95 protein-coding genes and 1 tRNA gene (1 of these 96 cut by a window edge) are annotated in these 115,343 nt (G+C 59.5%); 82 read left to right on the forward strand and 14 right to left on the reverse strand.

Annotated elements, in window-relative coordinates; genetic code table 11:
- The 3 genes from QNJ86_RS05395 to QNJ86_RS05405 all read left to right on the forward strand — a co-directional run.
- On the forward strand, nucleotides 1-310 hold the final stretch of the coding sequence (locus QNJ86_RS05395; protein WP_283831577.1) for a phenylacetate--CoA ligase family protein. It extends 1,034 nt beyond the left edge of the window; the window shows 310 of its 1,344 coding nt (coding positions 1,035-1,344); its start codon lies beyond the left edge, outside the window; its stop codon occupies nucleotides 308-310.
- A 14-nt stretch (nucleotides 311-324) separates the two neighbouring features.
- Nucleotides 325-984 (forward strand): LysR family transcriptional regulator substrate-binding protein, encoded by a 660-nt coding sequence (locus QNJ86_RS05400; RefSeq protein WP_283831578.1) that lies wholly within the window; start codon nucleotides 325-327, stop codon nucleotides 982-984.
- A 178-nt stretch (nucleotides 985-1,162) separates the two neighbouring features.
- The gene (locus QNJ86_RS05405; protein ID WP_283831579.1) at nucleotides 1,163-2,419 is read left to right on the forward strand and encodes an ATP-binding protein; all 1,257 of its coding nucleotides are present in this window, start codon (nucleotides 1,163-1,165) and stop codon (nucleotides 2,417-2,419) included.
- A gap of 36 nt (nucleotides 2,420-2,455) precedes the next feature.
- On the opposite strand, the gene QNJ86_RS05410 is transcribed toward QNJ86_RS05405, so the two are convergent.
- Nucleotides 2,456-4,180 carry a lipopolysaccharide biosynthesis protein gene (locus QNJ86_RS05410; RefSeq protein ID WP_283831580.1) on the reverse strand — a complete coding sequence of 575 codons (1,725 nt, stop codon included), beginning with the start codon at nucleotides 4,178-4,180 and terminating at the stop codon, nucleotides 2,456-2,458.
- Between the two features lie 209 nt (nucleotides 4,181-4,389).
- On the opposite strand from QNJ86_RS05410, the gene QNJ86_RS05415 reads away from it, so the two are divergent.
- From QNJ86_RS05415 to QNJ86_RS05490, 16 genes are all read left to right on the forward strand, one after another.
- Nucleotides 4,390-5,418 carry a 2-oxoacid:acceptor oxidoreductase family protein gene (locus tag QNJ86_RS05415; protein ID WP_283831581.1) on the forward strand — a complete coding sequence of 343 codons (1,029 nt, stop codon included), beginning with the start codon at nucleotides 4,390-4,392 and terminating at the stop codon, nucleotides 5,416-5,418.
- Nucleotides 5,418-6,698: a pyruvate ferredoxin oxidoreductase gene (gene porA, locus QNJ86_RS05420; RefSeq protein WP_283831582.1), complete on the forward strand. Its 1,281-nt coding sequence runs from the start codon at nucleotides 5,418-5,420 to the stop codon at nucleotides 6,696-6,698. The genes QNJ86_RS05415 and porA overlap by 1 nt, the downstream gene beginning before the upstream one ends.
- A gap of 2 nt (nucleotides 6,699-6,700) precedes the next feature.
- Entirely contained in the window at nucleotides 6,701-7,621 is a 921-nt protein-coding gene (locus QNJ86_RS05425; RefSeq protein ID WP_283831583.1) for a thiamine pyrophosphate-dependent enzyme, read from the forward strand.
- Between the two features lie 41 nt (nucleotides 7,622-7,662).
- Entirely contained in the window at nucleotides 7,663-8,634 is a 972-nt protein-coding gene (locus QNJ86_RS05430) for a protein kinase domain-containing protein (RefSeq protein ID WP_283831584.1), read from the forward strand.
- 248 nt (nucleotides 8,635-8,882) lie between these two features.
- Nucleotides 8,883-9,890 (forward strand): FHA domain-containing protein, encoded by a 1,008-nt coding sequence (locus QNJ86_RS05435; RefSeq protein ID WP_283831585.1) that lies wholly within the window; start codon nucleotides 8,883-8,885, stop codon nucleotides 9,888-9,890.
- A 30-nt stretch (nucleotides 9,891-9,920) separates the two neighbouring features.
- Nucleotides 9,921-10,544: a hypothetical protein gene (locus QNJ86_RS05440; protein WP_283831586.1), complete on the forward strand. Its 624-nt coding sequence runs from the start codon at nucleotides 9,921-9,923 to the stop codon at nucleotides 10,542-10,544.
- On the forward strand, nucleotides 10,525-11,520 hold the full coding sequence (locus QNJ86_RS05445; protein WP_283831587.1) for an ATP-binding protein: 996 nt from the start codon (nucleotides 10,525-10,527) through the stop codon (nucleotides 11,518-11,520). The genes QNJ86_RS05440 and QNJ86_RS05445 overlap by 20 nt, the downstream gene beginning before the upstream one ends.
- A 5-nt stretch (nucleotides 11,521-11,525) precedes the next feature.
- On the forward strand, nucleotides 11,526-12,236 hold the full coding sequence (locus QNJ86_RS05450) for a LytR/AlgR family response regulator transcription factor (protein WP_283831588.1): 711 nt from the start codon (nucleotides 11,526-11,528) through the stop codon (nucleotides 12,234-12,236).
- Nucleotides 12,237-12,452: 216 nt separating this feature from the next.
- Nucleotides 12,453-16,523: an InlB B-repeat-containing protein gene (locus QNJ86_RS05455; protein WP_283831589.1), complete on the forward strand. Its 4,071-nt coding sequence runs from the start codon at nucleotides 12,453-12,455 to the stop codon at nucleotides 16,521-16,523.
- A 171-nt stretch (nucleotides 16,524-16,694) separates the two neighbouring features.
- Entirely contained in the window at nucleotides 16,695-17,078 is a 384-nt protein-coding gene (locus QNJ86_RS05460) for an argininosuccinate lyase (protein ID WP_283831590.1), read from the forward strand.
- Nucleotides 17,075-17,491: a type II toxin-antitoxin system VapC family toxin gene (locus QNJ86_RS05465; RefSeq protein ID WP_283831591.1), complete on the forward strand. Its 417-nt coding sequence runs from the start codon at nucleotides 17,075-17,077 to the stop codon at nucleotides 17,489-17,491. Before QNJ86_RS05460 ends, QNJ86_RS05465 begins: the two co-directional genes overlap by 4 nt.
- Before the next feature lie 63 nt (nucleotides 17,492-17,554).
- On the forward strand, nucleotides 17,555-18,310 hold the full coding sequence (yaaA, locus tag QNJ86_RS05470) for a peroxide stress protein YaaA (RefSeq protein WP_283831592.1): 756 nt from the start codon (nucleotides 17,555-17,557) through the stop codon (nucleotides 18,308-18,310).
- 258 nt (nucleotides 18,311-18,568) lie between these two features.
- Entirely contained in the window at nucleotides 18,569-18,700 is a 132-nt protein-coding gene (locus tag QNJ86_RS05475) for a hypothetical protein (protein ID WP_283831593.1), read from the forward strand.
- 277 nt (nucleotides 18,701-18,977) lie between these two features.
- Complete coding sequence (locus QNJ86_RS05480; RefSeq protein ID WP_283831595.1) at nucleotides 18,978-19,292, forward strand: type II toxin-antitoxin system RelE/ParE family toxin; 315 nt, start codon at nucleotides 18,978-18,980, stop codon at nucleotides 19,290-19,292.
- A gap of 24 nt (nucleotides 19,293-19,316) precedes the next feature.
- The gene (locus QNJ86_RS05485; protein ID WP_283831596.1) at nucleotides 19,317-20,366 is read left to right on the forward strand and encodes a HigA family addiction module antitoxin; all 1,050 of its coding nucleotides are present in this window, start codon (nucleotides 19,317-19,319) and stop codon (nucleotides 20,364-20,366) included.
- A 15-nt stretch (nucleotides 20,367-20,381) separates the two neighbouring features.
- Nucleotides 20,382-21,518 carry a hypothetical protein gene (locus QNJ86_RS05490; protein ID WP_283831598.1) on the forward strand — a complete coding sequence of 379 codons (1,137 nt, stop codon included), beginning with the start codon at nucleotides 20,382-20,384 and terminating at the stop codon, nucleotides 21,516-21,518.
- On the opposite strand, the gene QNJ86_RS05495 is transcribed toward QNJ86_RS05490, so the two are convergent.
- The 3 genes from QNJ86_RS05495 to QNJ86_RS05505 all read right to left on the reverse strand — a co-directional run bounded on the left by QNJ86_RS05495 (nucleotide 21,515) and on the right by QNJ86_RS05505 (nucleotide 29,266).
- Nucleotides 21,515-22,321, reverse strand: coding sequence for a sce7726 family protein (locus tag QNJ86_RS05495; RefSeq protein WP_283831599.1), 807 nt, complete (start codon nucleotides 22,319-22,321; stop codon nucleotides 21,515-21,517). The genes QNJ86_RS05490 and QNJ86_RS05495 overlap by 4 nt on opposite strands.
- Before the next feature lie 796 nt (nucleotides 22,322-23,117).
- Nucleotides 23,118-26,507: a DUF1292 domain-containing protein gene (locus QNJ86_RS05500; protein WP_283831600.1), complete on the reverse strand. Its 3,390-nt coding sequence runs from the start codon at nucleotides 26,505-26,507 to the stop codon at nucleotides 23,118-23,120.
- Between the two features lie 2 nt (nucleotides 26,508-26,509).
- Complete coding sequence (locus tag QNJ86_RS05505; RefSeq protein WP_283831601.1) at nucleotides 26,510-29,266, reverse strand: NACHT domain-containing protein; 2,757 nt, start codon at nucleotides 29,264-29,266, stop codon at nucleotides 26,510-26,512.
- A gap of 568 nt (nucleotides 29,267-29,834) precedes the next feature.
- Between QNJ86_RS05505 and QNJ86_RS05510 the strand changes: the two genes are divergently transcribed.
- The 3 genes from QNJ86_RS05510 to secA all read left to right on the forward strand — a co-directional run bounded on the left by QNJ86_RS05510 (nucleotide 29,835) and on the right by secA (nucleotide 36,316).
- Nucleotides 29,835-30,179 (forward strand): hypothetical protein, encoded by a 345-nt coding sequence (locus tag QNJ86_RS05510; protein WP_283831602.1) that lies wholly within the window; start codon nucleotides 29,835-29,837, stop codon nucleotides 30,177-30,179.
- Nucleotides 30,180-30,819: 640 nt separating this feature from the next.
- Nucleotides 30,820-33,408 (forward strand): S-layer homology domain-containing protein, encoded by a 2,589-nt coding sequence (locus QNJ86_RS05515; protein ID WP_283831603.1) that lies wholly within the window; start codon nucleotides 30,820-30,822, stop codon nucleotides 33,406-33,408.
- Between the two features lie 295 nt (nucleotides 33,409-33,703).
- Nucleotides 33,704-36,316 carry a preprotein translocase subunit SecA gene (gene secA / locus QNJ86_RS05520; protein WP_283831604.1) on the forward strand — a complete coding sequence of 871 codons (2,613 nt, stop codon included), beginning with the start codon at nucleotides 33,704-33,706 and terminating at the stop codon, nucleotides 36,314-36,316.
- Between the two features lie 816 nt (nucleotides 36,317-37,132).
- On the opposite strand, the gene QNJ86_RS05525 is transcribed toward secA, so the two are convergent.
- Both QNJ86_RS05525 and QNJ86_RS05530 read right to left on the reverse strand, forming a co-directional pair.
- A complete protein-coding gene (locus tag QNJ86_RS05525) occupies nucleotides 37,133-39,445 on the reverse strand; it encodes a polysaccharide pyruvyl transferase family protein (RefSeq protein ID WP_283831605.1) in 2,313 nt (770 codons plus the stop codon).
- Between the two features lie 78 nt (nucleotides 39,446-39,523).
- Nucleotides 39,524-41,641 carry a S8 family peptidase gene (locus QNJ86_RS05530; protein WP_283831606.1) on the reverse strand — a complete coding sequence of 706 codons (2,118 nt, stop codon included), beginning with the start codon at nucleotides 41,639-41,641 and terminating at the stop codon, nucleotides 39,524-39,526.
- Nucleotides 41,642-41,808: 167 nt separating this feature from the next.
- Between QNJ86_RS05530 and QNJ86_RS05535 the strand changes: the two genes are divergently transcribed.
- Entirely contained in the window at nucleotides 41,809-42,894 is a 1,086-nt protein-coding gene (locus QNJ86_RS05535) for an NADH:flavin oxidoreductase (RefSeq protein ID WP_283831607.1), read from the forward strand.
- Between the two features lie 264 nt (nucleotides 42,895-43,158).
- A complete protein-coding gene (locus tag QNJ86_RS05540) occupies nucleotides 43,159-43,806 on the forward strand; it encodes a SanA/YdcF family protein (RefSeq protein ID WP_420052747.1) in 648 nt (215 codons plus the stop codon).
- Nucleotides 43,807-43,965: 159 nt separating this feature from the next.
- Here the strand turns inward: QNJ86_RS05540 and QNJ86_RS05545 are convergent, their stop codons facing one another.
- The gene (locus tag QNJ86_RS05545) at nucleotides 43,966-45,540 is read right to left on the reverse strand and encodes a helix-turn-helix domain-containing protein (RefSeq protein WP_283831609.1); all 1,575 of its coding nucleotides are present in this window, start codon (nucleotides 45,538-45,540) and stop codon (nucleotides 43,966-43,968) included.
- A gap of 211 nt (nucleotides 45,541-45,751) precedes the next feature.
- Between QNJ86_RS05545 and QNJ86_RS05550 the strand changes: the two genes are divergently transcribed.
- The 5 genes from QNJ86_RS05550 (at nucleotide 45,752) to QNJ86_RS05570 (ending at nucleotide 50,951) form a co-directional block, all read left to right on the forward strand.
- Nucleotides 45,752-46,468, forward strand: a complete 717-nt coding sequence (locus tag QNJ86_RS05550) for a molecular chaperone TorD family protein (protein ID WP_283831610.1) — start codon at nucleotides 45,752-45,754, stop codon at nucleotides 46,466-46,468.
- Between the two features lie 83 nt (nucleotides 46,469-46,551).
- Complete coding sequence (locus QNJ86_RS05555) at nucleotides 46,552-48,741, forward strand: molybdopterin-containing oxidoreductase family protein (RefSeq protein WP_283831611.1); 2,190 nt, start codon at nucleotides 46,552-46,554, stop codon at nucleotides 48,739-48,741.
- A gap of 1 nt (nucleotide 48,742) precedes the next feature.
- Complete coding sequence (locus QNJ86_RS05560; protein ID WP_283831612.1) at nucleotides 48,743-49,279, forward strand: 4Fe-4S dicluster domain-containing protein; 537 nt, start codon at nucleotides 48,743-48,745, stop codon at nucleotides 49,277-49,279.
- Between the two features lie 6 nt (nucleotides 49,280-49,285).
- The gene (gene nrfD / locus QNJ86_RS05565) at nucleotides 49,286-50,152 is read left to right on the forward strand and encodes an NrfD/PsrC family molybdoenzyme membrane anchor subunit (RefSeq protein WP_283831613.1); all 867 of its coding nucleotides are present in this window, start codon (nucleotides 49,286-49,288) and stop codon (nucleotides 50,150-50,152) included.
- Between the two features lie 283 nt (nucleotides 50,153-50,435).
- Nucleotides 50,436-50,951 (forward strand): ferritin, encoded by a 516-nt coding sequence (locus tag QNJ86_RS05570; RefSeq protein ID WP_283831614.1) that lies wholly within the window; start codon nucleotides 50,436-50,438, stop codon nucleotides 50,949-50,951.
- Nucleotides 50,952-51,083: 132 nt separating this feature from the next.
- Here QNJ86_RS05570 and QNJ86_RS05575 read toward each other — a convergent pair whose 3' ends face one another.
- Nucleotides 51,084-52,307 carry a hypothetical protein gene (locus QNJ86_RS05575; protein WP_283831615.1) on the reverse strand — a complete coding sequence of 408 codons (1,224 nt, stop codon included), beginning with the start codon at nucleotides 52,305-52,307 and terminating at the stop codon, nucleotides 51,084-51,086.
- Nucleotides 52,308-52,635: 328 nt separating this feature from the next.
- Between QNJ86_RS05575 and QNJ86_RS05580 the strand changes: the two genes are divergently transcribed.
- The gene (locus QNJ86_RS05580) at nucleotides 52,636-55,929 is read left to right on the forward strand and encodes an ABC transporter ATP-binding protein/permease (RefSeq protein ID WP_283831616.1); all 3,294 of its coding nucleotides are present in this window, start codon (nucleotides 52,636-52,638) and stop codon (nucleotides 55,927-55,929) included.
- 91 nt (nucleotides 55,930-56,020) lie between these two features.
- On the opposite strand, the gene QNJ86_RS05585 is transcribed toward QNJ86_RS05580, so the two are convergent.
- Nucleotides 56,021-56,095 (reverse strand) — tRNA-Val (locus QNJ86_RS05585).
- A gap of 266 nt (nucleotides 56,096-56,361) precedes the next feature.
- Between QNJ86_RS05585 and cpaB (QNJ86_RS05590) the strand changes: the two genes are divergently transcribed.
- From cpaB (QNJ86_RS05590) to QNJ86_RS05735, 30 genes are all read left to right on the forward strand, one after another.
- Entirely contained in the window at nucleotides 56,362-57,060 is a 699-nt protein-coding gene (cpaB, locus tag QNJ86_RS05590) for a Flp pilus assembly protein CpaB (protein ID WP_283831617.1), read from the forward strand.
- Nucleotides 57,060-58,517 carry a CpaE/TadZ family protein gene (locus QNJ86_RS05595; RefSeq protein ID WP_283831618.1) on the forward strand — a complete coding sequence of 486 codons (1,458 nt, stop codon included), beginning with the start codon at nucleotides 57,060-57,062 and terminating at the stop codon, nucleotides 58,515-58,517. The genes cpaB (QNJ86_RS05590) and QNJ86_RS05595 overlap by 1 nt, the downstream gene beginning before the upstream one ends.
- The gene (locus QNJ86_RS05600; RefSeq protein WP_283831619.1) at nucleotides 58,505-59,827 is read left to right on the forward strand and encodes a TadA family conjugal transfer-associated ATPase; all 1,323 of its coding nucleotides are present in this window, start codon (nucleotides 58,505-58,507) and stop codon (nucleotides 59,825-59,827) included. The genes QNJ86_RS05595 and QNJ86_RS05600 overlap by 13 nt, the downstream gene beginning before the upstream one ends.
- A complete protein-coding gene (locus QNJ86_RS05605; RefSeq protein WP_283831620.1) occupies nucleotides 59,797-60,774 on the forward strand; it encodes a type II secretion system F family protein in 978 nt (325 codons plus the stop codon). Before QNJ86_RS05600 ends, QNJ86_RS05605 begins: the two co-directional genes overlap by 31 nt.
- Entirely contained in the window at nucleotides 60,771-61,733 is a 963-nt protein-coding gene (locus QNJ86_RS05610; RefSeq protein ID WP_283831621.1) for a type II secretion system F family protein, read from the forward strand. Before QNJ86_RS05605 ends, QNJ86_RS05610 begins: the two co-directional genes overlap by 4 nt.
- Before the next feature lie 81 nt (nucleotides 61,734-61,814).
- Nucleotides 61,815-62,051, forward strand: a complete 237-nt coding sequence (locus QNJ86_RS05615; RefSeq protein ID WP_283831622.1) for a class III signal peptide-containing protein — start codon at nucleotides 61,815-61,817, stop codon at nucleotides 62,049-62,051.
- A gap of 38 nt (nucleotides 62,052-62,089) precedes the next feature.
- Entirely contained in the window at nucleotides 62,090-62,311 is a 222-nt protein-coding gene (locus tag QNJ86_RS05620; RefSeq protein ID WP_283831623.1) for a hypothetical protein, read from the forward strand.
- Between the two features lie 51 nt (nucleotides 62,312-62,362).
- On the forward strand, nucleotides 62,363-62,878 hold the full coding sequence (locus QNJ86_RS05625) for a TadE/TadG family type IV pilus assembly protein (protein ID WP_283831624.1): 516 nt from the start codon (nucleotides 62,363-62,365) through the stop codon (nucleotides 62,876-62,878).
- A 92-nt stretch (nucleotides 62,879-62,970) separates the two neighbouring features.
- Nucleotides 62,971-65,049 carry a molybdenum cofactor biosynthesis enzyme gene (locus QNJ86_RS05630; RefSeq protein ID WP_420052746.1) on the forward strand — a complete coding sequence of 693 codons (2,079 nt, stop codon included), beginning with the start codon at nucleotides 62,971-62,973 and terminating at the stop codon, nucleotides 65,047-65,049.
- 80 nt (nucleotides 65,050-65,129) lie between these two features.
- Nucleotides 65,130-65,570: a TadE/TadG family type IV pilus assembly protein gene (locus QNJ86_RS05635; RefSeq protein WP_283831626.1), complete on the forward strand. Its 441-nt coding sequence runs from the start codon at nucleotides 65,130-65,132 to the stop codon at nucleotides 65,568-65,570.
- The gene (locus QNJ86_RS05640) at nucleotides 65,567-66,031 is read left to right on the forward strand and encodes a hypothetical protein (protein WP_283831627.1); all 465 of its coding nucleotides are present in this window, start codon (nucleotides 65,567-65,569) and stop codon (nucleotides 66,029-66,031) included. The genes QNJ86_RS05635 and QNJ86_RS05640 overlap by 4 nt, the downstream gene beginning before the upstream one ends.
- A gap of 3 nt (nucleotides 66,032-66,034) precedes the next feature.
- Nucleotides 66,035-66,448 (forward strand): DUF192 domain-containing protein, encoded by a 414-nt coding sequence (locus tag QNJ86_RS05645; RefSeq protein ID WP_283831628.1) that lies wholly within the window; start codon nucleotides 66,035-66,037, stop codon nucleotides 66,446-66,448.
- Complete coding sequence (locus tag QNJ86_RS05650; RefSeq protein ID WP_283831629.1) at nucleotides 66,445-67,152, forward strand: hypothetical protein; 708 nt, start codon at nucleotides 66,445-66,447, stop codon at nucleotides 67,150-67,152. The genes QNJ86_RS05645 and QNJ86_RS05650 overlap by 4 nt, the downstream gene beginning before the upstream one ends.
- A complete protein-coding gene (locus QNJ86_RS05655) occupies nucleotides 67,149-68,048 on the forward strand; it encodes an A24 family peptidase (protein WP_283831630.1) in 900 nt (299 codons plus the stop codon). The genes QNJ86_RS05650 and QNJ86_RS05655 overlap by 4 nt, the downstream gene beginning before the upstream one ends.
- 160 nt (nucleotides 68,049-68,208) lie before the next feature.
- The gene (locus tag QNJ86_RS05660) at nucleotides 68,209-68,499 is read left to right on the forward strand and encodes a hypothetical protein (protein WP_283831631.1); all 291 of its coding nucleotides are present in this window, start codon (nucleotides 68,209-68,211) and stop codon (nucleotides 68,497-68,499) included.
- 34 nt (nucleotides 68,500-68,533) lie between these two features.
- Nucleotides 68,534-69,010 carry a hypothetical protein gene (locus tag QNJ86_RS05665; protein WP_283831632.1) on the forward strand — a complete coding sequence of 159 codons (477 nt, stop codon included), beginning with the start codon at nucleotides 68,534-68,536 and terminating at the stop codon, nucleotides 69,008-69,010.
- Nucleotides 69,007-69,507 carry a pilus assembly protein gene (locus tag QNJ86_RS05670; protein ID WP_283831633.1) on the forward strand — a complete coding sequence of 167 codons (501 nt, stop codon included), beginning with the start codon at nucleotides 69,007-69,009 and terminating at the stop codon, nucleotides 69,505-69,507. Before QNJ86_RS05665 ends, QNJ86_RS05670 begins: the two co-directional genes overlap by 4 nt.
- Nucleotides 69,504-70,133, forward strand: coding sequence for a pilus assembly protein TadG-related protein (locus tag QNJ86_RS05675; RefSeq protein ID WP_283831634.1), 630 nt, complete (start codon nucleotides 69,504-69,506; stop codon nucleotides 70,131-70,133). The genes QNJ86_RS05670 and QNJ86_RS05675 overlap by 4 nt, the downstream gene beginning before the upstream one ends.
- Nucleotides 70,134-70,146: 13 nt before the next feature.
- Nucleotides 70,147-71,184, forward strand: coding sequence for a Flp pilus assembly protein CpaB (cpaB, locus tag QNJ86_RS05680; RefSeq protein ID WP_283831635.1), 1,038 nt, complete (start codon nucleotides 70,147-70,149; stop codon nucleotides 71,182-71,184).
- Entirely contained in the window at nucleotides 71,177-72,496 is a 1,320-nt protein-coding gene (locus QNJ86_RS05685; RefSeq protein ID WP_283831636.1) for a TadA family conjugal transfer-associated ATPase, read from the forward strand. The genes cpaB (QNJ86_RS05680) and QNJ86_RS05685 overlap by 8 nt, the downstream gene beginning before the upstream one ends.
- A gap of 21 nt (nucleotides 72,497-72,517) precedes the next feature.
- Nucleotides 72,518-73,441 carry a type II secretion system F family protein gene (locus QNJ86_RS05690; RefSeq protein ID WP_283831637.1) on the forward strand — a complete coding sequence of 308 codons (924 nt, stop codon included), beginning with the start codon at nucleotides 72,518-72,520 and terminating at the stop codon, nucleotides 73,439-73,441.
- Nucleotides 73,442-73,479: 38 nt separating this feature from the next.
- Entirely contained in the window at nucleotides 73,480-74,457 is a 978-nt protein-coding gene (locus tag QNJ86_RS05695) for a type II secretion system F family protein (protein WP_283831638.1), read from the forward strand.
- Between the two features lie 11 nt (nucleotides 74,458-74,468).
- Nucleotides 74,469-76,460, forward strand: a complete 1,992-nt coding sequence (locus QNJ86_RS05700; protein ID WP_283831639.1) for an RICIN domain-containing protein — start codon at nucleotides 74,469-74,471, stop codon at nucleotides 76,458-76,460.
- 46 nt (nucleotides 76,461-76,506) lie between these two features.
- Nucleotides 76,507-77,196: a nucleoside triphosphate pyrophosphatase gene (locus QNJ86_RS05705; protein WP_283831640.1), complete on the forward strand. Its 690-nt coding sequence runs from the start codon at nucleotides 76,507-76,509 to the stop codon at nucleotides 77,194-77,196.
- Nucleotides 77,197-77,590: 394 nt separating this feature from the next.
- Nucleotides 77,591-78,136, forward strand: coding sequence for a hypoxanthine phosphoribosyltransferase (gene hpt / locus QNJ86_RS05710; RefSeq protein WP_283831641.1), 546 nt, complete (start codon nucleotides 77,591-77,593; stop codon nucleotides 78,134-78,136).
- A 123-nt stretch (nucleotides 78,137-78,259) separates the two neighbouring features.
- A complete protein-coding gene (gene ftsH / locus QNJ86_RS05715; RefSeq protein ID WP_283831642.1) occupies nucleotides 78,260-80,617 on the forward strand; it encodes an ATP-dependent zinc metalloprotease FtsH in 2,358 nt (785 codons plus the stop codon).
- The gene (gene folP, locus QNJ86_RS05720) at nucleotides 80,614-81,921 is read left to right on the forward strand and encodes a dihydropteroate synthase (protein WP_283831643.1); all 1,308 of its coding nucleotides are present in this window, start codon (nucleotides 80,614-80,616) and stop codon (nucleotides 81,919-81,921) included. Before ftsH ends, folP begins: the two co-directional genes overlap by 4 nt.
- A gap of 35 nt (nucleotides 81,922-81,956) precedes the next feature.
- Nucleotides 81,957-82,718 carry a biotin--[acetyl-CoA-carboxylase] ligase gene (locus QNJ86_RS05725; RefSeq protein ID WP_283831794.1) on the forward strand — a complete coding sequence of 254 codons (762 nt, stop codon included), beginning with the start codon at nucleotides 81,957-81,959 and terminating at the stop codon, nucleotides 82,716-82,718.
- Between the two features lie 191 nt (nucleotides 82,719-82,909).
- The gene (locus QNJ86_RS05730) at nucleotides 82,910-84,427 is read left to right on the forward strand and encodes an MATE family efflux transporter (protein WP_283831644.1); all 1,518 of its coding nucleotides are present in this window, start codon (nucleotides 82,910-82,912) and stop codon (nucleotides 84,425-84,427) included.
- A gap of 159 nt (nucleotides 84,428-84,586) precedes the next feature.
- Nucleotides 84,587-85,291 (forward strand): biotin transporter BioY, encoded by a 705-nt coding sequence (locus tag QNJ86_RS05735; RefSeq protein WP_283831645.1) that lies wholly within the window; start codon nucleotides 84,587-84,589, stop codon nucleotides 85,289-85,291.
- A gap of 37 nt (nucleotides 85,292-85,328) precedes the next feature.
- On the opposite strand, the gene QNJ86_RS05740 is transcribed toward QNJ86_RS05735, so the two are convergent.
- Nucleotides 85,329-85,604, reverse strand: coding sequence for a hypothetical protein (locus QNJ86_RS05740; RefSeq protein ID WP_283831646.1), 276 nt, complete (start codon nucleotides 85,602-85,604; stop codon nucleotides 85,329-85,331).
- A gap of 314 nt (nucleotides 85,605-85,918) precedes the next feature.
- On the opposite strand from QNJ86_RS05740, the gene QNJ86_RS05745 reads away from it, so the two are divergent.
- The 5 genes from QNJ86_RS05745 to QNJ86_RS05765 all read left to right on the forward strand — a co-directional run bounded on the left by QNJ86_RS05745 (nucleotide 85,919) and on the right by QNJ86_RS05765 (nucleotide 93,564).
- Entirely contained in the window at nucleotides 85,919-88,177 is a 2,259-nt protein-coding gene (locus QNJ86_RS05745) for a molybdopterin-dependent oxidoreductase (protein WP_283831647.1), read from the forward strand.
- Between the two features lie 15 nt (nucleotides 88,178-88,192).
- Nucleotides 88,193-88,525 (forward strand): 4Fe-4S dicluster domain-containing protein, encoded by a 333-nt coding sequence (locus QNJ86_RS05750; protein ID WP_283831648.1) that lies wholly within the window; start codon nucleotides 88,193-88,195, stop codon nucleotides 88,523-88,525.
- Nucleotides 88,526-88,601: 76 nt separating this feature from the next.
- Complete coding sequence (locus QNJ86_RS05755; RefSeq protein ID WP_283831649.1) at nucleotides 88,602-89,840, forward strand: MFS transporter; 1,239 nt, start codon at nucleotides 88,602-88,604, stop codon at nucleotides 89,838-89,840.
- Nucleotides 89,841-89,874: 34 nt separating this feature from the next.
- Nucleotides 89,875-92,484, forward strand: a complete 2,610-nt coding sequence (locus QNJ86_RS05760) for a molybdopterin-dependent oxidoreductase (RefSeq protein WP_283831650.1) — start codon at nucleotides 89,875-89,877, stop codon at nucleotides 92,482-92,484.
- Between the two features lie 3 nt (nucleotides 92,485-92,487).
- A complete protein-coding gene (locus QNJ86_RS05765) occupies nucleotides 92,488-93,564 on the forward strand; it encodes a 4Fe-4S dicluster domain-containing protein (RefSeq protein WP_283831651.1) in 1,077 nt (358 codons plus the stop codon).
- Between the two features lie 122 nt (nucleotides 93,565-93,686).
- Here the strand turns inward: QNJ86_RS05765 and QNJ86_RS05770 are convergent, their stop codons facing one another.
- Nucleotides 93,687-94,298, reverse strand: a complete 612-nt coding sequence (locus QNJ86_RS05770; protein ID WP_283831652.1) for a TetR/AcrR family transcriptional regulator — start codon at nucleotides 94,296-94,298, stop codon at nucleotides 93,687-93,689.
- Between the two features lie 312 nt (nucleotides 94,299-94,610).
- Here QNJ86_RS05770 and QNJ86_RS13890 point away from each other — a divergent pair, with 312 nt between their 5' ends.
- The gene (locus QNJ86_RS13890) at nucleotides 94,611-94,805 is read left to right on the forward strand and encodes a zinc-ribbon domain-containing protein (RefSeq protein WP_365994050.1); all 195 of its coding nucleotides are present in this window, start codon (nucleotides 94,611-94,613) and stop codon (nucleotides 94,803-94,805) included.
- A gap of 69 nt (nucleotides 94,806-94,874) precedes the next feature.
- Here QNJ86_RS13890 and QNJ86_RS05775 read toward each other — a convergent pair whose 3' ends face one another.
- Nucleotides 94,875-95,987 carry a beta-ketoacyl-ACP synthase 3 gene (locus QNJ86_RS05775; protein WP_283831653.1) on the reverse strand — a complete coding sequence of 371 codons (1,113 nt, stop codon included), beginning with the start codon at nucleotides 95,985-95,987 and terminating at the stop codon, nucleotides 94,875-94,877.
- A 343-nt stretch (nucleotides 95,988-96,330) separates the two neighbouring features.
- Between QNJ86_RS05775 and QNJ86_RS05780 the strand changes: the two genes are divergently transcribed.
- Nucleotides 96,331-96,930 carry a type IV toxin-antitoxin system AbiEi family antitoxin domain-containing protein gene (locus tag QNJ86_RS05780; RefSeq protein ID WP_283831654.1) on the forward strand — a complete coding sequence of 200 codons (600 nt, stop codon included), beginning with the start codon at nucleotides 96,331-96,333 and terminating at the stop codon, nucleotides 96,928-96,930.
- Nucleotides 96,927-97,775, forward strand: coding sequence for a nucleotidyl transferase AbiEii/AbiGii toxin family protein (locus QNJ86_RS05785; RefSeq protein WP_283831655.1), 849 nt, complete (start codon nucleotides 96,927-96,929; stop codon nucleotides 97,773-97,775). Before QNJ86_RS05780 ends, QNJ86_RS05785 begins: the two co-directional genes overlap by 4 nt.
- Nucleotides 97,776-97,809: 34 nt before the next feature.
- Here QNJ86_RS05785 and QNJ86_RS05790 read toward each other — a convergent pair whose 3' ends face one another.
- Nucleotides 97,810-98,742 (reverse strand): LysR family transcriptional regulator, encoded by a 933-nt coding sequence (locus QNJ86_RS05790; protein WP_283831656.1) that lies wholly within the window; start codon nucleotides 98,740-98,742, stop codon nucleotides 97,810-97,812.
- Nucleotides 98,743-99,207: 465 nt separating this feature from the next.
- Here QNJ86_RS05790 and QNJ86_RS05795 point away from each other — a divergent pair, with 465 nt between their 5' ends.
- The 14 genes from QNJ86_RS05795 (at nucleotide 99,208) to QNJ86_RS05860 (ending at nucleotide 114,317) form a co-directional block, all read left to right on the forward strand.
- On the forward strand, nucleotides 99,208-100,071 hold the full coding sequence (locus QNJ86_RS05795; RefSeq protein WP_283831657.1) for a respiratory nitrate reductase subunit gamma: 864 nt from the start codon (nucleotides 99,208-99,210) through the stop codon (nucleotides 100,069-100,071).
- Nucleotides 100,072-100,074: 3 nt separating this feature from the next.
- The gene (locus tag QNJ86_RS05800) at nucleotides 100,075-101,688 is read left to right on the forward strand and encodes a 4Fe-4S dicluster domain-containing protein (RefSeq protein ID WP_283831658.1); all 1,614 of its coding nucleotides are present in this window, start codon (nucleotides 100,075-100,077) and stop codon (nucleotides 101,686-101,688) included.
- A gap of 133 nt (nucleotides 101,689-101,821) precedes the next feature.
- Nucleotides 101,822-103,180, forward strand: a complete 1,359-nt coding sequence (hemA, locus tag QNJ86_RS05805; RefSeq protein WP_283831659.1) for a glutamyl-tRNA reductase — start codon at nucleotides 101,822-101,824, stop codon at nucleotides 103,178-103,180.
- Nucleotides 103,177-104,106, forward strand: coding sequence for a hydroxymethylbilane synthase (gene hemC, locus QNJ86_RS05810; protein WP_283831660.1), 930 nt, complete (start codon nucleotides 103,177-103,179; stop codon nucleotides 104,104-104,106). The genes hemA and hemC overlap by 4 nt, the downstream gene beginning before the upstream one ends.
- Nucleotides 104,107-104,123: 17 nt before the next feature.
- Nucleotides 104,124-105,743 (forward strand): uroporphyrinogen-III C-methyltransferase, encoded by a 1,620-nt coding sequence (gene cobA / locus QNJ86_RS05815; protein WP_283831661.1) that lies wholly within the window; start codon nucleotides 104,124-104,126, stop codon nucleotides 105,741-105,743.
- Complete coding sequence (hemB, locus tag QNJ86_RS05820; protein WP_283831662.1) at nucleotides 105,740-106,717, forward strand: porphobilinogen synthase; 978 nt, start codon at nucleotides 105,740-105,742, stop codon at nucleotides 106,715-106,717. The genes cobA and hemB overlap by 4 nt, the downstream gene beginning before the upstream one ends.
- Nucleotides 106,718-106,729: 12 nt before the next feature.
- The gene (hemL, locus tag QNJ86_RS05825; RefSeq protein ID WP_283831663.1) at nucleotides 106,730-108,031 is read left to right on the forward strand and encodes a glutamate-1-semialdehyde 2,1-aminomutase; all 1,302 of its coding nucleotides are present in this window, start codon (nucleotides 106,730-106,732) and stop codon (nucleotides 108,029-108,031) included.
- A gap of 347 nt (nucleotides 108,032-108,378) precedes the next feature.
- Entirely contained in the window at nucleotides 108,379-108,567 is a 189-nt protein-coding gene (locus QNJ86_RS05830; protein WP_283831664.1) for a 4Fe-4S dicluster domain-containing protein, read from the forward strand.
- Nucleotides 108,568-108,608: 41 nt separating this feature from the next.
- Complete coding sequence (gene dsrA, locus QNJ86_RS05835; RefSeq protein WP_283831665.1) at nucleotides 108,609-109,829, forward strand: dissimilatory-type sulfite reductase subunit alpha; 1,221 nt, start codon at nucleotides 108,609-108,611, stop codon at nucleotides 109,827-109,829.
- A gap of 77 nt (nucleotides 109,830-109,906) precedes the next feature.
- On the forward strand, nucleotides 109,907-110,956 hold the full coding sequence (gene dsrB, locus QNJ86_RS05840; protein ID WP_283831795.1) for a dissimilatory-type sulfite reductase subunit beta: 1,050 nt from the start codon (nucleotides 109,907-109,909) through the stop codon (nucleotides 110,954-110,956).
- Between the two features lie 151 nt (nucleotides 110,957-111,107).
- The gene (locus QNJ86_RS05845; protein ID WP_283831666.1) at nucleotides 111,108-112,469 is read left to right on the forward strand and encodes a YeiH family protein; all 1,362 of its coding nucleotides are present in this window, start codon (nucleotides 111,108-111,110) and stop codon (nucleotides 112,467-112,469) included.
- 5 nt (nucleotides 112,470-112,474) lie between these two features.
- Complete coding sequence (locus QNJ86_RS05850) at nucleotides 112,475-112,858, forward strand: hypothetical protein (protein ID WP_283831667.1); 384 nt, start codon at nucleotides 112,475-112,477, stop codon at nucleotides 112,856-112,858.
- Between the two features lie 85 nt (nucleotides 112,859-112,943).
- A complete protein-coding gene (locus tag QNJ86_RS05855; protein ID WP_283831668.1) occupies nucleotides 112,944-113,417 on the forward strand; it encodes a hypothetical protein in 474 nt (157 codons plus the stop codon).
- Nucleotides 113,418-113,468: 51 nt separating this feature from the next.
- The gene (locus QNJ86_RS05860; protein ID WP_283831669.1) at nucleotides 113,469-114,317 is read left to right on the forward strand and encodes a hypothetical protein; all 849 of its coding nucleotides are present in this window, start codon (nucleotides 113,469-113,471) and stop codon (nucleotides 114,315-114,317) included.
- A gap of 253 nt (nucleotides 114,318-114,570) precedes the next feature.
- On the opposite strand, the gene QNJ86_RS05865 is transcribed toward QNJ86_RS05860, so the two are convergent.
- On the reverse strand, nucleotides 114,571-115,197 hold the full coding sequence (locus tag QNJ86_RS05865) for a precorrin-2 dehydrogenase/sirohydrochlorin ferrochelatase family protein (protein ID WP_283831670.1): 627 nt from the start codon (nucleotides 115,195-115,197) through the stop codon (nucleotides 114,571-114,573).
- Nucleotides 115,198-115,343: the final 146 nt, after the last annotated feature.

The raw sequence follows: 115,343 nt of genomic DNA on the forward strand, positions 1-115,343 counted from the left end.
TGTGGGCGCCGTCAACGTATTCCCGAGCGACATCGAGTATGTGGTGCGCGGCCTGGACGGCCTCACCGGCGAATACTCCATCCGCGTGTACGAGAAGAATTTCACCTGCAAGTACGAGGTGTCCGTCGAGCGCTCGCTCGGCAGCGACGAGCCTTACGACGAGGTGGCGAAGCGCACCGAAGCCGCGCTCAAGGCGCACACCGGCGTGCGCCCGGCCAAGGTAATCGTGTATGATGCAGGCAAACTAGGCACGTCGTCCGAGCACAAGGCGTCGCGCTTCATCGACGAACGCGGATGCACCACGCGCTAGGGAAGGAACCACCTATGACCATTGAAACTACCTTCGCCGTTTCTGGGCAGCATTACCTGTTTAATGTGCAGACGTTCGCGCACACGGTGCTCGCGCTGGGTGGCGACTCGTATGCCTATGCGCTGCGCGACCGCACGACGCAGGGCGTCATCGACGACGTTGCAAGCGGGAAGAGCCAGCTCGGCGTGCTGTTTGAGACCTCGGCCACGGCTGACGAGGTGAACGCGGCGCTTGATGCGGCGGGTCTTGAGTTCGTGGAGCTTATCCGCTCGGCTCCGCGCGTTGCGCTGCCGAAGAGCCATCCCATGGTGAATGCGGAAAGCCTCTCGCTTGAGGACATGGAGGATTTCCCGTACCTCTATTTCGAGCAGGACGAAGACTCGCCCGTGGCTTTTGCCGAGGAGGCGCTGGCTGGCGTGCCGCGTGCCAAGTCCATCGCGTGCACCGACCGTGCGTCCTTGAGCGAACTCATCGTGGCGCTCAACGGCTACACGGTAACGAGCGGCATCCTGGTTGGCATCTCCGACGGTGCCGGCCTGAACACCGTCCCCCTACGCACCGACGTCCAACTGCGCCTCGGCTACGTCGTCCGCAAGGGTGAAGAACTTGGCGAAGTCGCCCAGCGCTTCGTGGACACCCTCAAGAAAAACCTCGAACGCTACGCCCGCTTCTAAGGCACTCTTCTCAACCAACCGCACAATCAAAACTGGCAAGGGAACCCCACCACCCTTGCCAGTTTTTTGTTCACTCAAATGAACAAACCCCCCAGAAGCTTATTTTTGTCCATTCAAATTGACAAAAACATCCAAAACATGTAATTTGTCAATTGTAATGAACAAAAACGGAGGCCTCATGATCAACCGACCGCTCTATCTCGACAGAATTCGCCCCTTCATTGGCAAACCCATTATTAAAGTAGTGACAGGGGTTCGTCGGTCCGGCAAGTCGACGCTGCTAAGGCTCGTACAAGCTGAGCTTAAAAACAAGGGTGTCTCCGACGATCTCATGCTCGATATCAACCTTGAAGCGTACTCAAATCGCGAATTCAAAAACCCCGATGCGCTTCACGCATATATCGCGGAGTGGATTGGGGAAACGGGCGGCTCCGAAGAGCTTCATTATCTATTCCTCGACGAAATACAAGAGGTCGAGGCCTGGGAAAAGCTGATCCCCGGGCTACAGGTAGAATTCAACATTGATGTTTATTTAACCGGGTCAAACGCACATTTTCTTTCAAGCGAATTCGCGACCTATCTCAGTGGACGCTACGTCGAATTCGAGGTGTTCCCATTCTCGTTTTCCGAGTTCATGCGCCTGCGCGCAGAAGATGGCTGCGTGCAAACTCCAGACGAGGCGTTCGACGTATATCGCGTTCTTGGCGGCTTCCCGTTTTTGGCCTATCTCGACTACGAGCAGGATCCTTGTAGGGAATACCTGCTCAGCATTTACGATACCGTGGTTCTCAAGGATATGATTGAGCGCGAAAGCATCAAGGATTCGGCGCTGTTGGGCGAGTTGCTGCCGTTTCTGATTGCCAACATTGGGCATACGTTCAGTGGTCGCAGTGTCGAGCGCATGCTTGAGGGCGAGAATATTTCCATTTCGATTGGCTCAGTTCTCAAGTATATCCAGGTGGCGTGCGATGCGAATCTCCTGTACCGTGCGCCACGCGTTGATGTGATGAGCAAGAAGGTGTTCAAAAATCAAGAAAAATATTATCTTGCAGATCATGGAATCCGTGAAGCGGTGTACGGTAATAACGATCGCAACATTGACCAAGTTCTCGAAAATATCGTGTTTGTCGAACTCATTCGCTATGGATGGAAGGTGTCCGTGGGCGATAAGCCCATCGAGCCTTCCAAGAATGGTTCCGCGTCGAAAGAGATAGATTTCGTTGCCACGAAGGGTTCCCGTAAGCTGTTCATTCAGGTGTGCTACTTGCTTGCCGAAGAGTCCACTATCGCGCGTGAATTTGCGCCGCTTGAGGATCTGCGCAGCGACTTTCCAAAATACGTGCTGTCAATGGACAAGGTCGACCGTAGCCAGAATGGCATTATTCATAAGGATATTCGCACCTTTTTGTTTGAAGCGGACGAGCTACTGAAGTAGCGCGGCGGGCAAAGCAGCGCGAAGCGCCGCGCTCACCTACCGGCTCTCGGGGAGGTCGTCTTCTTCCCAGGGGGTTTGGATGGGGGCGCTGTGTTTGCCGGAGTGGGGGGCCTCGTGGGTGCCCCATTTGGCGTGTACTTGGGCGCGGCGTTCGCGTTCGGCGCGGGCTTCGCTCGGGCGCAGGTGACGACCAACGCCGGGCTCGGCTGCGGCGGCAACTTCGGCCTTATCCTGTCGCGCCAACTCTATGCGAATGCGAGCGTATTCCCAGATCAGCAGCACAAGCAGAATGCACATCACAATGAGGTAGCCAATGACCGCGCCCGGCAGCCCGGTGAAGTTCACCAGCAGAATGGGCACAAACAGCGCGAACCCAAACGTAATAATGTAGAGCGTGGTCACGGCCTTCTGGCGCCGCAGTACGGTGATGACTTGGTACAAGAAGTCGATTGCCGCCGTCACGCCACCGGCCGCCAGCATGATGTAGCACAGCCCGCGGAATTGCTCGAAGTCCACGCCGTACAAGAAGCCCATCACGGGAATGCCAATCCACGCCATCATGAGCGCGGTCGCGGCGGTCACTCCCACAACCACCAGCATAATCACAACGATGATCAGGTCAAACCGCTTGCGTTTCTCCGGGTCGGCCCACACGTTCGCCATCTTCACCAAAAGCGGCTTGTAAATGAACCCGACCGTCAGCAGAATGCCCTGCGCCGGGAAATACAGCGCGTTGAAGTACAGCTGGTTGTCGTACGAGAGCACACCCTCCATGACGAACTTCGGCATGTTATCAATGAACGCGTACAAAAACAGCGCGATGAACAGGGGAAAGCACTGGCGGAACAACCCACCCACGCTGCCTGCGCTCCAGCGGCGAGACTTCGGCGTCTCAAAAAGCGATAACGGAAACGTCAGTAGCACAAACGACGCGGCCGCCGCTGTGGCCATGGCGATGCACGCAACCGACAGGTTCCGCGTGATCAGTAGCACCAGCGAAAACACCACCAGCACCAGCACCGAGCGGAACGCCTGCGAGATGCCCGCCAGGTACAACTTGTCCTTCTGTTGGAGGCGTCCCTCGTACACGTCGGCCAAGCCGTCTATCATCTTGTACAGATACACGCCCAAACTGATGGTGAACATGTCGGTTTCGTACCCGCGCACGAGGCAATACCCCACGCCCACCAGCACCATAATGGCGCAGGTGATCCAGCGGTTCATCTGGTAATCCGAGAACGAATGCGCCTCGTCCACGTCCGACACCTGGAACGTGCGCACGCCGTAGTTCGCCACAATCATCAGCAGCATGCCGGTGACGAACGCCAGCGAGAACATGCCCGCTTGCTCGACACCCACCAGTTGCGTCACCACCACGGTAAGGATGGGGAACACCATGCCCCAGGCAGCGAAGCCGATGGTGTTCCACACGTAGTCGCGCGAGGTGCGGTGCGCGGCGTACTCGGCCTCTTGGCTGGCCAGCGAGCCTTCGGATACGGCTCCCAGCAGGCGGTTCCACCAGCCGTTCACGGTGCGGGTGATGAAGTTGGGCTTGCGGGGTGGCTTTCCGCTGGCGCGTTGCTCGCGTTCGCGTGCGGCGGCACCCAAAAACGGCGTGGTATCGGAAGGCGAGAACGTAGGGGCGCTGGCGGGCGCGTCATCTGCGGATGTATCCGCAGGCCGCGCATGGCGTGCGACGGTGCGCTCCTTCTCAGGTGCGTTCTCGGCCGGGGTGGTGGAGTCCTTCGCAAGGTGTTTCATAGCCCCGATTATAGTTCATCGTTTGCCCGAATGCCGATTTCCATACCAGCATCAAACGCTGTGGAAAACGCCAGGGGGATGCGGCATTGCGTTCGGCGTCGGCGGCGGCGTCTGCGGGCATTTGCCGACGACGGGCGCGGTGCGCCATGTTCGCGAACGGACGAGCGGTATACTGGCGAAACACACTTATTACCAGTGGGAGAATGCTCATGAAAGAAGTTTTGTGGCACGGCCGCGGCGGCCAGGGCGCGTTCACGGCGGCGCGGCTGCTGGGCGCGGCGGCATCGCTTGCCGACGGCCGGCACGCGCTGGCGTTTCCATCGTTTGGCCCCGAGCGGCGCGGCGCGCCCATGCGCGCATTTACGAAGATGTCGGACGCGCCCATCGGCGACCGCAGCGCCGTCGCGCAGGCCGATTACGTGGTGTATCTCGACGACACGCTGCTGGGCGAGGGCTGGGAGTGCGAACTGAAACCCGGCGGCATCGTGCTGGTGAACAGCGTGCGCACGTTCGACGACCCGCGCATCGTGGCGCTGGATGCCGACGGCATCTCGGCCGCCGTGCTGGGCCGCCCCATTCCGAACACCGCCCTGCTTGGCGCCCTGGCCACGCTCTGTGACCAGGTGAATGCCGAGGACGTAAAAGAAGCCATCCGCCAATACATGCCCGAGAAACTGCACGCGAAGAATATCGTCATCATTGATGCAGCGATGGAAGCCGCCGCTTGTCAGCCCCAAAAGAGCGCGCAGCACCCCGGTTGTCATCCTGAGCGGAGCGCGCAGCGCGGAGTCGAAGGATCCCGTGCGGCGACAGCCGTAGCACTTACTGTTGACACCGCGGGGGATCCTTCGACTGCGCACCTTCGGTGCTCCGCTCAGGATGACAGTGGTGCGGCCGCCGGTCGTCCCGCGCACATTCCCACGTTGCGTTCAGGAACTCTCGACCCAAGTGCTTTCGCGCACTCTACCTGCTTTGAGGCGGGTTACCTTGTGGCGAAGAACGCAGGCTGGCGCAACAAGCGCCCCGTTATTGACTCGGCTGCGTGCACCGGGTGCCTTCAGTGCTATATGCATTGCCCAGATGGCACGGTGTATAAGGTTGCCGAACCCGCGCGTGGTGGCGCTCCCGTAGCCATTGATCTGGACTTCTGCAAGGGATGCGGGGTGTGTGCGAAGGTGTGTGCCTTCGGCGCAATCGCCATGGTGCCCGAGCGTGACGAAAGTGAGGCGAGTGCCTAATGAAACGGTTTCTCTCCGGCGACGAAGCGCTTGCTGAGGGTGTGCGACTGGCGCGTCCGCAGGTCATCTCCGCGTATCCCATCACGCCGCAGACGGTGGTTGTTGAGCGCCTGAGCGAAATGGTGGAATCCGGCGAGCTGGCCGCCGAATACGTGCACGTGGAATCCGAGCACTCGGCGCTCTCGTGCGCCATCGGCGCGTCGGCCACGGGCGCGCGCACATTCACGGCCACGTCGAGCCAGGGCCTGCTCTACATGGCCGAGTGCCTCACGTACGCGTCGGGCGGTCGATACCCCATCGTCATGATGAACGCGAACCGCTCCACCGCGCTGCCGTGGAACATCTACGGCGACCAGCGCGACTCGCTGGCGCTGCTCGACCACGGCTGGATTCAGGTGTACGCCGAGAACAACCAAGAAGCGCTTGACCTGGCGTTGATGGCCTACGCGGTGGCCGAGGACGCGCGCGTGCGCACGCCGGTGATGGTGAACCTCGATGGCTTCGCGCTCACGCACACCTACGAGACGGTGGACGTGCCCACGTCCGCGCAGGCCGACGCGTTCCTGCCGCCCTACGACGGCGCAGGCAATCGCTTCGACTTCGAGCACCCCGTGAACATCGGGTTCTCGGCCGGGCCGGAGTACAACCGCTACTTCAAGTACTGGGAGCACCGCGACATGCTGGACGCGCCCGGCGTGATTGACGAAGTGGAGGCGCGCTTCGCCGAGGTGTTCGGCCGTGCGTATCCCGGCATGATTGAATGCGTGAACTGCGAAGATGCCAATGTGGTGCTGGTAACGCTGGGTTCGGCCGCGGGCCTTGTGCGTGGCGTGGTGGCGAAGCTGCGCGAACAGGGCGTGCGTGCCGGCATGCTGCGCATCCGCTACCTGCGCCCCATGCCGAGCGCCCTCATCGCCGAGGCACTGCGCGGCGTGCGTGCGGTCGGCGTGCTGGAAAAGGACATCTCGTTCGGCGCCGAGGGTACCGTGTTCACAAACGTGAACTCCGCCCTCCATCAGGCTGGCGTGACGAGTCCCACCTACAACTTCATAGGCGGCCTCGGCGGCGACGATATCTCAGAAGCCCAGGTCATCGGCATGTTTAAGGTTCTGCTAGACGCTTCTGAAGGCACCATCGACCTCCCCCGCGTAAGCTTCCTCGGCATAGACTCCCCAGTCGATGCCGCCGCCCCCTCTTGTCATCCTGAGCGGAGCGCGCAGCGCGAAGTCGAAGGATCCCGTTCGGCGTCAGCCACCGCCGCCCCGAAGGAGGCGAACTAGCCATGCCAGTGAACGCTAAAACCATCTCCGACGACGAGTTCTTCTTCGGCCACAAAGCCTGCGCGGGTTGCGGCGGATCGCTCGCCGTGCGCGCCGCGCTCAAGGTGCTCGGGCCGAACGCCGTGGCCGCGCTGCCTGCGGGCTGCATGAGCGCTGTCGGGTTCAACTTCCCGCAGCTCGCGTTCGCCAACAACGCCATGATCACGCCTTTTGCGGCTACAGCCAGCGTGCTCACCGGCATTGAGGCCGGCCTGCGCGCGCAGGGCAAAAAGCCCGACGACTGCACGGTGGTGGGCTTCGCTGGCGACGGCGGCACGGCCGACATCGGGCTGCAGGCGCTCTCCGGCGCCATCGACCGCAACGACGACGTGCTCTACATTTGCTACGACAACGAGGCGTACATGAACACGGGCATCCAAAAAAGCTCGCTCACCCCGTTCGGCGCCAAAACCACCACTACGCCGGCTGGCGCGAACGCCCACGGCTGCCTCACACAGAAGAAGAACCTGTTCGAAATCGTGGCCGCGCACGGCATTCCCTACGCTGCCACGGCCAGCGTCGGCTACTTGAACGACTTCATCCGCAAAGTGGAGCGCGCCCGCGACATCCGCGGCACGCGCTACCTTCATGTGATTGCCCCGTGCCCGACTGGCTGGGGCTGCGATGTGGACGAGACGGTGGACATCGCCAAGGACATCGTGGACACGGGCCTGTGGTACTTGGCCGAATACGAGGGCGAGCAGCTGTGCGGCCAGCCCGGCGGCCGGTTCAAGCTCAACCGCAACCCGCGCGAGTTCGCCAGCGTCGAGGCCTACCTGCGCCGCCAAGGCCGCTTCAAGTCTCTCACCAACGAGGAAATAGTCCAGGTAGAAGCCGGCCGCAACGCCACCTGGGAAACCATCCGCCGCACGTGGATTGTGTAAGCATGAACGGCTCTTTCGCCCCCTTTGTCGCGCCGGCACCGATGCTAAGCGTTCCAACGTTGGTGCCGGCGGCAACCGAGCTGGTGGCGAAGAGCCAGCGTGCGCACGTGTACAAATACTGCAGTACGACGGAGCCTTCCAAAGACACCTACTGCATCAAGATACTCCAGGCAGAAGGTGCTTTTCTGAGGCATCAGTTGCATCTACTTGAGCGGATTGCGCGTTTACAGGCTTCGTCGGAGGCTGCTCCGCTTCCTCTTGCGCGCGTGGCGCGTTTTGGGGTGCCGCAGGGGTCGCAGTATCCCAAGCCATCGCAGTTACACCTGGTCACACGCTGGATTGAAGGTGAAACGTTGGCGCAGGTGGCCTCTCGCTGGGCGCGCACTCCGCAGGGCGTGCCGCTGCAAGAAGCCCTTACAATGCTCGCGGCCGTTGCGGATGCCCTCGCCGCCCTCGCGAGCGACAGCGGCCGCCAGCCCCTCATCCACCAAGACATCAAGCTCTCGAACATCGTAGTAACCAACAATGACACCCGGCCGCGCGCCCAGTTCATCGACCTAGATACGGCATTCTTCCTCGGCGACCCGGTGGAAGCCATCCCGTTCGGCTCCTTTGGCTACGCCGCGCCCGAATGCCTCGAACGACGCGAGGGCTGGCCAAGCCCCGCCGCTGATGTGTTCTCGTTTGGCGCAACGGTGCACGAGGTGCTTACGGGCAGTCTGCCTCATCCGTTTGTGTCGAACCCGCGCAACGGCAGACAGTTTTGGCTCACGTACTATCGCCGCACCGACGCGCTTTCCCCATCTGAGAACCTGCCCGCTGACGTGCGCGAATTGCTGGACGCATGTCTTTCGCTTGATCCCCAAATGCGCCCAAGCGTATCTGAGCTAGTGGCACGCATCCGCCAACTAGCAGAACGCCACAACGCCACAGAGCACATTCGCCCCACAAGCCCAAAAAGCGCCCCGCTCCCCACGCCGCTTGAGCCGCCCTGCGCGCCAACACTCGCCTAACCCTAACGTTCCAAGCCCTCACGATCCTTGCTCGTACGTCCCGGCGCGCCGCACGTTCCCACCTCGCAAACCTCGCCGCCTTCACCCCTCCCTGCACCATACGTCAGGGGTCGATTTGCCCAAAATCCTCGTTGATGGGTACATCCAAGTGTTGCGCAATATGTCGATCTTCCCAAGACGAATACCCTAAGAAGACATTTTGGGTATATCAAGCTCAGACGAGCGAAGAGCAAGAGGGTAAGGTGCGCATGACGGCGAACACCGAACGGCTGGGAAGCTTCGACGTCCCCCACGAAGCGCGCGGATGGCACACGGCCTTGTACTATTTCGCCGAGCACATGCGCTCGCTCTCTCATGGCTGCGTTAATCACAAAATTTTGTACTCATATATTGGCATGAACGGCCATTACATCAACCACGACAATCCCACCATCAGGAAGCGCACCGCCGCCGTGCTGTCGCGTCTCATGCACTCGCGGCGCTACGCGGAAGATTTTCGCATAAGCTTTGAGGCCGACCCAGACGTGTTCGACAAGGGCGCTTTGCTGCTGTGTGCGGCGCTCTGTGACAAAAGCGGCTGTGACCCCGCTGAAACGGTGCAGTATTTTCGCACCGACTTGTGGCGCGACGTTGAACAGGGGCTGCGCAACGAACGCGAAGACGGGCGTGCCGAACTCAACCTGGATAGGGCTACAAACGAGATGCGCCTCATGCTGGGATGGAGCGAAATTCAGCCCGTCGAAGCAAGTCGCGAGGTGCTATCGGTGCTGGTCTCAACTTACTTTTACCTGATGACGTTCGGCTGCGTGAACGAACGCTTGGTGCGCTTGCTGGTGGACGCTACGCCCGACGAAGCGCCCGCGCCGGCCAAGCACCCCCCGGCCCGCCTGCGCGAAGAGTGCGCCTGCCTTATCCGCTACGACGAAAAAGCCACCGCCGTGGTGTCGTGGTGGACGGTGGAAGCCACACACCCCCTCGCCATCGGGCGCTACAGCGACAGCGACGTCATCGAGCCGAACCCCTACGTGTCGCGTTCGCATTGCCGCATCAGCTTCCAGAACGGCGCGTGGCTGCTCACCGACGAAGGGTCCACGCACGGCACCTGTGTACTGCGCGCCGGCCAAGTGGCGTTCGACACCGCACGTGACGGACGCGGTCCCTTCCAGCTGGCTCTAAACGACCGCATTGTGCTGGCGAAAACCTCGTTCTACTGGTTCGGCGCGTTCGTGGAGAAAGATCGCCCGGCGCGCTGCTAGCGCTCGTCGAGCGAAAGGGGAGTCGCGCGCTTGTATCTATCGAACTTCATGCCTGATGCACAGGATCCGATCCTAAGGGGCCGCGAACTGCGGTTTTTCGTGGGCTTCCCCGTGACGCAAGCGGTGCTGCTCACCATTCCCACGGTGATAGCCGCGTATCTGCACGAGGGCTCAAGCGTGCTGTATTACGGAACCTGCGTGCTGCTGGTGGTGTGCCTGGCCGCTGACGTGCTGTTATTCCGCTCGATGGAGCGGCTGGCACAGAAGCAGCACGAAGACCAGCGGGCGGCGCTTCTGCAAGGGCAGTTGGAGGAATATCTCGCGCGCTACGACCACGTAGTCACGGAAGTGGAAGAGGCGGCGAAGCTGCGCCACGACGCGCGCAACCAGGTGCAAACCGTGTTGGCACTGGCCGATGCGGGCGCGTTCGATCAGGCGCGCGAGCACCTGAGTGAACTACGCGCCATGGTGGAAGGCTCCGGCGAGGGGAGTGCCGGGAACCTCCCGAGCGTGGCGGCTCCGGCGGCGCCAGCGGGTGTGGTGTTCGCTCCAATTGACCTCACCCCCGCCACCTCAAAACCCGTCGGGGGGGGGGGGCTTTCAAAGCCTCATCCGTACAGCGAGGGGGCAGCCGATGAGCGTTGTTGCAGCTGAGTTTCTCTGCGCATTGGTGGGCGTGGGGTCATTCGCGCTGGCGCTCGTGCTCGGCCGAAAGGGAACTACGCTGCCCAAGCGCCCCATCTACCTGCTGTTTCCCATAAGCCAGCTGGCTATTGCGGGGTTTCTGCTGGTGTATGTGGCCGTATTCCAGCTGCCGCTATGGCTGTTCGCGGCCATCGCTGCAAGTGCGGCGTTGTGCGCCCCAGCCGATCTCATGCTGTTCAAAGCCCTGCGCGAAACCGAGGAAGCCGAACTCGCGCAAACTCGTACTAGCTTGCTGGAAGAACAGGTTGAAGCGCAGCGGCAGTACATCCCACGACTTTCGGCGGAACTCGCGCGTGCTCATGACGTACGGGCGGAACTGCTGGCTCAGCTGGAAGAGGCGGATGCCCTGCTCGCGCGTCGCCAAGGCGAGCAAGCGTCCGCGGAGCTAACCCAGGCCGTGAGCGCGCTCGACCCGGCGGATCCGCCGCTGTGCGCGCACCGCGCGGTGGACGCCCTGGTGTCGCTGAAAGCGCACGCGTGCGAGGAAGCCGGCATCCGCGCCACGTTCGAGTTGGACGTGCCAACCAACGTGCCCGTGCCCAGCGTTGACTTGTGTGCCGTGTTCTCGAACCTGCTTGACAATGCTTTGCACGCCTGTGAAAAGGTGGAACAACCCCGGCGTCGGCTGCACCTGAAGGCACGCGTGGTGAGTGGCTATCTGGTGGTGGATGCTGAGAACAGCTGCCTACCTGATCCCGGCGGGCCCCAGCACCAGCACCAGCAACTCGCTCCGCGCATTCCCGCCAGCGAGCAACCACTCGCGCCAGCAACGCCCGAACGCCGCCCCGCCCGCGGCCTCGCGGAACACGGCTGGGGGCTGTCCATTCTGGAAAGCCTGGCCACGCGCCATGAAGGCTCGCTTTCAATCGAGCAAAGCGGCGGCGTATTCCGCACCACCGTGGCACTCAAAATGAACGGAAGGTAAGCACCATGTACCGCATACTCATAGTGGACGATGAACAGCAACAAGCCCAGGCCATTGAGGCGCTGGTCGCGCGGCACCCGCGAGCGAGCGAATTCGCCGTTGCGTGGTTGCCCTCGGTGACCGATTTTGAGGAAGCGGCCAGCGCGGGCAACGTGTGCGACATCCTGGTGATGGATATCGACTTCGGCGAAGGCCGCCCGAGTGGTATCGAGGCCGTGCGGCGCTGCCTGCCCGCCAGCAGCGGCACGCAGGTGATGTACGTCACGGGCCACATGGAATATTGCACAAGCGTCTACCGCACCGACCACGTGTATTTCCTGGTGAAGCCCGTGAACCAGCGCGATTTCGACGACGCGCTGGACAAGGCTTTGTCGCGCCTGGAGGCCGCTCACCCCTCGCTGGTGGTGCGCTCGGGTGGGCGCGTGGTGCTGGTGGACCCGCGCAAGCTGGCCTACGTGGAAAGCGATCGTCGCAAAGCGCACCTGCACCTGCCAGGCGAGGTCATCGACACCTACGCCGCCCTAGCCGATCTCATTGCCGAGCTGCCGTCCTCGTTCGTTCAGTGTCACAAAAGCTTCCTCGTGAACATGGACCACATAGCCGAACTCTCGCAAGATTCCGTGCGCCTCATGTCGGGCGAAGTGATTCCCATCAGCCAAAAGCGCCGCAAATCCACCCGCGAAAGCTTCTTCGCACATATTCGCAAGCGCTTGTGAAAGTTAGTTATTACCTCGCTGCGTTTAATTCTTACATTCGTATTGAAGCGGGTGGCGCGCTTGGAAAGAATGATCGTGGAGGATAGGGAAAAACCAGGTGAACGCCCTTACGTTTCAGGCGCGCATGAGGGCTACCTATCCGATGCGACAGCACCAGGCGGCACCAAATGAAGCTGCCCGGACGAGTTTGAAGGAGTGAGAAACGATGCAAATCACATGCGTCAAAAAACGCGGTGCGCCCGCAAGACCAGCAGTCTTGTTAGCGCTCGCAACCCTGCTAGCGGCGCTAGCCCTAAGTCTTGCGGGGGGGGGGGGGGCTTCATTGAGAAGGCCTACGCCCTTACGAGCGGCGATTGGGAGTACTCAGTAGAAGGTGCAGACCAGGATGCGGTTGCAACTATTACTGGCTACACTGGTACCGACGCTGCGGTTACCCTTCCGGCTACCGTTGGCGAAGAGGGTGTGAAGGTAGGAAGCGCCTCGTTCGAGCGTGGCTACACGTTTACCAACCTCGATTGCTCTGAAGTAACAGATCTGGGAGATCTCTCCATCACTCATGGCAACCTTGCGTCGCTGAATGTGGAGAATTGCGCGACACTTAAGACCCTCATCTGCTCCTACAACAAGCTTACGGAGCTTGATATCACGGGGTGCGAAGCGCTGACGTATCTGGATTGCCGCTTCAACTACCTCACAGACACCGAGGCCCTTGATACGTGGCGTGATGGGGATGCGGAAAAAGGCGAAATTCATCCTCAGTACGATAAGGAAACCGGATTCGCATTTGGTTCCAGCGATAAGGGTGCTGTCATTCTCGGCTGGGATGGTCGTTCTTCGACCGTAGTTCTTCCCGACAAAATCGGCGACCAGTTCGTTGTAGAAGCCTATCTGAGCGGTTGTGGCATTGAAGTGCTCGACATCAGCAAGTGCTATGACCTGGCTTATCTCGATTGTAGCCGCAACTACATCAAAGACATGACCCGGATTCTAGACTGGGCTACCGTGATGGGTCATGAGAGTAACCTCTCCCCGCAGTTCCATGAGAGCGGTTTTGCCTACGAGGTTCAGGATGGTCCCGATGGCTCCGGCGCGTATATCTATGACTACGACTACGCGCGTTCTGATGGAACCATCGTCGTGCCTGCCTCCCTTGATGGCCTGCCTGTCGTCTCCGTTTCCTTGTACGGAGTTGCGTGTGAAAATCTGGATTTGACCAGCTGCACCGACCTGAAGTCCTTCTTCAGCACGAACAGCATCATTTCCTCTATCGACGCAAGCGGTCTGACGAACCTCGAAGACCTCTACTGCGACAGAAGCGACGTGGAGTCCCTCAGCATTGAGGGCTGCACGAGCCTGACGTCGCTGTCATGCGCTTTTAACCAGCTTTCGAACGAGGCCGTGCAGGCGCTCAAGGCCAAGTATGCCAACGCTTCTGTGTCTCCGCAGTTCGATGGCGAAGGCAACTACCAGCTGCAGATTAACTGCCAGCCTCTTGCTAATTTTGCAAAAAGCTTTGCAGTTGGTCAGGGTGCGAGTACTTTTACCGCCGAGCTTGATCCCGGCACCGAAGGCCCATGGCACGATGAGAATCCTCTTTACACCGTGGCGAATGTTAATTGCTGGAGCGTGCAATCAGACAATCCTGATATTGTGACGGCAACTAACATGGATGGGCAGAAGAAAAAGGGAAGGGAAATAACTCTTACGCCTCAATCTGCTGGTACTGCGAAGGTCACCATCCAGTATAACTACACCGGCAGTGAGTTCTCTTATCATGCAGAGGCTTCATACGACGTAACCGTCGTGGAGAACGCAAATGTTGTAGAAAGTTTCAGCATTACGTCATCTGACCCGGTGGAATTCGAATATATCAAAGAATGCCCCATCTGCACGGGTATGATCAAAACTCATGGAAGCACGTGCGAAATTCCCTATACGGTGGAAGGCGAGAATCCTGATGACCCGCTGACCTACTTTGAAATCACCACCAATAGCCAAGTGGTAAAGTGCGTGTCTCAAAGCGGTATAGAGCGCGAGGGTTTGCTTGGCTTGCAGGCCAAAAAGGTTGGAGAAGATCAGAATGTCACCCTCTCCGCTGGTAAGGCTACCGCCAACATGGCCGTTACCGTGAATGAAGTTACCGATTTCAGCGGCATTGCCTTCACGGCAGTCGAGGGCGTAGTGATGCCCGAGGGAAGCGAACGCCAGCCGCTGGAAATGTTCTACCTGGCGGATGAAGCGAGCGACGCTTTCCAGAACTCGCTTCTGTCTCAGTACCACGGCGTGGAAGATCTTATTAAGTCAGTCGCGTCAGACAAGGCAGACATTGTTGCAGTCGGAGAAGACGGCAAATCTCTCAAAGCTCTAAAATCCGGTCAAGCCACCATCACTCTGACGGATAAGTTTGGCAAAACGGTCGAGTGCAAAGTAACTGTTTCCACGACGTACGCAGTGAAGCACCTTCTGCAAAAAGCAAACGACCCAACTACATATGTTGAAGGCGATAGCGAAACCCTGCGAGGTGTAGCGGGAGATCTGACGAAGGCCGTTGCAAAAGAGTTTGCTGGTTTCGCTCTCAGTGGCGAAGTTCCGAAGAAAACTATCGAAGCCAACAACGCAACCGTTGTTGAAATCAAGTACGACCGCAAAGAGTACACCGTCACGTGGGATGCCAACGGTGGCGAGTTTGGCGACCAAGGCTCTAATAAAGAAGACCCTGTTGCCTTCGGTGCTAAGCCGACGGCACCTACCGCTCCCACGCGAGACGGATACGTGTTTGCTGGCTGGTCGCCGATGATTCCCGACGCCATGCCTGCCGAGCCTATCAAGCTGACGGCCCAGTGGGTCGACGAGAACGCCGAATCCAATATCATCGTTTCTGCTCCTGAGTCGGACAGCGGTAAGCTGAGCTTGTCGGATGACGACGCTAACAAAGTGGCGGCCGCAGTTGACCAGGTAATCACGGCTGTCGCAAGTGGCGAATCCGTTGAGGGCCTGACTGATGGCGATATCCAAAAAGTGAAAACCGTAACTGACGCGGCAAGCGCCAGCGGCGGCACCGTCACTACCCTCGTGATTGCGGAAGCCAAAGAAGCCAACCCGAGCCCTCGTGACGCTTCCCCCATCAACGACAAAGCGGCTGAAGACCTCGGCGCTACCGCTACAGTTGCTCAGTATTACGACCTCAGCGTGAACTTGATTGTGCGCAATGACTCCACCGAGGTTGCGGTTCCTCTGACCAAGGTCGGTGAAAACCTTACATTCGTACTCAACGTCAATCCGGATGTTATTAAGAACCAGAAGGTGAGCGTTGTTTACCTCCATGATGGGGTAGCAAAACTCATCAATCCTCAAAGCGTTGATTACGCAGAAGGTAAAGTCACCTTTGCTTCTAACGAGTATTCCCTCTACGCCATCGTTACCAGCGACAAGGCCCCGACGCCTCCTTCTGGTGGCGGCTCTGCTACGGCTCAGAAGTTCCAGGTGACCTTTGAGTCTAACGGTGGCAGTGCTGTTGCTGCTCAGGAAGTTGAATCTGGTGCGACGGTTACCAAGCCCGCCGACCCGACGCGCGAGGGCTACACCTTTGCTGGCTGGTTTGCTGACGAGGCGCTGACCAAGGCCTGGGACTTCGCCACCGACAAGGTGACTGCCAAGACCACGCTCTACGCCAAGTGGACCACCCAGTCCATCATGTTCTCTGATGTTGACTTCAACGCCTGGTATGGCCCCGCCGTCACGTTTGTGGCCGACTCCGGTCTCATGCGCGGCTATGCCGGTACCGATCTGTTCGGCGTAGGCAAGAACCTGACGCGTGCTGAGCTTGCGGTCATCTTGAACCGCCATGCCAACCCCGATGGCGATGCAGGCTACGACGACGTGATGGCTTCCACCCCCAACAACACCGGCATGGCTGATGTTGAAGCAGGTGTGTGGTACACCGGTGCCGCCAACTGGGCTGTCGCAAACGGTGTCATCAACGGCAAAGAAAATGCTGATGGCACTCGCAGCTTCGACCCCAACGGCAACGTGACCTTCGAAGAGATGGTAGCCATGATGGTGAACCTGGCAGTCACGCCCGACGAGATCGCCGCTGCTGACATGAGCGTGCTCGACAAGTTCGTCGATGTCGCCACCATCAGCGACTGGTCACGCGCCAGCCTCGCCTGGGCCGCCCAAGCCGGCATCTTCAACGGCTACGACGAAGCCGACGGCACCTACATCCGCCCGCTCGAACAAATCACCCGCGAGCGCGCCGCCGCCGTGCTGTTCAACAACTACGCCTAAGAGCACACCACTCCCAAAGCGTAACTAGCAAGCAAGGAAAGGAGCCGCCGGGCTCCTTTCCTATTGCTACTGAGCAATTCCTCAATACAAACTTACTATCTAGTTATTTAGTATCCCGGAATCATGCTATCATGCCATTAGCATGAACACTGGATGCTAATAGGAGGACTCATGCCAGCTCTGCAGGTGAAGGACTTTCCGGGTGACATGTATGAAGAGCTGCGAGAATGCGCGGCGACGCAGGATCGCAATATTTCGCAGCAAACGGTCCATGTGCTGCGTGAGTATTTGCGTGCTTATCGGCAAAGTGGTGGCTCGCCTGCTTGGGTGGTGCGTCCCGCCGTTGAGCAGGCTGAAGCGCCGGTTCGCACAAAGAGCCGCGCCGAGGAAACGCCCGAAGAGAGCATCGAGCGCCGGCGAAAGGTGTTTGCGGCACTTGACGCCTTGCCGAAAGTCGAGATTCCAAAAGACTTCCCCGAGCCGGCTGAACTTGTTCGACAGATGCGCGAAGAGCGCGACGACCAACTCGTTCCCGAATTGAGCCACATCCGATGATAGTTCTCGATTGCAGCGCAGCGGTGGAGATGGTATTAGGAACCCCTCGCGGCCAGGCATTTCGCTGTTTTATGCTAGAGCATAAGCGCGTCATCGCGTCGGATTTATTTCGCGCGGAAGTGCGCAATGCCCTCTGGAAGTACGTGCATGCAGGATTGTTTTCTGCGAGCCATGCCGAAGTGCTCATTGAAAAAGCGCTCGATCTGGTTGACGAATTTGTCCCATTAGAAGAAAACGCCGCCGAGTCGTTCGCCGAGGCCGCGCGCCAGGATCACCCTGTCTACGACCTCTTCTACGTAACCCTCACCCGTCGCCAAGCCGCCACCCTCTTCACTGCCGACAAAAAACTCGTAGCTCTCTGCGAACGCCTTGGAGTAAACAGCACCTGCGAAATGACCTTGCCGCCACTGTAGCGTAAAAGCTACACTATAAGACGAATATCAGCAGGCTTCGGATAGTAAGAAGGCAGGTCACTCGTGCGATTCATCATTTCGCCTGCTAAGAAAATGAACGTTGTTGACACCTCGTTTGCATGGCGCAACCTGCCGCTGTTCGTCGATCGCGCCGCCGAGCTGGCCGACGAGGTTCGGGCGCTTTCGTACGACGAGGCAAAGGCCCTCTGGCAGTGCAGCGATGCGCTAGCCGAACTCAACTTCGAGCGCTTTCGCACTATGGACGTGCGCGCAAGCGGCATGTTGACGCCGGCGGTGCTTGCGTACGAGGGCATTCAGTATCAGCACCTTGCACCGCAGGTGATGGAGTCGTCGCAGCTGGAGTATCTGCAAGAGCACCTGCGCATTCTCTCCGGCTTCTATGGCGTGCTGCGCCCCTTCGACGGCGTGGTGCCGTACCGTCTGGAGATGCAGGCGAAGCTGGCGGTGGGCAGCGCGCGAAACCTCTACGAGTACTGGGGCGATGCGCTTTTCCAAACGCTCGCCGCTGAGACCGATGTCATCGTAAACCTCGCGTCAGTCGAGTACGCAAAAGCCGTGGTGCCGCACGCGGAGCGCGCCGGCTGCCGTGTAGTCACCTGCCTCTTCGGCACCATCGACGCCCGCGGCCGCCTCATCCAACGCGCAACCGCCGCCAAATCCGCCCGAGGCTCAATCCTCCACTGGTGCACCACCCACCACCCAACTCGCCCCGAAGCCCTACAAACCTTCAACGAATCCGGCTACCACTACGACCCCGACCGCTCAACCGAGAGCACCTACGTGTTTGTACAAGAATGAGACGCTCAACTTAAACGAGCCTGTGCGTCAGGAGGAAGCAGTCGCCAAATAGGGAAGCGTGCATGAGCCTCTGAGCAGCCATTTCTTGGGCTTCCAAAAATTACTTTGTCAGAGACACTGCTCTGACGTGGGCTCTTGCAATTCGCTTTTTGACCTGGTGCTTTGCTTCTTAACATCAATGACTCTATAGCGTATACTACCCTCGCCGACGGTGTCCGCATTCGGGCGGCGCTTTCTTTCAAAAGGAGGCGTGTGCCTATGAACACAGTTCTTGAAATCCTTTACGCCTACGCAGCGGTGGCCACGATCATGAGCTTTCTCCATGATTTGTGGACGGACTATAAGAGTGACGGACGAAGCAGGAAGGGACCCAGGGAGAAGCTGAAATAGCAAAGCCCGGGAATAACTCCCGGGCTCCCACTAATACCTGCGCCGCCCGAACTGGATCGTGTAGCCGCAAAACTCACCTCCAGGGCACCGCCGGTAGGCATAGTATACGACAGAAGCGCCCCCGGTTTCAACTGAAACCGGGGGCGCTTCATGGTGATCCTGTCTTGGGTTGATTGCAATCAACCAGCATCTCATAGGCAGTTACAATCACCTGTCATTTTTCAAGTGAATTGACCTCTAAGGTTAATTGCTCTACAATTTCCTTGGAGGTGCATGTATGGAAATTAAGTATGCCGACAAGTCCATGATGAAAATTCTTGAGGATGACCGGATCATTCGTAAAAAACGTGGCGATATTGCCGAAAAACTTATTCGCAGGATGTCTGACTTAAGGGTTGCGGACAACCTTTCGCAAATAACGCATCTCCCGTCGCCCCGTAGGCACAAGCTTACAGGGAATTGGGAAGGTTGTTGGGGTATTGACGTAAGCAAGAATCAACGACTTATCGTTCGTCCTATTGGCAATTTTGACCCCGACGATCTGACAACCATAACAACGATTCGAATTGAAAGTATTGAAGACTACCACTGATGACGGGGAAGAAGAGGGTAGACAATGAGTGGATTTATAGTAATGCCAGGTGAAGTGATTAAAGAGTATCTAGATGACAGAGGTATGACACAAAAAGAAGTGGCTCAGCGCATCGGTGTTAGCGAAAAGCATTTATCGAACATGTTAAATGGCAAAACTAGATTGACAGAAGATATGGCATTGAAGCTTGAAAAGGTCATGCCTGATGTGCCAGCAAGTTTTTGGCTTAATTACGAAGTTAAGTATCAAGAGTATTTGGCGCGCGAAAAAGAAAAGTACGATCTTGAGGGAATTGACCTAAAAGCCATTTCCGAAAAATTTCACTTCAAGGAAGTTTTCAAAAGAACCAAAAAGCCTCTTGTGGAGCAAGCAATAGACATGTTGAAGCTCTTGGGAGTCACAAGTTTTGAGAGGTATAAGGCGGCCTTGCCCTTGGGTATGGAATTCATGCAAGATGGCGGCGAGGACGAAGCTTCGGTTGTGTGGATTAAGCAGTGCGAGCAAGCTGTCGAGGAACAGAACAAACAACTCGACGATGTTCCCTTTGATCCACAAGCTCTTGAAGAATCGTTCGGAAGACTTAAAAACATTGCGCTCAATCCCAATGTTGATGATTCGATTAAAAGCTGCCGCAAATATTTAAACAGGCATGGAGTCTATCTAGTTGTTGTTGCTGCCATTGCTAACTCCAAGATTCGGGGCGCGCTAACAACCTTCAAAGGACATCCTGCCATTTATATAAGCAAGCGCTTCAAGACGCACGACCATGTATGGTTTACTATCGTGCATGAAATAGGTCATCTTTTGTTGCACTATGATCCAAGTCACATACTTGTTTCCGATGAAGAGCTGTCGAGTGAGGCGCACAAAGACAGGGAGGCGAATGTATTCGCTCGTAAGTTTTTCGTTAATGAATACGATTATAATTCGTTTAAAAACAGCAAGAACTTTACCGCGCAAGCAATTTCCGAATTTGCCAGGGAACAGGGAGTTCATCCTGGAATAATCGTTGGTTTCTTGCAGCACGATGGAGAAATTGCTTTTGACCAGATGAACAGTCTTAAATCAAAGTAAGGTAACGAGGGCATAATGTATATGTTGACCATAAAAAACAGAGGCAGCGAATACAAGGCTGTTAGGGCATTGGAAAAAGCTGGATGCCTACAAAGTGGACTTATGCCTCTTGTTGAGATAATTCAAGAAAATTTCGCTTATGACAACTTAGTCGATCCAGAAACGGGCGAGTTTGTCAAGGAGGACAGGCCGATTAAGAGTGGTGAAAACAAAGGTAAAACTCGATCGTTTAAAATTAAAGACCCTTCAACCAAGCGTAATGTTACTCTAGAAAAAATTGAAGAGCACTTTCAAAGTGGTCATATATTTGTGGACTATTTTCGATGCGATGCGCATAAGTATAATGAAACAACATTTAAAAAATGCCCTTTGGTACTTACTCTAAATACTAATCTTGATGCTTATTTAGAAAAGGTTAGAAGCATTGCGTCGCATCCTACTTTGATTCCTGTAATTACCATTAAAAATGGAACTGATAAACTCAGTTCGCAGCAGCTTTTTATATTTGCCCAAGAACTCAAGGAACTCTGTCAAGGGCGCCCTATCGCTATTAGGATTGATGATATTGAAGGGTATGAAGATACATTAAAGAGCATACTCAGCAGGAGAGATTATCTTATCTATGATATTAATGAGACACCTGCTGTATCGAAAATCGAAGAGTTCGAAGAGCTCAATGACTTACGGATTGACGCCACGAAGATCTTGCTCTGTTCTCCTAGGAAGCGCCGCATTCGTAATGGAGAGTATGTTGATAAATGCACAATCGACAACTCTCATATTGTTAGCTATGCGAGTTATGGTTTTGCCGGCGTGGGCGACTATGCGGGGCTGCGTGATTCGTTGCCTGGTGGAGGTAGTAAAGGAAAGGGGCGCGCTCTGGCTTTGCTCTACAACGGCTGGACAAATAATTTTGTGGCATATGTGAACGAAGATGTTAATCTTGGGCCGGCTGGTTATCAAGAAGTTGTAGAGCGCATACTGGCCGACAGGTCAAAACTGGAGCGAACACCAGGAGAATGCATTGTCCTTGAAGCTGTCTTTCAAGAAGCAGAAGGAGGTCACTTCGGGGGGTGGCAAACTTGGATATCATACACAGTAGAGCGATACGTTCAGCAGCTGTACCTTGCTCACGGAGGTTACAATTTCTAGTAAACGATTTCTGGATCCAGTTCGCTTCGGTAGAACCACTCGTAGTCGATTTCATATAATAGGGCGCTATTCTGCTTCAAATGATGCCAGTTTGAGCGATAGCGCCGCTTTAAGTAGTTCTTAAACGCTCTGTTGATCTGCTGCGATGAGTAAAGTTGTAAACATTGCTCAGCAACAGAGCCTTTTGATTGTCCAGAACTTGGCAAATCGAATGTTTCGCAAATATCTTTTTTCGACATCGTAAGAAGCTGCTTTTGTGCGTCGAGCTTTGTGGCCTTTGTTGCTTTACGGCGGCAGCTAAAGGCGTACGTTCCATCTTTACGCTGTCGGTATGAGTAGATTCCGCATTCGGCAGGAACATAGTCGGGCAGTTCGTCCCATCGCTTTTCTGAGGTGATGACGTATACAGTCTCAAAGACATCGAAATAATCTGCAAGCTGACTTTCGAGCCGATAAAAGCTATCCAGGTCGGTTTTGATTTCGTATGCCGCGCTATGTCCGTTTACTTTGCATATGTCTACGCGGCTTTTGCCTATGGGAAGCTCGAAAATAGATACAGTAGTTTCACTCAAAGGAAGAAGAACCTTGTTAATAAAGTTAGCCTTAATGGTGGTTTCGTTTGGATAGTTTGCCAGTATGAAGCGATTGGCAAATGAACGTGCGGAATCGCCTATATCTTCGAGACCAAGGCCCAGCATATCGGATACTAAGCTCTTCAATCTCGTTTCCGAAAGCGTTGTTGAATAGGCTTCAAAGAGAAGCTTCGCATCCCTTTGATCTTCGCTCTGTAAGAGCTTTCCCATAACCTCTCCCATTCCGCAACCTGTCTTGTATAAGATAACATTGCAAAGCAGGGCGGAAAAGCAGGGACCCGCTGCCGGTAATGAAAATGAAGCCCAAGGTATTATTAAAACGTCTTTCAATAAGTGCAACGTGCCCCGTGTCGTCTGTTTCGAGAAGTTCGATTTCGCCGAATGGCGCTATTCCTGCAGCGCAGAGCAGCTCGTCGTAGCGTTGCGCTCCGAGTTGTTTGCGAAGTGTTGCTATATTCAGTTCAGTTGCTCCGTATTTCCTGACCGCCTCTTTGAAAACATCAGCAATGAGCGAAGCCTCTTCTCCTCAGTCTGCAAAGAGTGAAATCGTTCTTTCTGACGCGTGATGGAAATGCCTGATATTCGAACAAATTAGTTGGCCTAGTCATCACTACTCAGACGGCAATGACGAGCCTTTTGCGCTCCATGAGCTTCAATTACCTCTGCTTCAATTAACCCATAGAGCACCTCAAAAGCGCTTTATTGTGTAAGCCCAAGTGCTTTCGCGGCATCTGCGCGACTGACCTATCAATGAGTTGAGATGAACTTACAGATGATCTTTTCATTCTCAGCAAGGTCAATCCACCGGTTCATGTAACTTGTCGAAAACCTTATCAGTCGTCTCGCTCGCAAAATATCGTTTTGGTGAAAGGAAAGCTCTGTTCCATTGGGTGCTCTAACATGTTCGATTTCAATGCCATCTTCGCCAGCTATAAGTGTGTGAAAACTGATTCAACGACGTAATGCATCGTGCGGAGTAACGCAAATGCGATCATCTGTTTTTGGGTTATTCCTCTACACTTGCCTGAATTTCGTCCAAGATGGTCTCTATCATTTCCCATTCTATGCTCGATTCAATGGGTGAAAGCTCCAGGGAAGCTAAGTTTTTGTCTTCATCGATGGTTAGCTGATTCGGATCGTAGATAGACGCATAAACCTTGGTGTTGCCGTCCTCATCCCTAGTATGGTCCGTGTAAACGATGTATGACTTTCCGGTTTCGGGGGAGTCGAACATGAACAGGGCTTCGCATTTCATGAGTCTGCCGTCTTGGGCTACTGCGGTGAATTCCAGCTCTTGGGGTTCGCTTGAGCGCGTAGCCTCCTCATCCAGAACTTTTCTAACCTCACCTCTTATCTGTATACGCATATTATTTTCGTTGCAAAGAATATTCAGTGTTTCTCCCGGATACCCAAATTCGTCCGAGGTGTCGGATTCCGAATGTCTTTTCATTACATCGAAAATCTTACTAATAATCATTAGCGCGCCTGGGTCAATAATTATGTTGAATCTGGCAGCATTGAGTACAGATGCGGCGGCGATTCTCAGATCCTCGATGTCGACCGAGAAGTTGCTCTCGTGCTGCTTTAGAGCGTATTCCACAGTGTCGGGGATCGTTACTTTGGCGTAGAGTCCAGGAAAACTGCTCGCTTTGTTTGTCTTCTCCTTATTTGAAGTGCAAGCCCGCTTTAGGGGCTCTAGAAAGACTGCCAAGCCCATGTCGAGAGATTCAGCCTCCGAAAGCATGGCATCGATGTTGTTCGCGTCCGCAAACTCTCGGGAGGATTCTATAGATGAATAGCGGAATACCTGCTCAGCCGCCCAGCGCATCGTTTCGATGTAATGGCGCTTAACGTGCAATGTCATATATTCACTTGAATAACTGTCAAAGGCATCATCTAAACATTCGTCTGCGGAAAGCGAAGCGAGAAGCCCTAGCATGCGCTTGACATCAATCGAGATGCTCTCCGAGCAATCATCCGCGTCATTCGTGCGTTCGCGTATCTGCCGTTCGAGGGCGCTGAGAAGCGAAAAGAGGGGTACGGCCCCAGAGGAGACTGTATCGCAAATCATGCTTCTGCATGTCTTGATCTCTGACAGGTCGTTAAGTGTGCGAGCGATTTCTGCACTATCTTTATGTGAACTCGTGGTGCAGAAGTATTTGAGTGAGTGGGTCACAATGGAACGGACTGCATCATTGCAATCGCTGGATCCGTCGTCGAAAAAATACTTAGAGAACTCAAGTTGCTTCTGGTCTACTTGCCTGAAAAATAAAAGCATTTCTAATCTGTGTAAAAGTCTAATTATCGTTGGGCCGTCTATGGTTTTAGGCCAGCGGAGGATACGCGCTACCTCTGCCTCGGATACATTAGCGCCGATGGATTGTCGCAGAGCGCCGAAGATATCGAGTGTGGCAACTGTGAAACAGTATTCATACTGGGAATCCTCTCTGTATAGTTTTTCGATCGCCTTGATTACACCAGTGTACCTGCCATCAGTCGATATTTTCCTGTATCCGTCAAGCTGTCCGGACATGATCCGTCGACTACAGAACACCTGAAGAAGGGATTCTAGGTGATTGATTTGCGCGGCGTTAGCAATTCTGCCATCCATTAGAATTGCTAAGAAAATTTCAGACTCTTGGTCTGTGTAATCCACGGGGTCAGCGTTTGCTGAGATGACGTCCCATGTTTCTCGCAGCGCCTGATCGCCGACGCGCGAGTCCTGAACGAAAAAGGCGAACAAAGTTGCCCAGTCGTCTCCCAGAGAATCGTTTTTCTTCTTACTCTCGTAAATTCCCGCATAGGTTTTAAGCGAGAAACCTCTTGGGCATGCACCGGTTATTAAGCCGTTTTCGGCTAGAAACACCTGAAGGCGACGATGCTCGAAGCTCACCATGCCGTCTGAGATGGACAGCACCCCGTGGACATTGACCAGTTCGTTCAGATCGTGCAATGCCGCATCTTCGCGTGTCTTAAAACCTCGTTCACGGAAGCTTTCTAGGCTTGTGCCTAGAATTGAATACGAGGTCTCAAGCCATTTTAGAAATTGATCCTTTGGGATTCTGAGATCAAACGAACTTGACTTTTTTGCCTCATATGCCGTCCTCGACGCGCAGTACGACAACAGAAGAAGAAGATCATCGGCATTTGTGGATCCACGGCGCCAGCGCAACCTTGAATTCACATACTTGGAATACAATGCGTGTTCTGTAGAAGGTAGGTTCTCGACATTTGAAAACAGAACCAGGCACAAGGTTAACTCAAGCGGAGATCTGAGAAAATTGCGAAACCTTATGGTCCAATCACTTTCAATCGTGGTCTTCAAGAGTTCCGCCTTTTCGCAGGCCTCGTTTTCTGGGAAACACTGACAAATATACCAGGAGCGCGCCAGGGAATAGACAAACTTTCCCCTATCTTTCCGATTCATCTTGTTCAAGGCAACTACTTCAAAAGCTTGAAATTCGTTGCGCTTTAGAAACTCGCTGGTTTCATTGTCCATGGCTGTGTCTCGAGTGGTCGCAAAGACGGAAAACCTGTTGCCTAAGTCGCTTTCTTCTAAGCCAAACAGGGCCAAAAGTGCATCATAGACGTGTGCTACTGATATGTTCTTTGGGAGTTCGTCCAATCCGTCCACCAAAATGACAAATTGGGAGGGATCGGACAGCTCTAAGAGTTCAATCGCTTTCGATGATTTGTTTGCAGGGCATTGGAAGATGGCCATAGCTATTTGCCATGGTAGGTTTTCATTCGCGTAGTTTTTACTTGCAATGTCGCGACATCGCAGAAGGAGAGGTATTTTCTCGTCAAAGGTTTCCCTGGTTCCGATAAAACCATTGAGCCATTCTTTAAATTGATTATCGGATCCAGAATCAAGGGCGCCATCTACTTCGCATATTGTTGACTCTCGGGCGAGCCAAAGGGCCAGCCTGTCAAGTAGGATAGACTTACCCGACCCAGCTGATGCAGTGACAACGACGTTACAGAAATGGTTTTCTTTAGTAGGAAGAAAGTCTAAGTAATCGTCTTCTTCGTTTTCTTTTGCTCGACCGTGGATACGAACTGCGGGGGTGTCTTCGTGTAAGGAGTAAGATGCCTTCGATAGAATGGCAGCCTCCTCTGCTTCAAGTTCAGTAATTCGGGCATCGATCCTTCTAATAAGTTCGTCAACGTTGATTTGGGACCTTTTGACCGTGTCTAGCTTCGTCGGGATCCTAATAAAATCAATAGACGTTTGAATAAGTTGGGGTGTAACGAAAATATCTGAAGTCCTGATTGGCTTGAAGTTTTCGGCGATACCCAAAGCACGCTTATTTACTGAAACATAGGTGCAGCGTTCCCTTACCAGCTTCCTTGATATTGTGGCGATAATTTCTTCGGGGGTTCTTTTTTGTCCCATGCTTATCTTTCCGCCATTTCTTTCTCAAGCCAAGCGATTTCCGCATCAAGAACGTCTCGATAGAGGAATGCACCTTCGCCGTTTCCAGACTGGAACCTCACCAGCTGGGAATCGCAGAATTCACGATTTCTGATATCTTGTATTGCCTGCAACAAAGCCTGGTGCTTTGGGCCGTCGTAACCTCCAGTATCCTCGTCAACCTTTGTCAGCTCGCATATAACGCAATTGATAATTTCTAGCGAACTGCCGACAACCTCGCAGTCAGCGTAACCGGGCCCAGCTTTCTGTGATCCGTCATTGCCAGGATCTATGCAGAAAAGAAGCATAACGATGAGGCTTGCGGTGTCTTCGTCAGGGCTGCTGTTCAGCAGATCTCGTAAGATACCGAAGCAATCTGACTGGCGACCGCTTGCCACCAAATCGGACAACCCACATGCAGCAAGGTAAATCTGCATGTCTCGGCTGTCGAAAGAAAAGACACCTCCATTTGTGTCAGGAGAGCAAGACACGCAGCCGCTGGCAATGAGATAATGTCTCCAAGCGTTTGGATCGCAATTTGCCTCTGGGAACGAAAGATTGTGGGCGATGGTCTTCATGACCTGCTTGACGAGATCCCATTTCATCCCCCCATTTGATACCATATTAGCTTCGTCGGCAATATCGCCAAAGCTCGATTTCACTTCCTCTGCAAATTTTGATCGAAGGAAAGTAGCCAAAGCGAGACGCCTCATCATTTTCTTTGCGCGAGGGAGAGGGCCAAGAGTCGAGACGGCGCTTTTACTGGCTTGCTCGTCGCAAACTTCCTTGGTGAATACCGAGTTTAGTAAAGGCTCAAGTACTCTTGTTGATTTCTCTAGTAGTACATTGGACACCGTTTGAAAGGTCAAACCTGGAGCAATATCCTTGAAACACTGATTGTCTTTATCGTAGCACCATCCTCGCGCTGCGACACTGGCAAATATAGGTATGCTAATCATCCTTGAAGTGTACTTTGCATCCACGAGAATTTTTGCGTAACGATTCAATACGTCATCGTTGAGAGCTAGATCGTTGTGACCGTCGATAAGGTATTTTTTAACGAATTCGATTCTTTGAGTCCTCGTTAGTTCTTTCAGGCAGTACTCGTTCTCGCTTTCTGGGGCAAAAGAAAATCTTTCAGTCAACGGTCTTGTAGAGATGACAAAACCTGCAAGAGGAAATTTTCCCGTCAAGTCTTCGATAGCCTCGATCGCCGTGGAGAGGTCGTTAGCTTCGTCAAGTGCATCAATGATAAAGAACGCCTTCTCTCCGAGGCTTATAATATGCTGCTCGAGTTCTTTAGGTCTGGGGAGGCGGGTTTTTCCACACATAAGTTTCTTGAGGATTTCAGAGTAGGACCCCTTTTTCAGTACAGCCCTAGAAAGGCCACGTCCAGGATTAAATGAGAAGAAAAATGGGACCTGATTTCTTCGCGGATCACTTTCCTCAAAGCCAAGTCGTGATGATAGTGCTGTCTCTTTAGAGCTAAAGGAGCGGATGAGCGCGATGAGAGAAGAAGTCTTGCCTTCTCCTGCACGCGATGAAAGAATCTTGACTCTGATATCTTTAAAGTTGACCAGCTCGGCTAGAGGCATCGTGGTGCCTTTTGAAATGATCTGTCTTTCAATGAAATCCTTGACGTTGAGATGTCCTCCCTCGACGTCGCTACGGTAGCCCAAATCGGCAAAATACGAAAGGGAGGCAAGGTCCTCGATATAGGAGTCGAGATTAAACTCCTTGCTTTGATCAAGGGTGTACTTTTCATTAGATATATTTCCTGGTTTGTCGTAATTTTTACCTGAATTGACGACAGCGCGTGGCGTGGCGTTAAAAGAACGTGCCGTCTGCTCAATAAAATCGATGAGGCTTGTATTGCTCGGACATCCTGGACCGTGAGTGTCGAGCTGATATTTCGAGCAGTAAAAGTAGCGGATAGTTTTATCGCCGAAATGGCCTTCAATCTTTTCAAGAAATCTTCTATCGGTTAGAATCGAGCGCTCGGTCTGACTGACATGGCTCAACATTGCTTCTTCTTTCAATTTGTCAAGCGATATTTCGCAAGGTTTTTTATAAGGTGCAGAAAGCTCCGAAAACAATCGGATGGTCCGATCTTTTGCGAGTTTGGCATACTCGCCGGCCTCAATGTTGCCCCCAGCTTTCTTTGCATCGTTGTAGCGTTGGATGAGTGATGATCCAAATTCGCTGAACACTAACACGGGTGCCAATTTCGGGTCTAAAGGAACAAGCTTAGTGAAAATGAATCTGTCAGCCTTTTTTTCTGTAAATTCCAAAAGAGTCTTCCTGTAGTTGTTCCAGGATTCGATCGTGTTTCTAAGGATCGTTATAGCTGTGCGATCATCCACTTTTACAAACCAGTTGGAGGCGATATCCCAAGGAGTAATGATTCCAGACATCCTTGTTTCCCCTGTCGTTGAGATGATTTTTTTTGACTCGGAGGAGAACTTTGGAATGCAAGCATTACTCAAGTAGGAGCTTCCTTGGAGTCCGGTGTCTCTCGTGAACTCTTCCTTACTTAGTTCTTTACCCATTTTTGTCACAAAAACGCTTCTTGTAACGTGATATGCCAACGCATATACCTCGTTACCAAGCAACCACGTTCTGTGTAAAACGTTATTGCGAAGGCAGAAGCCGGTTTCTTCAAGCCCGGTAGCAGCGAAATCGAGAGACCTGTCATTGATTTGCTGAATGAAATTTTCAATAGACTCCCAGTCACGAGGCATCGTGTCCTCCTTTTGCGTGACCCCTACACCGATAGCTTACTTAATTATCCAACATATAAACAATTTTTCCAGGGTAAAAGGGATGCAAGAACGATGCGGGTGTGTCGATGGTGGGCAACGGAAGATAGGAAATCCTCTCTTTAGAAAGGCGGAGTCTGTGTAACACCCCTGTTGCACCCTAGATAATAAGCGCGACGTTTCGTTTCGTTGTAGTGTGGGGTTAGGCCAAAAAGGCCAAACTGAATACCAATAGAGAGGAAACGCTATGTGCATCAAGTATTGGGATCCATCAGCTTATGCCACCGAGGATCAGATTCGCGAGATTGCATATGGTTGCGATGCCGCAACATTCGGTGATGACGGATAGTTTTGTGAGAAGCATCGTGAGGAAGAAGATCGACATGGTTCCATTTAGGATTTCTATTAAAGAGTCCAAAGCTTTAGCATTTTAGGAGAAGAATTTAGAAAAAATAAAAGATGAGTGAAATGAATACTGATCAATATATGTGTATCAATTGGTTCGAACAGAGAGGTTTCTTAAATGTTGATACAAATAAGTAATTTGAATATGATTATTATGCTTATACAATCAAATGGAGATAAAACATCTCCCATAATACAGAGAAAGTTGTATTGGCTGCCTCGTCGTTTGGTTCAAGTGGGAATAGTGCTCGATATCCTTGGTTTCCTTTGCTTTTTTATTGCCGGTTTGGTATTTAATGATAAGTCTTTATCAACTTCTGGATACTTGAATTCTATACCTCAGTGGTTTGATATTGCTCAAGAAGACTTCCAAACCATTGCTTTGACTGGCTTTATTATCGCGCTACTTCTAGCTGTCTTGGTGGCACTCTGGTTGCTGTACCACTGGTGGGATGAATCTAAAGCGAACGCATCGAAGAGTCAGATCTAAAATATTTATTTCGAAAAACACTCTAGTAGGGTTACAGGTTGATAAGACATCTAGCATATTGTTATTCAAGGGGGAGGGAGACCTCCCCCTTTTGGTGTCTAAATGAATCCTTTTACGGTGCAGTATGTTAGGGAAGCTCCGGGGTTAAGCGCGTTGGAAACTCCCTACATAGTAATAAGGTAAAGGCTCTTTATTTCGGTGGGGTATAGGTTAGGTTGTTGGGGATTATTTGATTGGTTGGGGAATCGGCTTGTGGGGGTGCCTTGGGGGGTTGTTGAAAGGGGTGGTTGGGGAAGGAGGAGGGTCTGGTTTGGAAGGTTGGCGGGGGTGGAGAGGGGGTTGGCGGCAAATGGTAACTCGCTTGAAATATTGTTTGGGGGTTATAGCAGGGGGCATTGGCCGAGGTGGCGGGGTGGGTTTGTGTGCACTTTGCGGGGATTTGGGCACTATTCACCCAAGTTTTCTCCAGATTGCGATTTTCTCGCCAACCTTTTGAAGGATTGAGAGTATAATACCGAACGAAGATGCAGCTTTATGGTGTTTCATCGCGCCCTGCGGCAATGACGGAGATTTGCTTGCATTACGATGAAGCCAAGGTTGTGTATCTAAGTTAGTGTAAGTTTTTGGAAGGAGACGAAGTGTGACAGCTTGCGTCAACAACGAAGGGCTCTCTGGCAAGAAGGTAGTAAGCGCTACCCTCGCCGGTGTGCTCGCAGCCGGCATGGTGCCGGCCATTGCTTTTGCCGATGAGGCCGCCGAGGCCTCGACCGACGAGGGTATCGATCTGCTGGCAGTGTCCAAGGCTGAAGCTTTCCAGCAGGGTGCTGTGACTGAGGCTACGGACAATAATGCAAAGGCAATTGCGGATCTGGAGAATATCGAATTCGCTTATGAGGCGACAGTACCTCACTATGTCAAGCCGACGAAGGTGACCCCGAAGGGCGATACGAAGGCTGTAGATGTCACCGATTCCACTGAGTATGATATAAACTATTATACTGAGGCAAACTATAAGGCTTATATTGCCGGAAGTGCTGATACCAAGATCTCCAACGCAGATACTGGTATTATTGATGCCGGTACGTATTATGCTGTTGTTGTTCCGAAGAGTGGCGGTGAATATTACGCGGCTGGTAATAAGGGTGTTGCCATTAAGTTCAGCATTGTTGGTACGTCTTTGAAGGATGCCACGCTTAAGAATGCTGACAAGGCTGATGTCTTTACATACAACGGGAAGGCACAGGATCTTTCTGTCTATCTTGGCGACAATTTGGTTGATCCTGCAAATTATGATATCGCATTCTACAAGAATGATGGTACGGCACTTGGCGTTGGCGTCAAGCCGGAGGATGCCGGAAAGTACATTGCGACTGTTACAGGCAAGAATCAGTATAAGGGTTCGACCGTTAATATTCCTCTGACGGTTGAGAAGCTTGACCTCTCGAAGGCGAACATTGTTCTCGAGGATAAAAAAGTTGGTGATACAGCCTCGCTTCCGGGGATTGCATCCGTCAATGGTGATACGGACGCAACAACCAATCTGGACACTTTGACGGTTAGCTATGATGCCTCGAAGAACGGCAATAAACTTTACAATGCTTCTGCAACGGCCGATAGCTACAAGTTTGATATCACGGCACCGGAAAACGATCCCAACGTTATTGGTGCAGGTGTGGCCGCAATTAGCGTAGTAGATGATCTTGGTGTTATTTCTTTCGATGGTAGTAACGCTTTGCCCGCGACATTTACCGTTGATCATGGCGCAGGTCAGTCTGATATCGACTTCACTAAACTCAAGCTTTATGCATCGGACGGAAGCACCCCGGCTGGCCCCACTGGTGACGCCATCAAGGATATTAAGTTCGACATTACGGTGACGGACAAGGATCATAATCCTGCAACTTTGGCTGATGTCAAGACCCCGGGTGTGTGGAACGTCTCCATTAAGGTTAATTCGGCTGCTAATAAGTATGCATGGGGTGGAGAGGCTTCTACTGTGGTCACGGTGACCGATGCCACGATCGAAGGCAATAGCAACCTTTATGTGCGTTATAAGGGCGTCCTTCAGGGCAATCAGGTTAAAGCTGATTACTCTGGATCCAACATCATGAACGATGTTGAGATCGTACTTGAAGACGGCAATGGCAACGTCCTCGTTGAGAACACGGATTATGCTGTTAAAGTGGCTGATCAGGCTGGTAATGAAGTAACAGAGGTTGTAAACGCTGATACCTATACTGTTACGGTTTCAAGCAAGAAGTATGACATCAAGAACAACACGTTTACGGTTGTAGTCGATCCACTGGAGATTAATGGTGTTGAGTTCGCTGGTACTTCTACGTACCTTGCGCCTGGAGCAAATCCGGGTGACGATGGTGTCGAGACACCGTTCTATCCGTACACCGGTGATGTCGTTACGCCCTCTTTCACATATGTGTCTGGTAAGGATGCCAAGGGCGAGGATATTGTCGTGCCGCTTCCTGCAGACAGCTATAAGGTTGTTTATGACTATTACACCGATCCGACTACCACGAAGCGTGTTGGTGAAATGAAGGAAGAGGGTAAGTACAAGGTAACCCTTTCTGCAGCGAGTGGTAATTACACGATTAATGCTCCTGCTTCTCCTCTGGAGATCGAAGTCGCTAACAAGAAGGTTTTTGGTGACGTTTCGAGCGCTGACTGGTTCTACAATGTGGTTTACCAGGCGAATGACCTTGGTTATATGACTGGCTATCAGGGCGGAAAGCTGTTTGGCGCAAACCATACCATTACGCGTGCTGATGTCATTTGTGTTCTTTACAACATGGCTGGTGGTACTAATAATGTTTGGGATGCTGTTGTAGGCCATGACTCCTTCACGGATGTCAACTCCAACGCTTACTACGCGAAGGCTCTTGCGTGGGCTAAGGGTCTGGGTATTGCAAATGGTTACGCTGACGGTACCTTTAACCCTGAGGGTGCAATTACTCGTCAGGACTTTGCTTGCCTGCTTGCGAACTACGCTAAGAGGGTCGGCAACTTCGAGGCTCCTAAGGACATCAATGCTGTTCTCGCTAAGTACCCCGATGGTGCTCAGGTTGCCGACTACGCCAAGGAGAACGTGGCTTGGGCATGCGACAAGGAGATCATGGGTAACGCTGGTGTAATTAACCCTGCCTCCAACATTACTCGTGCCGAGGTTGCGGCTATGGTTGTTAACTATCAGCCCGACGGTAAACTGCAGGCTTAAAGTTCGGCAGTCTTTAATTGTGCGCAGCTGAGTCTTCTTGGCTCTATCAACTAAGGTAAAGCTGGGTGGGAAATCAAAGGGTTTCCCATCCACGGAAGACTCAGCAGGTTTGTAGGGCTATCTGTTTTCTGCAACAGATTGTCCCACAAGCCTTAAAGCAAGCTGTCGCGGAAGGCTTCGTTGTGCAAAGACGCTCTCGCGTGTGAACGCGAGGGCGTCTTGCATTGTGGGACGTTGTATAATCTGATGGCATTTCTATTTTAGGTTATCTAATCTTTGGAGGGTTCTACCGGTTATGACCAACCCGTTTTCCAAACTGCTCACTCTGGGCAATGACAAGCGCCTCAAGGGCTATCAGCGGAAAGTGCAAGCCATCGGCGATCTTGAAGAGGGTTTCAAGAGCAAGTCCGACGCAGAACTTAAATCCTTTACTGCTGTGTTGCAGGAGCGTATCGCTAGTGGCGAAGCGCTCGACAAGGTGCTGCCTGAGGCGTTCGCGCTCGTGCGCGAGGCCAGCTTGCGCACCCTCGGGATGCGTCACTTCGACGTGCAGCTTATCGGTGCTATGGCGCTCAATGATGGCTGCATCGCTGAGATGAAAACTGGCGAGGGCAAGACCCTCGTCGCTACCGCTGCGGCGTTCCTCAATGCTCTCACGGGCGAGAACGTTCATGTAGTTACCGTTAATGACTACCTCGCAAAGCGCGACAGTGAGTGGATGGGGCAGCTTTACCACTTCCTCGGGCTTGAGGTGGGTCTTCTGCAAAACGGTATGCAGCCGTGGGAGCGTAAACCCTCCTATGCGGCACATATTACCTATGGCACGAACTCAGAGTTTGGGTTTGACTATTTGCGTGACAACATGGTGTCCTCTCCTGCGGAGCGTGTGCAGCGCGGGCAGCATTTTTCTATCGTGGATGAGGTGGACTCCATCCTCATTGATGAGGCACGTACGCCGCTGATTATCTCTGGCTTGGGTGGGGCGGCTGCGGATTTGTACAACGCCTTCGCTGAGGTAATGCCACGACTTTCTCGCGAGGACGATATTGTGCTCGACGAGGCAAAACGCACCGTCTACGCCAGCGAGAAAGGCCTCGACAAGATTGAAGAGATGCTCGGCATGGAGATTTATGCCGATGCCTCTGGCAAGTTGGCTAACCACCTGAAACAAGCTTTACGTGCCGAGTTCTTGTTCAAGCGCGATGTGGAGTATGTGGTCATTGACGGCGAGCTTAAGATCGTTGATGAATTCACGGGCCGCATCATGGAGGGGCGGCGCTTCTCTGAGGGTTTGCACCAGGCGCTTGAGGCCAAGGAGCACGTGAAGATTCAAGACGAGAACCAAACCCTCGCTACGGTCACGCTGCAAAACTATTTCCGCTTGTATGAAAAGCTGTCCGGAATGACGGGTACGGCGCTCACCGAAGACTCTGAGTTCCGTCATATCTATAAGCTTCCTGTGGTTCCCATTCCCACGAACAAGCCGGTTATTCGCCAGGACAAAGAGGATCTTATCTTCCGCACAGTGGATGCTAAGTATAAGGCTGTGGCTGATGAGGTGGAGCGTCGTCATGCTAAGGGTCAGCCGGTGCTTATTGGCACGTCTACCATTGAGGCGAGCGAGCGCTTGAGCCGCCTGCTGGATAAGCGTGGCGTGAAGCATGAGACGCTGAATGCTAAGAACCCCGAGCGCGAGGCGCGTATTGTGGAGCAGGCGGGCCGCTTGGGTGCGGTTACCATCGCCACCAACATGGCTGGTCGTGGTACGGACATTCTGCTCGGCGGTAATCGTGATGCCCTCGTGCGTGATGCCCTTGTGCGCTATGAAAACTCCAACATGACCGACGAAGAAAAACTCCATACGGCCGAGGCCGAGGCTGACTACATCACCAGCCGTGAGGGCTACGCGGTGCGCCAGTTCGGCGGCCTGTGCGTCATTGGTACCGACCGCCACGAGTCGCGTCGTATCGACAACCAGCTGCGTGGTCGCGCTGGCCGTCAGGGCGACCCGGGCGAGTCGCAGTTCTACCTGTCGCTGGAGGACAACCTGTTGAAGCGCTTCGGTCAGGACCGCCTACACGCGGTATCCGACATGATGATTAAGCGCGGCATGCCCGATGATCAGCCGCTGCAAGACCCGCTGGTGTCCAAGGTGATTGGCTCGGCGCAGCGGCAAGTTGAGAGCATCCACTTCGGCGCGCGCAAGAACGTGCTGGAGTACGACGACGTCATGAACCTGCAGCGCAAGGCCATCTACGAGGAACGCAACGCCGTGCTGGATGGCAAAGAGTTTGACGACATGCAGATATTCCGGATCCTCTACGACCTCATTGTGTACAAGCTGCAGACGTTCTGTCCCTACGACAAGTCCTACGTGGACTGGGACTATCCGGCGCTCGACGCGTGGATGGTGGAGATGAGCGGCGCGCCGGAGTACGACTCGAAGTTCTACGACATTCACTTCCAGGACATTCTGGCCGACCTGCTGCACGACGACATCATGAACCCGTACCGCCGCAAGCGTAAAGAGGTGGGCACCGAGGAAATGAAGGACATCGCGCGCCAGGTAATGCTGCGCCAGATTGACACGCATTGGATTGCGCACCTGCAGGAGATGGACTACCTAAAGAATGGTATCGGCCTGCGCGCCCTGGGCCATCGCGACCCGCTGGTGGAGTACAAGGAAGAGGCGTACCGCGCCTTCACCGACCTCACGTTCTGCATCTACGAGGACTTCATCCGCACTCTGGTACGCCTGCCCGTAGAGAAGCCCGAGATTGTGCTTCCGCCCGAGGAAGACAACCCGTTCAGGCTGGACAAGTTGATTTACTCGAATGTGGAGGCCGCGCTGACTGAAAGCAGCGAGGCTCAGCTGAACCAAGCCAAGAACAACGCGCCGTTGTTGTAGGGTCTGGTTGACGTTGTGCGCGCCCCCGGCTTGCGCGTGCGAGCCGGGGGCGTTGTTGTCTTTCGGCCGCGTTTCGCGCTCTGGCAAAAGTGTGACGCGCTTACGCGCTACTGATTACGCCATGGGGCCACCAAGTCCCTATCCTCACGACGCGGGCTGACTTGCTTGAAGGCGCTGACGTACAAGAGGCATAACCCCCGTAGGGATGCAACAGCGACGGCGCGCAGCGCCTAGTCCCTTTAGGGAAGCATCCGTTCGCGCGAAGCGCGAAAACGCAGGTGGTGGTTGTGTTCTCCGCCTGCGGCGGAGCGGATGCTTCCCTAAAGGGACTAGGCGCTTCGCGCCGTCGCTGGTAGCATCCCTACGCTCAACCCGAGCGAGCGTCGGGCCCCTGTCATCCTGAGCGGAGGCGGCGAAGCCGCCGTAGTCGAAGGATCCCGTGTGGCGCCAGCCGGAACTCTGCCAGCTATCGCCACACGGGATCCTTCGTCCCCGCTTCGCGGGGCCTCCCTGCGCTCGCTTCGCGTGCTCGGGAGTTCAACAGTCCACTGGACTGTTGAATGCTTCGCTCGCTCAGGATGACAATCTGCATAAAAGTCCGCGTCATAAGGTTTGGGATGTGGGGTGCTTCTGGCGTAATCAGTAGCGCGAAGCGCGTCACACTTTGCAAAAGCGGATGGTAGTGGCGATAATAGTTACTCACTTATCGAATAGTGATAAATGAGGCGCGATTATAGAATGAAATTTATCGAACAACGTTATTGTTGGGTATGCAGCTAGAGCTACACTTATCGAATGGCGATAAATTGTGTGTTGTTAGTGCTGGTGGTGCTTAAAGGTGGCTTTTAGGTGGCTGGGGAGGCGCATTATGGTCCAGCCTAGTTTGTAGGACTTGGAGGACGTGAGGGACTCTAGTTCTTGCGCCAAGTGGGCGTTCTCGGTGGTGAGGGTTTGTGCGGTGTGCTCTGCCTCGCGCAGGCGCGCGGTAAGGTCGGCCTCGTGCTGTTGATGGCGCAGCTCAGAGGCGGGCTCGTCGTAGAGGTAGAAGGCGCGACTGAGGGCACCTTCCTTTTGCGGGCCGACTTCTTCGATGATATCTGCAAGCAGGTCTTCGGCTTCCTCGCTGATGTGGCGGAGGCGTTTGGCGTTTTCCTTTACCGTTGCGCTGCGTGCTTCGTAGGAGTCCAGCAGGGAGATCAGCGTGCGCTCGATGTTCGCTGCTTCGGCATCCATGGGTAGTAGCAGGTCGTCGCAGCCCATGTCATGGTAGAGGGCTGCCACTTTCGGCAGATAATCTATGCCTACGCAGGGCTTTCCGAAGCTGTTGAGCAAAAGCGAGCAGTGGTAGCGCATCGACAGGCCGGCGTGCGCGCGGGCCAGCAGGTCGGCTACGGCCTCGATGCGGTCGCCCTCGTCGAACAGCGCGGCGGAGGCGGGGTTGTACAGGTTGGTCTGCACGCACTGCGCGAGGGTGCGGTCGGCGGGGTCGAGGACGCACAACGCGAAGCGCACGTCTTTGTGGATGTGCGCGACAGCATCAAGAGCTGCGGCAACGCGCTCGGCGAAGTCCTGTGGCGCGTGGTCATAGTCGCGAAGGGATACGGCAATCAGGCGGTGGGCGTCGGGCTGAAAGCCCGTCTGCTCAAGCCAGGTATCAACCGCGGCCGTGCGTTCATGCGCGCCGAGAAAGGCGGTGTCGGCCTTCTGGATTACGAGGCTTTCCGGCACGTCGCATGCCCTGATGAGCTGGGCGGTTTCCGCGTCGCGTGCGATGAAGCGCGCTCCCAGACGGGCCATAAGGTTCACGAGACGCTGCGAGTCGGCCAGCGCCAGCGGCCCAGCGCCAATACCGTAGAGCACGGGCTGCGCACCGCTGAGGGTGGCCAGGCTCACGTAGTTTGCGATTCCGGGGATGTCGGAGCAGCTGGTGGTTGAGACGAACTCGGCCTTGCCCATGGTCCAGCGTGTTCCCTGGTCAAACAGCAGGCCGGCTATGACGAGCGTGGCCGACGCGAAGTCGAGCACGCCCGCCAGCATACGTGTGTCGCGCAGACTTATGGCGTAGATGCCGCGCTCTTGCAGTGTGTGGGCAGGGTCCTCGCTGATGGCGACCACCGACGCGCCAGGGAAGCGGCTGCGGATGCGCTGGTCGAGCGTGGCGAGGATGTACTCGTCGCCGAAGTTGCCCTTGCCCACATAACCCAAGATGGCCACGATGCGGCGCGGTGCCTCGGTGCCCGGCATGAGGCCGCGCGGCGCGAGGTGTGCGCGGATGCGCTCCCAGGCGGCAGCGAGGGTGGTGTCAAGGGCGTCGCTGCTGGTAGTGTAGGGGAGCGGTTCGACGGTGTCGCTGGTGATGCGCATGAGGGTATTGCTGTCGTGGAGGGCGAGGGCCAGCAGGCCGCTTTCTTCGGCGGCTTGTAGCGCGTCGGCACCTTCCCCTTCATCGTCGAACACCATCACCGTGTGACTAGAGCGTGAGGCGTAAACGAACCCGCTGGTAGCAGGAGAGATGCGCCACTCTTCCGGCCATCCCTCGCCAACGCAACGCACGGCTTCCCCAGGGTTCTCTTCCATATAGCGGCGCAGGTACGCAATGCGGCTTTCTGTGGCATCTTGCAAGCAGAGGACGCTTGGCCCGTAGGCAATCGTATTCGCCAGGGGGGTGTTCGCATATTCGGCGTCCACGGCCGCCGGACACAACTCCACTACATCCGCAATGCCTCCGGCTTCGATAACTTCCCCCATGCGCTCGCTCGTCACCAGCGCAAAGTCTACGTGTGTGCCAGCAAGCGCCTGCGCGTATCCTTTCGCCACCTGCATGCTGTCGCACACCAGCCCCACGGCCGTGCGTTTCGCCAGTATCTCGTGGTTCTCCAAAGGTAGCAGCACACCGTCGGCCATCAGCACACAATCCAGCTGTTGCGTCACGCAAAAGCGTTGCAGGCACGCGGGCTGCGCCACCCCTTCCGCATCGAACGCGAAGGGGTGCGTGGCGGGCGAAAAGAAGAACACCGTGTGGCCGCGCGCCTCAAGGATGTCCTTTATGCGCCACGAGAGCGAGGCGAGGCCGTGTGCGGGGCGCGCGAGCAGGGCGATGCGGCAGTGCCGTGTGCGGTTATCGGGCAAAGCGAACCTCCGAAGACGTGTCGTTTTCGGTTGTCACCATAGCACAACGCGCGGGCTTCCTGGCGCACGTCTGCCAAGCTACAGCAAGCCGCTGAGGATGGCGTTTTTGATGACGGCCGCCATTTCAGCGCGGGTGGCGGTGCCGCCCGGGTTGAGCAGGCGCGTGCCGTCGGGTTGGTTGACGCCGTTGATGACGCCCTTGTCAACGGCCCAGGTCACGCACGTGCGCGCCCAGTCGCTGGTGGCGTTGTGGTCGGGGAGGGCGTTGAACTTGGCGGGGTTGGCTTGCGTGGTGCTGTTGCCGGTGACGTTGGCGATGATGCAGGCCACCTGCTCGCGCGTGAGCGAGTCGCCCACGCCGAACGTGCGGCTGTCGTAGCCGTTCATGTAGCCGGTGGCAATGGCCCAGTTCACGGGGCGGGCGTACCAGTCCGCTTGGTTGATGTCGGTTTGCGGGGCTGCGGGCGCGATGGCGCCGTTGCCCAGGTAGTTGTACAGCACGGCGGCGGCCTGTTCGCGCGTCATGACGTCGTTGGGGCCGAACAGGTTGGTGCCCGCGTAGCCGTTCATGATGCCGTTTGACGTGGCGTAATTCACGGTGTCGTAGAACCAGTCGGCTTCGTGCACGTCAGCGAAGTGCTTCACGTGGTGTGCTTCCAGGTAGTTCACCGCAGCGGCGACGTCGATGGCGCCGTGGCTGCCGCTGGTTTGGCGGCGGTCGTTCACGGGGTCGTTGATTGCGCGCGCCGTGGCGTATACGGCTTCGCACGCTTCGTCCACCGTGGCGTCAGGCACCGCCGCAAACAGCAGCGCAAAGGCGCCGGCCACCAGCGGGGAGGCCATGGACGTACCGGAAAGGGAAGCATAGGGGCCGTTCGCAAAGGTGTTTTGCCTGATGTAGGTGGACCAGATACTGCGACCGGGCGCGCTGATGTCTTTATACTGGTTGTAGTCAGACCACACGATGTTCGTGCCGTCGGGCTCCAGCGCCGTTACGGAAACGCAGGCTGCGAAATCGCTGGGATAGGAGGGATCGGTGTAGGGCGTGACGTTGTCGCCGTTGCCGCCGGCGCATACGGTAACGATGCCGAACTCGTTGCGCGCGCGGGTGATGGTGCTTCCCAGAAGGCTGTCTCTGATGTCGCTGCCGTAGCCACCCAGGCTCATGTTCACCACGCGGATGTTGGGGCACTTTCCGCTTTTTACCAGGGACAACATATAATTATAGCCCATCAGGAGCGACTGGGTGGTGGCCCGGGAATCGGTGTCGTTCGTTACCTTGATGGGCACGATGTTCGCGTTGAACGACCCGCCGGCAATGCCAATGCCGTTGTTCGCCACGCCGGCGATGATGCCCGCCACGTGCGTGCCGTGGCCGTTTAAGTCGCCCTGGTTTGCGTCGTTGAAGTTGAGGGGCTTGTCGTAGAAAGCGTCGTAGGCGACGTTGCGCAGAACGTTTGCAGACAGGTCTTCGTGGTTGGCGCGTACGCCGGAGTCAAGGATGGCCACGGTGACCGAGCCGTCGGTAGTGGCGCTGTTCCAGGCGTCGGTGAGGGTGGCGTTGTAGAGCCAGTACTGGTTGGGGTTGGTAGCGGGGCTGGAGGTTTGGGCGAAGGGGTCGTTCGCGCGGGGGGTGGCGAGGGGGGAGGCGGTGGAGGTGTCGCTTGTGGGGGAGATGGGGCTTGCGGTGGCCTCGGGGGTTGCGGCGTCTGCGGGTGCTGGTTCTTCTACGCCGTCGATGAGCGAGTAGATGTAGTTGGGCTGAGCGGCTTCGATGCCGGGAAGAGCCTGCGCGGCGGCTGCGGCTTCTTCGTCGGTTTGGCCTTCGGTCGGTTCGGCGGCGAGGATGACGCCGTCGGAGGTTTCCATGCGGTCGGTAACGCGGAGGCCTGCCTGCTCAAGCTGATGTTCGGCCATGTCGCCGGAGCGCAACCAACTGTCAGTGCTGGGAATGACGAGGATGCCATCGGTGGCTGGCTCGCTTGCGGAAGTGTCCGCGGAGGGTTCTTCGGCTGCCTGACACACGCCGCCCGTGGTGGCCGTGATTTCGCCTGAACTAGTTGAAGAGTCCTGGGAGGTTTCTGCTGGCGTGTTCGCTGGCTCTGCCAACGCCGTAAGCGCCCCTGCGGGCACGAGCCCCGTTGCCAGCACCACCGCCAACACAAACGCCAACGACGCTCGCTTTATTTGCTTCATGAGAACCTCCTGCGCCAACCCCTTAGTATTGCCAGCAGTATACTCCACACGCGCTCCACCTTCCCCAACGCATCCGCCAATGACCGCGTTGTCGCTTCTTGTTCGTTTCCCAGGGAAAGAAGAGCGTGTTACCATGCAAAGAAAGGTGGCGAGTGAGCGGAGGGTTCATGGGTGCGTTGTTCGAGCAGCTAGAAATGGGGGCGTTGCGGGGGCGGAATCGGGTGGTGCGGGCGGCTACGTATGAGGCGCTGGCTACCGAGGACGGGCACGTCACGCCGGAGTTGCTGGCCGTGTACGAGCAGCTGGCCGAGGGTGGCGCGGGCATCATCATCGCGGGGTACGCGCATGTCATGCGCGATGAGCAGCCGAACCCGCGGATGCTGGGCATCTACGATGACTCGTTCGTGCCCGAGTATCGCCAGTTCGTTGATGCCGTGCACGCGCGCGGCGCGGCCATCGTGTCGCAGATTGTGTACGGCGGCTCTGCGACCAGGCTTAACCCGCCCAGCGAGCGCATCCTTGGGCCTTCGGCCGTGGCGAATCCGAAGACGGGCATCGTACCCGTTGAGGCCACTCCCGACGACCTGCGCGACCTCACGGAGGCATTTGCCGCCGCAGCGCGCCGCGCGCAGGAGGCCGGCTTCGACGCAGTGGAGTTGCACGCGGCGCATGGCTACCTGCTCAGTCAGTTCCTGAACCCGCTGCTCAACCAGCGTACGGATGCCTACGGCGGCTCGCTTGAGAACCGCGCGCGCCTGGTGCTTGAAACGCTGGATGCCGTGCGCGCTGTTGTCGGCCCCGATTTCCCCGTACTAGTAAAGCTGAACAGCTCCGACGGCGTGGAAGGCGGCCTCACCGAAGAGGATAGCCTGTACGCGGCGCGCCTCATGATTGAGCACGGCGCCATGGGCATCGAGGTCAGCGGCGCATGGCGTGATTGCAACGTGCGCGAGTTCGGCGGCGAGCCCTTCTTTGCCAGCTACGCGGCACGCCTTGCGCGCGAGGTGGACGTGCCGGTCATTCTCACCGGAGGCAACCGCAACGTGGCGGCCATGGAGCGCCTTGCGACCGAAGACGGCATCGCGGCGTTCGGCCTCTGTCGCCCCCTCATCTGCGAACCCGACCTCCCGAACCGCTGGAAGGCCGACCCAAGCTATACTCCGCGCTGCGTCTCCTGTGGCGGCTGCGACAAAACCCCCGGCCACCGCTGCATCCTCCCCGGTACCCCGCAAGTGGTAACGGCGGCTCGCTAACCCTTGTCAGCCTCGCTAAGTTCCACTTCTGTCGAGTAGATTTCAACATATGGAGCGTCAATGAGACGCTTTTAGACGATGAATAGACGATTCCTCAGACGATTAGGCGATTATCTTGAGCGCCGCACGGTGCTCTTGTTCCTGGGCTTATGGGGATGTGGGTGAGTTTCGATGGCGAAGGGGTGCGGTTCGGTAGAGGCGCGCTTTCGTTTGTTATGATCGGACTCTATGACGAAACGAGGTTCACATAGGTGGTTGAAGGCGATGCTGGGTGTCGTGTTGGGATGCTTGGTTGCGGTTGTTGCCGTGGTAGCGGTGACGAACGTCGTCACGCTGGCTACGACGAAGGATCGCGTCGTGAGCACCGAGGCTGCGGCGGCGCTCGATGCGGATGCCATTGTGGTGCTGGGCGCGTCGGTGTTCGCGGACGGCACGCCCTCGGGCATTCTGCAGGACCGGCTTGACGACGGCATCGCGCTGTACGAAGCGGGTGTGGCGCCCAAAATCATCATGAGCGGCGACAACAGCACGGTGTCGTATAACGAGGTCAAAGCCATGAAGGACTACGCCGTGTCGCAGGGCGTGCCCAGTGAGGACGTGTTCTGCGACCACGCTGGCTTCTCCACCTATGAAAGCATGTACCGCGCCAAGCACGTGTTCGGCGCCGAACGCATCGTGGTGGCCACGCAAACCTACCACCTCTACCGCGCCCTCTACGCCGCGAATGGCCTGGGCATGGAGGCCCTCGGCGTGTCGAGCGACTACCACACCTATTCCAAACAACTCCAGTACGACATCCGCGAAATCCCCGCGCGCACCAAGGATTTCTTCAAGACGCTGTTCCAAGTCCCCTCCACTTTCGTAGGCGACCCCATAAGCCTCCACCAATCCGGCGACGTAACCGAGGGGTAAGGCGCGTAAGGGGCTTAGTTTGTCATCCTGAGCGAGCGAAGCGAGTCGAAGGATCCCGTGCGGCGATAGCTAAGAGTATTCCTGCTAACGCCACACGGGATCCTTCAACTGCGCGCCTTCGGCGCTCCGCCCAGGATGACAAGATGAAGGCTTTTATCGTTATTCGTAGTTTTCTATGAGGTCTATTAGTTGTTGTTTGGAGTGGAGGTCGGTTTTTTCTAGGATGCGGCGGGTGTGGGTGCGGATGGTGCTTTCGGAGACGAACAGGGCCTCGGCGATAACCTTGGCGGAGCGGCCGCGGGCGAGGAAGGGGAGAACCTCGGCCTCGCGACGGGTGAGGCCGTAGTCTTCGGCGATGGTGGTGTAGAGTGCTTGCTCGTCGTCGAGGTCCGCGCGTTCGGCGCTTGCGGTGGGCTTGGCGCTTGCGGCGGGCATGGTGTTGTCGGTGGACTTCGCGCCAGCGGCTGGTGCAGCGTCCTCTTCGCCAGGTGTTTCGCTTATCTCGTCCGGCGCTGAGGTATCCAGCTGAGCGAAAGCGTCTGTCTGCGCACCTTCTTCCAACTTTTCCGCACCCGCTTTGCGCTTGTGGCGCAGCCAGTTGAACAGGCCTAACATCACCAGCACATAGAGCGCGCCCAGCGATACGCCTACGATGAGGGCGCTTGGCTTGCCGGGGACCAGCGTCACTAAAAAGCCGATGCCGATGCCAATCAGGCGCAGCAGCACCGACAGCGAGCGCACGATGCCGCCAACCACGAAGCCCGACACGGCGAAGTCGTAGGACGTGGCGGCCACGAGCGACCAAATGACCACGTCGAACACGCCGTAGCTGGCGCTCATAATAATGTTGAGCGCGACGGGGTTCGTCTCCCAGAAAAACGGCAGCACGGCGAACAGCACCACGATGACTGGCACCACAATGCGATACGCAATGTCCAGGTTCACGCGCGTGCGCGCGTACAGCACAAGCCCCACCAGAGCAACCGCCACCATGAGGTTCGCCACGAGCGGCGCAAGGTGCGCCTCGTTCACCGACCCCACGGTGAACACCGTGAGTTCCCACATGAACCCGAACAGACACGACAGCACAAGGCTGGCCACAATAAGCCCAATCAGCGAGCCCACTGCCAACAGCGAGCGCTTCGATCCGCCCTCGGGCACGGCGCGCCCATCGGGCACCTCGGCGCGACAGTGCACCAGGCACACAAGTGAAATCACGGGCAGCGGCACCATAAGCACAATGGCGGGCACACTCAGGTTCTCAGCCAAAAGCGACACCGCCAAAAACAGCGCGGCGGTCAGCAGAAACGCCACCGGCACGTAGAACGACGTGCGCGCGGGGTGCATGCGCCCGTAGCAGTCGGCCCAGCTTCCCCAGAACGCTCCGTATCCCACGCCCGTCAGCACGGCGCCACCCAGCAAAAAGGGTAGCAGCGCGCCGCCGCCCACGCGCCCGGCGAAGTGCACCAGCACCAGCCCCACTACCACCACTGCGGCCATCGGCCACAGAGGCAGGCGGTCGATGCGCTCCGGGTCGTTTTCCGCCCAGGCCGCGAGCGCCAGCAGCGTGGTCATATTCGCCACGAACGACACGATGACCACAATCGACTCCAGTTCGGGCGTGTTCGCCTCGCCCGTAAGAAGAATGGAACTGCGAAACGTCAGCATGCTGCACGCCCAGAAAAACGCCATGCCCACATGCCGCAGGCGCATGGTCTTCCACACCATTCGCATGCTGCGTCTTTCGCGCGCTATGGACAACCAAACCCCCTTATGCCGCTTGGTCACCGCCGGGTTTCGGACGGGTGACGCTTCGGTTCCCTCTTGCTAAAACGCTTCTCGAATGCGCTGCTCATCAGGGAAAATGTACAAATCATCAGTTTCTGATGACATGCCGTCGACGCATCGCGCCTAGCATAGGCCCCCTCGAGAAAGGATGCAGCCGATGCGCGAAACCCTGAACAACGCACGCCTATTATCGCTCATAGCTCCGCTGTTTTCACATCTTTGCGAAAAGGAATATGCCGAGGTGCGGGAAAACCTTGCCTGGCCCGCCGCGCGCAACGCGGTTGCTTGTTTGGCAGAGAACGCCGACGAGCGCCGCCTGTTTGAGCGCGCGTGCCGCTTGCCTGCGTGGCCGGAGCGCTCGCTGCTGCAAAACGAAGTACTGGTGAGCGGCATGCCGTTGGCTGCGCTGCCGGTGGAATCGCTCTACAAGCCGTGGTCGCTTGAGCCGGGGAACGCCTATGGTGCGCAGCGCGGGCTGTTTTTGGGCGACCCGGCGCGGCACTTGCAGGCGGTGTATGCCGCACTCGACCTCACCGTGCCCGATCAGTTCGTCGCTACGCCCGACCACCTGGCGCTTGAGCTGGACCTGCTGGGGCTGTTGGTGGAAAGCGGCAACGTTGCCGCGGCGCGCGATGTGGCGGCCGACCACCTGGACTGGCTTCCCGCCTACGACGACGCCCTTTCGCGCGCAGCCGAACAGGCCGCGGGCACCACCCGCCTCGATGAATCGCACCGAGCCGGGCTGGCGGAAGGTATCGCTCACCTGCGGGCGCTTACCGCCTTGGCGGGCCGGCTCGTGCGCGAAGCAACGTTCGCGCCCGCCGCGCACGCACAACCCACGGAACCCCTCGCCACCTGCGGCGACGTTCAATAAACGCACCACCACGCACCACCAAGCACCACCCGCACCACCAACCAGTAAACGCTCCACGATAGGAAGGAAAAGGGGGAAACGGGATGTTCGAAGATGTTTCAAGGCGAACGTTTCTCAAGGGCTCCGCAGCAACGGCGGCACTCGCCGCAGCGGGGTCGCTCTCGCTCGGCGCTTGGCGCGCCCAGGCGGCCGAAACCACGGCGCGCGGCGTTACCAAGCAGGCGCCGTCGCTCTGCAACGGCTGTTCCAGCAAGTGTGGCCTGGTGGCCACCACCGTTGACGGCACGCTCTGGACGCTCAAAGGCTCCGACACACATCCGTACGCGAAGGGCCACATTTGCGGCCGCGGCCACGGCCTGGCGCAAATGGCCTACTCCGACGAGCGCCTGACCCAGCCTTTGCGCCGCAAGGACGACGGCTCGTTCGAACCCATCGACTGGGACACCGCCTTCCGCGAAATTGGCGAGAAGACGCAGGCCATCATTGCCGCGAACGGCCCCGAGGCCCTCGGCATCATTCAGGACCCGCGCCCGTCCGGCAAGTACTACGCCAAGCGGTTCATGCACGCGCTCGGCTCGGCCAACGTGTATGCGCACTCTTCGTCGTGCAACCTGTCGAAAGAGAGCGCCTACACGCAGACCATCGGCGCGTCGAACTACTCCACGGACTTCCCGAACGCCAAAATGGTCATGTTCATTGGCCGCAGCTACGGCGACGGCATTCGCCCCTCGTCTGTGAAAAGCCTGGCCGAGGCTGCCGAGGCGGGCACGCGCATTGTGATGGTGGACCCGCGCCTGAACAGCTCGGGCATTTTCGCCACCGACTGGGTGCCCATCAATCCGGGTACCGACCTGGCCTTTTTGCTGGCACTATGCAACGTGCTCATTGAAGAAGACCTCTACGACCACGAGTTCGTGGAACAAAACACGGTGGGTTTCGAAGAATTCGCCGCCGAAATCAAAGACTACACGCCCGAGTGGGCGCACACCATCACCGACGTGCCGGCCGAGCGCATCCAAGAGCTGGCGCGCGCCATGGCGAAGGCGGCTCCGGCGGCGTCCATCGAGGCCGGATGGCGCGCGGTGATTGGCTGCTCGTACAAAAACTCGTTCGACACCGCGCGTGCCGCGACGGCGGTCAACACGCTGTTGGGCAGCTGGGGTGCGAAGGGCGGCGCGCTGCTCACGTCCTCGCCGAAGGCCGGCAAGCTTATCGACGCCCGCTTCGACGATCCGCCGAAGCCCGAGAAGCCGCGCGTGGGCAACAAGGAATACCCGCTCGCGCTCGACAGCGCCGGCACGAACCTGGCCGCGCTGCAGGCTGCGCTCGACGGCCGGATGAAGGGGCTCTTCTTCTACAACTCGAACGCCGCGAAGGGCTACGCGCAGCCGAAAACGTGGACCGAGGCGCTGGACAAGTGCGACCTCGTGGTGACCATCGATGTGCAAATGTCCGAGACGGCGCTGCAATCCGACTACGTGTTGCCCGAGGTCACCTACCTTGAGCGCCTGGAACTGCCCGAGTGGATTGGCGGCAAGAAGCACTTTGTTGGCATGCGTACCGTGGCCATTGACAAGGTGCACCCCGAAACGAAAACTTGCGACGAGATTTTCAACGGCCTGGCCAAAGCGTGCGGCGTGGGCGAATACTTCCAGTTCACCGCCGAGGACTTGGCCACCGCTCAGCTGGAAACCGTGGGCGTGGACATCGAGGACATGAAACAGCAGGGTGTCGTGGAACTGCCCGACCCCGCCTTCACCTACGGCACGCCGAAGTTCAAGACGCCGTCCGGCAAGTTCGAATTCAAATCCGATGCTGTGGGTGCGGCCGGCCTCAACCCAGTCATTGGCTGGGTGGAGCGCAAGGTCACGCCGAAGCCGGGCGAGTTCGCCATCGTGGGCGGCAAGCAATCCATCCACTCGCACACCATGACGCAAAACATCGAGGCGCTGAACGCCATCTCGCGCGAGTACCACATGGAGCGCGTGTGGCTGTCCGCGAAGGACGCGCAGAGCCTCGGCGTGGAAACCGGCGACGTGGTGGAGATTTCTTCCAGCGAGCACACCGGCCAGGTGGAGGCCCGCGTCACGCAGCGCCTGAAGCCCGGCGTGGTGTTCCTGCCCACGCACTACGGCGGCGATTCGCCTTATCAGACGCGCGCGTACCGCTACGGCGTGGCGCTGACGGATTTCATTCCCTTTGATGTGGAACCGGGCGTGGGCTCCATGATGAGCCAGGAAGTTGCGGTTACGGTGAAGAAGGTGGAGGCATAACATGGCACGCTACGGAATGCTTATCAACACGAGGAAGTGCGTGGGCTGTGATGCCTGCCGCATTGCCTGCCAGATGAAAAATCACCTGGAACCCACCGAGTCATTCATCACCTATCACGAGCTGGAAACCGGCGAATTCCCGAACGTATATGCCGAGGTGGTGCCCACCCAGTGTATGCACTGCGAGGACGCGCCGTGCGCCGCCGTGTGCCCGACGCATGCCACCTACGTCACCGATTCGGGCGTGGTGCTGGTGGACGAAGAGAAGTGCATCGGCTGCAAATACTGCATGGCCGCGTGCCCGTACCAGGCGCGCATCGTGAAGGAGTCGACCGGCGTGGTGGAGAAGTGCCGCTTCTGCTGGGACAACGGCGCTCCGGGCAATCCGCCGGCGTGCGTGGGAACGTGCATCTCCGGCGCGCGCGTGTTCGGCGACTTGGACGACCCGAAGAGCGAGATCAGCCAGGCCATCGCGAAGTACCATGCGCTGCCGCTCGCTGATAATCTGACCGCTACCAAGATTTTCTACGTGAGGTGATAAGCAATGGTATGGGGACCTATGATTGCGTGGTACCTGTTTCTGGCCGGCGCCTCGGCCGGGGCGTTTCTCACGGCCGCGTTTGTGGAGGCCAAGTACCCCGACAGCGTGAAAATGCGCGTCGCGGGCCGCATAATTGCGCCGGTGTTCGTGGGCATTGGCCTGCTCATGCTGATGCTGGACGCCGAGGCTGGCCTGCACAACCCACTGCGCTTCTTCTGGCTTATATCGAACCCGGGCTCGGTGATGACGCTGGGCGTGTACTTCATCTGCATTTATATGCCGGTGACGCTGGCGGTGGCCGTGCTTGAGCTGCTGAAGAAGCGCGTGCCGAAGTGGCTCACGTGGATTGGCATTGTGTTTGCGTTCGCCGTGGCGGCCTACACGGGCTTTTTGCTGGGCGTGGTGAAGGCGTATCCGCTATGGAACAACGCCATTCTGCCTATTCTGTTTGTGGTGTCCGCGCTGTCGGCGGGGCTGGCGGCCACGTCGCTGGTAGGTTTGGTGACCGACCGCGAGCGCTTTGAACGCATGTGGCTGATTAAGAAATCGCACGTTATTTTGTCGGCCATCGAGATGGTGGTGCTGTTCACGATGCTGGTTATTGTGAGCGCCGGCAGTTTTGAGGGCGCGGCTTCGGTGCACTCGCTGATTGCGGGGCAGTTCGCGCCCGCGTTCTGGGGCGGCATTGTGCTTTTGGGTTTGGTAGTGCCGTTTTTGATTGAGGGCTATCCGGTGTTTATTGCCCGGCGCGTGGAAACGTCCACAACGTCGCTGGTGGTAAGCCTTATTGGCGAAGCTGGCGTGTTGGTGGGCGGTTTCCTTTTGCGCCTGCTGGTGATACTGGCAGCCCTGCCCGTGCTGTTTCTGTAGGTTGACACCGTGCCCTCGCCGCCGTGTTGCGGCGGGGTGCTGGGCGGCTTCCGAGGGTTCCCCTCCTTCCTCTTGGAAGCCTGCCGTTATACAACGACGCCGCGCCTTTCCCCTTCAGGCGCGGCGTTTGTTGTTAAAAGTGTGACGCGCTTCGCGCTCGTCCTTGCGGTCTGTGTGAATTCGGCGGGGTGGTGGGGGTTAAATGAGTGATCGGGGGTATCATAAACGGGACATGAACAGGGGCATTGCAGAGCGGTGCCGTCGCGAACAAGGAGGAATCTGCATGGATGCACGCGTGTACGAATTGCTGAACGACCAGATCAACAAGGAACTGTATTCCGCCTACCTCTATCTGTCCTTCGCCGACTATTACGAGGAGCAGGGCCTTGAGGGTTTCGCCAACTGGTACGAAATCCAGGCGCAGGAAGAGCGCGACCATGCCATGATCTTCCGCAACTATCTGCATGAGAACGGCCAGAAGGTGAAGCTCTTGGCCATCGACCAGCCCGACAAGGAGTTCTCCGATTTCCTGGCTCCGCTTGAGGCGGCGCTTGAGCACGAGCAGTACGTGACCAGCCTCATCAACGACATCTACGCCGCTGCGGCCGACGTGCGCGACTATCGCACGTGCAAGTTCCTCGACTGGTTCATCGAAGAGCAGCAGGAGGAAGAGGACAACGCGGAGAAGATGATCACCCGCATGAAGCTGTTCGGCTCCGACGCGAAGGCGCTCTACGACCTGGACAAGGAGAACGCCGCGCGCGTCTACTCCGTCCCGACCCCGTTGGCCGCCGAGTAACGCGCGCGTCCGCAACTTGCTTACGTTCGGCCCGCTGCTCTTGTTGGAGTGGCGGGCCGTTTTTGTCTCATGGCTTTCTATCTATTTATAGGGGAGTCGCTCTTCGCCCAGACAGCCGGTTTGCAAAGCGAACTACGAAAGAAGTTCGCGCTCGGTTTCTTCTTCCAGTGGCTCTCCGCTTGCGGGGGTCTCCGCTGCACGCGCCTTCTTCGCGCGCGTGAGCGCGGTGGTGCCTTCGGCGGCGAGCATCGCGGCCAGGTAGGCGGCAGCGAGGGCAACCACAATGGCTTCCGCCCCTGCGCCCGCCAAGTAAAACGCGGCCATACCCAGCGCCATGCTGGCGGCGCAGCTTGCGCAGAAAGCGGCAAACATCTTGGAGAAGCCCACTTCCGAACTCTTCGCCGACCAAAACAAAATCACCAGGCCCAGCATGTTGCACACGGCGGCACCCACCTGCGTCAGCACGCCAAGCGCCCTCGCTGCGGGCACGTCCATGCCCAACGCGAAGGCTCCGGCCAGCATAAACGCGGCTGCTACTAGAAGCGATACGCGGTAGAACACCTTCAAAATGCCCGAGTGCGTCTTCTGCGCGCGGGCTGCTGTCCAGCACACACCCACGGCTGCCACCAGGTAGGGCAGGGGTAGCGGCGCGGCGGGCGAGACCAGTCCCGCGGCGGTTGGCTCAAACGTCAGTCCCAGCATGAAAAACGACAGCATGAGCCCGGCCACGGCGGCCCACCCTTGGCGCATGACCTGCCAAATGGTAATGAGCGGCACCCAGTTCTCCGGGCGGCGAAAGCCCGCGCGCACTTCGTCGGCGCGCACGATCTCGTCTGCAAGCAGCGGAAAGCCTCCGCCCAGCACCAGCACAAACAGCCCGAGGCAGAACAAAAACGGTGAGCCCGCATTCGCCACGGCCCACCAAAGAAACGATGCCAGCAGAAACGACAGCCCCGTGCTAAAGAGGGCACCCTTGAAACCAAACGAACGATAGTAGCGCCCCCACTGACGCAGCAGGCAGGTCAGGCCGAAGCCCAGCAACACGCCGCTGCCCACGGCCGCAATTACCGGCGGTAGCGCACCGCTGAAGGCGGCGCACAGCACGCCCGCTCCGGCGCTGGCCAGGCCCGCGCCCACGGAGTGTCGCCGGTGCTCGTCGTCGTGCGCCGACACGGCCACCGCCGCGCACAGCGCCACCGCGCCCGCCATAAATGCGCCCGCGAACAGGCTGGCTGTTCCGGCCGCTTCGTACAGATGCAGCAAAATGTTGTCGGCGTGCACGCATGCCGCAAGAGCCGCCAGCACGCAGGACAGCGCCAAGCCAAGCGGCGACCATTCATGTGTGCGCGGATTCATGTTCTCAGTACCCCTCCTTAGTGAGCCACCTATTATACGGGCAAACGGCGCGCGGCTTTCTGCGAATCCGCCTGTCGGCGGCCTGGGTGGGCGTGTTGCGACGCTGCTGCGCGCCCCGTCGCGGCCGCAAAGATGCCGGTCGGACGCAGGAGAGGCTACGTTGAAGGTCTTTTGTCGGCAAAAGGTAACCGTTCGGTAAACTCGTGGAGATTGGCCGTTCTCGCCGCCCCAGCAGCAGGAAAATTTACCATGTTCAACAAAGCGTTAACTAATTAGTAACCAGCGCGCCGCCGGGTTCCGCCTACGCGGCGTTTTGAAAGGCCACGCAATGCTCCAGTTGCTCGATATATGTAAGTCCTACACCACGGCCGACTTTACCCAAACGGCGCTCGACAACGTGAGCGTGTCGTTTCGCGACAACGAGTTCGTAGCCATTCTGGGGCCGTCGGGCTCCGGTAAGACCACGCTGCTGAACATCGTGGGCGGCCTCGACCACTACGATTCCGGCAACCTTATCATCGACGGCATCTCCACCGAGCAGTACAAGGACAAGGACTGGGACGCCTACCGCAACAACCGCATTGGTTTCGTGTTCCAAAGCTACAACCTCATTCCGCACCAGACGGTGCTGGCGAACGTAGAGCTGGCGCTGACGCTGTCGGGCGTTTCGCGTGCCGAACGCCACGACCGCGCGGTGCGTGCGCTCAAGCGCGTGGGCCTGGGCGACCACGTAAACAAGAAGCCGAGCCAGCTGTCTGGCGGTCAGATGCAGCGCGTGGCCATTGCGCGTGCGCTCATCAACGACCCGGAGATCCTGCTGGCCGACGAGCCCACCGGCGCGCTGGATTCTAAAACGAGCGTCCAAATTATGGATCTGCTTACCGAGATTGCGAACGACCGTCTGGTCATCATGGTTACGCACAACCCGGAGCTGGCTGAGGAATACGCCACCCGTATTGTGAACTTGGCCGACGGCGTTATCCGCAGTGATACCGACCCCTTCGATCCCACGGTTGAAGACATGCGTGTGAGCGAAAAGCCTGTTCAACGCACGAAGATGTCCTTCCTCACGGCGCTTTCGCTGTCGTTTAAGAACCTCATGACGAAAAAGGGCCGCACGTTAATGACGGCGTTCGCGGGCTCCATTGGCATTATTGGCATCGCGGCCATTTTGGCGCTGGCCAACGGCGTGAACAACTATATTAAGTCGGTGGAAGAAGACACGCTGTCCGAATACCCGCTGCAAATTCAGAGTACCGGCTTCGACATGACGACGATGATGTTGGGCATGGGCGGCGGTGGCGGCGCGAGTGACGGCGACGGGGGCGGCGACGGTGACTCCGGCAACGACCAGGTGCGCGTGTCACAGATGCTCACCAACATGCTGTCGAGTATCGGGTCGAACGACCTCGCGGCGCTGAAAGAGTACTTCGACAGCGGCGAAAGCGGCATCGAAAAGTACACGAATGCCATCGAGTACAGCTACAATGCCACGCCGCAGATTTTCAGTTCGAACACCGAGAACCTGCGCCAGGTGAACCCGGACAAGTCGTTCGCGTCCATTGGCTTGGGTTCGTCGAACAGCACGAACAGCCTTATGTCCATGTCGATGAGCACCGACGTGTTCTACGAAATGCCCAGCAACCCGAACTTGTACCAAAACCAGTACGACGTAAAGGCGGGCCGGTGGCCTGAATCGGCCAACGAAGTGGTGCTGGTACTCACCAGCAATGGTTACATCAGCGACTTCATGCAGTACTCGCTGGGCCTGCGCGACGCGTCGGAACTTGACCGCATGGTGGAGCAGTTCGCTGCCGAAGAGGACGTGGTCACGCCGAGCGACCTGAAACCCTACTCCTACGACGACATTCTGAACGTAACGTTCAAGCTGGTCAACGCTGCGGACTACTACGAGTACGACGAAGAGTTCGGCGTGTGGAAGGACAAGACCGACAACAAGGACTACCTGCGCTCGCTGGTGGAGCACGGCGAGGACTTGCGCGTGGTGGGCGTGGTGCAGCCAAGCGAAGACGCCAGCGCCACCATGTTGAGCGCCGGCATCAACTATCCGTCTGAACTGACGACGCACATCATCGAGAACGCCGCCAACAGCAAGATTGTGAAAGACCAGTTGGCGAAGCCCGACATCAACGTGTTCACCGGCAAGCCGTTTGGTGAAGAGGACGAGGACGGCAGCTCGTTTAGCATGGAGTCCCTGTTCACGGTGGACGAATCGGCGCTGCAGGCCGCGTTCAAGATTGACGAGAGCGCGCTTACGGCCGGCATGGGGAACATGTCGGGGATGTCGCTTGATATGTCCAGCATGAGCGTTGACATGACGTCGCTGCCGCCGTTCGACGCGTCGTCGCTCAACCTTGATATTGGGTCGAACCTGGACTTGAGCAACCTGACGTTCGATTTGAGCAACCTGGAATTGTCGTTCGATGGCATACAGCCCACGATTGATCCCTCGAAGCTGACCGGCGCCATGGGCACGGTGATGCAGGGGTTCTTCCCCTGGTATGCCCAGCACGCGAGCGAGTACGAGGGCTATGCGCAGGCGATGCAGGCCTACCTGGCGTCTGACGAGGTGAACGCCACGTTGGCTGCGGCCGTGAAGGAATCCATCAACATGGACGGCATGGAAGAGGCGCTGAAAACCCAACTCCAGGAGCAGTTGCAGGCGCAACTGGGCGCGCAGCTGCAAGAACAGTTGATGCCCGCGCTGCAGCAGGCCATTGCCACCTCGCTGCAAACGCAGCTGTCCACCGCCATGCAAAGCTATATGCAAACGGTGCTGACTACGGCCATGACGCAGATGGCAAGCTCGCTGCAAACTCAGATGGGTGCGGTGATGCAGCAGTCGATGACGCAAATGTCATCATCGCTGGCCAACGCCATGAGCATTGATACCGATGCCTTCCAAAACGCGTTCAAGATGAACATGGACGAGAAGGAACTCGGCGAGTTGATGATGTCCATGATGGGCGCCGAGGAAGCCTCGTACGACAACAACCTGAAGAAGCTGGGATACGCCGACTTCGCGAAGCCGGGCGGCATTGACATTTACCCCATCGACTTCGAAAGCAAAGCGCACGTCATTGAGATTTTGGACGAGTACAACACGCGTATGACCGACGACGGCCAGGAGGACAAGGTCATCACGTACACGGACTTCGTGGGCGCGCTCATGTCCTCGGTCACCGACATTGTGAACATGATCAGCTATGTGCTGGTGGCGTTTGTGGCCATTTCGCTGGTGGTGTCGTCCATCATGATTGGCGTCATTACCTATATTAGTGTGCTTGAGCGCAAGAAGGAAATTGGCATCCTGCGCTCCATCGGCGCGAGCAAGGGCGACATCAGCCGCGTGTTCAACGCCGAGACTATTATTGTGGGCTTCACGGCGGGAGTGATTGGCATAGGCGTGACGGCGCTCGCCTGTATTCCCGCGAACGCTATCGTGTATTCGCTGTTTGACGTGGCGAATGTGGCCGCACTGCCGTGGCAGGCCGCCATTGTGCTGGTGGGTATCAGCGTGCTGCTGACGTTTGTGGCGGGCCTGTTCCCCTCAAGCGCTGCCGCCCGCGAGGACCCAGTGGAGGCGCTGAGGAGCGAGTAGGGGGCGCGACTGCACGGGTGGAGAGCCCGCGCGGCGTGAACAACTTCTGAAAATGAGAGAGGCCGGACGATGTCCGGCCTCTTGTGCATTCTGGTGGGCGATACCGGGTTCGAACCAGTGACCTTGTGCGTGTAAAGCACCTGCGCTCCCGCTGCGCCAATCGCCCTTTTGTTGTCGCTTTGCGACGGAACGCTCATTCTGCCACAGATTCCCCAATCGTGCAACGCAAAAAACCGGCCTTGCCACCTGCACTGTCATATTTTCGTTGGATTTGCGCCGTTTCGGCGCCGTAGAAGCGACGGCCTGCGGACGGTCGGCGCGCCGTAATTTGGCAGGATCTGGACGGTTCTGTGAGGGGTGTGCGGACGGTCGAACGGTAAGGTTGCGGCTGCATACTAGGGGCCACGGATTCCCAGGATGCGGAGGCTGCGAATGAAACGAAAGAAGACGATGGTGATGGGCGTGGCGTGCGGAGTGCTGTGCGCCGCGTGCGTGTTCGCCTACCTGCAAAGCGTGCGGGGCGAGGCGGAGGCTGCCCGCGCGGAGGCGCTCTCGCGCTACGGCGGCGAGCAGATTGAGGTGTGCGTGGCGCGTCGCGACATAGCGGCGGGTGAGAGCGTGGAAGCCGGGACGGTGGAAACAAAGCTGTGGGTGGCCGACCTGTTGCCCGCGGATGCGGCGCGCTCTACGTCGGATGTGGTGGGGCGCATCGCCACGTCGAACATTTTGGCTGGTGAGGTGGTGTCGCTTCAGCGCTTCGGGCAGGCCGCGGCGGCGCTCGATGTGCCGCAGGGGTTGGCAGCGCTCAGCGTGCCGGCGAAAACGGTGCAGGCCGTGGGTGGCGCGCTGGCTCCTGGCGTGCGCGTGGATATGTATGCCACGGGCGACACTTCCACGGCAGCCATCGCGCGCAACGTGCTGGTGCTGAAGACGAGCGCGAGCGTGGCCGACGGCAAGGCGGCGGCCGACACCACGTGGGTCATGGTGGCGGTGGAGCCGGAATCGGTGCAGGAGATTATCGCGGCATCGCGTAAGGCTGAGTTGTACTTTGCGCTGCCGGCTGAGGGTGCGGGCGCTGGTGTGGGTGATGGCGCTGGCGATGGCGTTGCTGGCGGAGAGGGGGTGTTCTGATGGCTCCCATCATGTTGTGCGCCGATGCCGAGAGCATGCGGCGCCCCGAACTCATTGGTCTTGCGGGTGAGAACTTGGCGGCTCAGGACTGGCTTCGTCTGTTCGCCACGGGGCAGGATGCGCGGCGCTACTTGCGCAACGAGTACGCCGTGGAAGAGGTGTGGGTGGCGGGTTGTGAGGACGTGGAACCCATCAACCTGGCTGCTGCGCTCAAGCGCGATAGGGCCGATGTGCGCGTGTGTTTGCTGGCGTTTCAGAACACGGGCTCGCTCATGAGCAGGGCGAGTGCTGCTGGTGTGGATGCGTCGCTCACGGGTCAGGCGTTTGCCGAGCGCTATGCGGCGGCAAAGCGGCGTCATGCTGGCGGGGTGGCTGGCACGGGCGGTGCAGGTGGCGTGGCTGGTCAGGGTGCCGCTGGGGGTGCGAGTGTCATGCCGCCGGTGGCGGAACGCGGGTGGCCCGGCAGTGCGTATTCGGCGGTTGGCGAGCCGCGGACGGCGGTGCGCGGGTGGCCGGAGGGCGCGCCGGGTGGCCGCGATGCTCGAGCAGTTGCGGGTGCAGGTGCGCCTGTGAATGCGGGGCCAGCGGCGTATGGTGCGGGCGGTGCTGTGGCGGCACCGGCCGCTGTGGGCGCGACTTCGGGTAAGCCCGGGTTCCTGTTGCCCGTGGTCAGCGGCAGTGGCGGCGCGGGGAAGAGCACCGTTGCAGCGTTGGCAGCCCTGTTCGCGCAGGGGTTGGGCTATCGCACCTTGCTGTTGGACTTCGACTTGCAGTTCGGCGACATGCGCGACTTGCTGGGGCGTCCCGACGCGCCGGGGATTGACGAGGTGCTGGCTTCGCCCGCGCGCCTCGAGCGACTGGAGCCCGAGGGCCTCACACCCGCACTGTTGGGAGCGCCGCGACATCTGGAGGACGCCGAGGCGGTGGTGCACGACGCGCCGGCGCTGCTTGATGAGCTGCTGCGCCGCTTCGACGTGGTGGTGGCGAACACGGGGGCATCGTGGGAAGAGCAGCATGCCCTTCTGCTTGAGCGCAGCTCAAAGGCCCTCTTTTTGGTTGACCAGCGGCCCTCGTCGCTGCGAGCGTGCCGTCATGCACTCGACTTGTGTGCGCGTTGCGGCATAGCAACCGGGCCCTTCGTGTTCGCCGCGAACCGCTGTGCCAAGGGTGCGTTGCTCACGTCGCTGGACGTGTCGTGTGCGCTGCAGGGCGCGCATGCGGTGGAGTTGCGCGACGGTGGTCGCGAGGTGGAAGAGGTTGTCGGTGCAGGTCAACCACTGGATTTGGTGGCCGCGAAAAACGAGTTGTGTACGAGCTTAGAGCACGTGCTGGTGGATATTCTGCCCGACTGTGAGGGGCGCGTGCTGCGTCTGGCCGAACCGCGCAGCGCCAAGCCCGAACGTCGGTTGATGCGCGGTCGGCGTCGCGGGAGGGGGGCCGTGCCATGTCCCTGCTAGAGCGCGCGCAAAAGGCCAGTGGAGAAGGAACGCGGTTCGTTACTCCGGTGGGCCCCGGGCTGGATGAGCTGAAAGCCCAGGTGCAGGACTTGCTGTCGGCCGATGAGGTGGCAGCCTTGCAGGCGGAGAACCCCGAGCGAGCGCGCAATGAGGTGCGCAGTGCCTGTCGGCGGGCCTTCGAGGACGCGGCGTGGGCCGAGGTGTCAACCGAGCGGCGTGCCCAGCTGGAGGGCGGCCTCTTGGATGCCATGTTTGGCTTCGGTCCCTTGGAAGGGCTGCTGGCGGACGACACCATTACCGAAGTCATGGTGAACGGGCCGCGCAGCGTGTTCTTCGAACGCGAGGGGCGGCTGTTCCCAAGCGAGCGCACCTTTGCCGACGAGGGGCAGTTGCGGGCGCTCATCGACCGCATCTTAGGGCCGCTGGGGAGGCGCATCGACGAGTCATCTCCCCTGGTGAACGCCCGTTTGCCGGAAGGTCATCGCGTGCACGCGGTCATTCCGCCGCTCGCGTTGGACGGCTCGGTGCTCACCATTCGTAAGTTCACGCGTCGCGTGATGACGCTGGAAGATATGGCGAGTGGCGGCTCGTTCGACGAACGCATGCGGCAGTTCCTCGTGTGGGCCGTGCGTGCCCGCAAAAGTGTAGCCGTGTCGGGCGGCACGGGTAGCGGTAAGACCACGCTGCTGAATGCGCTTTCGTGTGTGATTCCGCACGAGGAACGCATCATCACTATTGAAGACTCGGCTGAGCTGCGCTTTTTGGAACACCCGCACGTCGTGCGCCTGGAGGCGCGCCCCCGCAACGCGGAGGGTCGCGGTGAGGTAACCATCCGCGATTTGGTGACGAACGCGTTGCGCATGCGTCCCGATCGCATTGTGGTTGGTGAGTGCCGCGGGGCGGAAGCACTCGACATGTTACAGGCCATGAACACGGGCCATGATGGGTCGCTCACCACGCTGCACGCGAACTCGCCGCAGGAATCGGTGGCGCGCCTCACCACCATGGTGCGCTTCGGAGCCGATCTGCCGGTGGACGTGATTGAGGCGAACATCGCCAGCGCCATTGACGTGGTGGTGCAGACGGCGCGCTCGCTGGATGGGTCGCGGCGCATCGCCGAGGTGGCGCAGCTGGGCTTCGATGAAGAACGGCGTCGCTGCACGGTGGAAACCCTGTTCAAACGTGAGGAAGGCGAGCGCAGCGGGCAGTGGGTGGGTGTGCCGGCGTGGCTGGAAGACCTTCCGTCGCGTGGCTGCGCTGCATCGAGGGAGGTGACGGCATGGAAGCAAGCATGCTCTTTGGCGGCCTGAGTGCGGCGCTTGCGTTTGGCACGGGCTTGAGCGCGGTGTACGCCTACGGGGCCGCACCCCGGCGCCGTGACGTGGTGGCATCCGCGCGCGGCGAAGATGCGCCTCGGGCGGGTCGGCTCGCGTGGCGACTGCGCAATGGCTTTGCGCCTTTTCTGCCGGTGGCTGAAGCGCTCTTACGTCTGGTGCGGGTGGAACGGGTGGCGAACGAGGCCGTGCAGGAATTGGCGCGGCGGCGCTTCATCACGACCGAGCGCGCGCTGCTGTCCGTGGCGGTGGCGGGAGTAATTGCTCTGGCAACGGTGGCATTTGTGGTGTCGCGCAGCCTGGTGGGTGCGGTGGCGGTGGCAGCGTGTGCGGTGGCAGCGAGCGTGGTTGCCCTCAACGCGACGGGTGATAAGCGCCGTGATGCCGTGCGTGAAGCCGTGCCCGACGTGCTGCGCTCGCTTTCGGCCTGCTTTGACGCGGGGCTCACGCTGATGCAGACGTTTGGCCAGGTGGCAAGCGAGACGAAGGGCCCGCTGCACCTGCCGTTTGCCCGCGCGGCGCACGTGTTGGAAACGGGCGGCAGCGCGTCGGAAGCTCTTGAGGAACTGAGACGTGGCACGTCCGTGCCCGAGCTGGCGTTCGTTGCGGTGGCGCTCGATGTGCAGCACCAGGCCGGTGGCAGCTTGCATCAGGTACTGGAAGCGGCGCGCGACACCGTAGAGGGCGAGCTTGCGCTCAGGCGCTCGCTGAAGGTGCAGACGGCGCAGGCGAAGCTGTCGGCTCGCATTGTCAGCCTGATGCCCTTCGTGCTGGTGGCAGTGTTTTCGCTGGTGAGTGAAGACTTCCTGGCCCCGTTTTTCGAGAGCGCAGCCGGCTGGGCACTTCTGGCGGTGGCGCTGGCCATGCAGGCGGCCGGCGTGCTGCTGGTGCGGCGCATGTTGGCCGTGGGGGCGGAATCGTGAGCGCGCTAATGTCGCTCGCGGGGCTGGCGAGCGTGCTGGCGGCCGTGGCGGGAACATGTGCGGCACGTGCTTGGTGCGAGCGTCGCCAAGCCGCCGAACGTCGCAGTGCGCTGCGTCATGCGGCCGGGGCTTTCGCGGGTGCGTCCGGCAAGCCCAAGGGTCTTGCTGAAACGGTGGTGCGTTATGTGGTGGAACTGAGCCGCCGAATTGCGTTCAAGGCGACGCGGCCGCTTGTGCCGGGTGACTTTGGCGCGGGCGTAAGCGGTGGGCGTCCCCGCAGGTCGGAGGCGTGGCTTGCCGAGCATGCGCTGCGTGCGGGCTTGGTCTCGGAAGTGACGGCAGTGGGGTTCGCCGAAGCGCGTTTGCGTTTGGCATTGGTGTTTGCGGCGGTGGGTGGGTTGGTGGGTGCCGTCCTGTCGAACGAGATGGCTGCGCTGTTGGGTGTGCTGGGGCTGTTTCTGGGTTCCGCGGCGCCGAAGTGGGCGGTGCGCGACGTGGAGCGCCAGCGCACCACCCAGGCAGAGCGTCACCTGTCGGAAATGTTGGAGGTGGTGGCGCTGGGCTTGCGCAGCGGGCTGTCGTTTGACCGGAGCTTCCAGCTGTACGGGGCGCACTTTGCCTCGCCGTTCGCAGAGGCCTGTGCGTCAACGCATCGCCGCTGGTCAATGGGGCTGGCGACGCGCGAGGAAGCCTTGCGTGGCTTGGCGGCATCGTACGGATCGGATCAGCTGGCGCGCGTGGTGGATAACGTGGTTCGGTCGCTTCGCTTTGGCACCTCTTTGGCCGAGGGTCTTGAGGCGGCAGCTGCACAAGCGCGGGTGGAACATCGCTCGCGCATGGAGGAACGAGTGGCTAAAGCCCCGGTCAAGATGATGCTACCCACGGGTGCGCTCATCCTGCCCGCCATGCTGCTGCTGGTGTTGGGCCCGGTACTGTTGGAGCTGATCGACGGATTTTAAGCAGCAATAAAAAGGTGCACGTGTGCTGCGGCTGCAAGCTGCGCACTGCAAAAGGAATACCCCAAGGAAAGGAGAGAGGTTATGGAACGCGAGAACACAATGGGCAGAACAAGTCTGTGCGAACAGGTGAGGGCGACGTGCGTTCGCGGCATGGTGCGTGCGCGGATGCACCTCGCGGAGACAAAGGGTCAGGGCACCACCGAGTATGCGATTTTGGTCGGTGTGTTGGTAGTCATTGCGATTATCGCCATCACGGTATTCAGGCCAAAACTTCAAGAGTTATGGGATGCCATTGCTGCCGGCATTAACAGCTTGTGAGTGCGTCGGGCGTACGGCGGTGGTGGCGAAGGCGCGCGGTGTGCGGAAGGTGTGCGCGTCGCGCTGCTGGGTGCGAGCACGGGCAGGGCACGGTTGAGTATGCCGTGATGACCGCAGCGTTTCTGGCGCTGGTGGTAGCGCTGGGGGTGCTCTGGCGGCCCCTTGAAGGCGGGCTCTTCGTGGAGCATGCGCTGATGGCGGCCTCTCACCATGTGCAGGGCACCGCTCCAGGCGGCGTGGCGGACGTGTTTTTGTACTGATAAGGCAAGGCGGCGCACGGAAGTGGCGCGGTGACGATAAGGAGGCGAGTTATGGGCAGGCGAATCCGGCGCACTGAGCGCGGGCAGGGCACCGTGGAGGCGGCGTTTGTGATACCCGTGCTGTTTTTGGCGCTGCTGCTTTTGCTGCAGCCGGGCATCATCCTGTACGACCGCCTGGTCATGCAGGCTGCTGCGGCTGAGGGCTGCCGGCTTCTCGCCACCAAAACGGGTGCGCTGGGTGACATGGATGCGGCGTGCGAGGCCTTCGTGCGCCACCGCCTATCGGCCGTGCCGCAGCACGACTGCTTCCATGTGCACGGCGGGGGCTGTAGCTGGGACATTACGCTTTCGGGCGACGAAGCGTCGGACACCGTGTCGGTGACCATCGCAAACAAGCTGAAGCCCCTGCCTTTGCTGGATGCTGGCGCCACCCTCTTGGGTATGACGGATGGGGCGGGGCGGCTTCCCCTTGAGGTAACCGCTTCGCTGCCCACCCAGCCTGACTGGGTGAACGGGGCCGAGGCGGGGCGCGACCCGGCAGGCTGGATTGGGGCGTGGTTGTCGTGAAGTTCGGGAAAGGGTGCGCGGTGCATTTGCGGTGGCGTTGCCGCCGGCCGTTCGGCTTGTTCCGCGACGAAGAGGGCTTTACCACGGTGGGCATGGCGCTGGCTTTGCTGATAACGCTGTCGCTGGTGTTTACGACGGCGCAGGTGTACCGCGTGACCTCGGCCTCTGCCGACGTGCAGGATGTGGCGGATGCCGCCGCGCTTGCCGCCGAGAACCAGGTGGCGGAGTTCATGATTGTGGTGCGGGCGTGCGATGCCGTGGTGCTCACGCTGTCGCTTACCAGCATTGTGGTGACGGGCTTGGGCGTAGCCGCGCTCTGTACGCCCGTCACGGCACCCGCCTCGGAAGCCCTGCTCAAGGCCGGGCGTGACGTGGCCAAGGCGCGCGATTCGTTCGCTGAAAAGGCAGCGGAGGGTTTGAACCGCCTGCAAAAAGCGCTGCCGTTTTTGGCGGCGGCCAGCGCCGCGCACGTGGCGTCGGCCAACAATGGCGGCCCGATGAATGCGTCCTATGTGGCCCTGGCTGTGCTGGCGCCCGCTGAGGGCGAGCCCATAGAAGTGGGCGGCATGGAAGGCGCGCATGCTTTGGCTGACCGCGCCGAGGCGGAGTCTGAGGACATCAAACGTGCCGGTGAACAGGCCGAACAGGCAGCTGAGGAAGCGAATGCGTGCAAGGAGCGAGCGTTTCGCCGCGATTGCGGCGACGAGCCGGGCTACTGCATGTCCGAGCGGGCGCGCACGCTGGCGGGGCTTTCCGGTGGGGACAACCCGCGCTTTAACAGCGTGGATGCCTGGTCGTTCTCGGTGCCGCTCGAACGGGCGCGTGCGTATTACGTGAAGCGGTTGGCGGTGGAGGCACCGCAGGGCTCGTCAACCGAAGAGCGAGCGCGTTCGGCGCTGCGGTTGCGGTTCTATCGCTTTGCAACGGCTGAGCTGGGGCGGGGCTACGTGCACGAGACGGAGGACTCGTTCGACGCGCTGTTTCCTCACCTGCCGAAGAACACCGATGAGATGCGCGCGACCGCGCTGTACACGGAGGTGGCCTATCCGGTGACGGAGGGCGAGGGCGGGCCGGTCATGCATGCGTGGAGCGGGTGTCCTGCGGCGGCGGGTGCGACGGGCATGGGCTCTATCGCTCAGATGGAGCAGGGCGGCTATTCCACCTGTTCAGAATGCGGGTTCACGGCGTCAAGCATGGGCAAGGTTGCGGCGGCATCCACGTCTATCGACAACGGTTTTGAGTACCACTACGAAGCGGTGGCGCAAGCGGCGGATGAGTATGAGCAAGCGCGTGCGAAGCTCGATCCGCTGGCGCGCAAGGTGAAGGAGAAGGCGGGCGGTCTCTTTGACGAATGTTTGGATCTTCTGCGACAGGTGAGCAGTAAGCGCATTGATGCGGCACCGCCGGGGCGCTACGGAGCGGTGGTGCTGGTGGCGAACACGAGCGCCGCGCCGACATCCACAGGGTTTGCCAGCGGGTTTGTGCATGAGGCAGGGTCGCTGGGGGCGCGGGCTGCGGTGTCGGCTGCAACACTGCTTGACGAAGGGTCGGACGAAGGGAAGAACGTGCTGAATTCCCTGTTGGACGGCCTGAAGGACAAAGGTGGCGCGGTGACGGGTGCGCTTGGTGTGGTGCTGGATTGTTGGTCGGGGCTGCTGAGCGCCTACCTTGAGGGGCAGGATGCCATCGGGCGAGTTCTTGAGGGTGCCGTGGACGCTCTGCCGTTTGCGAGCGCGAGCGGGTTGGGGTCGTGGGCTGCGAGTGCCTTCCAAAAGGCCGTGGCGGCTCTCGGACTGGAACCCGCAAAACTCGGCGCGCTCAAACCGGTACTGGTGAACTCGGCGCACGTTGCCGGTGCGGACGACACGGCGTTCTCGGCGCGGTTCTTGGCGGTGAAGGCCCAGGCGGTGGCGCACCCGCTGGCATCGACAGATTTGTTCTCGTCGGTGGTGACGTCGGCGGAAGCGGCGGCTATCGAAGGCATTGCGTCGCTTGATGGCACGGTGGAGATAGCGTCGGTGCAGCTGTTTGGCGACGGCGGGCCGGAGATACCCCTCACCATCGCACTGCCTCAAGCGGCGCGCGATGCGGCGGCGGACTTGGTGAGCAGTGCGGCGGATGCAGTGCGCTCAGTGTATGCCCAGGTGACGGGGGTGAGAACGTGGGAGTGAAACAGGCGTGCGTTCAGAGGCACCCGCGCGCCAACCGCGCTTCGCCAGGGCGTGCGCTGCCGGGAAGAGTTACCCCGGACGTGGGTCGTGCGCGGCACGGTGCGCGCGAGGCGGGCCAGATGACCGTGGAGTTGGCCGTGGTGTTTCCGGTGCTGTTGGTGGTGGCGGTGATTGCCGTGAACGTGCTTCTGTTCTTCTCGGAGTGCGCGGCATTTGACCGAACGGCGCGCGAGGCGGTGCGCGTGTATGCGACCTCCCCGGCCTACGGGCAGGGGCTGGAGCAGAGCCAGGCGCTGGTGCAGCAGACCGTTCAAGCGGCCTTCGACAAGCCCTACCTGGCCTCGCGCGTGGCGACGGAAGGAGTGTCCGGAGGCGCGGTGCGGTTCACGGCAACGCTTGAGTTCTCGCCGACGTTGTTTGGCATGGGATTGAAGTCGTCGGTGTTCGGCGTGGCGCTGCCGCACTTGGAACACTCGGTGGCGCTGGTGGTGGAGCCGTACAAACCGGGGGTGTTGCTATGAGCGAGCAGGCGCGTCGTCTGCGAAGGGCGGCTGTGGTGCTGGGCGTGTTGCTGGTAATTGCGCTGGTACTGCACGTGGTAGGTGCGCTTGGTGCGCCAAGTGTGCTGGCCGAGGCGTCACACGTTATCGCCACGGAAGTTGGTGAGACGTACGGTTCGCCCGCACTCCCGGCAGGGTTCGAAGATGAGGTGCTGTGCGCGGCCAGCTTCGAAGACGTTCGTGTGAGTCCGGAAGGCTCGGTGGTGGGCTTCACGGCGCGTGGCACTCCAGCGGAAGCGTTTAAGCAGGTAGAAGGCCTCATGCGCGACCACGGCTGGACGGTGGTGCCGGGCGGAGACGGGGCGAGCGGCTCGTTTCTGAAGGAGGTCGGACAGTATCGGTGGGCGTTTGTGGGGTGCGTACGTGTGGGCGATACGACGAGCGTGGTCGTGCAGTGCGCGGCGGATGACGGGAAAGGATGAGGCATGGCTGACAAGAACAAAGAAGGTACGCGTGCGGTGCATGGTGCCGACGCACCGAAGAGAAGGCGCCGCGTTTCGGCAGGAACTCCGCCGGTGGACGAGCGAACCTCGCTTGCGCTGGCGGTGCGCACTGCGCGCAAGGCGCGCGGTCTTCTGCTGACGGCGCCGAACGACAAGGCGCTGCTGCTCATGCCGTGTAACGACGTGCATACCGTGGGTATGCGCCACCCCCTGGATGTCGCGTTTGTTGACGGCGAAGGCCGTGTGGTGGAAACGCATCGCTCCGTGGGCCCGCTCAGGCGGCTACGTAACACCAAGGCGGTGGCCGTGGTGGAGCGCTTTGCGTGCTGCGATACGCCGTGGTTCGCCATCGGTGACCAGGTGATGATTTCAGGTAGGAAGGAGGTGGCGCGATGAAAACGTGTCCGGTGTGTAAGGCGCGCACGTTCGACGATGCGGAGGTGTGCTACGGCTGCATGCATCGCTTCGGCAGCACGCCGACGGAGGTGTTAGCCGATGCGGGGGGCTGGGAGCCCGAAGAGGGCGTGAGCCTTGGTCGGCTGGCAGCCCATGAGACGAAGCCCCAGATGGAAAGCCCAGCGGAAGAAGAGCGCGTGGCTGGTCACGCGGCGCTTGTGGAAGCGCCAGTGCCGGATAAGGAGGGCACGTCCGGTGAACATGATGTTCGCTCGGAAGGAAGGCACGCCGCCGAGCGGGCGCGTTGCCTCAGCGGTGGTATCTCTGCACAGGAGTCGCGTCGGGAGCTGACGCACCGCGAAGCGCAGCCCGTCGAGGGGACGCTTCGCCGATCGACACGGGCCGATCCCGTTCGGCGTGCCCGGCGAGACAGCGTGCCGTTCGATGGTGCGGGGTGGATTGTCCGCTTCGAACTGCCGGGTGCGTTGCATGAAGCACAGGAGGGCCTGGAGCAGGCCACGCATGAAGCATATTTCACTGATACGCATGCGGTGGAGCGAGGGCGCGGCGGCTCGCTGGTAATCAGCATCGAGCCAGCTGCAGGATCGGGCGGCCGCGAAGCGGCACGTGCTGAGCCGACAGCGGCGGGTGCCGTGCGCGTGCTTGAACCAACCGCCAGCCGGGGTGAACAGGTACGGTCATGACGGCCGGAGCCCTCGTGGCGGGTGCTGCCCTGGTAGGTGCGGTGGCGGGATGGACGGTGGTGCCGTGGGCGTCCGACCGCGCGCTCAAGCGTGTTCGTGCGCGGGCTGACTCATGGTGGGATGACTCACTTGAAGTGTATCGCGCTTTCAAGTGTGCACATCCTGGCATTGAGCCAGCAAGCGCGTCCCCGGGGGAGGAAGGCGCGGTTGGCCTCTGGCGCGACTATGTGCTTGAACAGGCGCACCTCGGTGCGCTCACCCGGGAGCACCTGTGCACTCTTGCGCAAGCGGGCCTCGACATGAGCGGCACGGTGGCGGCAGGGACCGAAGAAGAGCGCGCCCTGCGCTGCTCATTCCGGCCACGCATGTGGCAGCGTGCGATATGCGCGGTGGGTGCGGCCATGTTCGCGGCGTTCGCTGCGGTGCTCGCGCCAGGTGTAGGTGCGGCTGTGGCGCTCTGTGTGTGTTTGCTTGCCATGGAGGTGGCTGTGGTGTGTGACCTGCGCGCCCGCACGATTCCTCTGGAAACGTGTGTGCTTGTGGTGCTTGCCGGTGCGGCGTTTCAGGTGGTGGTGAACGGCTTCGAGGGCGTGATGGCGGGACTTATGTTCGCGGGCATTGCGGTTGTCGGCAGCATGGCGGCGAACCGGGTGCTGCGCGGGCACTGTCCGGGAGGCGCTGTTGGCGGAGGCGACGTGCGCTGCATGGGTGCGCTCTCGGTGGCCACGGGGGCGGGGGCGGCGTGCGGATTTGCCGCTTGCTATGCGCTGGCGGCTGCAACCTCGCTCGCGGGATGTGCCACCAAGCGTCTCACGTGGACCGATGGCGTGCCCATGGCTCCGTTTCTGACGGTGTGGTTGGCCTGCGGGGCGTCGGTCAGCCTGGTTGCCACATGAAGGCGCGCGAGCGGGGTCTTGCGAGACATTCCGGCGAGGCAGCCTTCGTTTCGGCTCGCGCCGGACCGGTGTGAGTTTCTGCCGCAAAACGGCGGCTTAAACGGGTTGAAGGAAGGTCGGGCTAAAGGGGCCCGGCAACCAAACAAGAAAGGACATCAGTATGAACGCAGCAAAGACCAACGCAACCTTTTCCTTCGAGGCGAACGCGAAGGTGCGCCCAGGCATTTCCACGCGTGCGCAGGGCGCTCGTGCCAAGGCGCGCGCCCTCGCAGTGCGCGGTGAGGAAGGCGGTGGCTCAGAGATTGTGCAGACGGTTATCGTGCTCGGCTTTGCCGTGGGCCTGGGCGCCGCACTTATGTTGTTGCAGGGCAACGTCCAATCGGCCATTACCACGGTTGGCTCGAACATCACTGACATGTTCGCGAAAGTTACGTCCGGTGCGGCCAGGTAGCTACCATCCTGCACGCGAGTGGGGGAGCAGCGTCGTGACAGCTGTTGTGGCGCTGCCCCTTCTCCTTTCGCTGCTGTGCGCCAGCTTGGATATTGGGCGCGTGGTGTTTCTGGGGGCGGAGGTCAATTCTGCTGCTCACGCGGTGTGTCGGCGCGTGGAGGCGCGCCCCCAGGCCGCCACTTCCTCCAAAGAGTTGGCGAAGGTGGCGCTTGAGGCTTCCCCTTCGCTTGGAGGCGAGGGACTTGCTCTCTCTGCTACCGCCAGCGTGGGATCGGCGGAACAGCAGGTCTACGGTCACAAGCTGCGCGACACCGAGTGGGGCGGCTTTCGAGAGCGGCCGGCTCGGGTGCAAACCCGCCCCGTCACGGTGTCGGTGAGTGTGAAGGGACGCTACCTCACGCCGGTGGGAGCCCTCATTGCACGCGCAACGGGTGCGGGGGATGGCTCGTTTACCTGCCGCGGTGCTGCGCGTGGCACCGTTGATGCCACGGTGGAGGGAGGTGCGTGGTGAGTGAGCGCGAGCGCGGCAGCGAGATGGTGCAGTTTTTGGTGGTGGTGCCGCTGGTGCTGTTGGTGTTGGCGGCGGCGCTGCAAGTGGGTGCCGTCATGCTGTCCATCGATCGGCTGACGGCCGATGTGACGCGAGCGTGTCGCCAGCTTGATGCGGCGGGCTTGTCGCTGGCGGCAGACAAAGAACGGTTCGTGAAGGATGAGCTGTTGGGCGCGGCGACGCAGCTGCAGCCCGATCTGTTGACCGTGCGGGATGTGCGCCTATCGTTTGACAGCGATGCGAATTCGTCGCTTGCGCTCGCGCACCCCGGATCAATTGAGGATGGTTTGCTTGTTATTGAAGAGCGTACAAGCAGCGGGCACTTCTCGTTCGACGTGGCCTACGAACTGCCGTCGCTGGCGGCGATTCCCGGCATGGAACACAGAAGCATCGCGCGCCACGTGGAGTGTGCGCGCACCGAGGGAAGGGTGGTTGAGGTGGAGGTGTCGCCGTTATGAGGGTGCGTGCCGCGGGTGCGCGCAGTGCGGCGTCCGAGCGCGGTAATGTGACTCCGCTCGCGCTGGCGGTGGCATTGGTGCTGTTCATGGCCCTGGGATTCGCCGTGGATCAGGGTGTGGCGTGCGCATCTAAGGTGCGTCAGGAAAACGCGCTCGATGCGGCACGCGATGCCTGCATGGACACCTCGTTTGCCCTCGTGGCGAAAAACGACAACGACCCGGGGCTTGCGGTAGCACGCCGCTTGACGCAGACGTTGCGCGACGAGGGCTACCAAGGCGGGGCTACGGTGTGGTTCTATGAGGTGCCCGCCTCTGCCTTGCCACGCTCGCGCCGGGTGTGGGGCGTGGCGGTGCAGTTGGAAGAAGACGTGCCCACGGTGATAGCCCGCGGGTTCGGCGTGGTATCGCTGCCGGTGGCGTCGAAGCGCATTGTGACGGCGGAACCCTACGCCGACGTGGTGGCATGGCGGCCTGTCGGCACGCAGAGTAACGCACGCTTCCAGCTGCGAGCAGGCATGAAGGTGAGCTCGCTCTCCCGCGTCCGTCTGGGAGGTTTGGGAGATTATCCGGAAGAGTTGCAGCAGCGCGTGCGCGCGATGACAGCCGACGCCACGGGGCGCTTATAGAAAGGATGAAGGAATGATCGGACGGAGAAGGGCTCAAGGGGCTGCGGGTGGCTACGCCAGTCGCAGCGAAGAGCCGCCTCAGCGTGGCGGGTCTGACGTGTCTGCCACGACGCGCCTTCGCAGGGAGGATATGCGTGCGCCGCGGGAGCAGAATGCGGCACGGCCGCTGCGCGAGGATGCGGGCGCGCAGCCTGCTCGCCGGGTGTTTGCACCGCGCGAGGGCGCCGATACGAGTGACACGAACCGCGTGAAGCGGCTGGCCGCAGTGGCAGGGGTTTCGGTGGCAGTGGCCCTGGTTGCAGCGGCGTACGGAACGTGGGCGGCACTGTCCGCTCAAGCCGCCATTGCTGAGGCAGGAGCCGATGCGCAGCCAACGCTGGTTGCGGTAACCGACATACGGGCTGGTGAGGAGCTTGCCGCTTCGTCGTTCGAGATCCGTTCAGTGCCGCGCAGTTTGCGGGCGAAAGGGGCGCTGGGGCCGGAGGCTCTTAAGGCGGAGGCAGGCGCGGCGTCAGTTGCAGGCAAACAGGCGCTCGTGGACATCGCCCAGGGTGCCCAGGTAACTCCTGCCAGTGTGGCCGGCGGTCTCGACAGTGGCTTTTTGGCTGGTTCGCTTGCGTCTGGGATGCAGGCCGTCACGGTGGCGGTGGATGCGGAGACGGGTATAGCGGGGCTCTTGCGCCCGTCTGATCGGGTGCGCGTGGTGGCGCTTGAGTCGGCGGCCTCGGGCGAGACGGTGCTCACCACGCTGTGCGAGGCGGCACGCGTGTTGGCGCTTGACGCCGATAGGTCGGGCGAGGGTGGTGCCTACGCGTCGGTCACGGTGGAAGTGACGCCCGAGCAGGCGGATGCCGTTCGCTCCGCGCAGCATGCGGGCAAGGTGAGTTTGGTGTTGCTGTCGGCTTTGGATGTGTCGCCTGGCGGGGGTGCGGGCGGAGGCGCTGTAGAGGATCCCGCTGCGGCTGAGGCTGGTTTGGCAGGCGCTGGGGCGAACGCCGTTGCACCCTTCGAAGATGCCGAAGTGTCGGAGGGTGGCGAGTTCGATGGATAGGGCGACTGAGCGCGCGTTCAAAGCTGCCGTGCGTCAAGAAGTGGCGGCGAAGCTGGGCGGCGAAGAGGCCGGCCCTGAGCGGGTGAAGGAACTCATCTCCATTGCTGTGGAAGCCATTGCGTTCGACTTCGGCGTGGCGCTCAGTCCAGCCGAGTCGATCGCGCTCTCAAATGCCCTCATCGACGATTTTTTGTACTACGGTCCGCTACAACCCCTGCTCAACGACGGGTCCATCACTGAAATCATGGTGAATGGGGGCGGCGTGGACGTGACCGATCCGGCGCTGCCGTTCCTACCACCTATCGTGTATGTGGAGCGCGCGGGGCGCTTGGAGTACCGGCCCGACGTGGCGTTCGATGACTCCGACCATTTAAGGCGCATCATAGACAAGATTGCCGAACAGGCGGGTGCGCGCTGTGACGAATCGCATGCCATGGGCTGTGCCATGCTTCCCGGCGGTCGGGCGCGCGCTACCTATGTGGTGCCGCCGCTTGCCCCCGACGGCCCGGCCCTTAACCTGCGTACGTTCAAAAACGACCTCTTGAGCATGGAAGACCTTGAACGTGCGGGTGCGCTTTCGGCGGCTATGTCGGACTTTTTGCGCTCGGCGGTGGCGGCGCGTTGCCCCATTGTTATTTCGGGTGGCACGGGTTCAGGCAAAACAACACTGCTCAACGCGCTTTCGGGTTTCATTCCGCCCGATGAACGCGTGATTACCATAGAGGATACGCCGGAGCTGCGGCTTCGCACGCCTCATACCGAGCGCATGCAAACGCGCGAGGCGAACACCGAGGGTCAGGGTGCGGTCACTATGCGCGATTTAGTGGCCATTGCTCTGCGGCGCCGACCCGACCGCATCATCGTAGGCGAGTGCCGCGGGGCCGAGGCCTACGACATGTTGCAGGCCATGCAGACCGACCACCCGGGTTCTATGACCACCATTCATGCGAATGACCCGGACAACGCCATCAGCCGCTTGCGCACTATGGTGGGCTACGCCGATGGTGAGCTGGGCCGCGACGTCATCATGCAGCAGATAGCCGAGTCGCTGCGCGGAGGGCTGGTGGTGCATACCGACCGCTTGCAAGATGGCCGCCGCAAGGTGACCAGCATTGTTGCGGTGGATCCGCTGCCCGATGGCGCCACGGTTATTCCACGCGCTGAACTCTTCTCATTCGACGTGGAAGGGGTGGATGCGGAGGGCTGGACGGTGGGCTCGTGGCGCGCGTGCGGTATTCAGCCCCAGCATATTAAGGAGCGCATGCGTGCGGCGGGCGTGTGGTACGACCCCGCCTGGTTCTTCGCTGCGTAACGGCGGGGGAAGGAGACAGACATGGTGTACCTCGCAGTATCAACGGCCATCGCGGCGGCATGTGTGGTGTTGGCGATGGCGGTAGTTAAGGCTGTGCGCGAGGAACGGCTCGCTCAACGAGGCAGGTCACTCACGGTATTTGGCCCGGTGAGCGCCGAGGCGGGTAAACCTGAGCGCGCGAAAGATGACGGAAAGCCTGTGCGCAATACGCCCCTGGCACGCCGCTTGCGGGCAGCGGGTATCGGGATGAGTCCAACGGCGTTTGTTACCACGTTAGTGGCGCTCGCCTTCCTTGCCTATGCCTGTGGACTCACGATGGGTGGCACGGCCGTTGGGGTAGTGGCGGCAGCTGGTGTGCTGGTGGGCGGACGTGTGTGGGTGCGCCGTGCCGAGCGCAAACGGCGTGAACTCTTTGACGTGCAACTGGCGCATGCGCTTCCGCAAATTGCAGCGAGTGTGCGCGGCTCGCTCACCTTGGAGCGCGCCCTGCGTGTGGCATCCGTGCACATGGAAGAGCCGCTACGCAGTGAGGTGGCGCGCGTTTTGGCGGACGCGTCGTACGGCATGCCGCTGGCGGATGCCCTTGAGCGCATGGCAGAGCGCACCCAGAGTCAGGACGTGAAAACGCTGGCGGCGGCCACGCGCATTAGGCAGAGCCGCGGCGGCAGTATTGCGGCTGCTCTCGCGCTCATTTCGAAGCGGGTGGACGCGCGCTTGCGAGAAGCCCGCGAACTCAAGGTGGAGATAGCCGGCACACGGGCGGCTAAGTGGTTCGTTGCCTGCGCCATGCCCGCGCTCTTCGCCCTTATGTATGTGACGAATGCAGACTTCGCTCGGTTTTACCAAAGCGAGCCGCTTGGGTGGGTGGTGCTCGGTGTGGCAGTGGTGCTGGAGGTGGCGGGGCTGCTTATGTCGCGCGCCATTACGTCGGTTGAGCGGGTCTGAGCGAGTGCGGGTGGAAGAACAAAGAAGGAGGATGCGCGATGGGTGCATCGGTGGTGGTGCTGGCGCTTTTGCTTGCGGTGGGCGGCGCGGCAGGACTTGCTGTGTATGAGGTATTAGTGCGCTCGCACGCTCCGGCGTTGCGCGTTGGAGCGCGAGGTGAAGGTGCTGCGGTGGCCGGGGCTGGCTCGCGCGGCCGCGCAGCATCGGGTACCTCGGGCGCTAAAGGCACGAGTGAGAAGGATCTCGCATACGGGCGGTTCGCGCAGGTCATAGGGCGTGCGACGCGTGCCATAGAGCATGCACTGCCCATGGCACGCAGCGACAGCGAGGCCTACCGCGAACTACTTTCAGGAGCAGGATGGGATATCGCGCCTGAGACGTGGCGCGGCTTGCGTGTGCTGGCGGCTGCAGCCGGTGCGCTGGTGGCCTGTGCCCTCACTGTGCCGGGAGGGCAGCTGGCCCCGCCTGCCGTCTGCGCGTTTGCCGCCGTTGCTGCGGTGGCGGGCTGGGCGCTTCCGCGTCTGGTGCTCGCGCGTGCCGAACAGCGTCGGCGGCGCGCTATAGAACGGCAGTTGCCCGATGCCATGGAGCTTCTCGGCATCGCGGTGGCGGCTGGCTCGCCCGTGGAGCAGTGCTTTCGCGAAGTGGCGCGCAACCTGGAAAAGCCGCTGTCCGAAGAGTTCGAAGCGGTTGACCGTGAGGTGAACCTGCTTGGTCATACGCGTGAACAGGCCTTCGAGCATCTGGCCAAACGTTGCCGCAGCCGCGATGTTGCTGCTTTCACAGCTCAGTTGGCCCAAGCCGTGAACCAGGGGTCGTCGGTTGCCGAGGGGCTTACGGCTCAGGCGGAACTCGCTCGTGCAACCGCGCAGGCGGCCGCCATCGAGCGCATTAGGAAAATGCCTACGAAGCTGGATATTGTGCTGTCGTTTTGCTTCCTGCCTCCCACGATAGCGCTGGTGGTGGCCCCGACGGTGGTCAACCTGATGCAGTTTTTGAACGACACATTGCAGTAAGGAGGGACAGTATGGGAAAGCCTGATGAAGGTGCGTTCGTGCGCGAACGGGTAGAACCGGTTGAGCGGCACGACAAGAAAAAGGCTATGACACGTCGAGCGTTTGCGGGGCTGAGCGCGGCGGCCGCGGCTACGCTGTTGGTGGGCACGCGTTTTGCCTGGGCAGCGGTCGGACGCGGGGCGTGGGGCGACTGCGGCGCGGTGGCTCGGCCGGGTGCAACGTTTGGCTACGATGCGGGATGGTCGTACTCCAATAACCTCTGCGTGTGGTTGGCAGCTTCGTGCAATTGCCAGGTAGGTCGTATGACCGAACTGTTCTTGGAAGTGCGCGTGGATGCGTATGTAGCGTGCGGCGGCGTGTGGACGCCCACCTGGTTCCCGGATATTCCGGACACGCCGACGTATGCCTATATACGCGACGAGTCGGGCGAGTGGCTGGCCTCGGCGTATTGGATTATCGACACGGTGTATGACCACGACTACTACGAGTACATGACGGGCACCAAACTGCGCATTCCGCGTCGGGAGGCAGACTATACCTGCTGGTGCGGGGCGGATATTCGCGGGCTCGGCGGCAGCGCGCCGGGCACGCACTCGGTGGCGGAAGCAACCCAGATTGTGCCACATCATGTGTTGGGTGACGACGCGTGGTGGCACGGTCGCATTGTCACGCTGCGGCCCCGTGTGGCAGAACACCTGCGCCTTGATGTGCTGGGAGGCTCACGCGAAAACGGTGCTGCGGTGGTGGGCTGGTCGCTCACGAACCTGACGAACCAACACTGGATTGCGCTGCAAAGCGGGCAAGGTCGCACGTGTTTTGTGCCCGTGCACCTGGGGGAGAGCCCGCTCTACCTCGATTCGAGTAACGGCACCTGGGATGATGGCGCTGCCGTTGACATCTTTGAGGGTAACGGCACGCCGGCCCAGTCGCTCTACATGCACGGGTTGGGCAACGGCTACCACCTGCTGGTGTTCGAGTGTTCCGGCTGCGCGCTCGATTTGCGCGATGGCGGCCAGCAAGACGGAACACCCGTGGATCAGTGGAACTCCTATAACGACTGGAACAACCCGAATCAGCAGTGGAAGCTTGGCGAACCAGAATTTCGCGAAGAGTGGCCGGGGACGCTTGAGGTGACCGGTGAGGCACGCCCTGGGGGAACACTTTCGGCACCCAATCCTGCCGAGGCGTGTGTACCGCGCAACTTCCCCGGTACGTCAGGCATGTTCTACCGCTACACGTGGTATCGGGGTGCGTCGGCGGGCGAGCGCACCGAAGTGGTGCGTCCGGCGGAGGAAAACCCCTCCTATTCCGTGGTGGATGCCGACGCGGGAACGTACCTCACCTGCGTCATCACGGCCCATACGCGCTTTGCGGATATCCAGTATAAGGGTGAGGTGGTGATTCCCTCGGTGCTGGTGCAGGGTGAACCGACGGACGCGGAAGAACCGTCTTCTGGCGTGCGCTTTTACGTTGATGGCGAAACAACGCCCTGCTATTCGGACAAGGCTGCCAGCGGTGCCTACACCGTGCCGCGCGCGGCCTGGGATGCAGCCGCCAAACCCGGATGCTCGGGTGTGGAAGGGTGGTATCGCGATGCGGCGTGTACGAAGCGCTTTGCTGACGGCTCCACGGTTACCGGTGGTCTGAACCTCTACGCGCGCAATCGCGTGGCGCTGTCCTACGCCATGGCCGACCGCTCCTGCTTGGTGTCGTCCAACCGTACCTATTATGTTGATAGGGCGCTTGAGCGACGGCTTTCGTCGCCGGGTGCCGTGCTGCCTGCTTCCGCGGGGCTCTACTACGGTGATCGCGTCACGTTCGCCAGTGGCCCCAGCGTGTGGTATCGCGAGATGGGGCGCGTGCGTGAAGCAGCTTGTGAGCAGGGCGCTTATGCCGACGCCTCCGCCGCGGGGCCGCCTATGACTTCGGCACGCCTGACGCGCGACACGGTGGCTTACCTTGTGTGGGGGACGCCCGCCTACGACGGCATCTCACTCGCGTAGCAGGTTGCCCTCCCGTCGCGCCCACCACTGCGTTACAATACCCGCCATGGAAAACGAACAGAACATCAATGAGGCCGCTCAGGCGGCCTCCACCCCAACCACCGACGCCGAGGCTGCGCCTGCCGTCGACATCATTTTGGCCAGCGGATCGCCGCGTCGCAAGCAACTGTTAGAGGACACGGGAGTCGCCTTTACCGTGCACGTGTCCGACGTGGACGAATCGCTGGAGCCCGACCTGTTGGCCGACCCGCCCGAGGCCGCGAAGAAGCTCGCGGAGCGCAAGGCCGGTGCGGTCGTGCAGGAGGTGCTGGCTGAAGACTACGTGGGCACGGCTGCCATCCTGGGCGCCGATACCATGGTGGTGTGCGGCGGCGAGATATTCGGCAAACCGAAAAGTATCTCGGACGCTAAGCGTATGCTGCGCCGTCTGTCGGGAACCACGCACGAGGTGGTCACGGCCGTGTCGCTCTGGATGGTGGCCGCGCCCTCAAAAGAGGATGTGTCGCTGGGCTTCCGTACGTTTGTCGACCGTGCCGCCGTCACCTTCCACGACCTGACGGACGAAGACATTACGGAGTATCTGCGCAAAGGCGAGTCCTTCGACAAAGCCGGAGCCTACGCCGCACAAGGTGCCGGCGCCGCACTCGTCAAACACATAGAAGGCTCTCTCGACACCGTCATAGGACTCCCCGTCACTCGCCTCCAACAAGAATTCCCCGACCTCTTCCTCGTGTAGGATAAGTAGGGGCACCTCTTACAGGTTGAAAACTTAACCTCGCAGGTCCAAATCAGTCAGCGAGGGCTTTTGCAGTGCCCCGAATTGCCACGTTGCGCGGCTGAGCGTGCTCCGCACGCGAGGGTAAGCGCAAAAGCGGCAAGGCGGGGTGCTGCAAAAGCCCGCAGCGTCGGTGCATTCCGCTGTTCGTAGAACAGCGGAACCAAAGAACCCCCAGTTCCCACGGCAAATGTAAAAATCGTGGCCCTTCGCCTGGCGTTACCGTATTGTCTCCTTTTCCGCAAGGGCGAATGGTACACTAACCGAATCTCAAGGTAAGCGTGACTGCTCTGCTCACGTATCGTGTCAAGGCGAGCGGTGGGTGGGGTCACGGATGCAGCGAAGGAAGCAAGTAGTGCACGACGATATTGCGGAAATACTGTTCACTGAAGACGAGATTGCCCAGCGTGTGGGCGAAATCGGGCGCGCCATTACGCGCGACTACGCTGACGTGGCGGATGAGGGCATTGTGCTCGTGTCCGTGCTGCGCGGCGCAGCCATCTTCATGGCGGACCTTGCCCGCGTAATCGACCTGCCGCTCGAGATGGACTATATGGCCGTCTCGTCCTACGGCAGCGGCACGAAAAGTTCCGGCGTCATTCGCATCTTGAAAGACCTTTCGACCAACATCGAAGGGCGTCACGTCATCGTGGCCGAGGACATCCTCGACTCCGGCCTTACCCTGGAATACCTGTTGAAAAACCTGTCGGAGCGTCACCCGGCCTCGTTGCGCGTGGCCACGTTTCTTCGGAAACAGACGCAGCCGCAGGCCGAGATCGATTGCACCTACCTTGGTTTCGAATGCCCCGACAGCTTCATTGTTGGGTATGGGTTGGACTACGCGGAGCACTACCGCAACCTTCCCTACGTGGGCGTTCTGAAGCCAGAAGTGTACCGCTAACCACGTCCTCGGCGGGTCGCTTCGGCGAAACCCGGCGAAGGCGCGCACGAAGGCCAACCGCGTCGCAGACTGAGTGTCCAAGCGCGGCGGCCATCGGCCGTTTCGAGAAGAAAGTCAGGCTCTATGGCACAGCAAAACAAACAAAACCAGTTTCAGCAGCCGAGTCCTCGGACCACCATTATCTCGGTGCTGCTGTTCATGCTGGTGGCCTTCTTCGTGGGTCAGCAGTTCATGAACATGTCGTCGAACGCGACACAAACCGATAACCTCATCACGTCGGAATTTGTGCAGGCAGTTGAGCAGGATCGCGTGACGCGTGTGGTGTATGACGCGGGCGGTCACACGGTCACGGGTTCTTACTACCCGGCCATCACGGCGGGCTCCACGGCGGCGAACGCGTTCAACGATGCGTTCCAGGCGCTCAACGCGCGCATGGCTACCATTAAAAACCCCGACACGGGCAAGGCGCTCGGCGGTGTGGGCACCTCCGATATCGTGGCAGCCACGTTGGGCACCGAGCACAACTTCACGTCCACGTACGTGGGCCAAGACTCGCTCGGCGAACTCATGGCGGCGCACCCCAACGTGCCCTACCAGGTGAACCTGCCCTCAGGCTTCGTTGACCTGCTGTTCTCCCTGTTGCCCATCATTGCCATTGCGGCCATCATGTTCTTCTTTTTCTCGCAGATGCAAAAGGCGAACAACTCGCAGATGTCGTTTGGCAAGGCCAAAACCAAGAAGTCCATTGAGGAACGCCCCGACGTGAAGTTCTCGGACGTGGCCGGTGTGGACGAGGCTGTGGAAGAGATGCAGGAAATCAAGGACTTCCTGGCGAACCCCGCGAAGTACCAGTCCATGGGCGCGAAGATTCCGCGCGGCTGCCTGTTGGTGGGCCCTCCGGGCACCGGCAAGACGCTGCTCGCGCGCGCTGTTGCGGGCGAGGCGGGCGTACCGTTCTTCAGCATTTCGGGTTCAGACTTCGTGGAAATGTTCGTCGGCGTGGGCGCCTCGCGCGTGCGTGACCTGTTCCAGCAGGCTAAGGATGCGTCCCCGGCTATCATCTTCATCGACGAGATTGACGCCGTAGGTCGCCAGCGTGGTACCGGCCTCGGCGGTGGTCACGACGAGCGCGAACAAACCTTGAACCAGCTGCTGGTGGAAATGGACGGCTTCGAGTCGAACGATTCCGTGGTGCTCATCGCTGCCACGAACCGCGCCGACGTTTTGGACCCGGCACTCCTGCGTCCCGGCCGCTTCGACCGCCAGATTGTGGTGGACGCCCCCGACGTGAAGGGCCGCGAGAAAATTTTGCAGGTGCACAGCAAGGACAAGCCTATCGGCAGCGACGTCGATTTGGCGAAGGTGGCCAAGCTTACGCCGGGCTTTACGGGTGCCGACTTGGCCAACCTCATGAACGAGTCGGCGCTGCTCACGGCGCGCCGCGGCAAGAAGATTATCACACAGCAGGAAGTGTCCGAGTCCATGGAGCGCGTCATTGCTGGTCCGGAGCGCAAGGGCCGCGTGCTCGACGAAAAGACGAAGCACACCATCGCCTACCACGAAAGCGGTCACGCTCTGGTGGGGCACCTGTTGCCGCACGCCGACCCCGTGCACAAGATTAGCATTATCTCGCGCGGTCGCGCGCTGGGCTACACGCTGTCTATTCCCAAGGAAGACAAGGTGCTGAACTCGCTTGGTGAGATGCGCGACGAACTGGCCGTGTTCATGGGCGGCCGCGTGGCGGAGGAAATCTTCTGCGACGACATTACCACCGGCGCCAGCAACGACCTTGAGCGCGCCACGAAGATGGCCCGCGCCATTGTGACGCAGTACGGCATGAGCGCTGAACTGGGTACGCAGGTGTTCGGCCAGCCGAACCACGAGGTGTTCCTGGGCCGCGACTACGGTAACACGCAGGACTACTCCGAGGAAACGGCGAAGCGCATCGACGACGAGGTGGCGCGCATCATGAAGGACGCGCACGACCGCGCCTACGAAATTCTGGTGAGCCACCGCGAGCAGATGGACCTCATGGCCAGTGTGCTACTGGAACGCGAGACCGTTGAGGGTGAGGCTTGCCTGGCGCTGCTCGATAACACGTGGGACGATTACCTGAAGCACGAAGGCGAAATCATTGCGCGCAAGGAAGCGGAAGAAGCTGCCGCTCGTACTCGCGACGCGAAGCTGGCCGACCCGAACTGGCGCGAAGAGCCAGTGGAGCCGGGCGACCAGAACCCCAACCCGCCGTATCGTCCGACGCCTGAGGAAGAGGCTGCGTCTCGTGCGCAGCAGCCCGGGACGTCTGGGATGCAGACACAGCAGCCTGACGCACAGCCTGCCGGTGACCGATCGCAGCATCCGAAAGGCTTTCTCGACCAGCTCGAGGATGGTTTTCGCGAGATGATGGGCGACGACCACAAACCCGGCGACGGTACGCAAAACCGTCGCGAAGACACGAAAGGCGACGAAGACAAGCGATGATCTGGCGCTGTTCGACCTTTGAATTCGACACCAAGATGCCCATTCTTATGGGCATCTTGAACGTTACCCCCGATTCCTTCTCCGACGGCGGCGCATACGAGGACGTGGACGCCGCCGTCGCCCATGCCGAGCGCATGGTGGAAGAAGGTGCTGCGCTCATTGACGTGGGCGGCGAGTCCACGCGTCCCGGCGCCGCGCCGGTGAGCGTGGAGGAAGAGTTGGCTCGTGTGCTGCCCGTGGTGCGCGCGCTCGTGGAGCGTGGCATCTGCGTGAGCGTTGACACGCGCCATGCCGAAGTGGCCCGTGCGGCCGTGGAAGCGGGCGCATCCGTGATCAACGACGTGTCCGGCTTCCGCGACCCCGCCATGGTGGAAGTGGCGCGCGATTGTGACGCAGGTCTGGTGGTCATGCACATGCAAGGCGACCCGTCCTCGATGCAGGATGACCCGGTGTACAACGACGTGGTGGACGATGTGCGCGCCTACCTGTGTGAACGCACAGCAGAATTGGAGGCGGCGGGCATTGCTCACGACTGCATCTGCATCGACCCGGGCCCCGGCTTCGGCAAGACGGCGAAGCAGACCATCGAGCTGGTGCGCAACTTCCACGAGTTCGCTCACCTGGGGTATCCCGTAATGGCGGCACTCTCGCGCAAGAGCTACATTGGCTACGCCTACGGCATTGACGAGCCGTGCGACCGCGACCGGGCGTCGGCTGCCGAGGCGCTTATGGCGTGCGAGCTGGGCGCGAACGTGGTGCGCACGCACAACGTGGCCGAAACCGTGAAGGCGCTCAAGGACCTGCGCCCCTACGTGCTGCTGGGCTTGGGCTGCAACGTGCCGCTAGTGGCGAACCCCGGCGAGGAACGGGAAGGCAAGGTGGCGCTGCTCAACCAAACAGTGGCCGAACTGTGTGCGCTGCCGGACTCGCAGATTGTCGACATCTCCAGCTTCTACGAGAGCGAGCCGGCGTACTATCTCGACCAAGATTCGTTCGTGAACGCGGTCGTGCTCATGCGCACCGGCCTGCCTCCGAAGGAACTGCTGGGCTATCTGCACGCCATCGAGAACAGCCTCGGCCGTGTGCGCGAGATCGAAAACGGGCCCCGCACCTGCGACATCGACATCATCGACTACCAGATGTATGTGGTAGATGCCGACGTGCTCACGCTGCCGCACCCGCGCGCCCTTGAGCGCGACTTCGTGGTGAAGCCGCTGCTTGAACTGCTGCCGTCCCATGTGCTGGCCGACGGCACGCCTGTCACCAGTGAAAACGTGACAGTAGGCAAGGCCGTGCGCCTGTAGAGGTTCGCCGCTGCGAAGGGGGCTTTTCCGTGTCCATGTTCCGCGTGGTGTGTCTTGAGGAAACTACCTCCACGAATGACGAGGTCAAGCGTGCGCTTGAGGCAGGCGAGGCGGAAGGTCTCGTGGTGCGGGCGCATCGTCAGGTGGCGGGGTATGGCCGGCAGGGGCGTACGTGGACGAGCCCCGAAGGTGGTCTCTACTGTTCGCTGTTGTTGCGACCGCAGGTGGAACCCGCGCGGCTTCCCACGTTAAGCCTGGTAGTGGGCCTTGCCGTGCGCCAAGCGGTTGTGGCGCTTGTGGGCGAAACCGCCGCACGGTTAGTGCAGATCAAATGGCCCAACGATGTTGTGCTTGCTCAAGGCGAACCTCCCTTCTCGAAACTCTGCGGCATCTCGTGTGAGGCCCACGCGGGTGGCGTGTGCGTAGGGGTGGGCGTGAACGTCCTGCCGCCCGAAGAGCGGCCCGCTGTGGGTGGCAAGAATCGAGCAGCCTACGTGGCTGACCTGGTCACACCTCCGCCCGATGCCCTCACCCCGGATGTGATGCTCGATGCCTTCCTTGACACGTTCGCGCCGCGCTACCAGCAGTGGGCCTCACAAGGCATCGCTCCGTTTCTCGACGAATACAACGCCAACGCCAGCCTGACGGATCGCTTCGTGCAGGTGGTAAATCGCACGGGTGAGCCCCTGGCTGCGGGCACCGTCGCGCGCGTCGACGAAACGGGTGCCCTCGTGCTGTGCGACGCTACGGGCACCGAGACCTGCGTATTCTCCGGCGAAGCGCACATCGCCTTCTAGCGCCCACCTGCCTGTCCACCCACAACGCCCACAGCCCACATTTCCACACCCCCGCAAGCGCACCAGCCGCCCATCACCCAAATCCCCCCTTTGGCGGCGAAATTCCCTCCGGCTGTCACAAAACTGTTTTTTTATCCCTAAGCGCGAAGGTAGAATATCTCGTTCCGCAAAATGAGAAAGGCACGACAGCTATGGCAGCATCCGCAGCAGCGAAGGCGAAACTCCCGCTGAACCTGAACGAAGATAGCACGGGCGCCCCGCTCGGCAAAGATCCCAAAAACCCCGCGCGCGACAACAAGGTCAGCCGCATGGGCACCGCGTCCATCCCCCTGCTCATCACAGAGTTCGCCATTCCGGCTATTTTGGGCATGATAGTGAACGGCGCTTACAACGTGGTCGACTCCATCTTCTTGGGCCAGGCCATGGGTGAGATTGGTCTCTCGGCGGCCACGGTAGCCAACCCCATCATGATTGTGTTCATGGCAATCTCCATGCTCATCGGCAACGGCGGTAACGCGCTTGCGGCACTGCGCCTTGGTGAGGGGCGGCGCGTCGATGCCGAGGTCAGCCTCGGTAACACGATGTTCCTCAGCATTGTGGTGTCGGTACTCGTGGCCCTTGCGGCGGCGAACCCGGTCATTCTCGACAGCCTGCTCACGCTCTCAAGCGCCACCGACGATGTGCGTCCCTACGCGCACGTGTTCTTACAAATTGTTTGCTTCGGCTTCATTTTCCAGTGCATCGGCATGGGTGTGAACAACTTCATCCGTACGGCAGGCGCGCCGAATCGCGCGCTCGTCACCATGCTCATTGGCCTGGTGGTGGCCACGATATTCAACTACCTGTTCGTCATTCAGCTGGGATGGGGCGTGGCTGGGAGCGCGCTTGCCACCATCATCGGTCAGGCGTCGTCGTGCGTGGCAGTGCTCTGGTACTTCATCTTCACGAAGAATGTGCCGCTGAAGTTGCACCTGCGCTACATGGCGCCGCATCTGAAGGTGCTCGGCACCATTGTGTCGCTGGGCTTTGCGAGCTTCGCCGTGCAGGCGGGCATGGCCATTGTGAACTTCGTGATCAACCACCTGCTGGTGCAGTACGGCGCGCTGAGCCCCGTGGGTGCCGACGACGCGCTGGCCTCCATCGGTGTGGTGCAGCGCGTGGCCATGTTCACCGTGTTGCCCCTGGTGGGCGTGGCAGTAGCCATCCAGCCGCTGCTCGGGTTTAACTACGGCGCGAAACTCATCGACCGCGTACGCAAGACGCTCTGGTACGGCATTGCGGGCGCGACGGTGCTCGGCACAGTGATGTGGGGGATTGTGCACCTGTTCCCCGAGGCCATTGTGGGTGCGTTCGGCATCACGCACGAAGGCCTGGTGGACTTCACGGTGTTTGCGCTGAAGGTGCAGCTGTTTATGCTGCCTATCGTGGGCTTCCAGATTGTGGGCTCGAACTACTTCCAGGCCACCGGCCAGCCGCTCAAGTCCATCATCCTGTCGCTGACGCGTCAGATTATCTTCTTGGTGCCGCTGCTGTTCGCACTGCCCGAGGTGCTGCCGCACGTAATGTCGCAGTTCACGGGGCTGGATGCGCTGTACTTCGCCACCCCGCTGGCCGACTTTCTGTCCATCTTCACCACGGCCATATTCATTGCCGTAGAGATGCGCCGCCTGAAGAAACTCGAGCGCGGCGAAATCAAGGCGAAGTTCTAGCGCCGAACCTGCTTGCGGGCGCGTCTGCTGGTAGGCTACCGCGCCTTTGATTGTCACCCTACGTGACGCCGCCGTGGGACAATTAGTGCTTGCTGCGGTAGGCTTTCCGCTGTTGCAAACGAGTGGGCATATGCTCTCAGCGGAAAGGCAAGGCGAATAATGGCAGATCAAGGTGGGGAACAGCAGGTGAAAGGCGCGGGCGGTGCTGGCGGGCAAGCGGTCGCGAGCGGCCGGCGCACTGGTGCGCGAGCGACGACACGCTCTCGTACACGCTCGATTGCCTTTGCGGGGCTCACCATTGCGCTCATGGGGGTGTCAGCGTGGGTTGCCATTCCGCTTGGCCCTGTTCTGCTGACGTTGCAGATGTTCGCGCTCATGTTTGCTTTGCTGGTGCTCACGCCCAAGCAGTGTCTCGCGGCCATTGCCGGCTATCTGGCGCTGGGGGCCGCAGGCCTGCCCATGTTCTCGGGCATGCGCGGCGGCATAGGAATGCTGGTGGGCCCCACCGGCGGCTATCTGTGGGGCTACTTGGTGGGTGCGGCTGCAGCTTTGCTGGTGTTGCAGGTGTTGCGCACGCTGGCCAGCCGTGCGGAAGAAACCTCTTCAACAGGCGCATCCCCGCGCAAAACGCGCACCGCACTCACAGCCCCCACAGCCTTCGCCATTGACCTGGCCGGCTGCCTGGTGTTTATCGCGATAACCTACGCGTGCGGCTGCTTCCAATACGCCCTCGTCGCTGGCATCGATCTCGCGGCCGCCGCCGCAGTCACCATCGCCCCCTTCGCCATCCCTGATCTGCTGAAAGCTATCGCCGCCGTCATCTGCGCCCGCGCCGTGCGCCGCGCTCTCCCGAGCCGCAAGTGAATCCAAGCTGGCGCGAACCAAAACGTGCAAAACCTGATCACAGAGGCGTGTGATAACGACAGGACGCCACCGGTGTCCGCGGAGGTTTTTCGCCCTGCTTGCAGGGGCGGGCGCACATCTGGTTGATGCGCTTGCAGAGCAGGGGTTGCGGCAGCACGCGAGGGGGCAGTATGCCTCCGCACTCTTTGCAGGTTCCGTGTTCGCTGTGTTCGGAATCGTCGTATGCACCGCAGGTGGGACATACGCGCAGCGGCTCCTTGGGCGGCTTGCAGCGTCCGCAATACGGGTTGCATACGTGCATTGATCCGGGCATGTTATCCCTCCTTCGTGTCCATCCTCTTCCGCCTCTCAAATAGTAGATCTCGGCGTTGGTATTTCGCCCGCAGAAACTGACCAAGACTTTGCACAATCGGGCTGAATTGTGCAATCGCTTCTGACAGTGGTTATCCATCGACTTATGGCCTTGTATAAGCCTGAGCGACTGTTGGTCGACGAGCCCATTTCCCCCTCTCTATCATCGTCCTCAGGACGCGATCGGCATCTCGGATTCGCATGACGAGGCGGGAGGTCCTTCCCACGGGGTCGCGTCTGTTTTAGACGAGGACCGAGAAGAAGGGAAGTGAGCGTATGGGTAAGCCATGGAAACGTGAAGAGAACGGTGAGACAATCGTTCGAACCTGCGCTTGGTCGCCTCCGGGGTGTCATCCGGTAGGGTGTGGTATCCAGTTGCACGTTAAGGATGGCAAGGTTGTGCAGGTAGAGGGCGATCCCGAGCATCCGATCACGAGGGGTGCGCTGTGTCCACGGTGCCTGGCGCTTAAAGATGTCATGTATCACCGTGATCGCATAATGTATCCCCTCAAGCGTGACCCGAAGGACCGCGGCAAAGACGCGTGGGAGCGCATTGCGCTCGATGAGGCGTTCGACCTCTTGGAAGAAAAAACTCGCTACTTTAGCGAAACGTACGGTCCCGAGTCCATTGTTGTGTTTTGTGGCACGGGTCGCGAGGCAACGAAGTACCACAACGAACTGGCGTTCATGGGCTTTGGCACGCCTAACGCCTGTTATGCCCAGAGCGGTTGGGCATGCTACGCGCCGCGCGTTTCGTCAATGGCCTACCTCATGGGCGGCGGCTACCCGGAGATTGACTATGCGGCCCGCTACCCCGACCGCTACAACCATCCTGGTTGGGAAGCGCCCAAATATATCATGCTGTGGGGAAAGGAGCCGCTGAAATCAAACGCTGACGGCCTGTGGGGTCATGCGGTCATTGATCTCATGAAGAACTGTGGCACGAAGCTTATCTGTGTTGACCCGCGCATTACCTGGCTCGGGACGCGTGCCGAGATCAATCTGCAAGTGCGCCCGGGGACCGACGCAGCGCTCGCCCTCGGCCTGCTCAACGTCATCATCACCGAAGATTTGTACGATCATGACGCTGTGGATAAGTGGTGCTATGGCTTCGCCGAATTGGCCGAACGCGTGAAAGAGTACCCTCCAGCGAAAGTTGCCGAAATTACTTGGGTAGATGAGGACCTCATTGTTGAGGCCGCACGCAGGTACGCCACGAGCAAACATAGCGCCATCGGGTGGGGTCTTTCTGTCGACCAGAATCCAAACGGCATCCAGGTAGGTCAGGCTTTGCTGGCACTCATGGCCATCACCGATAACCTTGACGTTCCTGGAGGCAACACGTTGGGCCTCCCCATTGAGGATGACACAAATGTTGACATGATCAATCGTGCTATGGAGGCAGGCACGGTTACGCCGGAGCTGTTCGAGAAGCGTATCGGTGCCGCTGAATTTCCCTTCGTGTGTCAACTCATGTCCACGAACCATCCGGACTCGGTGCTGGACACGCTTGAGACGCAGCAGCCCTACCGTTTGCGCATGGGCGTGTTCCAGAGTTCGAACCTAGTGGGCGGTGCTATCACGGCCGCGCAGGAGCGCTGGCTTGAAGCCATGAAGGAGAGCTTCGAGTTTTGTGTTGCCACCGAATTGTTCCATAATCCCACCACTATGGCCTTGTGTGACCTGGTGTTTCCCCTTAAGACGTTCGCCGAACATAACACGCTCGTCGAATCGCACTACGGCTTCAACGTGGCGTTCGAGGGTGCGTGCAACAAGGCAGTTGACGTTGTTGAGGGTGTGAGTGACCTCGAGTTCATGATGCGCATTGGCGAGCGTATGTTTCCCGATTACTGGAAGCAGTTCGCCAGCATGGAGGACTACATGACGCAGGTTGAAGTGCCTGGAGATATGACGTGGGAGGAACTTCGCGAGCACGTAGTTGTGCAGCCTGAGGAAACGTACCGCAAGTGTGAGAAGGGTCTCATGCGCTTCGATGGTCAGCCAGGCTATATGACACAGACTGGGCGTATTGAGCTGTGGTCGACCGCCTACCAGCAGTTTGGTGACGACCCGCTGCCCTACTTCCAGGAACCACCGTTCAGCCCGTACTCCACGCCCGAGCTGTTTGAACAATACCCCTTCGTGCTGACAACGGGAGGCCGTAAGTATACGTCGTTCCACTCCGAGCACCGCCAGATTGATCGTCTCCGCGAAATTGATCCACAGCCGACGGTGGAAATTAACCCCGTTGCGGCCGCTCGTCTCGGAATCGCTGAGGGCGACTGGGTGTGGATAGAGAATCAGAACGGCCGCGTGAAGCAGGTCGCGCATCTCACTGAGGGCATCCATGAGCGTGTGGTGCATGCTCATCATGGCTGGTGGTTCCCCGAACAGGACGGCGAGGAACCAAACCTCTTTGGATTCCGGCAATCCAACATAAACATGATCATGCCGCACAAGGTTATTGGCAAGCTGGGCTTCGGCAACACCTTCAAGTGCCATATCTGCGCCATCTACAAAGTGACGGACGAATAGAGGGGAGGAACAGCCATGAAAAACGGACTACTGATCGACTACCGATACTGCTCCGGGTGTCACTCGTGCGAGATTGCCTGCAAGAACGAGCACGACATCCCTCTGGGCAAATGGGGAATCAAGGTGGCCGAAGACGGCCCGTGGCAGCTGCCTGACGGAACATGGCACTGGAACTGTGTGCCCGTGCCGACCGAGCTCTGCGACCTGTGCGCAGATCGTATGGCTCAGGGTAAAGAGCCTTCGTGCGTGCAGCACTGCCAGGCAAAAGTCATGCGCTACGGCACACTTGAAGACCTGGCGAAGGTTGCCGACGAGATCGGCGAGAAGGCGGTCATCTTCCTTCCCTAAGCCCCTGCGTCATCAGGCGGTACGCACCTCGCGTGCCGCCCGCGCGTGAAACGCAAACACAACAAGGAGGTTTTCCATGAAAGGGAACGAACAGGCACTCTCGCCCAAGCGTTGGATAGCTGTTATTTGTATCGGGCTCATGCATGCGTCGCTCATGGGAGCACTCATGATTCCGGGTGCCTACGCGTCTGTGTTTATAGGCGAATGGGGCGTCCCGCAGGAGTTGTTCGTGCAGCTTACCATGATCAGCTTCTTGACCGGCGCCATCTTCTCTATTCCTATGGGGATGCTCGCCGACCGGTACGGCGTTACCAAGGTGCTGGGTATCGGCATGGTTATTTCACTTGTGGCGTCCATCGCTCGTATCTTCTGCACGGACTTCTGGCCACTGTATGCAAGCTGCTTCGCCATGGGCATTGGCCTGGCCGGCATGAATGCGAACTCGGTCAAGTTCTTGCGTGCATGGTTTAGTGAGAAGCAGGTCACTACCGCTATGACGCTGTATGTGTCAGGCGCTGGTATTGGCGTAACGGTAGCAATGGGAGTGGCCTCTCAGGTGCCTGACCTTGGGCCGGCATTCACGGGAGCATCGGTCGTGTTCGCCGTGGCATGCATCATTTGGTTTGCGTTTGCGCGCATGCCGAAGGGTGTCGAGGTTATGAAGGACGAGTACAGCATGACGGCCGTGAAGTCTGTGCTCAGCAACAAAACGCTCTTATTGGTGAGCCTTGCCATGGTGTTTTCCATGACGGCCTCCGCCTCATACGCCGGCAATGTGCCCATCGCCCTGCAAGGTAAAGGCTTGGATCCTGTGACTGCGGCAGCATGGGCATCGCTCATCAATTTGTGCGGCATGCCCTCAAACTGGATCATTGGTCCTGTGGCTGATTTCATCAAGCGTATTAAGCCCGTCATGGCCGTGTCTTCCTTCTTGGGAAGCGCCCTGCTCATTGCAGCATGGGTTGCGCCCGTTGGCGACTACAGTCTGCCGCTCTTCCTTATTGGTGCGTTCGTGACGTGGGGAAACGTGGCGCTCATCAAGGGCTCCGTCGGAATGATACCCACTATCAAGCCAGAGTACATGGGCACGGCTGGCGGTATTCAGACATTCTTCCAAAATCTGGCCGCGTTCATCATTCCTTCGTTCATCCTTACGCCGCTGTGCGGCGGTGATATGGCGCTGTTCTTCGTGTACTGCGGTGTGGCTGTCATCTTGGCTGGCGTCACCATGATGCTGGCGCCCGAGCTAGGATTGAAAGGCAAGATTCATCAAGAAGAGGAAGCCGAACTGGAAGCGGTATCGCGCTCCGCATAGCTGCGCGCACTACCTTACAAGAAGGAGAAACCTTATGGCAAAGATAACTATAGCCGACCGTACAACAACGAAAAGTCTTGGGTTCTGCGGGTTCGGGCTGTCGTCAAACGCCGCAGACGTTGACGTGAAAGACGGGAAGATTGTCCGCATCAGGCCCGTACACTTCGACGAGCATTACACGCGTGATGAACTGCGTATGTGGTCGCTCGAAAAGGATGGGCACGTGTTCGACCCCGGCTTCAAAACACTGCTGCCCCCCATCAGCTTGGCTTACAAGACGCGCACGTACTCACCGAATCGCATTCCCTATCCTATGAAACGAGTGGATTGGGATCCAAACGGCGAGCGCAATCCGCAGAACCGCGGCATCTCAAAATATGAGCGTATCAGCTGGGATGAGGCTACCAGTTTGGTCGCCGCTGAACTACAACGCATCCACGAGACGTATGGCCCCTACTCTGTCTATTGTCAGGGTGAAGGCCACGGCGAGGCGAAGAACTACGGCGGGTCGCACGGCTGCCAGATAGCGCTTTTGAATCTTGTGGGTGGGTGCACGATTCAGGCACGCAACGCCGACAGCTGGGAAGGTTGGTACTGGGGAGCCAAGTGGATCTGGGGCATGGATCCCGTTGGTCAGAACGTATACCAAAGCGGTGTCTTCCAGGACATCACGAAACACGGCGACGCAGTGCTGTTCTGGGGTGCTGATCCTGAGACCACACCGTGGGGGTGGGGCGGTCAGCTTCCCTCGCGCATGTGCTACTGGTTCAACGAGATTGGTGTGAAGTCTATCTTCATTTGCCCGGACGTGAACTATACGAATGCCGTGCACGCCGACAAGTGGATTCCTGTCATTCCTAATACCGACGCGGCTCTTCAGCTGGCCATTGCGTATGTGTGGCTGACCGAGGACCTCTACGACAAAGAGTACTTGTCCACCCATGCCGACGGCTTCGATTGGTTCGAGCAGTACGTGCTGGGCAACTTGGAAGACGGTACGCCAAAGACACCAAAGTGGGCTGAGGCGAAGTGCGGTGTAAAGGCGTATACCATCAAGGCGCTTGCACGCTACTGGGCAAAGTCGAACGTATCTATCGGGCACTGTAACGGCGGCGGCTATATTCGCTCCTGTTTCTCGCATGAGCCGGCGCGTTTGGAAGTGGCGCTTTTGGGCATGCAGGCACTAGGCAAGCCTGGCGCCAACCAGTTCCAGTTCATCGAGTGGACGCTGTTCAACCTGCCCAGCAAAAGTCCGGTTCCGCGCAGCGAGGTGTATCCAACCACCGAGAGTGTATATCACGGTTTCGATATGGATATGGGCGAGTCGTTTATCGCTAAGACGAAGCTGCCGCAGGCTATTTTGAACCCAACGGTTGAATGGTATGGCCACACGGCTGCTGGCTACTCGAAAGAGGATCAGCTCCAGAAGTTTCAATTCCCCCTGCCTGGCCACGAGGGCGTGAAGATGATCTGGTCGGATGCCCCCTGCTGGTCGACGTGCTGGAACGGTGGTTTCGAATTCGAAGAGGCGCTGCGCTCTCCGAATGTGGAGTGCATTGTCATGCAGCACCCCTGGATGGAGAATGACACCCTGTTCGCCGATATCATCTTGCCCACGGCTACCATGATGGAGTGCCCCGACCTGAGCGGCGACAATTACAACGGCCAAACAGCGATGATCTACCTTGAGGAACAGGCGGTCGATCGCGTGGGCGAGGCAAAGTCTGAATACGAAACTGTGTGCGAAGTTGCCCGCAAATTGGAGCAGTACGGAGGTGTGTACGAGGGGCTGCTCGAGCGCTATACCGATGGACTGGATTGTGAAGCGTGCTTACGCAAAGGCTTCGAAGAGAGCGGCGTTGCCGACCGTATCACCTACGACGAACTCAAAGAGCAGCGGTTCTGGTGTTCGCCTGTGGTGGAGGGCTGGGAGGACGAACCTGCGGGCCTTATCGCTTTCCATGATGACCCGGTGGGCAACCCTCTTGACACGCCAACAGGCAAGCTTGAGTACTATTCCACGGTGCTGGCCTCGTACTTCCCCGATGACAAGGTACGCGCGCCCTATCCGCAGTGGATTGAGGAAACGGATCGCCATCACGAGCGCATCACGTCTGATCGGGCGAAGATGTACCCGTTCCCGCTCATGTCGAACCATCCCCGTTGGCGCGTTCATGCGAACCTCGACGACGTACCCTGGCTCCGCGAGATTGATACCTGCAAGATCACCGGGCCTGACGGGTACAAGTATGAACCTGTCTGGATCAATCCGGTAGATGCCGAGCGCCTGGGCATTAAGCACCATGACGTGGTGAAACTGTTTAACGAGCGCGGGGAGGTGCTTGGTGCCGCGCATGTGACCGAGCGGATTCGTCCTGGCGTGCTGTACCAAGACCATGGCTCGCGTATCGACGCTATTGTTGGCGGGCGCAAGGGTCTTGATCGCGGAGGTGCAAATAATCTTATCTGTACGCCTGAGACCACGTCAGAAAACTGCGCGGGAGAAGTGACCAACAGCTTCCTTGTGGGCATTGAGAAGGTTGACGTGCTCGAGTTGGCTCGGCGCTACCCCGAAGAATTCGCGCGAGACTACGATCCCGCCACGGGCCTAATTCCCGAAGCGTATCTGGTCAAAGGAGAATAGAGCATGAGTAAAGTATTTGTTGTCGACATCGACAAGTGCAACGGCTGTCACAACTGCCAGGTGGCGTGCAAAGATGAGCACTGCGGCCAGCCTTGGCCTCCCTATTCGCAGGAGCAGCCTCTGACAGGCCAGTTCTGGATGAAGGTTAAAGAAAAAGAGCGCGGCCAAGTTCCGGTGGTGCGGTTGTCATACATTCCGTGGCTCTGCAATCACTGCGAAGATCCTGCTTGCATGAAGGCTGCTCCGGAGGCGGTGTTTCGCCGTGAGGATGGCCTTGTGATCATCGACCCCGACAAGGCCAAGGGCAAGCGCGAGTTGGTTGACGCGTGTCCGGTGGGAGCCGTTTTTTACAACGAGGAACTCGACCTGCCGCAGAAGTGCACGGGTTGTGCCCACTTGCTGGACAACGGTTGGGAAGTTCCACGCTGCGTAGATGCCTGCCCAACCGAGGCGCTTCGTTACGTCGAGGAAAGCGAGGTTGATCTAAGCGCTGCAACTACGCTCGCCGAACTCGACGGTGCCGGCCCGCGCGTGTACTACCTGAATTACCCAAAGCGTTTCGTTGCAGGTTTGGTGTTCGACCCCGAGGTGGAAGAGGTGGTTGTCGGAGCATGCGTGCGACTGACCTCCGCGGAAGGTACCGTGCGAGAAATGCTGACAGACGATTTCGGCGACTTCAAATTTGATCAGGTGGAGGCTGACTCCTATCGTATCGACGTGACCGCCGACGGCTACGCTGCCGTGTCGATGCCGGTTGACGTGCGCGTTCTTGATCGGTACGTGGGAGACATTGCCCTGCAGTTTACCGACGACCGAAGTGCTCGCCCGACGGCAGCCGAGACAGCCCGTGCCCAGCGTGCCGAAGCTGAGAAGAAGTGGGCCCGTTTGCGCGCATCTATGAACACGAAGGTCACCACACCGGCAAACTTTGCCGTTGTGTGTCCCGGTTGCGGAAAGAAGATGAACACGAATGCCGAGGCTGGCTCCATTCGTTGCCAATTCTGCAAGACGGATCTGACCGATCTCGTCAAACAGAAGGCGGCTGAATGTGCGGTCAAGAAAACGGTTGCACAAGCGTAGGTTGGACTGATGAGCGCGCCGGTATAACCACGAAGCTTGCAGATTCGATAAATTCAGTTGTAATGAGAACAACGTCAGGTGCACACCGGGCGTTGTTCTTGTTTTCTCTGATGCGCCGCCGTTTACCAGACGCCGCCCAAGAAGAAGGGAGGCAGGTCGTCGTGTGGGTGCACGGGATCCTTCAGAGCGTTGTACAGTTCGCGAGGCACGATACTTGCCATGTAGGTGCAGAACTCCTTCGTGGGCAGCACCAGTTCACCGGCGTAGCGTCGGTTTGCCATGGCTGATTCTGCGGCGGCTGTCGCGCATATCTGGAACTCGAGCAGGGGAGTGAGCGGCTTATTCTGGTATTCGGTCAGCGTTTCTTTTAGCGTATCAATGCGGTGCCGCACATAAAATGGTTTGATGCTCGCGTATTCTGTGGAGTGCCCTGCTCGGTAGTACAGGTTTTTATACCGCTCAGTGCCGCGTGTGGTGAGCAGGTGACCCTCGAACCAGTTAAGCGTGCGTCCAATCTGGTCGATGCCCGCTTCGTAGATCACGCTCGCGTGCCACTGTAGTACGGCGTTCTTGTCGCAGAAATGGTGGTAAAACGTTGAGCGGGAAATGTCTGCCCGCTCGCATATCTGGAGGATGCTCACGCGCTCGAAAGACGTATGTTGCGCCAGATCGTCGAGCGCCTCGACGATTTTCATCTTGGTGTTGAACCCCAAAGACGCATACTGATTGTCCATACCAGCCCCCTGTTGAACGATGAAACCTGGTGCCGTGGAGGATACGTCACCAGTATAGAAGGGTTCCGAGGGGACGGGGCCGAAGAAAGGCGCTGTTTATTTGAACGAATACGTGACGTTGCACAAACTGCGCGCATTGTGCAACTGGTTTGGACGCGAACAGGCCGGTGTTGCGGCGGGCGTGGCATTGAGGAGTGATCGGCGATTGTTCCGAATTGCCGGTCTTCCTAGTATGAAGAAAGAGGCGGTTTGTCGCCGCCTAAGTGAATGACGAGAAAGGATGTTTCCACCATGTGCTTCAGACCTGCTGCAATGAATTCCGAGAAGAAGTGCCCGCAGTGCGGGGAGAGTAACGTGACGACGGCCGAGACTTGTTCTGCCTGTGGTGCCGCCTTGCCGACAGCTCTCGCTCCGCCAAGTGCTCCGGGTGCGCCAGGAGCACCGTCTGCTCCGGGGGCACCGAAGGCGCCGGCCGCCCCCGGAGTCTCGGGCATGTCAAGGGCGTAATCGAAGCAGGGAAGAGTCCTCTGGGAAGGGTTGCCCTGTTTGCAAGAGGGCAACCCTTTTTCTTAAAGCTTACGCTTCGTACACGATGGCGCCGGAGGTGAAGCCGCCGCCGAAGGCCACGAGCACCACTTTGTCGCCGCGGTGGATGCGGCCGGCGCGGTAGGCTTCGGCCAGCGCCATGGGCAGGCTGGCGGCCGAGGTGTTGCCGGCGTTGGCGATTGAGAGCTGGAACAGCTCCATCGGGCGGTCAAGCTTCTTCGCGGCGTACTTGATGATGCGCTCGTTGGCCTGGTGGGGAACGATGCACGTCACTTCATCCAGCGCTACGCCGGCGCGCTCAAGCGCTTGGTTCACGGCCTCGGTCATGGCCTCGGCGGCGAACTTGAACACCTTTTGGCCATTCATGTAGATGGTCTGGCGCGGGCGGCCCGCTTCCACGAGTTCGGTCACGCCCAGTTCAGCGTCGGTGCTCGCCTCGGCACTGCCATGCGCAACGGCAGCCTCGGGCGCGACGCCCTGCTCGTTGAACGGTTGCGGCGCATCATAAGCGGACGGGCAGGTGAGGGCGTTCGTCACGTCGTCTTCGTTCACGATGTAGCTGCCCAGGATGCCGGGGCGCTCGTCGCTCCACTCCAGCACGGCCGCGCCGGCACCGTCGCCAAACAGCACGCACGTGTTGCGATCGGCCCAGTTCGTGAGCCGGGTCAGGCGCTCGGAACCCACCACCAGTGCGCGGCGCACCGGGTTGCGACCCGCCGCTCCCGCAGTGCCCGGCGCGGCAGCGCTCATCATGCTTTCAGCCACCGTGAGTCCGTAGACGAAACCCGTGCACGCGGCATTCAGGTCGAAGGCGATGGCGTGCTCAAGCCCCAGGCGGCGGCGCAGCAAGCCAGCGAGCGAGGGAACAATGGAGTCGGGCGTGATGGTGGCGCACACTACGAGGTCAATCTCGCTGGGGTCGAAGCGGCGCTCGGACGCGCTACCTTCCGTCCAGCCCAGCGCCTCGCGCGCGGCGGCTTCGGCCAAGTCGGCGTTCGTTTCGGCCACTGCAATGTGGCGGCTGTGGATGCCAGTGCGTGTGACAATCCACTCGTCGTTCGTGTCGACAAGCGCTTTCAGCTCGTCGTTTTCCACCTCAAGCGCCGGAACCGCCTTGCCGAACCCCACCAACGCACAACCCACGATAAGCTCCTACCCCCGCCAACGAACGACAGAGCGGCACGCCCCGCCAGCGGAAAATACTTCGATAATCAAACTATTTGGATTATAGCACGCCGAACAAACCCCAACAGAATCCCAAGTGAAGTCCACAAAGCACTGTCTTCGACGTTCAGCTCACGCTGGCGAAGGGGGTGTTGTACCTAATGTCATTACCTTAAGTGACGTTGGCTCTTTCTGTCGCTCGCCTAAATTACTGACATGAGAACTCCGCTGCCGCCATTTTATTGCTCGAAATGCTGCTGAACTAAAGGCAATAGTAAACATTCACGCTGATTTTCTGATACAATATCAGCGTGAATGTTTTATGAAGCCTTCTGTCGAACAGAGAATTGAGGATATCCTCCGTGGAAACGGGGGTGTGCTTGTCGCGTCTGAAGTGATTGAGCAGGGCGTACCAAGAAACGCGGTCTATCAGTTCGTGAAAGATCGCGGGCTGGAGAAGGTGTCGCCTGGTATCTTCCTGGATGAGAATGAATTCCCCGACGAACTCTATCTTCTACAGGCAAGATACCCCAAGGTCGTATATTCTCATAACACCGCACTCTACTTGCACGACATGGCCGAGCGTGAGTCCGTGCCCATAACCCTCACGGTGGATTCCGGCTACAATGTGGGGTCGCTCGCCGACAGCGGTGCTCGTATCTTCTACGTAAAGCCTGAATGGTATGGCATTGGGGTCTGCGATATGGAGTCACCTGGCGGGCATGCCGTGCGCGTCTACGATCGCGAGCGTACTCTCATTGACATTATCAGAAGAAAGGCCGCGCTGGATCCTGCGGCTTACGCCTATGCGCTCAAGCGTTATGCTGCATCCAGGGAGAAGAATCCGGCAAGGCTTGGACACTATGCTCAAAAGATGGGTGTGGAGGCGCAAGTGCAGAGAGCCATGGAGGTGCTCTTGTGATAACGGGATCGAGGCGCGTGAAAGACCTTATCAAGAACAGGGCTGCAGGCGACAGCGCGAAAGCTCAAGCGTTGCTTCGCCACTACGCCATGGAGCGCTTCTTGGAGCGTGTGTCCGTATCGTCCTACAAAGGTAACTTCATTTTGAAGGGTGGGATGCTCATCTCCTCAATGCTCGGCATTGACTCACGCATGACGATGGATATCGACACAACTCTCACGGGTGTGACACTCGACATCGAGAGCGCTCAGGCAATCATCTCTGAGATTGCTGATATTGAACTCGGAGATGGCATGAAGTTTGCTCTCAAAGAGGCATACGAGATTATGGAAGACTCCGAGTACGGAGGCGTGAGGGTACCCATGGAAGCGCGCCTTGAGCGGACGCGCATTCCCATGAAGATTGACATCTCGACAGGTGATGCCATCACTCCCCGCGAGATTGAGTATGGCTATCGCCTTATGTTCGAAGAGAGGAGTATTGGCATCATGGCCTACCCCATAGAGACCGTGATTGCCGAGAAGATGGAAACGGCGCTTGTACGCGGCACGCTCAATACGCGGATGCGCGACTACTACGATATCTACATGCTTGCCGAGGTGAATAAGGTCATATCCGGGAGTGCTTTATCTCAGGCCCTTCGGGCGACCTCCGAGAAGAGGGGTAGCGACCTCGACGAAAAGAAGTTTAATGAAATAATTGGATCGATTTCTACAAGTCCCGTCCTCGCAAAACGTTGGGATAGCTATTCGTCTGCGAATAGCTATGTGGGCTACGTCGGTTGGGATCAGGCATTAGCAGCCTTCAACAGCTTGTGCGCACTTATCCTCCAGACTGAAAACTGAGAGAAGTTCCAAGTTTGGCGTTTACTCTATCCCCTCACGGCAACAGTGGCGGTGGCAGAATCTCCTTCAGGCGGTTGCGGTTGCGGATGAGGCTTAGGAACGTTTGCTCGTCGGCGGTGAGGAAGCCTCGCTTGTGGGTGAGTATGTTGAGGGGGCGGCACAGTTGGCAGCCTTCGAGGCGCAGCATGGACAGTTGCTTTTGGCGGCATTCGCGCTGCACGGTGAGGGCGGAAATAATGGTGACACCCAGGCCGGACATGACACCCTGCTTGATGGCACGCGTGCTGTTCAGTTCCATGGTCAGGTTCAGCTTCGACACGTCAAAGCCGCTTTCCACCAGGGCGTTCTCCATGACTTTGCGTGTGCCGGAACCCTGCTCGCGAATGATGAAGCGCTCGGCCTCCAGCTCTTCGAACGACACGCTTAAGCGCTTGCTCCACGGGTGGTCGATGCCCACCACAATGACCAGCTCATCGTGCCAGAAGTTCTCAATAACCAAATCGGGGTTCGTGGGAACCGGGCCCTCAATGAGCGCCAGGTGCAGCTGCTTGTCGAGCACGTCCTGCGCCACGCTGGCCGTGTTCGCTATTTTGACGTTGAGGTTGATCTGCGGACATTCGTGGTACAGCGCGTCGGCGATAAAAGGCACTACGTACTCGCCAATGGTGAGCGTGGCGCCTACGTGCACATTGCGGTGCTGCTTGGCGGCGTGCTCAAGCATGACCTCCTGCGCCTCGCGCATGGTCTGAATGACCTGGCTAATATAGCGATAGAAAATTTCGCCGCACTCCGTGAGCAGCACGCCACGGTTGGTGCGTTCGAGCAGCGTAACGCTGTATTCCTGTTCAAGGTTCTGAATCTGAATACTTACGCTGGGTTGGCTGATGTGCAGGTGCTTAGCTGCTTGGGTGACGTTTCCGGTATTGGCTACTTCCTTGAACACGACGAACTGTCCGAGCGAACTCAAAACGGTCCACCTCCTCCTGTGCCGACAGGACGATATGCGCAGGACATTGGATGCTTCCCCTGCCACCTATCGCATGCGCGCTTTCGGAATCCCTGGGCGAACCAGCTCCCCCACCACGGGTCGTCAAGCGCTTCCCCTTGCGAACTGCGACATTGAACAGGTCATCAAACCTTATCAACATGATCATCAAACAGTTCGCGTAAATACTAAAGTATCGTACTAGGGTACTTTAGTAAAATATCGATTTGCAATCGAGCCATAAATATTTGCTATAGCTGGCTTCCTCTGATTGGTGCGGAAAAGCTGTGATGAGAACTCATAAGGAGAGGTTTCGCGCGCGACGTTGGGGGATAGGAAATGTTCATCGCGCCATCGTAAATCGGTATTTTACACCAGAACCCCGGTACTTTAGTTTGGTAGTTGGCCCGAACGGAACCATTATGAGGTTGGGGAGAGGTGTTCGCGATGATTGCGGCTACACTGGCGTTCGTTTTTGTCATCATCGGTCTGGCGGGATTCATCATCTTAACCGCCGTCAAAGCGTGGAAGTATGCTCACCTGTCCGTCCATTCGCGGGTCGAACTTTATCCCGTGCCCAAGGAGGGTGGCGGCCGCGGCAAGTACGGCGGCTCCTACTTTGAGGAAGAGGACTGGTGGGAGAAGCCCCGCAAGCTCGATTCCGTCTACGAAGTAATCGACATCATGAAAGAGATGCTGCTCATCAGCAAGCTGTTTACGCATCAGCGCAGCTTATGGTGGGCCTCGTACGCGTTCCACCTGGGCATTTACGTGATGTTCGGCTGGAGCCTACTCCTGCTCATAAGTGTGTTTTGGGCACCTGAGTTCTTCGTGATAGGCACCACGGTGGTGGGCGTGATTGGCTTTGCGCTGTCCACGGTGGGCGCGGTGCTGTTGCTCGTGCGCCGCTTCGCCGACGAAAGCCTGCGCAAGTACACGCCGCCGCAGGAATATTTCAACATTCTGCTCATTCTGGCCACCCTGGTGACGGGCATAGTGTCGTGGACGTTGTTCGCCTCGCCGTTTGAGGTGGCCCGCAGCGTGTTCACGTTCAACACGACGGCGCTACCGCCCATCGTGGTGGCGCACTTTGTGCTGCTGGGCGTAACGCTGCTCTACATCCCGCTGAGCAAAATGAGCCACTACGTGGGCAAATTCTTCGCGTTCCACAAGGTGCTGTGGGTCAACGACCCCAACGTGACCGGCAGCAAGGTGGCCGAACTCATCGAGCGCGAATCCGCGCGGCCTGTTCAAACGCAGTGGGCGGCCCCGCATACCCATCCGGCCTCGTCCGACACTTTGGAGGGATAGCACATGAGCCTGAAGAACAAGCAGCTGCGGCCGCGCGACATGGCGAACAACGACGCCGTCCTTTCGCCCGTCGACGAACTTTCGCCCCTGCCGGCCCCCTACGATACCAACGGGCTGGAGCCCGCTTTCAAAGACCCGAAGCCCGAATGGGCGGAAGATCACTGCGCCTCGCTCGACGGTTTTATTGCGCTCGATACGCTCAAGCGCCCCCAGACGAAGGAAGAGGAAGACGAATTCGTTCGCAAATTCCTCTCTGGCCTGGAGAAACTGTTTGCCGACAGCAACAAGAACTCCCTGCAGCCACTCAAGTTGACCATGGAGTTTTGCGCCAAATGCAACACGTGCTCCGAGGCGTGCCACATTTTCAACGGCAGCGATGGCAGTGAGATTTACCGTCCGAGCTTCCGCGTGGACGTGCTGCGCCGCATGTACAAGCGCTACTTCACGCCCGGAGGCAAGCTCATGCCGGGTTTTGTGGGCGCCGACGTGGATGTGAACTGGGAAAGCATTGCGCGCTTGGGCGAGTTGGCCTACCGCTGCAACCTATGCCGCCGCTGCGCGCAAGTGTGCCCGCTTGGTTTGGACAACGGTTTGGCTGCGAAGGAAATTCGCAAGCTGTTCAGCCAGGAGATGGACATTGCTCCCACGCCTGTGCACACGAAGGGCACGGTGCTGCAACTGAAAACCGGCTCGTCAACAGGCCTTACGAAGCCGGCACTCATCGACACGATTGAGTTCATTGAGGAAGACATCGAGGAGCGCACCGGCCGCAAGATCAGGTTCCCCATCGACAAAAAGGGCGCCGACGTGCTGCTGATGCACAACGCCGGCGAATTCATTGCGTGGCCGGAGAACCCCGCCGCCTTCGCCATTTTGCTGGATGAGGCGGGCGTCGACTGGACGCTCAGCTCTGAGATGCTGGGCTACGACAGCGTGAACTACGGCATTTGGTACGACGACTTCCAGGCGAAGAAGGTGGCGCTCGGCCAGTTCGAGGCCGCGAAGAAGCTGGGCGTGCGCCGCATTGTGGTGGGCGAGTGCGGACATGCGCACAAGGCTATCGCCATCAGCGCTGACCGCATGGCATCGAACGAGGAGCGCGTGCCGGTGGAAAGCTTCCTGCCGCTCATGGCCGACCTCGTGAAGCAGGGGAAGCTGAAGTTTGACCCGTCGAAAAACGACTTCCCCGTGACGCTGCACGACCCGTGCAATATCGTACGCCAGATGGGTATTGTGCAACCGCAGCGCGACATTCTGAAGGCCATCGCGCCGCAGTTCCGCGAGATGACGCCGCACGGCGTGGATAACTACTGCTGCGGGGGCGGCAGCGGGTTTGCCATCATGAGTTCCTACAACTTCGGGCAGTTCCGCGACAAGGTGAGTGCGCGCACGAAGTTTGCCCAGATTATCAACGCGTTCCCCGAGAGTTTCGACAATCCGGACATCGTGAAGTACGTGTGCGCCCCGTGCTCAAACTGCAAGGGCACCATCCGCGAACTGCTGGCGGCCTACAAGGCCACGGCAACCTACAACGTGCAGTACGGCGGGTTGGTGGAACTCATGGTGAATGGCCTGGCCAGCATGGATCGGCCGTACCTGGAATTCCTGGAGGAATAGCGGGCGAGCGGCCTGCTGGCGTTAAGCCCCGTGAAGCCGGGAGGGACTTCGCGGGGCGGCCGGCAGGCTGCGCGGGCGACCGGGCAAGGGCGTGCGCGAACGCACGCGCGGGGGAACAGACGAGGGGTCATCCATGGACAGCGTGGTTGTGGGGTTGAACATCAAGAGCGCTCCGTTTGAGCTGTTGGAGAAGCTGAGCATCCATCATTCGCTGAATGCTCTCTGCGCGCAGGACTTGAAAGCGACAGCCGATTTAAGTGCGGCCGTGGTGCTGAGCACGTGCAACCGGCTGGAATTCTACGCTACGGCCGAAGACTCGGAGCGCGGCGTTGAAGCCGTGTGGGACTACTTCACCTCGCAGGGAACCACCATCACGGCGCGCGAGCGTGCGCAGCTGCGCGAGCACATGTACGCGTACGCGGGCGACATGGCCGTGCGGCATCTCTTTGAAGTGGTGTGTGGCCTCGACTCGCTCATTGTGGGCGAGGCGGAAATTCTTGGCCAGGTGTCGCGCGCCTACAAGGCTGCGTGCCGGGCAAACACCACAGACAAATTTCTCAATGTATGGTTCCAACGCGCCCTCCATCTGGGAAAAAAAGCGCGCCACGAGACGGATATCAACCGCTACTCGGTGTCGGTGGGGCGTATTGCCGTGGAGCTGGCGGTGGCCGAACTCGGCGGAGTGCAGGACAAGCGCGTGCTCATTTTGGGCGCGGGCGAGATGAGCGAGCTCACCATGAAGTATCTCGTGGCGCACAACGTGTCCGTGGTCATGGTGTCGAACCGCTCGCTTGACAAGGCATCGCTTCTGGCCGACCGCTACGGCTTCGAGGCGCATCCCATCGCGAACCTTGAGCCCTGCCTACAGAAGGCTGACGTGGTGTTTTCCGCGACGGCGGCCCAGACCTACATGATTGACCGCGCCCTGGTGGAGCGCGTGATGAGGGCGCGTCCCGCCCGGCCGTTGCTGTTCGTTGACATGGCGGTGCCGCGCGACGTAGACCCGGCCGTGGAGGAACTGGCCGGCGTGAGTGTGTATAACATCAACGAGCTGCGCGACGAGGCCGACCGCAATCGCCTGAAGCGCGCAGCCGCCGAAAAGGCCGTGCGCCAGCTGATTGAAACCGAGGTGGCCGACTTCCGTCGCTGGGCACATTCGCTTGAGTTTGCGCCGGTCATCGCCGCGTTTCGCCAGCATGCTGAACAGATTAAGCAGGCGCGGTTGGAGGTGGCGTTCGAGCGGATGTCGGGTTTGACTGCTTCGCAAAAGAAGCAGGTGCGCGTGCTGGCCACCACCATTACCGATGAATTCGTGCACGAGCCCATCGAGTCGCTGAACGCGCAGGCGGGTTCGCCGAAAAGCAAGGACTACGCGCGCATGCTGCAAGAGTTGTTCGCGCTGGAGCCTGCACTGGCGGGGCGGCGCGACGGCGCGGAGGCGGCGGGCGACGCGGGTGCTGGCAACGCGGCAGGGAAGCGGGGTGCGCGATGAAGCGGTTTCGCATTGGTACACGCAAGAGCGAGTTGGCGCTCTGGCAGGCGCGCTTTGTGCAGCGGCTGCTTGAAGAGGCGCACCCGAGCCTTGCGGTGGAACTGGTCACCATGGATACCGAGGGCGACAAGAACCTTGAGGTGCCGCTGTCGTCCGTGGCTGGCAAAGGGTTCTTCACGGCGGAAATTGAAGCGCGCCTCTACACCGGTGAGCTTGACATCGCCGTGCACAGCCTGAAGGACTTGCCCACCACATTGCCGGCGGGCCTTGAGGTGAGCGCGTACTGCGAGCGCGGCGACGCGCGCGATGCCTTCCTCGGCAAGGACGGTCGCACGTTTGACGGCCTGCCGCCGAATGCGCGTGTGGGTACGTCCAGCTTGCGCCGCACGGCGCAGCTGCGCCACGTGCGTCCCGACGTGGAGTGCGTGGACATCCGTGGCAACCTGGGCACGCGCTGGCGCAAGTTGCAGGAAGCTGACGATCTGGACGGCATCGTACTGGCCGCCGGTGTCATGCGCCTTGGGTGGGAAGAGCGCATCACGCAGTTCTTCGACGGCGCGACGGTGCTTCCCGCGCCTGGTCAGGGCGTGGTCGCGGTCGAAAGCGCCACGGAGCGCGCCGACGTGCGCGAGGTAGTGACCGCCATCAATCACCGGTCCACCGCACGTGCCGCGCGCGCCGAGCGCAGCTTCCTCACGCTTCTGGGCGGCGGCTGTCAAACGCCCATCGCCGCCTTCGCCACGGTTGAAGGCGACACGATTCGCCTGGAGGGAAGCGTGATCAGCCTTGATGGGGCCGACCTCGTGCGAGTGCTGGAAACGGGCACCAGCCCCGAGCAGGTGGGCGAAGCGGCCGCGCGCCGCGCGCTCGATGCGGGGGCGGATGCCATCCTGCGCGCCACCGGCGACGCACCAACAAACCACTAGGGAACGGGCAGGACACCATGGAACAAAACGCGCAGGTGTACTTGGTGGGAGCGGGCCCCGGAGATCCGGGCCTTATGACCGTACGGGGCCGTGAACTGGTAGAACAAGCCGACGTGCTGGTGTATGACCGACTGGTGTCGCCGCGCATCATCGCGTGGGCGCGCCCGGACTGCGAGCGGGTGTACGTGGGCAAAACGCCCGAGCGCCACACGCTGCCGCAGCACGAGATCAACGCGCTTTTGGTGGAGAAGGCCGCGCCTGGTCGCACGGTGGTGCGCCTCAAGGGCGGCGACCCGTTCGTGTTCGGCCGCGGCGGCGAAGAGGCCGAGGAACTGCGCGCCCACGGCATTCCCTTCGCCGTGGTGCCGGGCGTGACGTCGTGCATTGCCGCGCCCGCCTACGCGGGCATTCCCGTGACGCACCGCTCGGCGGCCTCGTCGTTTACCGTGGTCACGGGGCATGAAGATCCCGCGAAGCTCTCGTCGTCGCTCGACTGGGAGCAGCTGGCGCATGTGGGCGGCACGCTTGTGTTCCTCATGGGCATGAAGAACCTGCCCATTATTGCTGAAAGCCTCATGGCCTACGGCATGGCGGATGATACGCCGGTTGCGGTGGTAGAGCGCGGCACGTGGCCGGGGCAGCGGGTGCTTACCGGCACGTTGGATACCATTGCGGCCGACGTGCTTGAACGCGGGTTCGCGAACCCCTCTGTCATTGTGGTGGGTTCGGTGGTGGCGCTGCGCGATGAACTGGCGTGGTTTAACCCCCGTCCGTTGACGGGCAAGACCGTGGGTATCACGCGCGCCCGCCACCAAGTGTCCGAGCTGCGCTCGGAACTGGAGGAATTGGGCGCCACCGTGGCGGAGTTTCCGGTGAGCCGCCTGGCTGAACCCTCCGATCCAGCGCCGCTTGCCGCGTTCGTTGCGCAGCCCACACCCGTTAACTGGGTGGTGTTCACCAGCGCAAACGGCGTGAAAACGTTCTTCCGCGCGTTCGAAGCGGCACACGGCGCGAGCCCGGCCGCTGCTTCCCCTTCCGCACATTCCGCACCTTCCACCTCCGCCGATCCTGCCGCTGACGCGGGTGCCGACGCCTCGCTTACCTTACCCGATGCTGCTTTCGCGGGCGCCACCGTGGTCGCCGTGGGCCCCGCCACGGCGAAGGCGCTCGCGGAACGCGGCGTGCGCAGCGTGCTGACACCCGACACCTTCCGTGCGGAAGGCGTCGCGGACCTCCTCAGGGGCCGACTCGACCCCCATGAGCGCGTGCTGCTCGTGAGGGCCGAGGACGCCCGTACCGTCGTAGCCGATATGGTGCGCGAACGCGGCGCTGAACTGGTGGATGTGCCCGCGTATCGCACCGTGCTGCGCGAGGATGGCAAGGAAGCATTACAGGACGCCCTGCGCACAGGGAGCCTGGACGCACTCACCTTCGCCAGTTCGTCGGCTGTGCGCAACACACTTGCCCTGCTTGATGGCGACGCCGGTCTGCTTGCCGACGTGTCGCTGTTCTCAATTGGACCCCTCACCACCGCCACCATGGAAGAGCTGGGGCTTGCCCCGGCGGGCGAGGCTTCCTCGTCCACCATCAGCGGCCTGGTGGGAGCCGTACTCGGATCGTTGGGAGGATTATCGTGAACCTGCCCGTGCGCCCGCGCCGTCTGCGCGCGAACGAAACCATCCGCGCCATGGTGCGCGAACACGAACTGCGCGTGACGGATTTCATCTACCCGCTGTTTGTCTGCCACGGCACCGACGTGGCAGATCCCGTGGGCTCCATGCCGGGCGTGTTTCGCTATTCGCTCGACCGGCTGCCTGCCGTGCTCGATGAGGTGGTTGGTCTGGGCATTCCCGGCATTATCCTGTTCGGCATTCCCGCGCACAAAGACGCGGTGGGCTCCGAGGCCTACGCTGATGACGGCATTGTGCAGCAGGCCGTGCGCGCCATCAAGGAGCGCTACCCCAACCTGGTGGTTATCACCGACGTGTGCCTGTGCGAATACACCGACCATGGCCACTGTGGCCTGGTGAAAGACGGCTACGTGCAAAATGACGAAACGGTGGAACTGCTCGCGCAGACGGCCGTGTCGCACGCGCGCGCCGGTGCCGATATGGTGGCGCCCTCCGACATGATGGACGGCCGCGTGGCCGCCATCCGTCAGGCGCTCGATGCCGCAGGGTTGGAGCGCGTGGCCATCATGTCGTACGCCGCGAAGTTTGCCTCGGGCTTCTACGGGCCCTTCCGCGAGGCGGCCGGTTCCGCACCGGGCTTCGGCGACCGCAAGAGTTACCAGATGGATCCCGCGAACGGCGACGAGGCCATCCGCGAGGCGCTGGCCGACGTGGCCGAAGGGGCCGACCTTATCATTGTGAAGCCGGCGCTCGCGTTCGGCGACATCATGTGGCGCACGAAGCAGGAAACGCGCCTGCCCGTGGTGGCTTACAACGTGAGCGGCGAGTACTCCATGGTGAAGGCCGCCGCTGCGAACGGCTGGCTCGACGAGCGCAAGGTGGTGCTTGAGGCGCTCTGCGGTATGAAGCGCGCCGGGGCCAGCCTCATCATCACGTACCACGCCCTCGACGCGGCGCGCTGGCTGACTGGCCGCGCATAGAAAGGAAGCGCTATGCAGACGGAAACCACGCGTGACCTGCCGAAAAGCGGCGAAGCGTACCGCCAGGCCGCGGAGGCAATCCCCGGCGGCGTGAACTCTCCCGTGCGCGCGGCACTCGCCGTGGGCGCCGACCCGGCGTTCATCGCGCGCGGCGAGGGAGCGTATCTCTGGGATGTCGACGGCAATCGCTATATCGACTACGTGGGGTCGTGGGGGCCGCTCATCATGGGCCACGCGCATCCCGCCGTCGTGGATGCCGTGTGCGCGGCGGCGCGCAACGGCCTCAGTTTCGGCGCGCCCACGCCGGGCGAAACGGAACTTGTGCACGCCATTCGCGACGCCTTCCCCTCCATGCAGATGGTGCGCCTCGTGAGCTCGGGCACCGAGGCCACGATGAGCGCCATCCGCCTCGCTCGTGGCGTGACCGGGCGTGATTACATCGTGAAGTTTGAAGGCTGCTACCACGGCCATGCCGACGCGTTACTCGTAAAGGCGGGCAGCGGCGCGCTCACCATGGGAGTGCCTAGCTCAGCAGGGGTGCCCGCAAGCATTACGGCCACCACGCTGGTGGCCCGCTACAACGACCTCGACAGCGTGCGCGAGCTGTTCGCCCAGCATGGCGAAGAGATTGCGGCCGTCATCGTGGAGCCCGTGGCGGGCAACATGGGTGTGGTGCCGCCGGTCGACGGGTTCCTCAACGGGCTGCGCGACCTCACGGAGGCGTTCGGCAGCTTGCTCATTTTTGACGAAGTGATGACCGGCTTCCGCGTGTCGTTCGGCGGCGCTCAGGAACACTACGGCATCGACCCCGACCTCACGTGCCTTGGCAAGATTATCGGCGGCGGCATGCCGCTCGCTGCGTTCGGAGGCAAGCGCCGCTACCTGGAACAACTCGCTCCGCTCGGGCCGGTGTATCAGGCGGGAACTCTCGCCGGCAACCCGGTGGCCGTGGCCGCGGGCCTGGCCACGGTTCGCCTGCTGCGCGAATCCGGCGTACATGATGCCATCGTCAAGAACACAACGGCGCTCGCACACGGCATCCGCGAACTCGGCGAACGCGCCGGCGTGCCCCTGCGCGTGAACCAGGTGGGCGCCATGTTCTCCGTGTTCTTCACTAACCAGGACGTGCGCGATTACGAAAGCGCGTGCTCGTCTGACACTGACCGCTTCGCCCGGTACTATCGCGCCCTGCGCGCGGCGGGCGTGTACACGGCTCCCAGCCAGTTCGAGGCACTGTTCATGTCAGCCGCCCACACGGAGGCCGACGTTCAGCACACGCTTGCGTGCGTGGAGGGGGTCCTGGCCGGCCTGTGACCGAGGCCGCGGTCCGGCCCAACCAATTCCGCCTACAAACCCTCACACCCGAGGGCGGTGCCAACCTGTCCCCTCAACCGTCAAAAATCCTCACTGATCAGGCAACTCTTTGTTGAGGCTGCCGCGGTTCAGCCATCGGATTCTTTTATTCCTAAAGGAGGTGTTGCCTATCGTTCACGCGTTTGACCAAGCGTAATAGCGCGTCATAGCCAATGTTAATGACGCCATGAAATCACGGTATTTTACAGCCCCCTGGGGCGGTGATTAAATCGAAAGCAGCTGTTCATTGACCTGCGACCACGGTCTGAAAAGCCGAGGTGAAGGAGAGAGAGGAGGGGCGAACACCTATGTATATGGTGACCTTGAATGAAGAGAAATGCACCGGGTGCGATTCGTGCGCAGCTGGCTGCCCGGCTCAGATTTTGGCATTCGACGGCGAGCATGCCGTCATCAAAGGCGACCCGTGCGACTGCATGGGATGCGAAGCCTGCGTCATGGTATGTCCCGCAGGCGCGTTTACCGTACAGGAACTGTAGCGCCGAGCAGGTTCCTACAGGGAACCATAGGAGGAGCGAACATGGATGAGAACAGCAAGACCCCCCAGCTGGACGAGCTGGAAAACGGGCCGTGGCCGAGTTTCGTTACGGAGATAAAGAAGTCCGCGGAGAAAAACGCGATGAGCGCCGATCTGCTGGGCGTGCTCGAGCGCTCCTACGAGGACAAGATCGGCCACTGGAAGCACGGCGGCATTGTGGGTGTGAAGGGCTACGGCGGCGGCGTCGTGGGGCGCTACACCGACCTGCCCGAGGAATTCCCGAATGTGGCCGAGTTCCACACGATGCGCGTGGCCTCGCCGAGTGGCTGGTTTTATACCACCGATGCGCTGCGCACCATCTGCGACATCTGGGAGCGTCACGGCTCCGGCATCACCAACATGCACGGTTCAACGGGCGACCTCATTTTGCTGGGCATGAAGACCGAAGAGCTGCAGCCCACCTTCAACGAGCTGGCCGAAAATGGCTTTGACCTGGGCGGTTCTGGTTCTGACCTGCGCTCGCCTAGCTGCTGCTGCGGTCCGGGCCGCTGCGAATACGCGTGCTACGACACGCTGGACATGTGCTACGACATCACGCAGGAGTTCCAGGACGAGCTGCACCGTCCCATGTGGCCCTACAAGTCGAAGATCAAGATGTCCGGCTGCGCGAACGACTGCGTTGCTGCCGCTGCCCGCGCCGACATCTCCGTCATTGGTACATGGCGCGATTCGCTCATCATCGACCAGGACGAGGTCAAGAAGTACGTCGAAGAGGGCCTCGACATTCGCGAAGCTGTCGTTGACCGCTGCCCGACGCGCTGTTTGACCTACGACGACGCCACCGGCGAGCTTTCCGTGAACGCCGCCGAGTGCACGCGCTGCATGCACTGCATCAACGTGATGTGCAAAGCCATCAAGCAGGGCGAAGAGAAGGGCGCCACCATTTTGCTGGGCGCCAAGTCCACCATTGTGAAGTCCGCCTTCATGTCGTGGGTGCTGGTGCCGTTCATGAAGATGGAAGCCCCCTACGACGAGTTCAAAGACCTGGTGAACCGCATTTGGGACTGGTGGGACGAAAACGGCAAGACCCGCGAGCGCGTCGGCGAAACGGTGTATCGCATTGGCATGGGCAAGTTCCTGCGCGAAGTGGGCTTGGAGGCCGTTCCGCAGATGGTGTACCGTCCGCGCGCGAACCCGTATGTGTTCTGGCCGCAGGAGGAAATCTTTAAGGAAGCGGCAGGGCAGGACGCGGAAGAGAACTAGCGCACTACGGGCTTTCCCCCTGGGAATAAGCCTGATCACGGCATCCAAAAGAGACAGACGAGGTGATTTAAGTGGCAATGATTGATAACGGCCCTCCGGACTTCCGCGAGTATCTCCCCACTATCATCAAGGAGAACTACGGCAAGTGGCAGTATCACGAGCATCCGCGACCGGGCGTGCTGAAGCACGTCGGCCCGGCGGGTGCCCTGTACAGCATCCGCGTGGGTGAGCCGCGCCTCATGAGCATCGAGTCCATTCGCGACGTCTGCGATATCGCCGACGAGTTCTGCGACGGGCACCTGCGCTTCACGAGCCGCAACAACATTGAGTTCCTTACGCCTGATGAGAGCAAGGTAGACCCCATCATCGAGCGCTGCGAGGAACTGGGCTACCCGGTGGGTGGCACCGGGCACTCGCTCAGCAATATCGTACACACGCAGGGCTGGGTGCACTGCCACACGCCCGCAAGCGACGCGTCGGGCATCGTGAAGGCCATCATGGACGACCTCTACGAGTACTTCGGCTCCGAGGTGCTGCCGAACAAGCTGCACATCGCCATGGCCTGCTGCCTGAACATGTGCGGCGCGGCCCACTGTAGCGATATTTCCATCGTGGGCATCCACCGCACGGTTCCGCGTATCGACCACGAATCGGTGCGCAAGAACACCGAAATCCCCAGCTTGGTGGCGTGCTGCCCGACCGCGGCTATCCGCCCGGATCCCAAGAACAAGAGCGTCACCATTGTGGACGAGCGCTGCATGTACTGCGGCAACTGCTACACCATGTCGCCGGGCATGCACATCATGGACGCGGAAAACGACGGTCTGGCCATCATGGTGGGCGGCAAGGTGTCCACGGCCCGTACCGACCCCAGCTTCTCGCGCATGGTTATTCCGTTCCTGCCGAACAACCCGCCGCGTTGGCCTGAGGTAACCGAGGCCGTGCGCCATATCGTTGAGGTGTGGATCGAGAACGCTCGCAAGGGGGAGCGTCTGGGCGAGTGGATCGAACGCATCGGCTGGGAGCGTTTCTTCTCCATTTCGGGAATTCCGTTCTCCGACAAACTTATCGACGACTACATCTTCTCACGCGAGACGTTTAGAACGTCCTCGGCGTTCAAGTTCTAGCGCTTTTGGCTCTCAATCCGCGTCGGCAGGACTGCCGGAATCCGTCGGCGCGGATTGATCAGCGATAGGTGATATTGGTCACTTACCGCTGATCGCATACACGAGGGAAGAGCGGCCATACCGCCGCTCGAGCAAAGAGAAGGGGATATTTATGTCAACAAACAATACCAAGACCAACGGTGGAGGCCTGAAGAGCCTCTATCTGAAGGAAGATTGGTGGGCCGTTTGGATCGGTCTCGGCATCGTGATTATTGCGCTCATCCTCTGGGCTGCTGGACAGTCCAGCATCTTGGGCGTGCTCAACGTGAAGTTCGCGGGCTACAGCGACTTCGCCGGGCTGCTGCCGTGCGTGACGGGCATTTTCCCGAACGCGATTATTTTGTATGTGGTGTTGGCGGTTATCTTCTGCATCGTTATTGGCATCATGGGCAAGAACGTTCCCAAGTTCCTGGGGGGCTTCACGCTTCTGTACGTGATGGCTATCTTGGTGCAGATTCTTTCCGCCTGGAGCATTGCCAAGCAGTTCAGCCTCGAGGCGCCGGTTATGGCCCTGATCGTGGGCATGATTGTGGGCAACTTCGTCAAGATTCCGGATTGGTTCGAAGCGGGCATGCGCACCGAGTTTTATGTGAAGACTGGTATCGTCCTCATGGGTGCCACCCTTCCCTTCACGCTGATTCTGCAGTCTGGCCCGGTTGCTCTTCTGCAGGCTACCATTATTGCTGTGTCCACCTTCCTGGTGATTTATTTCTGCGGTACGCGCCTGTTCAAGCTTGAGAAGCCGTTCGCGGCAACGCTTGCTACCGGTGGTTCTATCTGCGGCGTGTCTGCCTCCATCGCTATCGGCAGTGCCGTGAACGCCAAGAAAGAGCACGTGTCCGTGTCCATCTCCATGGTTGTTATCTGGGCTACCGTTATGGTGTTCTTGCTTCCGATTATCTGCCGTGCTTTGGGGCTGTCCGACGGCGCATCCGGCGCGTGGATTGGCACCTCTGAGTTCGCCGATGCCGCCGGTATGGCTGCTGCCGCTCAGTTCGGCGATGGCGCTATCACCACGTTTACCCTGATGAAGGTTGTTGGCCGCGATATCTTCGTGGGCGTGTGGGCCTTCATCCTGGCTATCATCTCTGTCACCATGTGGGAAAAGGGCGAAAGCGCCGATGGCACGCGTCAGAAGCCGTCCGCCAGCGTTATTTGGGAGCGCTTCCCGAAGTTCGTTGTAGGCTTCTTTATTGCTTCCATCATTATCACCATCGTGACGCTGGCCAGCGCTCCCGATGTTGCCGCTACCATCGACAAGCAGGTGCTCGGTCCCATCAAGGGTCTGCGCGGTTGGGCGTTCATCCTGTGCTTCCTCTGCATTGGTTTGACCACCCGCTTCAAGGCACTTGCCGCTACCGGTTGGAAGCCCTTCGCGGCCTTCACCTGCGGCGTTGTGGTTAACGTGGCGCTCGGCTTCCTGTTCTCCACCATGATTCTGAACGGGTACTGGACGGCCGTTGGCCTCGGGTAAGCACCATGACTGAGACAGCTGAGTCGACTGAATTCAAGCACACGTGTATCCAAAGCGCCTGTTTCTTCCTTCCGTTTTTCGAAGCGGGGGAATGGCGCCGGAGGGGGAAGTCGCCGTGGAAGACGCTCAAGAAAGTTGAGACCACTCCGGAGGCCATTCGCGAGCTTGCGGCGTATACGAACCGGTGCATGACGCACAGTGCGGCCGTCATGGAGTTTTTGCTGAGTATCCACGACGACTGGGAGATCACCGTCAAGAAAGACGGCGTGTGGATGGAAACGGAAACGATGATTTACGAGGACATCCTTCCCCTGCTTGAACGAGCGGGTATCAGCGAAAACGACTACGCGCTGTACAGCGAGTACACGCGCAAATGGGGAATGATTTAGCCCCTCAGGTTCCTGCTTGAAGCCGCAGGCAGTCTCGCGCATACGGGGCTGCCTGCGGTCATTTGTGGCGGAGGGAGGGTTGCTGATGAGCGGCATCACGAAAGCGGAGCTGCGGGCGCTTGCTGAAGCGGGAGATGAGCAGGCGCTTCTGGCGGCGTTTGACGAAGACCCGGCGCGCGTGCGGCGGTTTTTGACGCGGCTGACGTTTGCGCCTGACGATGCGTGCCACGCTGCGGTTATCGCGTGCTTCGAACTGCTTGCGCGTGAGCGATGCGCCGGCATGCCGTCCTTCTTTTTGGAGATTATTCGGCGCAGCCTCTGGGAGATGAATGAAGAGGGCGCCAATAACTCCTGGTCGGCGCCTGAACGGGCCAGCGCAGTGATAGCGGGCGCCACCCCGCGCTTCGACGAGTATTTCTCCTTTGTGTTTTACGCGGCGCGCGATGAACCGCTGTTCCACGAAAGCTTGCGTGCGGCCTTTGCGCTGGTAGCTGCCGCGAACCCCGCTTTGGGCGAGGAATATCGGGCGGGTATTGAGGCGTTGAGTGGTACCTATTAGGGGCTGGCGCGCGGGAATGCGGCGCCATGTTGTACGGGGAGAGGAAGCACCATGAGAGCTTACGAGTGTATTGCGGACGTTTTGGGCGACGAGGCCGACGACGAGTCACGCGCATGGGTGCGCCACACGTACACGCTCCGGGTGCGCGTTGCTGGGGTGGCGGCGTTCGCGTTCTTTATCATGATTATGGGCATGTCGGGTACGCCGTGGTTTGCCATCAGCACGTTTATTCTGCTGCCGCTCATGATTGTGGCGGTGTTTTTCGGCGTGTTTATGCGCGGCTCCATTAACCGGAGCCTGACGCGGCTCATTGACCGTGATTGTGACCCGGTGTTGTGCGGTCGGCGGACGCTCGCGCTGCTTGAGAAGGACAAGAAGAATGCCGATGCGCGCAGCGGGCTGTTCAGCTACGCCTACGCGCTGCGGTGGCAGGGGAAGTGGAACGAGGCGGCCAAGCTCATGCACACGCTGGAGGACGACGCGGATCCGCGCAGCCAGTTTCTCTATCACAACCTGCTGGCGTACTGTGCGTTTGACAAGCGCGACCTTAAGGGGCTGACGGCCGAGGTCAAGGAGTTGAAGGAGCTTTCGTCGAGCGAGGGATTGCCGAAGGATGCGGCCGCGCACGTGGCCGAGCACGTGGCTTTGCGCGATATGCTGGCGAAGGAGCTCAACGGCAAGGCATCCAAGGCGGCGGCCGACTATGCGCAGGTCGCCGATGATCCCAAGGCTCTGCCCGTGCACCACGTGCTGTTCTCGCTGAAGGCGGCCGATTGCTTGGCCGACGCAGCTGAGCGGCGGGCGCGCTTGGTGCAGGTTGCAGAGCAAGGCGGCACCACCTGGTGCGCAACGGAAGCAAAGGCCCGGCTTGAGAAAGACGAGCGCAATAAATCTAACTAGAAAGGTAATCTACGTAGAGATGCTCTCCAGAGCATCCGCTCCGCCGTCAGGCGGAGAACACACCTGTGACCTGCGTTTTCGCGCTTCGCGCGAACGGGTGCTCTGGAGAGCACCCCTACGGAGGTTATGCCTCTTGCAAGACCTCGCCTACCAGTCAGTCAGCCCGCGTCGTTAGGTAAGGGGTGCGAGAAACCTCGTGGCGTATTAGCCAGCGCGAAAGCGCGTCACACTTTTGTGACGTGGGAGAAAGACCTCATCCGAGCAGGGACTCCAAAATGGCTTCGGCTTCGGCGGTGTTGCCGGCGGTGAGTGCGGCCAGGACGCGTCCGTCGGTGGCTTGCTCCCAGAACGCGTAGTGACGCTCAGGGGGCAAGGCGGCGCATACGCGCGGGCGCCAGGAGGCCAACAACTCCAGGTAGGGGCCGTATTCTTCGCCGAACTGGGCTTCCAGGCCTTCGCGAATGTGGCGGGCCGAAAGCGGGCTTGCGCCTTCGGTGGACACGGCGATGGAAAGCTTGCCGTGCCGCAACACCGAAGGCAAAAAGAACGTACACACCTCGGGGCGGTCGGCCACGTTTACCATGAGGCGCGCGGCGGTGGCATCGTCGTACACGCGGCGGTTCACGTCTTCGTCGTCGGTGGCTGCAAACACGATGTCGGCTTCGTCGAGGTCGGCGCTTTCGTAGGGCTTTGCGTGCCACGTGCAGCGCGCGTTGTCGGCCAGATCCCGCAGCTTCGGCGAGGCTACGGGCGCCACCACGGTCACGAGCGCCTCGCACTCCAGCAGCCCGCGTACCTTGCGCGTGGCCACCGATCCGCCGCCCACCACCACGGCGCGCTTGCCTTCCAGCACGAGGGAAACCGGATACGTTTTTGCCATAGCGCGACCTCGTCTCTACGCATGATTATTGAGCCTGATGTAACAAAACATTCCCATCTGCCTGGTTGTCCGTAGGGCAAGGGCTCTGCCCTTGCCGTCAACCACGTTTGACCTCCAGGTTTCCCGATGTCCAGCGGCAAGGGTAG

Source organism: Gordonibacter faecis, from assembly GCF_030077735.1.
Classification (GTDB): domain Bacteria; phylum Actinomycetota; class Coriobacteriia; order Coriobacteriales; family Eggerthellaceae; genus Gordonibacter; species Gordonibacter faecis.

What these genes read in the sequence shown, in the direction of transcription:
- QNJ86_RS05750 (WP_283831648.1), top strand. Translation starts at nt 88,193, where the DNA reads ATGAAAAACGGACTACTGATCGACTACCGATACTGCTCCGGGTGTCAC.
- QNJ86_RS05855 (WP_283831668.1), top strand. Translation starts at nt 112,944, where the DNA reads ATGAGCGGCATCACGAAAGCGGAGCTGCGGGCGCTTGCTGAAGCGGGA.
- QNJ86_RS05545 (WP_283831609.1), bottom strand. Translation starts at nt 45,540, where the DNA reads ATGCGAATGGTGTGGAAGACCATGCGCCTGCGGCATGTGGGCATGGCG.
- QNJ86_RS05530 (WP_283831606.1), bottom strand. Translation starts at nt 41,641, where the DNA reads ATGAAGCAAATAAAGCGAGCGTCGTTGGCGTTTGTGTTGGCGGTGGTG.
- QNJ86_RS05760 (WP_283831650.1), top strand. Translation starts at nt 89,875, where the DNA reads ATGGCAAAGATAACTATAGCCGACCGTACAACAACGAAAAGTCTTGGG.
- QNJ86_RS05490 (WP_283831598.1), top strand. Translation starts at nt 20,382, where the DNA reads ATGTATATGTTGACCATAAAAAACAGAGGCAGCGAATACAAGGCTGTT.
- QNJ86_RS05400 (WP_283831578.1), top strand. Translation starts at nt 325, where the DNA reads ATGACCATTGAAACTACCTTCGCCGTTTCTGGGCAGCATTACCTGTTT.
- QNJ86_RS05405 (WP_283831579.1), top strand. Translation starts at nt 1,163, where the DNA reads ATGATCAACCGACCGCTCTATCTCGACAGAATTCGCCCCTTCATTGGC.
- hemC (WP_283831660.1), top strand. Translation starts at nt 103,177, where the DNA reads ATGAAGCGGTTTCGCATTGGTACACGCAAGAGCGAGTTGGCGCTCTGG.
- QNJ86_RS05615 (WP_283831622.1), top strand. Translation starts at nt 61,815, where the DNA reads ATGGAACGCGAGAACACAATGGGCAGAACAAGTCTGTGCGAACAGGTG.
- hemA (WP_283831659.1), top strand. Translation starts at nt 101,822, where the DNA reads ATGGACAGCGTGGTTGTGGGGTTGAACATCAAGAGCGCTCCGTTTGAG.
- QNJ86_RS05605 (WP_283831620.1), top strand. Translation starts at nt 59,797, where the DNA reads ATGGAAGCAAGCATGCTCTTTGGCGGCCTGAGTGCGGCGCTTGCGTTT.
- QNJ86_RS05575 (WP_283831615.1), bottom strand. Translation starts at nt 52,307, where the DNA reads ATGAATCCGCGCACACATGAATGGTCGCCGCTTGGCTTGGCGCTGTCC.
- QNJ86_RS05675 (WP_283831634.1), top strand. Translation starts at nt 69,504, where the DNA reads ATGAGGGTGCGTGCCGCGGGTGCGCGCAGTGCGGCGTCCGAGCGCGGT.
- QNJ86_RS05755 (WP_283831649.1), top strand. Translation starts at nt 88,602, where the DNA reads ATGAAAGGGAACGAACAGGCACTCTCGCCCAAGCGTTGGATAGCTGTT.
- QNJ86_RS05725 (WP_283831794.1), top strand. Translation starts at nt 81,957, where the DNA reads ATGTTCCGCGTGGTGTGTCTTGAGGAAACTACCTCCACGAATGACGAG.
- QNJ86_RS05690 (WP_283831637.1), top strand. Translation starts at nt 72,518, where the DNA reads ATGGTGTACCTCGCAGTATCAACGGCCATCGCGGCGGCATGTGTGGTG.
- QNJ86_RS05740 (WP_283831646.1), bottom strand. Translation starts at nt 85,604, where the DNA reads ATGCCCGGATCAATGCACGTATGCAACCCGTATTGCGGACGCTGCAAG.
- QNJ86_RS05425 (WP_283831583.1), top strand. Translation starts at nt 6,701, where the DNA reads ATGCCAGTGAACGCTAAAACCATCTCCGACGACGAGTTCTTCTTCGGC.
- QNJ86_RS05850 (WP_283831667.1), top strand. Translation starts at nt 112,475, where the DNA reads ATGACTGAGACAGCTGAGTCGACTGAATTCAAGCACACGTGTATCCAA.
- QNJ86_RS05465 (WP_283831591.1), top strand. Translation starts at nt 17,075, where the DNA reads ATGATAGTTCTCGATTGCAGCGCAGCGGTGGAGATGGTATTAGGAACC.
- QNJ86_RS05555 (WP_283831611.1), top strand. Translation starts at nt 46,552, where the DNA reads ATGTTCGAAGATGTTTCAAGGCGAACGTTTCTCAAGGGCTCCGCAGCA.
- QNJ86_RS05435 (WP_283831585.1), top strand. Translation starts at nt 8,883, where the DNA reads ATGACGGCGAACACCGAACGGCTGGGAAGCTTCGACGTCCCCCACGAA.
- QNJ86_RS05865 (WP_283831670.1), bottom strand. Translation starts at nt 115,197, where the DNA reads ATGGCAAAAACGTATCCGGTTTCCCTCGTGCTGGAAGGCAAGCGCGCC.
- QNJ86_RS05500 (WP_283831600.1), bottom strand. Translation starts at nt 26,507, where the DNA reads ATGGGACAAAAAAGAACCCCCGAAGAAATTATCGCCACAATATCAAGG.
- QNJ86_RS05765 (WP_283831651.1), top strand. Translation starts at nt 92,488, where the DNA reads ATGAGTAAAGTATTTGTTGTCGACATCGACAAGTGCAACGGCTGTCAC.
- QNJ86_RS05660 (WP_283831631.1), top strand. Translation starts at nt 68,209, where the DNA reads ATGAACGCAGCAAAGACCAACGCAACCTTTTCCTTCGAGGCGAACGCG.
- QNJ86_RS05570 (WP_283831614.1), top strand. Translation starts at nt 50,436, where the DNA reads ATGGATGCACGCGTGTACGAATTGCTGAACGACCAGATCAACAAGGAA.
- hemL (WP_283831663.1), top strand. Translation starts at nt 106,730, where the DNA reads ATGCAGACGGAAACCACGCGTGACCTGCCGAAAAGCGGCGAAGCGTAC.
- QNJ86_RS05705 (WP_283831640.1), top strand. Translation starts at nt 76,507, where the DNA reads ATGGAAAACGAACAGAACATCAATGAGGCCGCTCAGGCGGCCTCCACC.
- QNJ86_RS05485 (WP_283831596.1), top strand. Translation starts at nt 19,317, where the DNA reads ATGAGTGGATTTATAGTAATGCCAGGTGAAGTGATTAAAGAGTATCTA.
- QNJ86_RS05445 (WP_283831587.1), top strand. Translation starts at nt 10,525, where the DNA reads ATGAGCGTTGTTGCAGCTGAGTTTCTCTGCGCATTGGTGGGCGTGGGG.
- QNJ86_RS05595 (WP_283831618.1), top strand. Translation starts at nt 57,060, where the DNA reads ATGGCTCCCATCATGTTGTGCGCCGATGCCGAGAGCATGCGGCGCCCC.
- QNJ86_RS05450 (WP_283831588.1), top strand. Translation starts at nt 11,526, where the DNA reads ATGTACCGCATACTCATAGTGGACGATGAACAGCAACAAGCCCAGGCC.
- ftsH (WP_283831642.1), top strand. Translation starts at nt 78,260, where the DNA reads ATGGCACAGCAAAACAAACAAAACCAGTTTCAGCAGCCGAGTCCTCGG.
- dsrB (WP_283831795.1), top strand. Translation starts at nt 109,907, where the DNA reads ATGATTGATAACGGCCCTCCGGACTTCCGCGAGTATCTCCCCACTATC.
- QNJ86_RS05730 (WP_283831644.1), top strand. Translation starts at nt 82,910, where the DNA reads ATGGCAGCATCCGCAGCAGCGAAGGCGAAACTCCCGCTGAACCTGAAC.
- QNJ86_RS05770 (WP_283831652.1), bottom strand. Translation starts at nt 94,298, where the DNA reads ATGGACAATCAGTATGCGTCTTTGGGGTTCAACACCAAGATGAAAATC.
- QNJ86_RS05625 (WP_283831624.1), top strand. Translation starts at nt 62,363, where the DNA reads ATGGGCAGGCGAATCCGGCGCACTGAGCGCGGGCAGGGCACCGTGGAG.
- QNJ86_RS05795 (WP_283831657.1), top strand. Translation starts at nt 99,208, where the DNA reads ATGATTGCGGCTACACTGGCGTTCGTTTTTGTCATCATCGGTCTGGCG.
- cpaB (WP_283831635.1), top strand. Translation starts at nt 70,147, where the DNA reads ATGATCGGACGGAGAAGGGCTCAAGGGGCTGCGGGTGGCTACGCCAGT.
- porA (WP_283831582.1), top strand. Translation starts at nt 5,418, where the DNA reads ATGAAACGGTTTCTCTCCGGCGACGAAGCGCTTGCTGAGGGTGTGCGA.
- QNJ86_RS05580 (WP_283831616.1), top strand. Translation starts at nt 52,636, where the DNA reads ATGCTCCAGTTGCTCGATATATGTAAGTCCTACACCACGGCCGACTTT.
- nrfD (WP_283831613.1), top strand. Translation starts at nt 49,286, where the DNA reads ATGGTATGGGGACCTATGATTGCGTGGTACCTGTTTCTGGCCGGCGCC.
- QNJ86_RS05685 (WP_283831636.1), top strand. Translation starts at nt 71,177, where the DNA reads ATGGATAGGGCGACTGAGCGCGCGTTCAAAGCTGCCGTGCGTCAAGAA.
- cpaB (WP_283831617.1), top strand. Translation starts at nt 56,362, where the DNA reads ATGAAACGAAAGAAGACGATGGTGATGGGCGTGGCGTGCGGAGTGCTG.
- QNJ86_RS05415 (WP_283831581.1), top strand. Translation starts at nt 4,390, where the DNA reads ATGAAAGAAGTTTTGTGGCACGGCCGCGGCGGCCAGGGCGCGTTCACG.
- QNJ86_RS05745 (WP_283831647.1), top strand. Translation starts at nt 85,919, where the DNA reads ATGGGTAAGCCATGGAAACGTGAAGAGAACGGTGAGACAATCGTTCGA.
- QNJ86_RS05780 (WP_283831654.1), top strand. Translation starts at nt 96,331, where the DNA reads ATGAAGCCTTCTGTCGAACAGAGAATTGAGGATATCCTCCGTGGAAAC.
- QNJ86_RS05640 (WP_283831627.1), top strand. Translation starts at nt 65,567, where the DNA reads ATGAGCGAGCAGGCGCGTCGTCTGCGAAGGGCGGCTGTGGTGCTGGGC.
- QNJ86_RS05655 (WP_283831630.1), top strand. Translation starts at nt 67,149, where the DNA reads ATGACGGCCGGAGCCCTCGTGGCGGGTGCTGCCCTGGTAGGTGCGGTG.
- QNJ86_RS05495 (WP_283831599.1), bottom strand. Translation starts at nt 22,321, where the DNA reads ATGGGAAAGCTCTTACAGAGCGAAGATCAAAGGGATGCGAAGCTTCTC.
- QNJ86_RS05535 (WP_283831607.1), top strand. Translation starts at nt 41,809, where the DNA reads ATGGGTGCGTTGTTCGAGCAGCTAGAAATGGGGGCGTTGCGGGGGCGG.
- folP (WP_283831643.1), top strand. Translation starts at nt 80,614, where the DNA reads ATGATCTGGCGCTGTTCGACCTTTGAATTCGACACCAAGATGCCCATT.
- QNJ86_RS05630 (WP_420052746.1), top strand. Translation starts at nt 62,971, where the DNA reads ATGGCGCTGGCTTTGCTGATAACGCTGTCGCTGGTGTTTACGACGGCG.
- QNJ86_RS05860 (WP_283831669.1), top strand. Translation starts at nt 113,469, where the DNA reads ATGAGAGCTTACGAGTGTATTGCGGACGTTTTGGGCGACGAGGCCGAC.
- QNJ86_RS05460 (WP_283831590.1), top strand. Translation starts at nt 16,695, where the DNA reads ATGCCAGCTCTGCAGGTGAAGGACTTTCCGGGTGACATGTATGAAGAG.
- QNJ86_RS13890 (WP_365994050.1), top strand. Translation starts at nt 94,611, where the DNA reads ATGAATTCCGAGAAGAAGTGCCCGCAGTGCGGGGAGAGTAACGTGACG.
- QNJ86_RS05430 (WP_283831584.1), top strand. Translation starts at nt 7,663, where the DNA reads ATGCTAAGCGTTCCAACGTTGGTGCCGGCGGCAACCGAGCTGGTGGCG.
- QNJ86_RS05645 (WP_283831628.1), top strand. Translation starts at nt 66,035, where the DNA reads ATGGCTGACAAGAACAAAGAAGGTACGCGTGCGGTGCATGGTGCCGAC.
- QNJ86_RS05695 (WP_283831638.1), top strand. Translation starts at nt 73,480, where the DNA reads ATGGGTGCATCGGTGGTGGTGCTGGCGCTTTTGCTTGCGGTGGGCGGC.
- QNJ86_RS05550 (WP_283831610.1), top strand. Translation starts at nt 45,752, where the DNA reads ATGCGCGAAACCCTGAACAACGCACGCCTATTATCGCTCATAGCTCCG.
- QNJ86_RS05480 (WP_283831595.1), top strand. Translation starts at nt 18,978, where the DNA reads ATGGAAATTAAGTATGCCGACAAGTCCATGATGAAAATTCTTGAGGAT.
- QNJ86_RS05800 (WP_283831658.1), top strand. Translation starts at nt 100,075, where the DNA reads ATGAGCCTGAAGAACAAGCAGCTGCGGCCGCGCGACATGGCGAACAAC.
- QNJ86_RS05510 (WP_283831602.1), top strand. Translation starts at nt 29,835, where the DNA reads ATGATTATTATGCTTATACAATCAAATGGAGATAAAACATCTCCCATA.
- QNJ86_RS05600 (WP_283831619.1), top strand. Translation starts at nt 58,505, where the DNA reads ATGTCCCTGCTAGAGCGCGCGCAAAAGGCCAGTGGAGAAGGAACGCGG.
- QNJ86_RS05650 (WP_283831629.1), top strand. Translation starts at nt 66,445, where the DNA reads ATGAAAACGTGTCCGGTGTGTAAGGCGCGCACGTTCGACGATGCGGAG.
- QNJ86_RS05505 (WP_283831601.1), bottom strand. Translation starts at nt 29,266, where the DNA reads ATGCCTCGTGACTGGGAGTCTATTGAAAATTTCATTCAGCAAATCAAT.
- QNJ86_RS05475 (WP_283831593.1), top strand. Translation starts at nt 18,569, where the DNA reads ATGAACACAGTTCTTGAAATCCTTTACGCCTACGCAGCGGTGGCCACG.
- QNJ86_RS05410 (WP_283831580.1), bottom strand. Translation starts at nt 4,180, where the DNA reads ATGAAACACCTTGCGAAGGACTCCACCACCCCGGCCGAGAACGCACCT.
- QNJ86_RS05540 (WP_420052747.1), top strand. Translation starts at nt 43,159, where the DNA reads ATGCTGGGTGTCGTGTTGGGATGCTTGGTTGCGGTTGTTGCCGTGGTA.
- QNJ86_RS05845 (WP_283831666.1), top strand. Translation starts at nt 111,108, where the DNA reads ATGTCAACAAACAATACCAAGACCAACGGTGGAGGCCTGAAGAGCCTC.
- QNJ86_RS05455 (WP_283831589.1), top strand. Translation starts at nt 12,453, where the DNA reads ATGCGTCAAAAAACGCGGTGCGCCCGCAAGACCAGCAGTCTTGTTAGC.
- QNJ86_RS05560 (WP_283831612.1), top strand. Translation starts at nt 48,743, where the DNA reads ATGGCACGCTACGGAATGCTTATCAACACGAGGAAGTGCGTGGGCTGT.
- QNJ86_RS05735 (WP_283831645.1), top strand. Translation starts at nt 84,587, where the DNA reads ATGGCAGATCAAGGTGGGGAACAGCAGGTGAAAGGCGCGGGCGGTGCT.
- dsrA (WP_283831665.1), top strand. Translation starts at nt 108,609, where the DNA reads ATGGATGAGAACAGCAAGACCCCCCAGCTGGACGAGCTGGAAAACGGG.
- secA (WP_283831604.1), top strand. Translation starts at nt 33,704, where the DNA reads ATGACCAACCCGTTTTCCAAACTGCTCACTCTGGGCAATGACAAGCGC.
- cobA (WP_283831661.1), top strand. Translation starts at nt 104,124, where the DNA reads ATGGAACAAAACGCGCAGGTGTACTTGGTGGGAGCGGGCCCCGGAGAT.
- QNJ86_RS05830 (WP_283831664.1), top strand. Translation starts at nt 108,379, where the DNA reads ATGTATATGGTGACCTTGAATGAAGAGAAATGCACCGGGTGCGATTCG.
- QNJ86_RS05700 (WP_283831639.1), top strand. Translation starts at nt 74,469, where the DNA reads ATGGGAAAGCCTGATGAAGGTGCGTTCGTGCGCGAACGGGTAGAACCG.